The sequence below is a fragment of the Acidisoma sibiricum genome (assembly GCF_057837225.1).
The window spans coordinates 1139498-1251311 of sequence record NZ_CM174445.1 but is presented as its reverse complement, the minus strand read 5'-3'; the positions used below and the strand labels follow the sequence as shown (position 1 = coordinate 1251311).

Annotated in this window: 111 protein-coding genes, 3 tRNA genes and 1 pseudogene (2 of these 115 cut by a window edge); 57 read left to right on the top strand and 58 right to left on the bottom strand. The window is 65.0% G+C overall.

Going from position 1 to position 111814, the window contains the following annotated elements:
* The 3 genes in view from AC3G7M_RS06095 to addA are tightly spaced (at most 13 nt apart) and all read left to right on the top strand, a layout consistent with a single transcriptional unit that may run on beyond the window.
* A protein-coding gene (locus AC3G7M_RS06095; RefSeq protein ID WP_489214814.1) for a nucleotidyltransferase family protein crosses the window boundary here: on the top strand, positions 1–303 show its 3' portion. It extends 459 nt beyond the left edge of the window; only the last 303 of its 762 coding nucleotides appear in the window; its start codon lies beyond the left edge, outside the window; its stop codon occupies positions 301–303.
* Entirely contained in the window at positions 300–3266 is a 2967-nt protein-coding gene (addB, locus tag AC3G7M_RS06090; protein WP_489214813.1) for a double-strand break repair protein AddB, read from the top strand. The genes AC3G7M_RS06095 and addB overlap by 4 nt, the downstream gene beginning before the upstream one ends.
* Positions 3267–3279: 13 nt before the next feature.
* Positions 3280–6837 (top strand): double-strand break repair helicase AddA, encoded by a 3558-nt coding sequence (gene addA / locus AC3G7M_RS06085; protein WP_489214812.1) that lies wholly within the window; start codon positions 3280–3282, stop codon positions 6835–6837.
* Here the strand turns inward: addA and AC3G7M_RS06080 are convergent.
* Positions 6804–7679, bottom strand: a complete 876-nt coding sequence (locus AC3G7M_RS06080) for a glycosyltransferase family 9 protein (protein WP_489214811.1) — start codon at positions 7677–7679, stop codon at positions 6804–6806. The genes addA and AC3G7M_RS06080 overlap by 34 nt on opposite strands.
* A gap of 145 nt (positions 7680–7824) precedes the next feature.
* On the opposite strand from AC3G7M_RS06080, the gene trxA reads away from it, so the two are divergent.
* The gene (gene trxA, locus AC3G7M_RS06075) at positions 7825–8151 is read left to right on the top strand and encodes a thioredoxin TrxA (protein WP_489214810.1); all 327 of its coding nucleotides are present in this window, start codon (positions 7825–7827) and stop codon (positions 8149–8151) included.
* A gap of 50 nt (positions 8152–8201) precedes the next feature.
* Complete coding sequence (locus tag AC3G7M_RS06070) at positions 8202–8546, top strand: acyl-CoA thioesterase (RefSeq protein WP_489215972.1); 345 nt, start codon at positions 8202–8204, stop codon at positions 8544–8546.
* 12 nt (positions 8547–8558) lie between these two features.
* Here AC3G7M_RS06070 and AC3G7M_RS06065 read toward each other — a convergent pair whose 3' ends face one another.
* From AC3G7M_RS06065 to AC3G7M_RS06010, 12 genes are all read right to left on the bottom strand, one after another.
* Positions 8559–9053 (bottom strand): YaiI/YqxD family protein, encoded by a 495-nt coding sequence (locus AC3G7M_RS06065; RefSeq protein ID WP_489214809.1) that lies wholly within the window; start codon positions 9051–9053, stop codon positions 8559–8561.
* 263 nt (positions 9054–9316) lie between these two features.
* Complete coding sequence (locus AC3G7M_RS06060) at positions 9317–10039, bottom strand: ABC transporter ATP-binding protein (RefSeq protein WP_489214808.1); 723 nt, start codon at positions 10037–10039, stop codon at positions 9317–9319.
* Positions 10032–12116 carry a branched-chain amino acid ABC transporter ATP-binding protein/permease gene (locus AC3G7M_RS06055; protein ID WP_489214807.1) on the bottom strand — a complete coding sequence of 695 codons (2085 nt, stop codon included), beginning with the start codon at positions 12114–12116 and terminating at the stop codon, positions 10032–10034. Before AC3G7M_RS06055 ends, AC3G7M_RS06060 begins: the two co-directional genes overlap by 8 nt.
* A 13-nt stretch (positions 12117–12129) precedes the next feature.
* Positions 12130–13059: a branched-chain amino acid ABC transporter permease gene (locus AC3G7M_RS06050; RefSeq protein WP_489214806.1), complete on the bottom strand. Its 930-nt coding sequence runs from the start codon at positions 13057–13059 to the stop codon at positions 12130–12132.
* A 210-nt stretch (positions 13060–13269) separates the two neighbouring features.
* Positions 13270–14508: a branched-chain amino acid ABC transporter substrate-binding protein gene (locus AC3G7M_RS06045; RefSeq protein ID WP_489214805.1), complete on the bottom strand. Its 1239-nt coding sequence runs from the start codon at positions 14506–14508 to the stop codon at positions 13270–13272.
* Positions 14509–14646: 138 nt separating this feature from the next.
* Positions 14647–15675 (bottom strand): ABC transporter substrate-binding protein, encoded by a 1029-nt coding sequence (locus AC3G7M_RS06040; RefSeq protein ID WP_489214804.1) that lies wholly within the window; start codon positions 15673–15675, stop codon positions 14647–14649.
* 141 nt (positions 15676–15816) lie between these two features.
* The gene (locus tag AC3G7M_RS06035; RefSeq protein WP_489214803.1) at positions 15817–16785 is read right to left on the bottom strand and encodes an ABC transporter permease; all 969 of its coding nucleotides are present in this window, start codon (positions 16783–16785) and stop codon (positions 15817–15819) included.
* Positions 16782–17669 carry an ABC transporter permease gene (locus AC3G7M_RS06030; RefSeq protein WP_489214802.1) on the bottom strand — a complete coding sequence of 296 codons (888 nt, stop codon included), beginning with the start codon at positions 17667–17669 and terminating at the stop codon, positions 16782–16784. Before AC3G7M_RS06030 ends, AC3G7M_RS06035 begins: the two co-directional genes overlap by 4 nt.
* Entirely contained in the window at positions 17662–18492 is an 831-nt protein-coding gene (locus AC3G7M_RS06025; RefSeq protein WP_489214801.1) for an ABC transporter ATP-binding protein, read from the bottom strand. Before AC3G7M_RS06025 ends, AC3G7M_RS06030 begins: the two co-directional genes overlap by 8 nt.
* A 2-nt stretch (positions 18493–18494) precedes the next feature.
* Positions 18495–19751, bottom strand: a complete 1257-nt coding sequence (locus tag AC3G7M_RS06020; protein WP_489214800.1) for a Zn-dependent hydrolase — start codon at positions 19749–19751, stop codon at positions 18495–18497.
* Entirely contained in the window at positions 19748–21046 is a 1299-nt protein-coding gene (gene preA / locus AC3G7M_RS06015) for an NAD-dependent dihydropyrimidine dehydrogenase subunit PreA (RefSeq protein WP_489214799.1), read from the bottom strand. Before preA ends, AC3G7M_RS06020 begins: the two co-directional genes overlap by 4 nt.
* A gap of 18 nt (positions 21047–21064) precedes the next feature.
* Positions 21065–22396 (bottom strand): NAD(P)-dependent oxidoreductase, encoded by a 1332-nt coding sequence (locus AC3G7M_RS06010; protein ID WP_489214798.1) that lies wholly within the window; start codon positions 22394–22396, stop codon positions 21065–21067.
* A gap of 131 nt (positions 22397–22527) precedes the next feature.
* Here AC3G7M_RS06010 and hydA point away from each other — a divergent pair, with 131 nt between their 5' ends.
* Positions 22528–23967 carry a dihydropyrimidinase gene (hydA, locus tag AC3G7M_RS06005; RefSeq protein ID WP_489214797.1) on the top strand — a complete coding sequence of 480 codons (1440 nt, stop codon included), beginning with the start codon at positions 22528–22530 and terminating at the stop codon, positions 23965–23967.
* 4 nt (positions 23968–23971) lie between these two features.
* Here the strand turns inward: hydA and AC3G7M_RS06000 are convergent, their stop codons facing one another.
* Positions 23972–24370, bottom strand: coding sequence for a type II toxin-antitoxin system VapC family toxin (locus tag AC3G7M_RS06000; protein WP_489214796.1), 399 nt, complete (start codon positions 24368–24370; stop codon positions 23972–23974).
* Positions 24367–24678, bottom strand: a complete 312-nt coding sequence (locus AC3G7M_RS05995) for an AbrB/MazE/SpoVT family DNA-binding domain-containing protein (protein WP_489214795.1) — start codon at positions 24676–24678, stop codon at positions 24367–24369. The genes AC3G7M_RS06000 and AC3G7M_RS05995 overlap by 4 nt, the downstream gene beginning before the upstream one ends.
* Positions 24679–24776: 98 nt before the next feature.
* Here AC3G7M_RS05995 and AC3G7M_RS05990 point away from each other — a divergent pair, with 98 nt between their 5' ends.
* Positions 24777–26570 (top strand): NAD(P)-binding domain-containing protein, encoded by a 1794-nt coding sequence (locus AC3G7M_RS05990; RefSeq protein WP_489214794.1) that lies wholly within the window; start codon positions 24777–24779, stop codon positions 26568–26570.
* Between the two features lie 27 nt (positions 26571–26597).
* Positions 26598–27002 (top strand): VOC family protein, encoded by a 405-nt coding sequence (locus tag AC3G7M_RS05985; protein ID WP_489214793.1) that lies wholly within the window; start codon positions 26598–26600, stop codon positions 27000–27002.
* Here AC3G7M_RS05985 and AC3G7M_RS05980 read toward each other — a convergent pair.
* The 7 genes and pseudogenes from AC3G7M_RS05980 to AC3G7M_RS05950 form a co-directional block, all read right to left on the bottom strand.
* A complete protein-coding gene (locus AC3G7M_RS05980; protein ID WP_489214792.1) occupies positions 26993–27376 on the bottom strand; it encodes a HesB/IscA family protein in 384 nt (127 codons plus the stop codon). The genes AC3G7M_RS05985 and AC3G7M_RS05980 overlap by 10 nt on opposite strands.
* 15 nt (positions 27377–27391) lie before the next feature.
* A complete protein-coding gene (locus AC3G7M_RS05975) occupies positions 27392–27790 on the bottom strand; it encodes an SUF system Fe-S cluster assembly protein (protein WP_489214791.1) in 399 nt (132 codons plus the stop codon).
* Positions 27791–27810: 20 nt separating this feature from the next.
* Entirely contained in the window at positions 27811–29058 is a 1248-nt protein-coding gene (locus AC3G7M_RS05970) for an aminotransferase class V-fold PLP-dependent enzyme (RefSeq protein WP_489214790.1), read from the bottom strand.
* Positions 29055–30350 carry a Fe-S cluster assembly protein SufD gene (gene sufD / locus AC3G7M_RS05965; RefSeq protein WP_489214789.1) on the bottom strand — a complete coding sequence of 432 codons (1296 nt, stop codon included), beginning with the start codon at positions 30348–30350 and terminating at the stop codon, positions 29055–29057. Before sufD ends, AC3G7M_RS05970 begins: the two co-directional genes overlap by 4 nt.
* Positions 30350–31045: pseudogene (sufC, locus tag AC3G7M_RS05960) on the bottom strand (Fe-S cluster assembly ATPase SufC); the annotation flags it as partial. The gene sufD and the pseudogene sufC, both read right to left, overlap by 1 nt.
* A gap of 80 nt (positions 31046–31125) precedes the next feature.
* Positions 31126–32613, bottom strand: coding sequence for a Fe-S cluster assembly protein SufB (gene sufB, locus AC3G7M_RS05955; RefSeq protein WP_489214788.1), 1488 nt, complete (start codon positions 32611–32613; stop codon positions 31126–31128).
* A 4-nt stretch (positions 32614–32617) separates the two neighbouring features.
* The gene (locus AC3G7M_RS05950; protein WP_489214787.1) at positions 32618–33082 is read right to left on the bottom strand and encodes an SUF system Fe-S cluster assembly regulator; all 465 of its coding nucleotides are present in this window, start codon (positions 33080–33082) and stop codon (positions 32618–32620) included.
* Positions 33083–33220: 138 nt separating this feature from the next.
* Here AC3G7M_RS05950 and speB point away from each other — a divergent pair, with 138 nt between their 5' ends.
* The 4 genes from speB to AC3G7M_RS05930 all read left to right on the top strand — a co-directional run bounded on the left by speB (position 33221) and on the right by AC3G7M_RS05930 (position 35421).
* Positions 33221–34282 carry an agmatinase gene (gene speB / locus AC3G7M_RS05945; protein WP_489214786.1) on the top strand — a complete coding sequence of 354 codons (1062 nt, stop codon included), beginning with the start codon at positions 33221–33223 and terminating at the stop codon, positions 34280–34282.
* Positions 34283–34392: 110 nt separating this feature from the next.
* Positions 34393–34731 (top strand): hypothetical protein, encoded by a 339-nt coding sequence (locus AC3G7M_RS05940; protein ID WP_489214785.1) that lies wholly within the window; start codon positions 34393–34395, stop codon positions 34729–34731.
* A 153-nt stretch (positions 34732–34884) separates the two neighbouring features.
* Positions 34885–35100 carry a hypothetical protein gene (locus tag AC3G7M_RS05935; protein WP_489214784.1) on the top strand — a complete coding sequence of 72 codons (216 nt, stop codon included), beginning with the start codon at positions 34885–34887 and terminating at the stop codon, positions 35098–35100.
* Positions 35101–35136: 36 nt separating this feature from the next.
* Entirely contained in the window at positions 35137–35421 is a 285-nt protein-coding gene (locus tag AC3G7M_RS05930; RefSeq protein WP_489214783.1) for a hypothetical protein, read from the top strand.
* Positions 35422–35458: 37 nt separating this feature from the next.
* Here the strand turns inward: AC3G7M_RS05930 and AC3G7M_RS05925 are convergent, their stop codons facing one another.
* The 3 genes from AC3G7M_RS05925 to AC3G7M_RS05915 are packed head-to-tail and all read right to left on the bottom strand — an operon-like array spanning position 35459 to position 38442.
* Complete coding sequence (locus AC3G7M_RS05925) at positions 35459–36853, bottom strand: NAD(P)(+) transhydrogenase (Re/Si-specific) subunit beta (protein ID WP_489214782.1); 1395 nt, start codon at positions 36851–36853, stop codon at positions 35459–35461.
* 8 nt (positions 36854–36861) lie between these two features.
* A complete protein-coding gene (locus tag AC3G7M_RS05920; RefSeq protein ID WP_489214781.1) occupies positions 36862–37251 on the bottom strand; it encodes a proton-translocating transhydrogenase family protein in 390 nt (129 codons plus the stop codon).
* 54 nt (positions 37252–37305) lie between these two features.
* Positions 37306–38442, bottom strand: coding sequence for a Re/Si-specific NAD(P)(+) transhydrogenase subunit alpha (locus AC3G7M_RS05915; RefSeq protein WP_489214780.1), 1137 nt, complete (start codon positions 38440–38442; stop codon positions 37306–37308).
* Positions 38443–38712: 270 nt separating this feature from the next.
* Between AC3G7M_RS05915 and AC3G7M_RS05910 the strand changes: the two genes are divergently transcribed.
* Positions 38713–38943, top strand: coding sequence for a type II toxin-antitoxin system Phd/YefM family antitoxin (locus AC3G7M_RS05910; protein WP_489214779.1), 231 nt, complete (start codon positions 38713–38715; stop codon positions 38941–38943).
* A gap of 3 nt (positions 38944–38946) precedes the next feature.
* Positions 38947–39333: a type II toxin-antitoxin system VapC family toxin gene (locus AC3G7M_RS05905; protein WP_489214778.1), complete on the top strand. Its 387-nt coding sequence runs from the start codon at positions 38947–38949 to the stop codon at positions 39331–39333.
* Here the strand turns inward: AC3G7M_RS05905 and denD are convergent.
* The 3 genes from denD to AC3G7M_RS05890 all read right to left on the bottom strand — a co-directional run bounded on the left by denD (position 39320) and on the right by AC3G7M_RS05890 (position 42035).
* Positions 39320–40318 carry a D-erythronate dehydrogenase gene (gene denD, locus AC3G7M_RS05900; RefSeq protein ID WP_489214777.1) on the bottom strand — a complete coding sequence of 333 codons (999 nt, stop codon included), beginning with the start codon at positions 40316–40318 and terminating at the stop codon, positions 39320–39322. The two genes, AC3G7M_RS05905 and denD, sit on opposite strands and share 14 nt — an antisense overlap.
* Before the next feature lie 87 nt (positions 40319–40405).
* On the bottom strand, positions 40406–41701 hold the full coding sequence (locus AC3G7M_RS05895) for a DUF445 domain-containing protein (protein WP_489214776.1): 1296 nt from the start codon (positions 41699–41701) through the stop codon (positions 40406–40408).
* Positions 41702–41708: 7 nt separating this feature from the next.
* A complete protein-coding gene (locus AC3G7M_RS05890) occupies positions 41709–42035 on the bottom strand; it encodes a hypothetical protein (RefSeq protein WP_489214775.1) in 327 nt (108 codons plus the stop codon).
* 54 nt (positions 42036–42089) lie between these two features.
* Between AC3G7M_RS05890 and AC3G7M_RS05885 the strand changes: the two genes are divergently transcribed.
* The 4 genes from AC3G7M_RS05885 to AC3G7M_RS05870 all read left to right on the top strand — a co-directional run bounded on the left by AC3G7M_RS05885 (position 42090) and on the right by AC3G7M_RS05870 (position 47357).
* Complete coding sequence (locus AC3G7M_RS05885) at positions 42090–43136, top strand: RluA family pseudouridine synthase (protein WP_489214774.1); 1047 nt, start codon at positions 42090–42092, stop codon at positions 43134–43136.
* A 79-nt stretch (positions 43137–43215) separates the two neighbouring features.
* Complete coding sequence (locus tag AC3G7M_RS05880; RefSeq protein ID WP_489214773.1) at positions 43216–44406, top strand: MFS transporter; 1191 nt, start codon at positions 43216–43218, stop codon at positions 44404–44406.
* A gap of 10 nt (positions 44407–44416) precedes the next feature.
* Positions 44417–45832, top strand: coding sequence for an MFS transporter (locus AC3G7M_RS05875; protein ID WP_489214772.1), 1416 nt, complete (start codon positions 44417–44419; stop codon positions 45830–45832).
* 61 nt (positions 45833–45893) lie between these two features.
* Positions 45894–47357: a mannose-1-phosphate guanylyltransferase/mannose-6-phosphate isomerase gene (locus AC3G7M_RS05870; RefSeq protein WP_489214771.1), complete on the top strand. Its 1464-nt coding sequence runs from the start codon at positions 45894–45896 to the stop codon at positions 47355–47357.
* Here AC3G7M_RS05870 and AC3G7M_RS05865 read toward each other — a convergent pair.
* From AC3G7M_RS05865 to ssb, 3 genes are all read right to left on the bottom strand, one after another.
* Positions 47354–48703: a chloride channel protein gene (locus tag AC3G7M_RS05865; protein ID WP_489214770.1), complete on the bottom strand. Its 1350-nt coding sequence runs from the start codon at positions 48701–48703 to the stop codon at positions 47354–47356. The genes AC3G7M_RS05870 and AC3G7M_RS05865 overlap by 4 nt on opposite strands.
* Positions 48704–48789: 86 nt before the next feature.
* A complete protein-coding gene (locus AC3G7M_RS05860) occupies positions 48790–50505 on the bottom strand; it encodes a GGDEF domain-containing protein (protein WP_489214769.1) in 1716 nt (571 codons plus the stop codon).
* Between the two features lie 33 nt (positions 50506–50538).
* Complete coding sequence (gene ssb / locus AC3G7M_RS05855; protein WP_489214768.1) at positions 50539–51063, bottom strand: single-stranded DNA-binding protein; 525 nt, start codon at positions 51061–51063, stop codon at positions 50539–50541.
* Between the two features lie 323 nt (positions 51064–51386).
* On the opposite strand from ssb, the gene uvrA reads away from it, so the two are divergent.
* The 3 genes from uvrA (at position 51387) to AC3G7M_RS05840 (ending at position 55668) form a co-directional block, all read left to right on the top strand.
* The gene (gene uvrA, locus AC3G7M_RS05850) at positions 51387–54284 is read left to right on the top strand and encodes an excinuclease ABC subunit UvrA (protein WP_489214767.1); all 2898 of its coding nucleotides are present in this window, start codon (positions 51387–51389) and stop codon (positions 54282–54284) included.
* Positions 54285–54445: 161 nt separating this feature from the next.
* Positions 54446–54880 carry a CBS domain-containing protein gene (locus tag AC3G7M_RS05845; RefSeq protein WP_489214766.1) on the top strand — a complete coding sequence of 145 codons (435 nt, stop codon included), beginning with the start codon at positions 54446–54448 and terminating at the stop codon, positions 54878–54880.
* 86 nt (positions 54881–54966) lie between these two features.
* Positions 54967–55668, top strand: coding sequence for an SDR family NAD(P)-dependent oxidoreductase (locus AC3G7M_RS05840; protein WP_489214765.1), 702 nt, complete (start codon positions 54967–54969; stop codon positions 55666–55668).
* A gap of 30 nt (positions 55669–55698) precedes the next feature.
* Here the strand turns inward: AC3G7M_RS05840 and AC3G7M_RS05835 are convergent, their stop codons facing one another.
* The gene (locus AC3G7M_RS05835; protein ID WP_489214764.1) at positions 55699–56223 is read right to left on the bottom strand and encodes a GNAT family N-acetyltransferase; all 525 of its coding nucleotides are present in this window, start codon (positions 56221–56223) and stop codon (positions 55699–55701) included.
* Between the two features lie 32 nt (positions 56224–56255).
* Positions 56256–56621, bottom strand: a complete 366-nt coding sequence (locus AC3G7M_RS05830; RefSeq protein WP_489214763.1) for a VOC family protein — start codon at positions 56619–56621, stop codon at positions 56256–56258.
* A 161-nt stretch (positions 56622–56782) separates the two neighbouring features.
* Between AC3G7M_RS05830 and AC3G7M_RS05825 the strand changes: the two genes are divergently transcribed.
* The 3 genes from AC3G7M_RS05825 (at position 56783) to AC3G7M_RS05815 (ending at position 59464) form a co-directional block, all read left to right on the top strand.
* A complete protein-coding gene (locus tag AC3G7M_RS05825) occupies positions 56783–58063 on the top strand; it encodes an Hsp70 family protein (RefSeq protein WP_489214762.1) in 1281 nt (426 codons plus the stop codon).
* A gap of 106 nt (positions 58064–58169) precedes the next feature.
* Complete coding sequence (locus tag AC3G7M_RS05820; protein ID WP_489214761.1) at positions 58170–58616, top strand: hypothetical protein; 447 nt, start codon at positions 58170–58172, stop codon at positions 58614–58616.
* 86 nt (positions 58617–58702) lie between these two features.
* Positions 58703–59464: a YdcF family protein gene (locus AC3G7M_RS05815; protein WP_489214760.1), complete on the top strand. Its 762-nt coding sequence runs from the start codon at positions 58703–58705 to the stop codon at positions 59462–59464.
* Here the strand turns inward: AC3G7M_RS05815 and AC3G7M_RS05810 are convergent.
* The gene (locus AC3G7M_RS05810) at positions 59401–59934 is read right to left on the bottom strand and encodes a M23 family metallopeptidase (protein ID WP_489214759.1); all 534 of its coding nucleotides are present in this window, start codon (positions 59932–59934) and stop codon (positions 59401–59403) included. The two genes, AC3G7M_RS05815 and AC3G7M_RS05810, sit on opposite strands and share 64 nt — an antisense overlap.
* Positions 59935–60015: 81 nt before the next feature.
* Between AC3G7M_RS05810 and AC3G7M_RS05805 the strand changes: the two genes are divergently transcribed.
* Together AC3G7M_RS05805 and AC3G7M_RS05800 are read left to right on the top strand one after the other, a co-directional pair.
* Complete coding sequence (locus AC3G7M_RS05805) at positions 60016–60681, top strand: OmpW/AlkL family protein (protein WP_489214758.1); 666 nt, start codon at positions 60016–60018, stop codon at positions 60679–60681.
* Between the two features lie 72 nt (positions 60682–60753).
* Complete coding sequence (locus AC3G7M_RS05800; RefSeq protein WP_489214757.1) at positions 60754–61713, top strand: NAD(P)H-dependent glycerol-3-phosphate dehydrogenase; 960 nt, start codon at positions 60754–60756, stop codon at positions 61711–61713.
* Between the two features lie 18 nt (positions 61714–61731).
* On the opposite strand, the gene AC3G7M_RS05795 is transcribed toward AC3G7M_RS05800, so the two are convergent.
* Positions 61732–62211, bottom strand: a complete 480-nt coding sequence (locus AC3G7M_RS05795; protein ID WP_489214756.1) for an Lrp/AsnC family transcriptional regulator — start codon at positions 62209–62211, stop codon at positions 61732–61734.
* A 173-nt stretch (positions 62212–62384) separates the two neighbouring features.
* On the opposite strand from AC3G7M_RS05795, the gene trxB reads away from it, so the two are divergent.
* The 7 genes from trxB to AC3G7M_RS05760 all read left to right on the top strand — a co-directional run bounded on the left by trxB (position 62385) and on the right by AC3G7M_RS05760 (position 67965).
* Complete coding sequence (trxB, locus tag AC3G7M_RS05790) at positions 62385–63353, top strand: thioredoxin-disulfide reductase (RefSeq protein ID WP_489214755.1); 969 nt, start codon at positions 62385–62387, stop codon at positions 63351–63353.
* Between the two features lie 76 nt (positions 63354–63429).
* Entirely contained in the window at positions 63430–64314 is an 885-nt protein-coding gene (locus AC3G7M_RS05785) for a LysR family transcriptional regulator (protein ID WP_489214754.1), read from the top strand.
* Between the two features lie 84 nt (positions 64315–64398).
* Positions 64399–65154, top strand: coding sequence for an endonuclease III (gene nth, locus AC3G7M_RS05780; protein ID WP_489214753.1), 756 nt, complete (start codon positions 64399–64401; stop codon positions 65152–65154).
* 139 nt (positions 65155–65293) lie between these two features.
* Positions 65294–66385: a tRNA 2-thiouridine(34) synthase MnmA gene (gene mnmA, locus AC3G7M_RS05775; protein WP_489214752.1), complete on the top strand. Its 1092-nt coding sequence runs from the start codon at positions 65294–65296 to the stop codon at positions 66383–66385.
* A gap of 33 nt (positions 66386–66418) precedes the next feature.
* A complete protein-coding gene (locus AC3G7M_RS05770; RefSeq protein WP_489214751.1) occupies positions 66419–67264 on the top strand; it encodes a phosphodiesterase in 846 nt (281 codons plus the stop codon).
* A gap of 73 nt (positions 67265–67337) precedes the next feature.
* A tRNA-Met gene (locus AC3G7M_RS05765) sits at positions 67338–67412 on the top strand.
* A 346-nt stretch (positions 67413–67758) separates the two neighbouring features.
* Positions 67759–67965, top strand: coding sequence for a hypothetical protein (locus AC3G7M_RS05760; RefSeq protein WP_489214750.1), 207 nt, complete (start codon positions 67759–67761; stop codon positions 67963–67965).
* A gap of 34 nt (positions 67966–67999) precedes the next feature.
* Here the strand turns inward: AC3G7M_RS05760 and AC3G7M_RS05755 are convergent, their stop codons facing one another.
* On the bottom strand, positions 68000–69016 hold the full coding sequence (locus AC3G7M_RS05755) for a zinc-binding alcohol dehydrogenase family protein (protein ID WP_489214749.1): 1017 nt from the start codon (positions 69014–69016) through the stop codon (positions 68000–68002).
* Between the two features lie 102 nt (positions 69017–69118).
* On the opposite strand from AC3G7M_RS05755, the gene AC3G7M_RS05750 reads away from it, so the two are divergent.
* On the top strand, positions 69119–69418 hold the full coding sequence (locus AC3G7M_RS05750; RefSeq protein WP_489214748.1) for a putative quinol monooxygenase: 300 nt from the start codon (positions 69119–69121) through the stop codon (positions 69416–69418).
* A gap of 20 nt (positions 69419–69438) precedes the next feature.
* On the opposite strand, the gene cynS is transcribed toward AC3G7M_RS05750, so the two are convergent.
* The 4 genes from cynS to AC3G7M_RS05730 form a co-directional block, all read right to left on the bottom strand.
* Positions 69439–69888 (bottom strand): cyanase, encoded by a 450-nt coding sequence (cynS, locus tag AC3G7M_RS05745; protein WP_489214747.1) that lies wholly within the window; start codon positions 69886–69888, stop codon positions 69439–69441.
* A gap of 36 nt (positions 69889–69924) precedes the next feature.
* Positions 69925–70131 (bottom strand): hypothetical protein, encoded by a 207-nt coding sequence (locus AC3G7M_RS05740; RefSeq protein ID WP_489214746.1) that lies wholly within the window; start codon positions 70129–70131, stop codon positions 69925–69927.
* Between the two features lie 20 nt (positions 70132–70151).
* On the bottom strand, positions 70152–70766 hold the full coding sequence (locus AC3G7M_RS05735; protein WP_489214745.1) for a carbonic anhydrase: 615 nt from the start codon (positions 70764–70766) through the stop codon (positions 70152–70154).
* Between the two features lie 120 nt (positions 70767–70886).
* Positions 70887–71384 (bottom strand): DUF488 domain-containing protein, encoded by a 498-nt coding sequence (locus AC3G7M_RS05730; RefSeq protein WP_489214744.1) that lies wholly within the window; start codon positions 71382–71384, stop codon positions 70887–70889.
* A gap of 114 nt (positions 71385–71498) precedes the next feature.
* Here AC3G7M_RS05730 and AC3G7M_RS05725 point away from each other — a divergent pair, with 114 nt between their 5' ends.
* Positions 71499–72299, top strand: coding sequence for an EipB family protein (locus AC3G7M_RS05725; RefSeq protein WP_489214743.1), 801 nt, complete (start codon positions 71499–71501; stop codon positions 72297–72299).
* Here AC3G7M_RS05725 and AC3G7M_RS05720 read toward each other — a convergent pair whose 3' ends face one another.
* Positions 72300–72839 (bottom strand): CHAP domain-containing protein, encoded by a 540-nt coding sequence (locus AC3G7M_RS05720; RefSeq protein ID WP_489214742.1) that lies wholly within the window; start codon positions 72837–72839, stop codon positions 72300–72302. It lies immediately after the preceding gene.
* Between the two features lie 147 nt (positions 72840–72986).
* Here AC3G7M_RS05720 and AC3G7M_RS05715 point away from each other — a divergent pair, with 147 nt between their 5' ends.
* The 8 genes from AC3G7M_RS05715 (at position 72987) to AC3G7M_RS05680 (ending at position 79708) form a co-directional block, all read left to right on the top strand.
* Positions 72987–73778, top strand: coding sequence for a HesA/MoeB/ThiF family protein (locus AC3G7M_RS05715; RefSeq protein ID WP_489214741.1), 792 nt, complete (start codon positions 72987–72989; stop codon positions 73776–73778).
* On the top strand, positions 73775–74158 hold the full coding sequence (locus tag AC3G7M_RS05710) for a DsrE/DsrF/DrsH-like family protein (RefSeq protein ID WP_489214740.1): 384 nt from the start codon (positions 73775–73777) through the stop codon (positions 74156–74158). The genes AC3G7M_RS05715 and AC3G7M_RS05710 overlap by 4 nt, the downstream gene beginning before the upstream one ends.
* An 88-nt stretch (positions 74159–74246) precedes the next feature.
* Entirely contained in the window at positions 74247–74876 is a 630-nt protein-coding gene (locus tag AC3G7M_RS05705) for an SH3 domain-containing protein (protein WP_489214739.1), read from the top strand.
* Positions 74854–75987: a ribonuclease E/G gene (locus AC3G7M_RS05700; protein ID WP_489214738.1), complete on the top strand. Its 1134-nt coding sequence runs from the start codon at positions 74854–74856 to the stop codon at positions 75985–75987. The genes AC3G7M_RS05705 and AC3G7M_RS05700 overlap by 23 nt, the downstream gene beginning before the upstream one ends.
* Before the next feature lie 76 nt (positions 75988–76063).
* A complete protein-coding gene (locus AC3G7M_RS05695) occupies positions 76064–76729 on the top strand; it encodes a class I SAM-dependent methyltransferase (protein WP_489214737.1) in 666 nt (221 codons plus the stop codon).
* Positions 76730–77006: 277 nt separating this feature from the next.
* Positions 77007–77939, top strand: a complete 933-nt coding sequence (locus AC3G7M_RS05690) for a heme o synthase (protein ID WP_489214736.1) — start codon at positions 77007–77009, stop codon at positions 77937–77939.
* A gap of 61 nt (positions 77940–78000) precedes the next feature.
* A complete protein-coding gene (locus AC3G7M_RS05685; RefSeq protein ID WP_489214735.1) occupies positions 78001–79515 on the top strand; it encodes a carboxypeptidase M32 in 1515 nt (504 codons plus the stop codon).
* Between the two features lie 117 nt (positions 79516–79632).
* Positions 79633–79708, top strand: a tRNA-Phe gene (locus AC3G7M_RS05680).
* 22 nt (positions 79709–79730) lie between these two features.
* Here AC3G7M_RS05680 and AC3G7M_RS05675 read toward each other — a convergent pair.
* The 3 genes from AC3G7M_RS05675 to AC3G7M_RS05665 form a co-directional block, all read right to left on the bottom strand.
* Positions 79731–80510, bottom strand: coding sequence for an RES family NAD+ phosphorylase (locus AC3G7M_RS05675; RefSeq protein ID WP_489214734.1), 780 nt, complete (start codon positions 80508–80510; stop codon positions 79731–79733).
* Positions 80482–80868 carry an MbcA/ParS/Xre antitoxin family protein gene (locus AC3G7M_RS05670; protein WP_489214733.1) on the bottom strand — a complete coding sequence of 129 codons (387 nt, stop codon included), beginning with the start codon at positions 80866–80868 and terminating at the stop codon, positions 80482–80484. The genes AC3G7M_RS05675 and AC3G7M_RS05670 overlap by 29 nt, the downstream gene beginning before the upstream one ends.
* Before the next feature lie 94 nt (positions 80869–80962).
* Positions 80963–81340: a hypothetical protein gene (locus AC3G7M_RS05665; protein ID WP_489214732.1), complete on the bottom strand. Its 378-nt coding sequence runs from the start codon at positions 81338–81340 to the stop codon at positions 80963–80965.
* 68 nt (positions 81341–81408) lie between these two features.
* Here AC3G7M_RS05665 and AC3G7M_RS05660 point away from each other — a divergent pair, with 68 nt between their 5' ends.
* The 3 genes from AC3G7M_RS05660 to AC3G7M_RS05650 all read left to right on the top strand — a co-directional run bounded on the left by AC3G7M_RS05660 (position 81409) and on the right by AC3G7M_RS05650 (position 84133).
* Positions 81409–82269 carry a dienelactone hydrolase family protein gene (locus AC3G7M_RS05660; protein ID WP_489214731.1) on the top strand — a complete coding sequence of 287 codons (861 nt, stop codon included), beginning with the start codon at positions 81409–81411 and terminating at the stop codon, positions 82267–82269.
* 97 nt (positions 82270–82366) lie between these two features.
* Entirely contained in the window at positions 82367–83758 is a 1392-nt protein-coding gene (locus AC3G7M_RS05655; RefSeq protein ID WP_489214730.1) for an amidase, read from the top strand.
* Positions 83759–83905: 147 nt separating this feature from the next.
* Complete coding sequence (locus AC3G7M_RS05650) at positions 83906–84133, top strand: hypothetical protein (protein ID WP_489214729.1); 228 nt, start codon at positions 83906–83908, stop codon at positions 84131–84133.
* A gap of 17 nt (positions 84134–84150) precedes the next feature.
* Here the strand turns inward: AC3G7M_RS05650 and AC3G7M_RS05645 are convergent, their stop codons facing one another.
* On the bottom strand, positions 84151–84783 hold the full coding sequence (locus tag AC3G7M_RS05645; protein ID WP_489214728.1) for a TetR/AcrR family transcriptional regulator: 633 nt from the start codon (positions 84781–84783) through the stop codon (positions 84151–84153).
* Between the two features lie 185 nt (positions 84784–84968).
* On the opposite strand from AC3G7M_RS05645, the gene AC3G7M_RS05640 reads away from it, so the two are divergent.
* Entirely contained in the window at positions 84969–85709 is a 741-nt protein-coding gene (locus AC3G7M_RS05640; protein WP_489214727.1) for an SDR family NAD(P)-dependent oxidoreductase, read from the top strand.
* A 149-nt stretch (positions 85710–85858) separates the two neighbouring features.
* Positions 85859–86542 (top strand): hypothetical protein, encoded by a 684-nt coding sequence (locus AC3G7M_RS05635; protein WP_489214726.1) that lies wholly within the window; start codon positions 85859–85861, stop codon positions 86540–86542.
* Between the two features lie 107 nt (positions 86543–86649).
* Here the strand turns inward: AC3G7M_RS05635 and AC3G7M_RS05630 are convergent, their stop codons facing one another.
* The 9 genes from AC3G7M_RS05630 to AC3G7M_RS05590 form a co-directional block, all read right to left on the bottom strand.
* Positions 86650–89133, bottom strand: a complete 2484-nt coding sequence (locus AC3G7M_RS05630; protein WP_489214725.1) for a Hint domain-containing protein — start codon at positions 89131–89133, stop codon at positions 86650–86652.
* Positions 89134–89364: 231 nt separating this feature from the next.
* Positions 89365–89829, bottom strand: coding sequence for a GNAT family N-acetyltransferase (locus AC3G7M_RS05625; RefSeq protein WP_489214724.1), 465 nt, complete (start codon positions 89827–89829; stop codon positions 89365–89367).
* Positions 89830–89929: 100 nt separating this feature from the next.
* The gene (locus tag AC3G7M_RS05620; protein WP_489214723.1) at positions 89930–91114 is read right to left on the bottom strand and encodes an aromatic ring-hydroxylating oxygenase subunit alpha; all 1185 of its coding nucleotides are present in this window, start codon (positions 91112–91114) and stop codon (positions 89930–89932) included.
* Positions 91111–92274, bottom strand: coding sequence for an aromatic ring-hydroxylating oxygenase subunit alpha (locus AC3G7M_RS05615; RefSeq protein ID WP_489214722.1), 1164 nt, complete (start codon positions 92272–92274; stop codon positions 91111–91113). Before AC3G7M_RS05615 ends, AC3G7M_RS05620 begins: the two co-directional genes overlap by 4 nt.
* An 82-nt stretch (positions 92275–92356) precedes the next feature.
* Entirely contained in the window at positions 92357–93235 is an 879-nt protein-coding gene (locus tag AC3G7M_RS05610) for an ABC transporter permease subunit (protein WP_489214721.1), read from the bottom strand.
* Positions 93232–94260, bottom strand: coding sequence for an ABC transporter permease subunit (locus tag AC3G7M_RS05605; RefSeq protein WP_489214720.1), 1029 nt, complete (start codon positions 94258–94260; stop codon positions 93232–93234). The genes AC3G7M_RS05610 and AC3G7M_RS05605 overlap by 4 nt, the downstream gene beginning before the upstream one ends.
* The gene (locus AC3G7M_RS05600) at positions 94257–95420 is read right to left on the bottom strand and encodes an ABC transporter ATP-binding protein (protein ID WP_489214719.1); all 1164 of its coding nucleotides are present in this window, start codon (positions 95418–95420) and stop codon (positions 94257–94259) included. Before AC3G7M_RS05600 ends, AC3G7M_RS05605 begins: the two co-directional genes overlap by 4 nt.
* Positions 95421–95433: 13 nt before the next feature.
* On the bottom strand, positions 95434–96543 hold the full coding sequence (locus AC3G7M_RS05595; protein ID WP_489214718.1) for a polyamine ABC transporter substrate-binding protein: 1110 nt from the start codon (positions 96541–96543) through the stop codon (positions 95434–95436).
* Positions 96544–96666: 123 nt separating this feature from the next.
* Positions 96667–97356, bottom strand: coding sequence for a TetR family transcriptional regulator C-terminal domain-containing protein (locus AC3G7M_RS05590; protein ID WP_489214717.1), 690 nt, complete (start codon positions 97354–97356; stop codon positions 96667–96669).
* 157 nt (positions 97357–97513) lie between these two features.
* On the opposite strand from AC3G7M_RS05590, the gene AC3G7M_RS05585 reads away from it, so the two are divergent.
* From AC3G7M_RS05585 to AC3G7M_RS05570, 4 genes are read left to right on the top strand one after another with little or no spacing between them, the layout of a single operon-like run.
* A complete protein-coding gene (locus AC3G7M_RS05585; protein ID WP_489214716.1) occupies positions 97514–98863 on the top strand; it encodes an aspartate aminotransferase family protein in 1350 nt (449 codons plus the stop codon).
* Positions 98860–100542, top strand: coding sequence for a phytoene desaturase family protein (locus AC3G7M_RS05580; protein ID WP_489214715.1), 1683 nt, complete (start codon positions 98860–98862; stop codon positions 100540–100542). Before AC3G7M_RS05585 ends, AC3G7M_RS05580 begins: the two co-directional genes overlap by 4 nt.
* The gene (locus AC3G7M_RS05575; protein WP_489214714.1) at positions 100539–102116 is read left to right on the top strand and encodes a phytoene desaturase family protein; all 1578 of its coding nucleotides are present in this window, start codon (positions 100539–100541) and stop codon (positions 102114–102116) included. Before AC3G7M_RS05580 ends, AC3G7M_RS05575 begins: the two co-directional genes overlap by 4 nt.
* A complete protein-coding gene (locus AC3G7M_RS05570) occupies positions 102113–103321 on the top strand; it encodes an aminomethyl transferase family protein (protein ID WP_489214713.1) in 1209 nt (402 codons plus the stop codon). Before AC3G7M_RS05575 ends, AC3G7M_RS05570 begins: the two co-directional genes overlap by 4 nt.
* A gap of 72 nt (positions 103322–103393) precedes the next feature.
* Here the strand turns inward: AC3G7M_RS05570 and AC3G7M_RS05565 are convergent.
* From AC3G7M_RS05565 to AC3G7M_RS05550, 4 genes are all read right to left on the bottom strand, one after another.
* Positions 103394–103483: transfer RNA gene (locus AC3G7M_RS05565), tRNA-Ser, on the bottom strand.
* A gap of 127 nt (positions 103484–103610) precedes the next feature.
* Entirely contained in the window at positions 103611–105416 is a 1806-nt protein-coding gene (lepA, locus tag AC3G7M_RS05560; RefSeq protein WP_489214712.1) for a translation elongation factor 4, read from the bottom strand.
* A gap of 31 nt (positions 105417–105447) precedes the next feature.
* Positions 105448–105855 carry a DUF4345 domain-containing protein gene (locus AC3G7M_RS05555; RefSeq protein WP_489214711.1) on the bottom strand — a complete coding sequence of 136 codons (408 nt, stop codon included), beginning with the start codon at positions 105853–105855 and terminating at the stop codon, positions 105448–105450.
* Positions 105852–107009 (bottom strand): diguanylate cyclase, encoded by a 1158-nt coding sequence (locus tag AC3G7M_RS05550; protein WP_489214710.1) that lies wholly within the window; start codon positions 107007–107009, stop codon positions 105852–105854. The genes AC3G7M_RS05555 and AC3G7M_RS05550 overlap by 4 nt, the downstream gene beginning before the upstream one ends.
* 213 nt (positions 107010–107222) lie before the next feature.
* On the opposite strand from AC3G7M_RS05550, the gene truB reads away from it, so the two are divergent.
* The 5 genes from truB to gyrA all read left to right on the top strand — a co-directional run.
* Positions 107223–108146, top strand: coding sequence for a tRNA pseudouridine(55) synthase TruB (gene truB, locus AC3G7M_RS05545; protein WP_489215970.1), 924 nt, complete (start codon positions 107223–107225; stop codon positions 108144–108146).
* Between the two features lie 22 nt (positions 108147–108168).
* The gene (gene rpsO / locus AC3G7M_RS05540) at positions 108169–108438 is read left to right on the top strand and encodes a 30S ribosomal protein S15 (protein ID WP_489214709.1); all 270 of its coding nucleotides are present in this window, start codon (positions 108169–108171) and stop codon (positions 108436–108438) included.
* Positions 108439–108772: 334 nt separating this feature from the next.
* Positions 108773–110917 carry a polyribonucleotide nucleotidyltransferase gene (gene pnp / locus AC3G7M_RS05535; protein WP_489214708.1) on the top strand — a complete coding sequence of 715 codons (2145 nt, stop codon included), beginning with the start codon at positions 108773–108775 and terminating at the stop codon, positions 110915–110917.
* A 162-nt stretch (positions 110918–111079) separates the two neighbouring features.
* On the top strand, positions 111080–111541 hold the full coding sequence (locus tag AC3G7M_RS05530) for a MarR family winged helix-turn-helix transcriptional regulator (protein ID WP_489214707.1): 462 nt from the start codon (positions 111080–111082) through the stop codon (positions 111539–111541).
* 200 nt (positions 111542–111741) lie between these two features.
* Positions 111742–111814: the 5' portion of a DNA gyrase subunit A gene (gene gyrA, locus AC3G7M_RS05525; protein ID WP_489215968.1), read on the top strand. The gene runs 2684 nt beyond the window's last position; only the first 73 of its 2757 coding nucleotides appear in the window; its start codon is at positions 111742–111744; the stop codon falls past the right edge of the window.

Genomic DNA, 111814 nt, shown 5'->3' with positions numbered 1-111814 from the left:
CAGGTCGCGGGCTATACCGGCTCCGGGGATTTCGCCCTCGATGTCTGGGGCAATCCGCGCCGCCCGACGGAGAATGAGCAGGTTCCCTATACCTATGCCGGCATCCAGCTCCTCTCCCCCAGCCTGTTCCAGGATGTGCCGGCCGGCGCCTTCAGCATGAACCTGATCTGGGACCGCGCGATCGAAGCCGGGCGCTTGCGCGCCATCGTGCATGACGGCGTCTGGTTCCATCTCTCCACCCCGCCCGATCTCAGCCGTGCCGAGGTCGAGCTGCGGGAGCATGCGGCAGGCAACCGCCGTTGAAACCGCTCGGCCTCTGGTCCATCCCCAGCGGCCTGCCCTTTCTGGATGCTCTGGCCGGGCGCTGGCTTGACCGGCACGGCGGCTCGCCGCTGGCCCAGGGCCTCATCCTGCTGCCGACACGCCGCGCTGCCCGCGCTCTGATGGAAGCCTTTTTGCGCGCGACAGACGGCAAGCCGCTCCTGCTGCCGCGCATCGCGGCCATCGGCGCGGCCGATGAAGTGCCGCTCGCCTTGGGCCCCGCCGCCCTCGCTTTGCCGCCCGCCATGCCGGAAGCCCAGCGGCTGGCGACGCTTTCACGCCTCATCATCGCGCTGGAAGCTGCGACCGGCGCTGTCACCCCCAGCCTCGACGCAACTTGGCGCCTGGCGCACGAACTCGCGAGCCTGATGGATGAGGCCGAGCGCGCGGAAGTGCCTCTGGCCGAGGCGCTGCGCGCCAGCGTGCCCGAAGAACTCGCCGGGCATTGGCAAAAGACCCTGACCTTCCTCGCCATCGCGACCGAGCAATGGCCGCGCATCCTCGATGAACTGCAGTTGATGGACCCGGTCGCCCGCCAGGTGCGGCTGCTGCATGCCCAGGCCGAGACCTGGGAACAGGTCGCCCCGGACTATCCGGTCTGGATCGCGGGCCTTACCGCGGCCCGTCCGTCCATCGCGCATATCGCGCGCGTCGTCGCTGGCCTGCCGCAGGGCGCCGTCATCCTGCAGGGGCTCGATCACAGCATGGCCGATGAGGTCTGGACATCCCTGCAGCCGAGCCACCCGCAGGCCGGATTGCAACGCCTGATCACCGCCATGGGCGCGCGGCGTGACGATGTCCAACAATGGGAACCCGCATCGACAGAAACGCCGGATCGTGCGGGTCTCCTCGCCCGCGCCCTGCTGCCGGCGGAAGCGCTCGGCGCCTGGCGGGAACCCGCAACACTCGCTCTCGACGGGCTCTATCGCCTCTCGCCCGCGGACCAGCAGCAGGAGGCGATCGCCATCGCCGCCATTCTGCGCGACACGCTGGAAACGCCCGCTGCCCGCGCCCAGCTGGTCACGCCCGACCGGGCGCTGGCGGCCCGCGTCGCGGTGGAACTCCGCCGCTTCGGCATCGTCGCCGATGACAGCGCCGGCGAGGCCTTGGGGGAGACGCCGGCCGGCACCTTCCTGCGCTTGATCGCCCGCGCGGTGGCGGACCGCCTGGCACCGGTGCCGCTGCTCGCGATGCTGAAACATCCCTTCACCGCTGCCGGAATGTCGCTCTCCGCCTGCCGTGCCGGCGCCAGGCTGCTGGAGATAGACTGCCTGCGCGGTCCGCGCCCTGCGGCCGGGCTTGCGGGTCTGCGTCAGGCGCTGGACCAGGCGCGCGGCGGCCCTTCGCCCCGCGCCGTCGATCTGCTCGCCCGGCTGGAACCCGCCTTGCTGCCGCTGCGGCGGCTGGCCGAGGGCTATACACTGCAACCGCCGGCCGATCTCCTCCGCGCTTTGACCGAGACGGCCGAGGCGCTGGCGACGACCGAGAGTGATCCCGGTCAGTCCCGCCTCTGGTCGGGTGAGGAAGGCGAGGCCCTGGCCACCACCATCGCCGAAGCCCTGCCGGCGCTCGAAACCCTGCCCGATATCGCGCCTTCCGTGCTGCCCGGCCTGCTCGAAGCGCTGCTGGAGGGCAAGGTCGTGCGCAGCCGCCGCGCCATTCGCGGCCTGGCGGGGGCCACCATTCATCCGCGCATCTCCATCTGGGGCCTGCTGGAAGCGCGGCTGCAAAGTGCCGAGGTCGTGGTTCTCGGCGGCCTGGTCGAAGGCACCTGGCCGCCGGCCCCGGACCCCGGTCCCTGGCTCAGCCGCCGCATGCGCGCCGAAGCCGGCCTGCCCTCGCCGGAAGAGATGATCGGCCAGGCCGCGCATGATTTTCTGGCCAATGCCTGTTCGGCGCCGACCGTCATTCTCAGCGCCCCTTTGCGCGTCGGCGGTGCGCCGGCGGTGCCGGCCCGCTGGCTGAAGCGGCTGGAAGCGATGCTCGCCGGCCAATCCATTCGGCTGCCCGCGCATCCGGCGCTCGCCTGGGCGCAGGCGCTGGATCAGCCCGGCGCCGCCCCCGCGCCCGCACGCCCGCCCGTGCCAAAGCCGGCAGTGGCCCTTCGCCCGCGCAGCCTCTCGATCACCGAGATCGAGACCTGGCTCGCCGACCCTTACGCCATCTATGCGCGCCATGTGCTGCAGCTGAAGGAGCTTGATCCCCTGGATCAGGCGACGGACGCCGCCGATTACGGAAGACTGGTCCATGCCGGCGTCCAGCATTTCCTCAATGAGGTCGGGGCCGAGTGGCGTCCTGATTCGCCCTATCGCCTGCGCATCGCCATGGAACGCGCGCTCGGTGAAGCGCGCCTCCGCCCCGCACTCGCCAATTGGTGGCGCCCGCGCCTCCGCCGCATCGCCGATTGGATCGCGGAGGTTGAGACCGCACGCCGGGCCGGACTCTCGCTGGTCAAAATCGGCACCGAAGTCAGCGGCCGCTGGTCGCTCTCGGGCCCTGCCGGCCGCTTCGTCCTGAAAGGCCGTGCCGACCGCATTGAAAAGCGCGCCGACGGTGCGCTTGCGCTCATCGACTACAAGACGGGCACGGTGCCGACCGAAAAGCGCGTCCGCGAAGGCCATGCGCCGCAGCTGCCGCTGGAAGCCGCCATGGCCGCCGCCGGCGCTTTCGGGGAGGACTTCACGGGTCCGACCGTCGAGATGAGCTATTGGCGCCTGCGCGGCGGGGCCGAACCCGGCGCCGTCATCACGCCCATCGACAGTGCCGCCGAACTCGAAGCGCTCGCGGCCCAGTCCGAAGCCTCGCTCCGCGCTCTCATCGCGGCCTTCGACGACCCCACCAAACCCTATCTCGCGCGGCCCCATCCCGGCCGCACGGCGCGCGATTCGGCCTATGGCCGCCTCGCCCGCCTGGCCGAATGGGCCGGCGGCGGGGATGAGGCATGAGGCAGGCATCGGCATGACCCTTTCTCAGCTCGGCCTGCCTCTGCCGCCGACGCCCACCGCCGATGATGCACGCGTCCGCGCCAGCCAGCATCAGATGGCGGCGTCGGACCCCCGCGTCTCCACCTTCGTCGCGGCCTCCGCGGGCTCCGGCAAGACCAAGCTGCTGACCGACCGGCTGCTACGCCTCATGCTCGGCGGCGTCGATCCCGGCCGCATCCTCTGCCTCACCTTCACCCGCAATGCCGCGGCCGAAATGGCACTCCGCCTGCAGGACCGCCTCGGCCGTTGGGTCAGCCTGCCCGATGACGTCCTCAATCAAGCGCTGACCGAGCTGGATGTTCTACCCAGCGAAGTGCATCGCAAACGCGCCCGCTCGCTCTTCGCCATCGTGCTCGATCTGCCGGGCGGCATGCGCATCGACACCATTCATGCCTTCTGCCAGTCGCTGCTGCGCCGCTTCCCGCTCGAAGCGGGCATCTCCCCCCATTTCCGTCTGGTCGAGGAGCGCGACGCACTCATCTCGCTGCGGGAGGAGCAGGAAATCATGCTCTCCCGCATCCATGATGACGCGCCGGGCATGCGTGACGCCGTCGATGCGCTCGCGGCCGAACTCAGCGCCGATGATCTTGACCGCCTGGTCCGCCAGCTCGACGGTGCGCGGGAACGGACGGAGGCGCTGCTCACCCAGGACATCGAAGCGCTGATCGCGCAGCAGCGCCGTATCCTCGGCGCCGTGCGCACGGCGGAGGATATCTGGCTGGACGCGCTGTCGGGCGGCGCTCAGGGGGAGCTGCACCGCGTCTTCGCCACGATCGCCGACCAAGGCCCGCCCACCGTGCGCATCCGGGCGCTCGCGCTACTCGACTGGCTGGCCGATGACCATGACAGCCGGCGGCGGGACTGGTCCGTCTGGAGCCGCAGCTTCTTCAAGGTGGACGGCGATCCCCTCGCCCGTTCGACACTGGTCGGCAAGAAGCTGGATGCCGAGCGGCCCGATCTCTGGCCGGTCATCGAAGCGGAACAGGCGCGCCTCTCTGCGCTGGAAGACGCGTTCGCCGCCGAGCGGCTGGCCGATCTCTCCGCCGCCTTCCTGCGCCTGGCGCTGCCGGTGCTGCGCAGCCAGGCGCGGCGGCGGCAGGTGGAAGGGCTGATGGACTACGGCGACCTCATCCTCCGCTCCAATGAATTGCTGCGTGACCCAGGCGCCGCCTGGGTTCTCTTCAAGCTCGACCACGGGCTCGATCATCTTCTGCTGGATGAGGTGCAGGATACGGCGCCCGCGCAATGGACCATCGCCGGCAGCCTGACGGCCGAATTCTTCGCCGGCACCGGCGCGCGGGAGGTGCAGGCGCAGTCCCAAAAGGATGCGCTCGGCCGCACGGTCTTCGCGGTCGGTGACCGCAAACAGTCGATCTACGGCTTCCAGGGGGCCGATCTCCGCTCCTTCGACGACTGGCGGCAGCGGCTGCGGCACCGCGTGCGCACGGCGCAGCGCACCTGGCATGACGGTGCGCTCGATGTCTCCTTCCGATCGGTCGTGCCGGTGCTGGCGCTTGTCGATGCGGTCTTCGCGGACCCCGAAGCCGCGCGCGGCGTGACGGAAGCCGGGGCACCCCCGCTGCTGCATGTCTCGGCCCGGCCGGAGGATGGCGGATCGGTCGAAATCTGGCCGCTGACCCCGCGGGAAGCGGTGCCAGTGCCGGATGCCTGGACCATCCCGGACAGCAATCTCGGCCAGACCTCCGCCCCCGGACGGCTGGCACGCGATCTCGCATTATGGATCGCCCGGCTGACCGATGGCAGCCAAATGCTGGAAAGCCAGGGTAGGCCGGTCGCCCCCGGCGACATTCTCGTTCTGCTGCAAAAACGCGCGCCCTTCGCCCCTATCCTGGTGCGCGAGCTGAAGGCCGCCGGCGTGCCAGTCGCGGGGCTCGACCGGTTGGAGCTGACCGCCCAGGCCGCCGTGCAGGATCTCATGGCGCTCGCCGACAGCATGCTGCTGCCCGAGGACGACCTCTCCTTCGCCTGCTGGCTGACCAGTCCTTTGGGCAATCTCTCCGATGACAGCCTGATGGATCTCGCGGCCGGACGAGGTCCGCGCTACCTGTCGGAAACGCTTCGCCTGCGCGCCGCCGAGCGGCCGGATTGGCAAGCCGCCTGGCATTTCTATGAAACCCTGCAGGCTCAGGTCGATTACGCAACGCCGCATGCCGTGCTCTCCCAGGCGCTCGGTGCGCTGGGCGGCCGGGCGCGGCTGTTCCGCCGGCTCGGCGCGGAAGCGGCGGAACCGGTCGATGAACTGCTCAACGCCGCGCTGACCTATACCGCGAGCCATGCGCCCTCTCTGCAAAGCTTTCTGCATTGGTTGCGGCAGTCCACGACTGAGGCGAAGCGGGAACCGGGGGCGGCGGGGGACGCCGTGCGCATCATGACCGTCCATGCCTCCAAAGGTCTGCAGGCGCCGGTCGTCATCATGGCGGACGCCGCCAACCGGCCGCCGGGCGACCGCTCGCAGCTGCTGTGGATGCAGGACGATCAGGGGGGGCTCGATCTGCCCATCCTGTGTCCCCGCAAGGACAGCCATTGCGAGGCAAGCCGCAGCTTTCAGGGGCTGATGCAGGCCCGCGCGGTGGAGGAGCATCACCGCCTGCTCTATGTCGCCATGACCCGCGCGGAAGACCGGCTGGTCGTCTGCGGCTGGGAAAGCGGCGGCCCGCGCAGCAGCGCGCCCAGCTGGCATGAGCTGATTTCGCGCGCCTTCGCCCGGCTGGAGGCTGCAACGATCGAAGAACCGGATCGTGTTCCATCGACCCGGCAGGTTCTGACCGCGCCGCAGCGGCGGCCACCCCCGCCGGCACGGCCGCAATCCACAGGGCTCACGGCCGCGATGCCCCGCTGGATCGGCCAGGCGCCGGATTGGCGGCCGATCCCGGCACCGACCGAGCCGCCACGCGCCAAGCCGCTCGCGCCAAGCCGGCCGGACGACGTCGCCTTCGGCCCGGTGCCGGCCAGCGACTCGCCGGTCACCACCACCACGCCACGGCGCGCGCGCTTCAGCCGCGGCACGCTGATCCATCAATTGCTGCAACATATGCCGGACCTGCCGGCCGCCACCCGGCAGGTGGCGGCGATCGACTTTCTGCGCCGCGCCGGTTCGGGCATCGACCCGGCAGAGGCGGAGGCGGTGCTCGCGCAATGCGAAGCGGTCATCGCCGATCCTGCTTTGGCATCGGCCTTCTCGCCCGGCAGCCGCGCAGAAGTGCCGCTGGCCGGAGAGGTCGCGGGGGAGGTCATCACCGGCATCGTCGATCGTCTCGCGGTTACGCCGGACAGGGTCGTGGCGCTCGATTTCAAGACCAATCGCCAACCGCCGGCCTCGGCCGACAAAACGCCGCTGCTCTATCTGCGCCAGATGGCGGCCTATCAGGCTTTGCTGCAGGCGATATTTCCCGGTCGGCCAGTCGACTGCCTGCTGGTCTGGACGGAAACCGGCACGGTCATGCCGCTACCCGATGCCTTGCTTGCGGAACACAGCCCTCAGGCACGGGCGGCGGCAAAGGCCACGAACTGATCGAGCACGGGGGCCACCCAGCCGAGGCCCGGACCATCGGGGAACCAGGCGGCGCGCACGGCTTTCAGATCCTCCTCGCCGCGCACGAATTCCGCACTTTCCGGCACGCCGGGGATGGGCAGCCGGTAGGGCAGGCAGAACGGATAGTCCCGCACCCGCCATTCCGGCCGATGGGTCGTCATGAAGGCCAGGCAGGGCACCGAATAGGCATCGGCGATATGCAGGATGGCGGTATCGGTGGAAACCACGGCCCGCGCCCCCGCGACCAGAGACGCGAGCTGCTCGATCGTCGCGCAGAAGGGTGCCGGGATGGCGCCGTCCAGCGGCTCGCCCTGGGTCACGACTGCCCCCAGGCCTTGGGCCTGCAAGCCGCGCATCAGGGCATCATGCGCCTCACGCGGCATATCCCTGAGCGCGATGGAGGCGTGGGGGCATAGCAGCACGTAGTCCCGCGGCAGCCCGAGATCGGGCAAAACCCCCAGCCGCGGTGCAAGCCAGGTATTGCGCTTGTCTGCCGATGGCACGGCGGCCGGAGCGACGCCAAGCTTGCCGAGGAAGAAATCGATCATGGAAATGCGGGCGAAGGCGGGGTCCAGCGCGAAATCCCGGATATCGATCACCCTGCCATCCAGCGGCGCCGCATCCATCGGCACGACGCCCGCCAGATCCGCCGCGCGCCGGTACAGCTGAGGGACCAGCGGCTTGGCCGCGGGCTCGCGCCGGCCCAGCACCACGCGCCCCTGAATGGCGCCGCTCGACCGGGCGACAGCCAGCGCCTGCAGGCCGATAATGCCGTCGCCGAGGCTGATGCCGAAGCCGTTCAGAATTGTCGTCAGGCCCAATCCTGCATTCTCCTTTTACCTGCCCCAACGGCACAACTGATGCTCGCCGGAGCAAGCTTGCCTGACGGATGGGAATGCCCCACCTTCAGCCTAACGCAACATTACGCGCCTGCGTGCGGCGCGGTTTCACAGATGAGGCTTTCCCATGGCTGGCAATACCAAGGCTGTCACCGACGCTAGCTTCGATGCGGATGTTCTGAAGGCATCCGGCCCCGTCGTTGTCGATTTCTGGGCCGAGTGGTGCGGCCCTTGCCGTGCGATCTCCCCGGCGCTTGAGGAAATCTCGGCCGAATATGCCGGCAAGCTGACCATTGCCAAGGTCAATATCGACGAAAACCCGATGACGCCGAGCAACTATGCGGTGCGCGGCATCCCGACCCTGATCCTGTTCAAGGACGGCAAGCCGGCCGCGACGCAGGTCGGCGCCGCACCCAAAAGCGTGCTCAAGGCCTGGATCGAGCGCAGCCTCTAAAAGGGATTTCGCCGGTGGCGATACGTGAGCCTTTGATCCGCGTCATCGCCATGCCGGCGGATACCAATCCGTCGGGCGATATTTTCGGCGGCTGGCTGCTGGCGCAGATGGACTTGGCGGCGGGCAATCTGGCCCATCGCATCGCCAAGGGCCGCTGCGTCACGGTGGCGCTGGACGGCATGGCTTTTCTGGCCCCGGTCCATGTCGGCGATGAGGTCAGCTTCTATGCTGACCTTCTCTCCATGGGCCGGACCTCGATGAAAATCTCGGTCGAGGCCGAACGGCGCACCCGCTACCAGACGGAGACAGTGCCGGTCACCAAGGCGGTCTTCACCTTCGTCGCCATCGACGAGGACCGCAAGCCGCGTCCCGTGCTGGACGGCGACGGCTCTTAGTCCAAGTAAAAATCAGAATCCGCCGGGCGGGATCATCATCCGCCGCGGCGCGGCGGGCTTGCGGGCCGCGCTGATGGCCGCATCCAGGGCCGCCAGAAAGCGGGAGCGGTCTTCCCGCGTCAGCCCGTCCGGGCCCCGCGTATTGGCCCCGAAAGAGCGCAAATGCTCGGCCACCGCCCGGCCGGCGAGTGCGGTGCCGATATTGTCTTCCGTCCAGTGATGCCCGCGTGAGGATAAGGCCCGCGCGCCTTTCGCCAGGCAGCGCGCGGCCAGCGGAATATCGGTCGTGATGCAGACATCGCCCGCCGCGATCTGATCGGCGATCCAGTCATCGGCCACATCGGGTCCGTCCGCCACCGTGATCATTTCGACATTCGGGCGGCCGGTGGGGCGCAGCGGCCGCGATCCGTTGGCGACCACGACAACCTTGAGGGAGAGACGGTCGGCGACGCGATAGACTTCGTCCCGCACCGGGCAGGCATCGCCATCGATATAAAGAATGGTCATGCGGCTGGTTAAACCATCCGCGGGACCATTCTCAAGCCCCGCGCACGTCCTGGCCTGCTTGATCAAGCACATCGCTTGCGCAACAGCTAGAGTTTGTCCGTTTCGATAAGAATCGCCCATTCAACACCGTCATACCCGCGCCAGCGGGTATCTTCTGGCGGCGTGGCGCCATTATCGGCGAGGTGCCGCCCGCAGCGGTCAAGAAGATGCCCACTTGCGTGGGCATGACAGGGTAAACTGTTTGAAAGAAAGGCTGACGTACTCTAGGCCGCGACGACTTGCATTTCGCCCAGATAGGCGTCCCGCACATGCTCGTTTTCGCGGAGTTCGGAGGCTGGCCCCGACAGCACCACCCGTCCGGTCTGCAGCACATAGGCGCGATGGGCGATGGACAGCGCCATCGCTGCATTCTGCTCCACCATGAAGATGGTCACGCCCTGGCGATTGATCGTCTGGATGATCTCAAAGGTCTGCTCCACGAATAGCGGCGACAGGCCCATCGACGGCTCGTCCATGCAGATCAGCTTCGGCCGCGCCATCAGCGCGCGCCCGATGGCCACCATCTGCTGCTCGCCGCCCGACAGCGTGCCCGCCTGCTGCTCCCGCCGCTCCTTCACGCGCGGGAACAGGGAATAGACGCGCTCCAGATCCTCATCGAATTCCGGGCCGCGCTTACGGGTGTAAGCACCCATCTCAAGGTTTTCGTAGACCGTCATGCGCGGAAACAGCCGGCGCGCTTCCAGCACCGGTGCGATGCCGCGCTTCACGCGCTCAGCGGTGGGCAGGCGATCGATCCGCTCGCCCTCGAAGATCACCTCGCCCGAAGTCGGCCGCACGATGCCCATGATCGTCTTCATGGTCGTGGACTTGCCGCAGGCATTGCCGCCCAGCAGGCAGATGATCTCGCCCGCACCCAGGTTATAATTGACGTTCTTCAGAACGTGCAGGTCGCCGTAGTACGTATTGACGTTGCGGAACTCAAGCATGAGCGGCGGCTCCCCGGCCGAGATAGGCCTCTAGCACCTGTTCGTTGCGGCGGACTTCCTCGGGCAGGCCTTCGGTCAGCTTGTCGCCATGGTCCAGCACGATGACCTTGTCAGCGATGCGGGTCACCACATCCAGCTTGTGCTCGATGATCAGGATGGTGAGGCCCAGCGCATGCAGGCCCTTGATCTGCTCGGCGAGTTCCAGGCTTTCCGAGGTGTTCATGCCGGCCGTCGGCTCATCCAGCAACAGCAGCATGGGCTTGGAGGCGAGCGCGCGGGAAATCTCCACCCGGCGCCGATTGGCGTAGGACAGGCCCACCACCGTCTGCGTCAGACGTGGCATCAGGCGGTTGCCGAAGATGCGGGCGATCTCGATCACCCAGTCGCGGCCTGCCGCCTCTTCGGTCAGCTTCTTAGGCGAGCGGAAAACCGCCGAGAAAGGACCCGCCTTCAGGCGCGCATGCAGCCCGACCATGATGTTCTCTGCGACCGTCAGCGTCGTGAACAGGCGGATGTTCTGGAAGGTGCGCGCGATGCCTGTCTGCAGAATCTGATGCGGCGGCAGACCCAGAATCTCATTGCCGCGGAACAGAATGCTGCCTTCGCCCGCCCGCGTCAGACCGGTGATGGTATTGAACAGCGTCGACTTGCCTGACCCGTTCGGCCCGATGACCGCGACCACGCTGCCCGCCGGCACGGTCAGATTGACCTTGTTGAGCGCGACCAGACCGCCGAAGCGCACGGTCAGATCCGTGATCTCCAGCATCGGCACATCGCCCGGCGCATGGGTATAGGCCGCACCCCCGATCTGCGAGAGGGTGATATCCTCCGCGCGGACATGCGTCTGCACGGTCGCATGCTGCTGCTCGAAAGACAGCGCCCGCTGCCGCCGGTTGGCCGGGATCAGGCCTTCCCGGCGATAGAGCATCATGATGACGAGGATGATGCCGAAAATCAGCTCGCTCGCCTGGGTCAGGTCCACCGAACTCAGATAGTTGTTGTGGATGCTGTCGCCGAAGGCGTTCACCCATTGCGTCAGGTCGCCGAGGAACCAGGACTGCAGCAGCTGCAGCAGCACGGCGCCGACCACGACGCCCCAGACGCTGCCCAAGCCCCCCAGCACGACCATGACCAGGATCATGATGGAGACCGGAAAGCCGAACATGTCCGGCGTCGCCGTTTGCAGCTTGGCGACATAGAAGGTGCCGGCCATGCCGGCGAAGGCCGCGCCCAGGCCGAAGGCGAGCAGCTTGAAGCGGGTCAGGTTGATGCCCATCGCACTCGCCGCGATTTCATCGTCGCGGATCGCCATCCAGGCGCGGCCGATCCGGCTTTCGCGCAGGCGGGTGCTGGCGAAGATCAGAAAGGCGACGACGCCGATGCCGACATAATAATAGGGCGTCGCGTCGATGCCGAATTTGTAGCTGAACAGTGTCGGGCTCGCGATGCCGTTCAGGCCGGCGGCACCATTGGTCAGCCCCGTCCAGTTGCGCGCCACGATCGGCACGATCTCACCGAAGCCAAGCGTCACGATGGCGAGATAGTCGCCCCGCAGGCGCAGCGTCGGCGCGCCGAACAGCACGCCGAAAAAGGCGGAAATCACGCCTGAGATCGGCAGCATCAGCCAGAAGGAAACGGTGAAATGCACCAGCGTCTGGCCGTTCTGCACCACTTTCTGCACCAGGCCGAGGGCCGCGAAGGGCGCCCAGAAGCCGCTCCATTCGGGGGTGATCTGCCAGGAGGTCAGGATGCCGTAGGCATAGGCGCCGATCGCAAAGAAAGCGGCATAGCCAAGGTCGAGCAGGCCGCAGAAGCCGACCACGATATTGAGGCCAAGGGCGAGGGCGGCATAGGCTGCGGCATTGCCGGCGGCGTCGATATTGGCCTGATCGCCGGTGATTACCGGAAACAGCACGGCCAACAGGGCGACCAGCGCAATCGTGCCGGCGCGGAAGCCCGGCCGGTCGAAGGGCTTGGTCAGCCAGTGCCACTTCGCCGGCGGGGCTTCCACCATATGCAGGGCATTGGTGTTCTCATGTCCCGGCTTGGCATCGGGGGGCGCGGTTGTCGTATCCATTATCCGTGCTCCTTCAGGACTTGGTGGGCGCCAGGCGCCCGAGCAGGCCGGCAGGGCGGCAGACGAGCACGAGGACGAGCAGGGAGAAGATGATGACGTCGGCCCATTTCGCGCCGACATACTGGCCGGCCATGGCTTCGATCAGACCGATGATCAATCCGCCGATCATGGCGCCCGGAATATTGCCGATGCCGCCCAGAACCGCGGCGGTGAAGGCGCGCAGGCCAGCGGTGAAGCCGATGCCGAAATTGGTGAAGTTGTAATACAGGCCGAAGATGAACCCGGCCGCGCCGGCCAGCGCGGACCCCAGGAAGAAGGCGGTCATGATCACTCGGTTGACGTCCACACCCATCATCAGCGCGGCATCCGGGTCCTGCGCCGTCGCGCGCATCGCCTTACCCAGCTTGCTCCGCTGCACGAAGATATAGAGCCCGCCCATCAGAACGGCCGACAAGGCCCAGATGATGAACTGGAAAATCGTGATCTGCGCGGTGCCGATATGCAGCGCCACAGAGGGAATCGGATTCGGGAAGTTCTTGGTATTGGCGCCTACCGACAGCATGACGACATTCGACAGCACATAGGATACGCCGATCGTGGTGATCATCGCCATCGGGCCCTGCACGCCGCGCAGCGGTCTCAGCGCCAGTCTTTCAATTCCAACGCCGAGCAGGCCGCAGGCGACCATCGTGACGGCCAGCGTCACCACCAGCACGCCGACCAGCGGCAGGCCGTGCAGCAGAATCGTCTGCCCGCTCAGGCCGAACAGGCTCAGAACGCCCATCGCGACAAAAGAGCCGATCATGAAAACATTGAAATGGGAGAAATTGATCAGCTCCATAATTCCATAGACGATCGTGAAGCCAAGGGCGAGCAAAGCATACATCGCCCCCAGGCTAAGACCGTTTATGAATTGCTGGAGAAGGAGATCGAAGGAGGACATTCTTTAAAAGATCCCGGCTCTCAACAGAAATTTTAAGGTGAACCGCAGGCAATGCCGTCTCATTCCCAGGCTTGGCGTAAAAGCTGAGGCGCCCGCCAATGGAATGGATGCGCGACACGGAATAATGACACAGCGTCGTATTGCCGGACCGTGAAGCACCTAAAGGAGAAGGGGCGCCCGGTGCGGGCACCCCTTCGCAGTCTTGGTCAATCAGCTCTGCGGCGCAACGCCGATGTATTTGAACTGATGAATGGCGTCATCGAGCGGGAAGCTCGGGTTATGCGTAATCTGGAACACACTGACGACGCGCTGCTTCACGTCGCCATTGGCGTCGAAGGACACCTGGCCCTGCAGCGTATCGACCGTCGAGCTGGCAATCGCCTCACGCACGTTTTCCCGCGTCGGGGTCTTGCCGGCCGCAATCACCTTCTTCAGCGCGGCCAGGATCACCAGCACGCCGTCATAGGCGGTGATGGCATAGTCATCCGGGGATTCGTTGAAGGCCGAATTATATTCGTTCAGCCAGTTGGCGATCTTCGGATCTTCGGTCATGTGCGGCGAGGCATTGGTCACATACCAGCCGGCGGCGGCCGGGAAGCCAGCGCCCGTGGTGATGTCCGGCGTATAGATGCCGTCGCCGCCACCCTTCTTGATGCCAGGCACGATTTCATAGGCCTGCTTCACCAGCTTCACGCCGGCGTTGCCAACGCCACCATAATAGAGCGAGCTTGCGTTGAGGGATTTGATCTTGGTCAGCACGGCCGAATAGTCGGACGCGGTCGGGTCAAGACGGTCGCGGCCCAGGATCTTCAGCCCCTTGGCTGCGGCCTGCTTCTGGAAGGCATCCGCCAGGCCCACGCCATAGGCGCCGCTATCGTCGAGGATATAGACATCCTTCACGCCGAGCGTCTCGGCATAGAAGTTCGCCATATTCGGACCCTGGAAGGCGTCCGTCGTCACGGTGCGGAAGAAGGTCGGCTTACCGCTCGGCATATACTGCGCCGCAAATTGCGGGTTTGTCAGATCCGGGTTGGTCGCCGACGGCGTGATGATCGCGACATTGCCTTCGCTGAGAATCGGCGCCATCGCCTTGGCGGAGCCGCTCATTTCGGGACCGATCGCGGCCAGAACCTTCGGATTGGAAACGAATTTACGGGCATTCGTCGCCGCCTGAGCAGGGTCATACTGCCCGGCGGTTGCCGTGGCATCGTTCAGCACCAGCGGCTTCAGCGTATAGCCGGGGATTTCGTTGGCGTCATTAGCTTGCTGGATGCCCAGCAGCGCGCCGTTCATCATGCGCTTGGCGCCAGCGGCATCCGCGCCCGTAATGGGCAGGTTGATGCCGATGATGATGGTCTTGTCGGCAGCTTGGGCGCCGCGCGGCAGTCCGAGCGCCGCCCCCAATGCGGTACCGGCAAGAAGGGTCGCCGCAGAACGTCTCGTAATCATCAATAGATCTCCTAGATCAGAACTTACGCGCTGGGTGAGGGCAAGGGCGCGACACGGCTGATGTAAGCAAGCATCGCGCCATCACAGAAGTCTAGCTGGAAAATAACGCTTGGGTTAATCCGTCGTCCGGGTCAAGTCTTAGCTTTTAAAGGCTTTGTCCCAAACTACCCGGCTATAGGCGCCGTCAGGTTTTTTAGTGATCACAGGTGTCGATTTCGTCGACAGAAGTTCATCGATAGTACGATCATAATCCGCAGCCTGCAGATAGCCCCAAGGTGAAGTGCCAAGCAGCTTCACGATGCCGGCGACCATGCGGGCCTGATGTTGCTTCGTCAAGACGCCGGCCGTGTCCGCCGCCAGCAGGATTTGAACCGCTTCGGCCTGATGCTTCTGCGCATATTCCCAACCTTCCTGAGAGGCTTTCAGGAACCGCGCCAGCCTATCCACTTTTGCAGGGTCATTGAGCGAGGATTGCAGCACATAGAGGCCGTCTTCCAACGTCGCCACATGCTCGGCCTGATACTTGAAGACCAGAAGCTGGGCCGGCTTCATGCCCGCCTCAATCAACTGCCAGTATTCGTTATAACTCATGGTGGAAATACAGGCCGCCTGCTTCTGCAACAGCGGGTCGACATTGAAGCCCTGCTTCAGAACCGTGACATCCGCCTGGGGACCATCGGTGCTGTACCCAAGCTTGGCCATCCATGACAGGAACGGATATTCGTTGCCCGAGAACCAGACGCCCAGCGTCTTGCCTTTGAAATCGGCCGGGGTCTTGATGCCGCTATCCTTACGGCAGGTCAGTTCCATGCCGGAATTCTGGAAGACCTGAGCGATATTGACGATCGGCACGCCCTTTTCGCGCGTGGCGAGCGCCGAGGGCATCCAGTCGATCACCACATCCGCGCCGCCGCCGGCCAGAACCTGATCGGGGTTGATGTCCGGGCCGCCGGGCTTGATCGTCAGGTCCAGGTTATCGGCTTTATAAAAACCCTTCGCCAGCGCCACGTAATAGCCGACGAACTGGCCCTGCGTGACCCATTTCAGCTGCAGCGTGAGCGGGTCGGCGGCTTGCGCGGACGCGGCGCCGGTCACCAGGCCCGCCATCCCGAACACGAAAGCAGCACCGATCCCAAGCAGGAAGCGGCGCAAAGGTTGTCGCATCATAGTCCCCCCAGATGTCGCACAAGGCGCAGTGAAGCAGTATTGGCGCCTTCATGCAGCAAGATTGATGCCGCGGCGCTAAATCTTGCCGGGGTAGCGGGACAGAAACGGTTCGACTTTTATTTGGCCGGGGGCAACACCCCCTTAGGCGCGGCGGGAGTCGCGCAGCGAGGGATGCCAGAAGGTCACAATCCGCTCCACGGCCGCGATCAGGGCGAAACTGACCGAGCCCGCGACGGCGGCCACCACGATCGTCGCCCAGACGATATCAAGGTTCATACGCGCCGCCTCGGTCGAAATGCGGAAACCCATGCCGCGCGTCGGCGTGCCGAAAAATTCCGCGACCACCGCGCCGATCAAAGCGAGCGTCGAATTCAGCTTCAGCGCGTTGAAGATCATCGGCATCGCCGCGGGCAGGCGCAGATGGACCAGCGTCTGCCAGTAGCCGGCGGCGTAGGTTCGCATCAGATCCCGCTCCATGGCGTCGCTTGAGGCAAGTCCTGCCCGCGTATTAACCAGCATGGGAAAAACGGTCATCAGCACCACGACCGCCGCCTTGGACTCCCAGCCGAAGCCGAACCACATGACCATGATCGGCGCGATGCCGATGATGGGCATGGCGCTGATGAGATTGCCGAGCGGCGTCAGCCCGCGCTGCAGGAAGGGTGACCGGTCGATGGCGAGCGCCAGCAGAAAGCCAAGGCCGCAGCCCATCGCGTAACCCGCGACCACGGCATGCAGGAAGGTCTGGACGAAATCGCTCCACAGCAGCCCGAGGTTGCGGGCGAAGGCGAGCGCTATGGCCGAAGGCGGCGGCAGAATGACGAAGGGCACCTGCAGCCCCACCACCAGCATCTCCCATAGCCACAGCAGCAGCAGGCCAAACAGGATGGGGGAGGCCAAACGGTCGGCCCGGCCGTTCCCGCGCGCAAATAGAGCGAGACCCGCAAGTGCCAGAACAAGGCCGATCCCGGCCATGATCCAGGGCATGCTGTCGAAATTCCGCAGGGCCAGCCGCGACAGCGTGCAGAAAGCCAGCCCGGCCGCCGCCATGATCCAGGCCGCACTGCCCGGATCGGCGCTGCGCAAATCCCGCGCCGCTCCACCGCTCACAGCCGGCCTCCGCGCAGCAGGATGACGCCCCGCTCCAGCAGCGTCACCGCCAGCAGCCCGGCCAAAGCCAGCAGGCTCGCCATCACCAGGGCGCTCCACATCATCATTGTTTGGCCGTAATAACTGCCCGCCAGCAGACGGGCGCCGAGGCCCACCTGCGCGCCGGTCGGCATCTCGGCCACGATCGCGCCCGTCACCCCCAGGGCGACCGCGACTTTCAGGCTCGGGAACAGAAAGGCCATGGCGGCAGGCCAGCGCAGCTTGGTGAAGACCGCCCCCTCGCCCGCGCTATAAGTATGCATCAGGTCCAGCTGCAGTGGATCGGGCGTGCGAAATCCCTTCACCATGCCGACCGTCACGGGAAAGAAGGTGAGATAGGCGACGATCACCGCCTTGGGCACCAGCCCGTTAATGCCCATCGACCCCAAAGCCACCACCAGCATCGGCGCGATGGCCAGGATCGGAATGGTCTGGCTCGCAATCACCCAGGGCATCACCGAACGGTCCAGCGTGCGGATATGCACAATGCCGATCGCCAGCAGCACCCCGAAGATGAGGCCGAAGAACAGCCCGACCGCGGTCGTCTCCGCCGTGTAGCCTGCCTGCAGCAGCAGGTTGCGCGGAGAGGAGAGCGGATAGCCGAAGACGCTGTCCACCAGTGCGGTCGCGATCTGATCGGGCGCCGGTAAAACGGGCCGGTCCATCGTCCAGCAGGCCTGGGCCAAGGCCCAGAAGCCGCCGGGCTGGTCCGGGTCCATCAGCGCTTCCGCCTGCGGCGCGTTCAGCCAGATGGCCGCCCCATACCACAGGATCAGCACAACGATCAGAACGGTCGGGATGGGTAGAATGCGTCCCGCAATCCGCAGCGGGCGCCGACTAGACATGGCCGTAGCCGATATGCAGCGCCTCCCGCACCCGCTTGGATAAAGCGAGGAATTCCGGCGTCTCCCGATCCTCCAGCCGCCGCTGCCGCGGCAGATCGCTTGCGATGATCTCCACCACCCGGCCCGGCCGGGCCGACATCACCACGATATGGGTCGAGAGAAAGACGGCCTCGGGAATGGAATGGGTGACGAACACCCCGGTCAGCTCGGTCCGACGCCATAGCTCATGCAGATGCAGGTTCAGCCCATCGCGCGTTATTTCATCCAGCGCGCCGAAGGGCTCGTCCATCAGCAGCAGGCTCGGCTTGAAGCTGAGCGCGCGGGCGATGGAGACGCGCTGCTGCATGCCACCCGACAGCTGCCAGGGAAATTTCCGCGCAAAGTCGCCCAGGCCCACCAGGTCCAGATTGCGCCTGGCCTCACTCTGCCGCTCGGCGCGCCCCATGCCGATGATTTCCAGCGGCAGCATGACATTGCGGGCGACCGATCGCCACGGCAGCAAGGCCGGCGCCTGGAAGACATAGCCGTAAGCCCGCGCCAACCGCGCTTCCTCCGGCGTCATGCCGTTCACCCGCAGCAGGCCCGAGGTCGGCTGCACCAGATCTGCAATCGCCCGCAGCAGGGTCGTTTTGCCGCAGCCAGAGGGGCCGATGAGGGAGACGAAATCGCCCTGGCCGATCGTCAGATCGACGTCGGACAGCGCGACTGTCGCAGCCTCGCCCTCACCGAAGCGGATGGAAAGCCCCGCCGCCACCACCGCCGCACCCGCCGCCGCGGGGCTCGGGTGGTCGCTTGTTGCAGCCATGCTGACAGTCTCGCTCACAGTCACGCCTTCTCGGCGAGCTTCGCATCCATGGCAAGCACCGCCTGCAACAGCACCTGCGCGCCGGCCGCGACATCACCCGGCTCGGCACTCTCCGACTCATTATGGCTGACGCCACCAGCGCAGGGCACGAAGATCATCGTCGTCGGCGCGACGGAGGCGATATAGGCCGAATCATGCCCGGCGCCTGAGATGATGTCCCGGTGGCCGAAGCCCGCCTGCTCCGCCGCGCCCCGCACGGCCGCAATGCAATCAGGGTCGAAATGCACGGCCGGCGAATCCCAGATGCAGGTAAGCGCGAGCGTCACCCCGCTCGCCTCCGCAATCGCCGCTAGCCGGGTCCGCAGCTTCTCTTCCATCGCTGCGATCACGGCGTCATTGGGGTCGCGGAAATCGACGGTAAAGAAGGTCTCGCCCGGAATGACGTTGCGGCTATTGGGCCGCGCCTCGATCAGGCCGACCGTGCCGACCGCATCCGGCCCATGTTCCAGTGCGATCTCATGCACGGCCTCGATCATGCGGGCCGAAGCCAGCAGCGCGTCCCGGCGCAGCCGCATCGGCGTCGATCCGGCATGGCTGTCATTGCCGGTCACGGTCACCTCATACCAGCGCATGCCCTGCACGCCGGTGACCACGCCGATCGTCTTCCCCTCATCCTCCAGGATTGGCCCCTGCTCGATATGCAGCTCGAAATGCGCGGCAAGCTTGTGGTCGCCGCAGCTTTTCTCGCCGACAAAGCCGATATCGCGCAGCGCATCGCCGAAGCGGATGCCGTCGCGGTCTTCGCGGTCATAGGCCCACTCACGGCTAAACTTGCCGGCAAAAACCCCGGAGGAGAGCATCGCCGGCGCGAAGCGGGAGCCTTCCTCATTGGTCCAGTCGATCACCTCGATCGGATGCGTCGTCTCATAACCCGCATCCTTCAGCGTGCGCAGCAGTTCCAGGCCTGACAGCACGCCGATGATGCCGTCGAACTTGCCGCCCGTAGGCTGCGTATCCAGATGGCTGCCGATGGCGATGGGCGGCAGACTATTGTCACGCCCCGGCCGCCGGGCGAAAATATTGCCCATGTCGTCGATGGTGACCGTGCAACCGGCCTCTTTACAGGCAGCAATAAACCAGCGGCGCACCTCGGCGTCCAGCTCCGTCAGCGTCAGCCGCTTGATGCCGCCCTTGGCCGTGCCGCCGATCCGGGCTGTGTCGAGAATGGTATCCCACAGCCGCGCGGGGTCGATGGCAAGATTGGTGTCGAGGCTCATAGCGAGGCTTTCGTCAGTTCGGCAGAAGGCGCCACCCGCAGCGGATTGTTCGGGTGTTCTTTCCAGGTGGAGAAGGGCAGTCCGGTCTCGGCCGGGTTCATGGTGATGCAGTTGTCGACCGGGCAGACATGGAAACACAGATTGCAGCCCACGCATTCGTCTTCGATCACCTCGTAATGCCGTTGTCCGTCAACCCGCGTGGCGCTGATTGCCTGATGCGCGGTATCCTCGCAGGCGATGTGGCACAGGCCGCATTTCACGCACAGATCCTGGTCGATATGGGCCAGCGTCTTGAAGTTGATGTTGAGGTCTTCCCAATGCACGAAATTGGGAACCGCCTTGCCCTGAAAATCCTTGATCCGCGCATAGCCTTTCTGGTCCATCCAGTTTGACAGGCCATCGGTCAGATCGTCGATGATGCGGAAACCATGATGCATCGCGGCGGTGCAGATCTGCACGGTCCCCGATCCCAGCGCCATGAACTCGGCCGCGTCGCTCCAGGTTGATATACCACCGATGCCCGAAATCGGCAGGCCGGCCATATCGCCTGCCCGCGCAATCTCACCCACCATGCGCAGCGCGATCGGCTTCACGCCCGGCCCGCAATAGCCGCCATGCGTGCCTAATCCCCCCACCACCGGCGTCGGCGCCATGATGTCGAGATCGACCGAGACGATGGACATGATGGTATTGATGAGCGAGACCGCATCGGCGCCCCCGCGATAGGCGGCACGCGCGGGCGCCAGAATATCCGTCACATTCGGCGTCAGCTTCACGATCACCGGCATGCGCGTATTCTGCTTGCACCAGCGCGTCACCATCTCGACATATTCCGGCACCTGGCCCACGGCCGCACCCATGCCGCGCTCGCTCATGCCGTGCGGACAGCCGAAATTAAGTTCGATCCCGTCCGCGCCGGTCTCTTCCACCAGGGGCAGTATCGCCTTCCAGGCTGCTTCCTCGCAGGGCACCATCAGACTGACGATGATCGCGCGATCCGGGAAATCCCGTTTCACGGATTTGATTTCGCGCAGGTTCACATCCAGCGGCCGATCCGTAATCAGCTCGATATTGTTGAAGCCCATGATGCGGTTGCCGCCATAGCCCACGGCGCCGTAGCGGCTGGAGACATTGACCACCGGCGGGTCCTCGCCCAGCGTCTTCCACACCACGCCGCCCCAGCCCGCTTTCAGCGCGCGCACGACATTATATTCCTTATCGGTCGGCGGGGCAGAGGCCAGCCAGAACGGATTGGGTGATTTGATGCCGGCGAAATTGACGGAGAGATCGGCCATGTCGCTAGTCTCCGTGGATCAGGCTGAAAGAAAACGATGGATGGCAATCGCAGCATCGCGGCCATGGGCCACCGCCTGCACGGTCAGATCCTCGCCCGCGCTGACACAATCGCCGCCGGCGAACACGCCGGGCAGCGACGTCTGGTAATTGCCGTCCACGCCAATCCGCTTGGCGCCCAGAACCGGCGCACTGCCTTCCAGCAAGGGCTCGGGCAGAAAGCTTTGCCCCACCGCCTTCAGGACAAGATCGGCCGCAAGCGGCACGCGCTCCTCGGTCACCACCAGCCGGCCTGCGTCAAGCTGCGTGCGGGCGAAGGTGACCGCGCCATATTCGATCGCGACCGGGGTCAGCCAGTGGCGGATGGCCACGCCATGGGTCTGCGCCCAGTCCTGCTCCACCTTGGTCGCCCCCATCTCCTCCGGGCCGCGGCGATAGACCAGCGTCACGGTATCAGCGCCCAGCAGCCGCACCTGCGTCGCGGCATCAATCGCCGTATTGCCACCGCCGATGACGATGACATGGCCATGAACAAGAGCCGCCGCCTCTTCCGGCTTCTGCCGCAGCAGTCCAATGAAGCCCAGCGCGTCCATCACACCCGGCAGGTCTTCGCCCGGCACGCCAAGCCGGTTGGGGTCAGCCAGGCCCAGCCCCAGAAACACCGCATCAAACCGCGCCCGCAGATGATCCAGCGTCAGATCGGGGCCGAGCGGTGTCTCATATTCGATGGTGATGCCGCCGATCGACAGAATGAACGCCACCTCCCGCTGCGCGAAGTCATCCACCACCTTATAGGCGGCGATGCCGTATTCGTTCAGCCCGCCTGGCTTGGGCTTTGCCTCGAAAACGACGACGTCATGGCCGAGCAAAGCGAGGCGATGGGCGCAGGCAAGGCCCGCGGGCCCGGCACCGACCACGGCGACGCGCCTGCCCGTCAGCGGTGCGCGGGTGAAGGGATGTTCGCCCGTTTCCATCAGATAGTCGGTCGCATAGCGCTGCAGGCTGCCGATGGTGACCGGCTTGCCCTCCTGCGCTTCGCGCACGCAGGCCTGCTCACACAGGATTTCCGTCGGGCAGACGCGGGCGCAGCTGCCGCCCAGGATATTGCTGTCGAGAATGGTCACGGCCGAGCCGCGGATATTGCCGGTGCGGATTTTGCCGATGAAGCCCGGAATATCGATCCCCGTCGGGCAGGCCTCCACGCAGGGCGCGTCGTAGCAGAAGTAGCAGCGGTCAGCCTCCACCCGGGCGGCGTCGCGCGACAGTGGCGCGGACATCTCCCCAAGCTTGATCGCGACCTCTGCCGCGGCCTCGCGGGCGCCTAAAACTTGATCGCCGAGCCCTTCCGACATTCAATCCCCCGCTATGTCCGCGTGTGGATGCTGCTTAAAGCGGCACGAGGTGTCAACGGACAGACGGCAAAGCCTTCCCAAGCAGGCGCGGCCGGTACACGATAGCCCATCGTTTCGCTCTGGAGGAAGCCATGTCCCTTCTCATTCGCGGTGGCGAGGTCGTGACCGCCGACCGGCGGTTCCGCGCCGACGTGCTCTGCGATGGCGGCGTCATCCAGGCGATCGGGCCGGATCTGGAAGTGCCCGCGGGGGCCGAGATCGTCGATGCCGGCGGCCTGCTCGTCATGCCCGGTGGCATCGACCCTCATACCCATATGGAACTGCCCTTCATGGGCACAGTCGCGAGCGAGGACTTCTTCACCGGCACCTCTGCCGGTCTCGCGGGCGGCAATACGACGATCATCGACTTCGTCATCCCCAGCCCCGGCGCCTCGCTGCTCGACGCCTATCACACCTGGCGCGGCTGGGCCGAGAAGGCGGCGGCCGATTACAGCTTCCATGTCGCCGTCACTCATTGGTCCGATCAGGTGGCGGAGGAGATGGGCATCCTCACCCGTGACCATGGCGTGAACAGCTTCAAGCATTTCATGGCCTATAAGGGCGCCATCATGGTGGATGACGATATCCTCCTGAAAAGCTTTTCACGCGCATTGGAATTGGGCGCGGTGCCCACCGTGCATGCCGAGAATGGCGAGGCCGTCGCCTTCATGCAGAAGGCGCTGCTCGCCCAGGGCATCACCGGCCCGGAAGGCCATGCGCTCTCCCGGCCGCCGGCGGTGGAGGGGGAGGCCGCCACGCGCGCCATTGCCATCGCCGGGCTGATCGGCGCGCCGGTCTATATCGTGCATGTCTCAACCGAGGAGGCTGCCGCCGCCATTGCCCGCGCCCGCGCGCAAGGCCAGCGCGTCTATGGCGAGGTACTGGCGCAACAGCTCGTCATTGACGAAAGCGTCTACCAGAATACGGATTTCGCGACGGCGGCGGCCTATGTGATGAGCCCGCCTTTCCGGCCCAAGCACCACCAGAAGGCGCTTTGGGCGGGGCTCACCTCCGGCCAGCTGCAAACCACGGCGACCGACCATTGCGCCTTCTGTGCGCCGCAAAAAGCGGGCGGACGTGACAATTTCACCCTCATCCCCAACGGCACCGCCGGTATCGAAGACCGCATGAGCGTGCTCTGGCATCACGGCGTGCGCACCGGGCGGCTGACACCGTCCGAATTCGTCGCCGTCACCTCCACCAATACGGCAAAGATTTTCAACATCCATCCGCGCAAGGGCGCGGTCGAAGTGGGCGCCGACGCCGATCTCGTGCTGTGGGATGCGGAGGCAAGCCGCACCATCTCCGCCAAAACGCATCACCAGAATGTCGATTTCAATGTCTATGAAGGGATGGAGGTCACGGGCCTCGCCGCCACCACCATATCTCAAGGCAAGATCGTCTGGCATGAGGGCGAGCTGCGCACGGTGCGCGGCGCCGGGCGCTATATCGACCGCCCCTGCTTTCCAGCCACTTTCGATGCGCTCGGACTTTTGAACACCGCGGCCAAACCGGTCGGGGTTGTGCGATAAAGCTTTAGCCGAGGAGTTGCGCGCTGTGTCGCTGCTGGGTCAGCAGGGACACAGCGCGCCTGTCGAAGGACAAGAAGGTCTCACCACCCAGAAAGCGGCCTTCATAGGCGATCACCCCATCGGCGAAATCTCCGCCGGCCGTAAGGGTCGCGATCCCAGCCTCCACCGCAGGTCGGTTGATGGCGACATTCTCCGCCGCAACGAGAGCAACCAGTGCCTCTGCAATGGCATCTCCCCCTAACTTGTAAGCGCGTCCTAGAACCCAAACAAGTTCGCACAGGGTTGATAAGGTAACGACAACAAGCTCTGCTTCGCGCAGAAGCTTGGCAGCCATGGCCGCCTGTCGTTCGTCATCTAACGTGGCGGCCCGAACCAGAACGTTCGTGTCCACAGTAACCTTCATGGTTCGCCAGCCCAGCCCGCCGCGATCGCCTCATTTATCTCCTCGATGGTCAGAACTTTATCGGTTTTCCCAGCTAGCACACCAATAAAGCTATCAATCGTCGCGGCCGGGCGTGCGGCGCGCAGCTCCAGCCGCCCATCGGGCAGCTTGTCCAGCTCAATCTTGTCACCAGGCTGGATGCCAAGGTGATTGAGCACATCCTTGCGGAAGGTCACCTGCCCTCGCGCCGTCACGGTCAAGGTCGCCATGGCTTCACCTATCTTGTCACGCTCAAAATAATGCAATTTTACCTTATTTTCAATGATCACGTGGTCGCGCGCCGGGCTTGACGCGCGGGCGCCCGCGGCTTGAAGCTGCCTCTCATAAAACGGCGCCGCTCAAGACGCCGGTACCGGAGGAGATTGGGATGAACCCATCACGCACGGCGCTTGAGGCTTGGCTTGCGTCGCTGAGCCAGGCGTTCGAGGCCCAGGACAGCGCGGCGGTCGCCGCACTCTTCACCGAAACCGGCTATTGGCGTGACCTGCTTACCTTCACCTGGAACATCACCACCAGCGAAGGCCGCCCGGCCATCCGCGCCATGCTCGACGCCCGGCTGGCTGAGACCGCACCGAGCCAGCTCGCGGTGGTTGATGAGGCGACCGAGGAGCACGGCACCGTCAGCGGCTGGTTCACCTTCGAGACGGCGCAGGCGCGCGGCATCGCCCATGTCCGCCTGCGCGACGGGCTTGCCTGGACGCTGCTGACCTCGATGGAGGAGCTGAAGGGATACGAGGAGAAAAAGGGCCGCCGCCGCGCCTTCGGTGCCGAACATGGCGTGCATCAGGGCCGCAGCACTTGGCTTGAACGCCGGCTGGAGGAGGAGGAGACGCTCGGCTTCACCCAGCAGCCCTATACGGTCATCATCGGCGGCGGCCAGGGTGGTCTGGCGCTGGCTGCGCGGCTGCGGCGCCTCGGCGTGCCGACCATCATCGTCGAAAAGAACCCGCGCGCGGGGGACAGCTGGCGTCACCGCTACAAATCGCTCTGCCTGCATGATCCGGTCTGGTACGACCACATGCCCTATCTGCCCTTCCCTGATGACTGGCCGGTCTATTCGCCGAAAGACAAGATCGGTGACTGGCTCGAAATGTATGCCAAGGTCATGGAGCTGAACGTCTGGACCTCCAGCGAAGTGACCGGCGCCCGCTATGATGAGACAACGGGCACGTGGGATGTCGTGGTAGACCGTCAGGGCCAGAGCATCACGCTGCACCCGACGCAGCTTGTGCTCGCCACCGGCATGTCGGGCATCCCGAACGTGATCGACGTGGAGGGTGCCGCGCATTTCCGCGGCACAGTGCATCATTCAAGCCAGCATCGCGGCGGCGAAGGCTATCGCGGCAAGAATTGCGTCGTCATTGGCTCCAATAACTCCGCCCATGATATCTGCGCCGACCTGTGGGAGCACGGCGCCGCATCCGTCACCATGGTGCAGCGCTCCTCCACCCATGTCTCGGCTTCGGACTCGCTGTTCAAGTTCGGCACCAGCAAGCTCTACTCCGAGGATGCGCTCGATCGTGGCATCACCACCTGGAAGGCGGACCTGATCAATGCTTCGGTGCCCTATGCGATCATGCATGAATTCCATAAGCCGGTGATGGATGCGATCCGTGCGCATGACGCCGATCTCTACGCGCGACTGGAGAAGGCAGGCTTCCTGCTTGATTTCGGCGACGATGAGTCCGGCCTTTTCATGAAATACGTCCGCCGCGGCTCGGGCTATTACATCGATGTCGGTGCCTCTGAACTGGTCGCCGACGGCCGCATCAAGCTGAAAAGCGGCGTCGCCGTTGACCATCTGACGGAGAACATGGTCGTCTTCAGCGATGGCAGCGAACTGCCCGCGGATCTGGTTGTGCTCGCCACCGGCTATGGCTCGATGAACGGCTGGGCAGCAAAGCTGATCAGCCAGGAGGTCGCGGACAAGGTCGGCAAATGCTGGGGTCTCGGCTCCAATACGACGAAGGACCCAGGACCCTGGGAGGGTGAGCTGCGCAATATGTGGAAGCCGACGCAGCAGCCGGGCCTCTGGTTCCAGGGCGGCAATCTGCACCAGTCGCGGCACTACTCGCAGTATTTGGCCTTGCAGCTGAAGGCCCGGATGGAGGGTCTGCCGACGCCGGTCTATGCCTTGGCGCCGTCCTACCATCGCGCATAGAAGGGGAACGGTCAGAAGGATCAGCCCATGTCACACCGCATCGCCTCGGTCACCTTCCTCGTCGATGCCTATGACACGGCGGTCGCCTATTTCACCAAAGTGCTCGGCTTCGCGCTCACGGTGGATGACGATCGCGGCGGTGGGGATCGCTGGGTGGAGGTCACACCCTCAGGCGGTGGTGTTGCCATCCGCCTGGCCAAGGCGCGCAACCAGGCCGAACAGCAGGCTATCGGCGCGCAGGCCGGGCGCCGCGTGCTCTGTGTCCTGCATACCGATGATCTGGCGCGCGACGTCGCGACCTATAAAGCGCGCGGCGTCACCTTTCAGGAAGAACCGCGACATGAGCCCTATGGCTCCGTCGCGGTCTTTCAGGACTATTTGGGCAACCGCTGGGATCTGATCCAGCCGGCGGCCACTGCGTCTCAGACGTAAAAACTCTCGCCGCAGCCGCAGCGGCCTTTTTCGTTCGGATTGGTGAAGGTGAAGCCGGCGGTTAGCTTATCCACCTTGTAATCCATCTCGGTGCCGATCAGGAACAGGCTCGCCTTGCGGTCCACCAGCACGGTCTGCCCGTTATCGGTCACGACCTCATCGGTCGGGCCGGCCGCGTCCACCCAGTCCATGTCATAGGACAGGCCCGAGCAGCCCTTGGTACCGACGGAAATCTTGAGCAGCTTGCCCTGCTGGCCGCTGGCATAAAGCTTGGACAGACGCTCGGCCGCGGCATCGGACAGCCGCATCAGCGGCGGCAGCGCGCGGCGCGCCGGCTTGGGAGAAGCAGAACCCGTCTCTGTCGTCTGGCTCATCTCAGTCTCCTTCCCTCAAAACATATTCATGGCAAGACGAGCCTCGTCGCTCATCCGGCTCATATCCCATGGCGGGTCCCACACGGTCTCGACATCGCAAGCCGTGACACCCGGCACCACCATGATCGCTTCCCGCACCATCACCGGCAATTCCTGGGCCGATGGGCAGCCAGGGGCGGTCAGCGTCATCTCCACCTTGATCTTGCCGTCATCAGCGATATCCACCGCATAGATAAGGCCAAGTTCGTAAATATTCACCGGAATTTCGGGGTCGTAGACGGTCGCAATCGCCTCGATCACGGAATCCTCGCTGACCGCGGTCGCGGCCGGCGGGGCAACCTCGCCATCCGGCGTCCAGGCGTGATGCACAGCCTGATCCTCAGTCGTATCCAGCTTATGGATTTGGTCGTCCATATGATCCTCCTGCCCGGCCATCAGGCGAAAAATGCTCTGACGCGGCCAAGCGTTTCGGCCAGGAAATCGATCTCCGCCAGCGTCGTATAAACGCCGAAGGTGGCGCGGGCGGTACTATCGACACCCAGACGGTGCATCAGCGGCTCAGCGCAGTGATGTCCGGCACGGACAGCAATGCCAGACCGGTCGAGCAGCGTCGCCACATCATGCGCGTGCGCTCCCGCCAGGGCAAAGGAAATGACACCACCCCGATCCTGCGCCCGGCCGTAGATGTGCAAGCCCTCAATGGCGGACAGGGTCGCCAGCGCATGTTCGGTCAAGGCCGCCTCATGCGCCGCAATCGCCTCGTAGCCGATCGCCTCAACATAGCCGATGGCGGCATTCAGGCCGATGCCCTCCAGAATGGCGGGCGTGCCGGCCTCGAACTTATGCGGCACCCGCGCCCAGGTGGAGCGCTCAAAGGTCACGGAGGAGATCATGTCGCCGCCGCCCATAAAGGGCGGCATCGCCTCCAGCAGTTCGCGCTTGCCATACAGCACGCCGATGCCGGTGGGGCCGTACAGCTTGTGGCCGGTCCAGGCATAGAAATCGACGTCCAGCGCCTGCACATCGATGCGGCGATGCACGATCGCCTGGGAACCGTCCAGCAGCACACGCGCACCATGGGCATGGGCGAGTGTCACGATGCGCTCGGCCGGGGTGTAGGTGCCCAGCACATTGGACATATGGGTGATCGCGACCAGCCCGACCTTCCCATCAGCCAGCAATGTCTCAAGATGGTCAACATCCAGCTCGCCTGCATCCGTCACCCGCGCCACGCGCAGTTCAATGCCATGGGCATCGCGCAGCATCTGCCAGGGCACGATATTGGCGTGATGCTCCATTTCCGAAATCACCACGGCCTGGCCGGGCTTCATCACCCCGCGGCCGTAGCTATGGGCGACCAGATTCATCGCCTCGGTGCTGTTGCGCGTGAAAACGATCTCGTCGCGGGACGACGCATTCATCAGGCGCGCAACGGAATCCCGCGTCGCCTCGAAAGCCTCCGTCGTCCGCTCGCTCATCCAATGGGCACCGCGATGGACATTCGCATATTGCGTCTCCATCGCGTCCCGCATCGCATCGATCACCACCCGGGGCTTCTGCGCCGAGGCGCCGCTGTCCAGAAACACCAGTTTCTGGCCGCGCACGGTCTGGGACAGGATCGGAAAATCTGCCCTGATCCGTTCCACGTCAAAAGTGGTCGCACGCCCCGGTATGGCATTCATGCTGCAGGTGCCTCCGCATCTTTGCCTGTGGTCGCCCACCACTCTTCGACGGCCCGCTCAAACACGTCGCGCAGACCGTCATGCGCCACCGCCTCAAAAGCGTCGGTCAGGAAGGCGCGCACCAGAATCATCCGCGCCATATCGGCCGGAATGCCGCGGCTGCGCAGATAGAACAGCTGCTCGGGGTCCAGCGCACCCACGGTCGCACCGTGGCTGCACTTCACGTCATCGGCATAAATTTCGAGTTCCGGCTTGCTGTTGATCTCCGCATCGGGGGACAGCAGCAGGGCCTGGTTCATCTGGTAGCCGTCGGTCTTCTGGGCGATCCGCGCCACTTCAATACGGCCCTGGAAGACGGCGCGCGATTTACCGGTCAACACAGACTTCACAGTCTGGCGCGAAGGGCAATTCGGCGCATCATGGCTGATCGCAGTCGTGAAGTCGCTGACCTGACTGCCGCCCATGATCTGGGCCGCATTCAGATGCACCGCGGCCTGCTCGCCGCCCAGCCGCGCATGGATTTCCGTCCGCCCCAGGCGGGCGCCCAGTGCGAGCGAGAAGCAGTCATAAACGCCCCGCGCCGCGGTATCGGCATAGATCGTGCCAAGGTGAAAGGCGTCCTGGGAATCCTGCTGCAGACGGCCATGGGTCAGATGGGCGTCTTCGCCGACAGCGACCTCGATGACCGGGTTGTTCAGATATTCGCCGACCCCGGCCGAGACTTCCAGCAGCACCAGCCGCGCGCCATTGCCAAGCGCAATGCGATGCCGCGGATGGCTCGCGACCCGCCGATGGCGGCCGCTGGTCAGTTGCGCCAGCATCAGAAAGCCGCCGTCGAAACCGGCCGGCACATCGATGATGATGCCGTCTTCGGTCAGCATGGTGTTCAAGGCCACCACGCGGTCACGGTCCGGCCTGGTCAGATCGCCGAAAACGCCCGTCCCGGCGAAGGACCGCACCTCCAGCCCGTCGGGCAGCACGGACAGATCAGGACGGTAGCGGCCATCGATGAAGATCAGCCGCGGGCCTTCCACGTCAGGCAGCAGGCACAGCAGCTCGGCGCCCGCGTCCATATCGTCGATCGGCTCCTGAAAGCCGAGACCGGCGAAAGGCCGTAGATTCGTATAGTGCCAGGCCTCGTCCTTCGGCGTCGGAAAGCCACGCTCCCGCAAAACGCCCGCGGCCGCGTCACGCCGCTCGGCGCTGCCCGGCAGGCGCGCCCGCAATCCGTCGTAGCGCGTGAGAAAGCCCGTCAGGGCCTCGCCCGTCGGCTGTTGTGTTACGGCCTGCATTATGCCGCCTCCGCCGCCTCGCCGATGATGCCGGCATAGCCCTGGGCTTCCAGCTCGCGCGCAAGGTCCGGTCCGCCCGAGCGGATGATGCGGCCATCGGCCAGCACATGCACATGGTCGGGCACGATGTAATCCAGCAGGCGCTGGTAATGGGTAATGACGAGGGCCGAGAAATCCGGTCCGCGCTGGGCGTTCACGCCTTCGGCCACGACGCGCAGCGCATCGATGTCGAGGCCGCTATCGGTCTCGTCAAGCAAAGCCAGTTTCGGGGCCAGCAGCGCCATTTGCAGAATTTCGTTGCGCTTCTTCTCGCCGCCCGAAAACCCGACATTGACGTTGCGCTTCAGCATGTCTTCCGACATGGCGAGCTTCTTCACCGCCGCGCGGGCCTGTTTCAGAAACTGCACGGCATCCAGCTCGGGCTCGCCGCGCGCGCGGCGCAGCGAATTGAGTGACGTGCGCAGGAAATTCGCATTGCCCACGCCCGGCAGTTCGACCGGATACTGGAAGGCCAGAAAAATGCCGGCCGCCGCGCGCTCTTCCGGCTCCATGGCCAGGATGTCCTGACCAAAGAAGGTGGCACTGCCGCCGGTCACCTCATAACCCTCACGGCCCGACAGCACGTAGGACAGTGTGGATTTGCCGGCGCCGTTCGGCCCCATCACCGCGTGAACCTCGCCCGGCGGGATCGTCAGATCGATCCCCTTGAGGATTTCCTTGCCGTCGATGGACGCGGTCAGACCTTTAATTTCGAGCATGATTCGCCAAGCCTTCCTTAACCCACCGAGCCTTCGAGGCTGACGGCCAACAATTTCTGAGCTTCGACGGCAAATTCCATCGGCAGCTCCTTCAAGACGTCCTTGCAGAACCCATTGACGATCAGCCCGACCGCATCCTCTTCGGACAGACCGCGGCTGCGGCAATAGAACAGCTGATCCTCGGCGATCTTCGACGTCGTCGCCTCATGCTCGATCTTGGCCGTGGCATTGCGGCTTTCGATATAGGGCACGGTATGGGCGCCGCACTGATCGCCGATCAGCAGGCTGTCGCATTGCGTAAAATTCCGCGCGTTCTGCGCCTTCGGCATCATCCGCACCAGGCCACGATAGGTGCTGTCGGAATGCCCGGCGCTGATCGTCTTGGCGATGATCGTGCTATTCGTATTGCGGCCGATATGGATCATCTTGGTGCCGGTATCGGCCTGCTGATGATTATTGGTGACAGCGACGGAATAGAACTCACCCACGCTGCCATCGCCGATCAGGATGCAGGACGGATATTTCCAGGTGATCGCCGACCCCGTCTCCACCTGCGTCCAGCTGATGCGGCTGCGCGCACCACGGCAGGCGCCGCGCTTGGTGACGAAGTTGTAGATGCCGCCACGGCCTTCCGAATCGCCCGGATACCAGTTCTGCACCGTGGAATATTTGATCTTGGCGTCATCCATCGCGACCAGCTCGACGACGGCCGCATGCAGCTGGTTCTCATCGCGCATCGGCGCCGTGCAGCCTTCCAGATAGCTGACCGAGGCACCGTCTTCGGCAATGATCAGCGTGCGCTCGAACTGCCCTGTATTCTTCGCGTTGATGCGGAAATAGGTGGACAGTTCCATCGGGCATTTCACGCCTTTGGGGATGAACACGAAGCTGCCGTCGGTAAAGACGGCCGAGTTCAGCGCGGCGAAGAAATTGTCCGCCGCCGGCACCACGCTGCCCAGATACTGGCGCACCAAATCCGGGTATTCGCGCACCGCATCCGAGATCGAGCAGAAGATCACGCCGACCTTGGCCAGCGTCTCGCGGAAGGTGGTGGCGACCGAGACGCTGTCGAAGACCGCATCCACCGCCATCGGCAGCCGATCCTCGTCACCGGGTTCGACGCCGGCCAGAATCGCCTGTTCCTTCAGCGGAATGCCGAGCTTCTCATAGGTGCGCAGCAGTTCCGGGTCGACCTCGTCCAGGCTCTTCGGGCCGCTGCCCTTTTTCTTGGGCGCCGCGTAATAATGGATGTCCTGATAGTCGATCTTCGGGTAGCCCGGCTTCGCCCAATGCGGCTCTTTCATGGTCAGCCAAGCGGCATAGGCCTTAAGGCGCCAGGCCAGCAGCCATTCCGGCTCGCCCTTACGCTCCGAAATGAAGCGAATCGTGCCCTCATTCAGGCCTTTGGGCGCCATATCCATCTCAAGCTCGGTCTCGAACCCCCACTTGTACGTGGAGCCGGTGACAGAGCGGACGGTCTCGAGGGTCTCGGCAACTGCTGGCATGGGCCTACTCGACAAAGGCTGTGGTTGAAACGGAGGCGGTGCCATGTGGCAGGCGGGCCTGCCCGGCGGCGGGTCGCTGCATATCGGCAAGGCTGATCGCGGACAATGCATCCAGAATGGCGGTATTGACCGCATCCCAGCGCCCTTTGACCGGGCAGAGCAAGGATGCGTCGCAGATCGAGATGGAATGCTCGACGCAGGCGGTCAGTGCAATCGGCCCGTCAATCGCGGCAATCACATCGGCGACCGGAATGTCATCCAGCGGCCGCGCCAGCCGATAGCCGCCCCGCGCGCCGCGTTGGGAACAGACAAGACCGGCCGTGCCCAGGATCTTCAGGACCTTGGCGACGGTCGGTTCCGGCACGCCGGTCGCTTGCGCGATGCCGCCGGAGGTCTGCAGACCGCGATCCTCTCCCAGCCGCACCAGCACGACGACCGCGTAGTCCGTCAATTTGGACAATTTGAGCATGGGTCTCTTCTACAGGGTCATTCAGGACCAAGCCAGTCCTGTTTTGAAAGGCAGCCCTGTCACGATGGCCGCTAGCGGTTGAACCGGCGCTGAGAAGTGGCTACCCAAACGTCGATGCGATCGGTGAAGGCAGGTAACATGGCGGATGATGGTTTCGAGTCCAACCTCTCTCGGCTGCGGGACAAATATGCGGGCTTGAGCGGCGGCCAGGTCTTCGACCCCCATTTCAAGGAAATCGCCGCCAAGACCATCAGCCCGGACGGACGCCGCCGCCTGCCCTATTCCGATCCGGCGACCTTCCTGGATGCAGCCTATCGCCAGAATGCCTTCGGCACGCCGGATGGCTTTGCCGATCTCGATGTCGCCCTCATCGGCGTGCCGATGGATCTGGGCGTTACCAACCGCTCGGGCTGCCGCCTGGGCCCGCGCGCCGTGCGCGCGGTCGAACGCATCGGGCCCTATGAGCATGTGCTGCGCGTCGCCCCGCTCGGCACCTTGCGGGTCGCCGATGTCGGTGATGTGCCGCTCCGTTCCCGCTACAGCCTGGAAAGCTGCCATGAGGATATCGAGGCCGCCTATAAGACCATCGTTGCGGCCGGTGTCATCCCGCTCTCCGTCGGCGGCGACCATTCCATCAGCCAGGCGATCCTGAAAGCCGTGGGCGAGCATCGCCCCGTCGGCCTCATCCATATCGACGCCCATTCCGATACCGCCGGCGCCTATGAGGGGAGCCGCTTCCATCACGGTGGCCCCTTCCGCCAGGCGGCCCTCGACGGCGTCATAGATCCCCGCCGCACGCTGCAGATCGGCATTCGCGGTACGGCCGAATATCTCTACGAATTCTCGACCGATAGCGGCATGACGGTGGTCCACGCCGAGGAGGTCGAGGAGCACGGCATTCGCCGCTATATCGAGACCGCCCGTACTCTGGTCGGCGCCGGGCCCTTCTATGTCAGCTTCGATATCGACTCGGTCGATCCCGGCTTCGCTCCCGGCACCGGCACGCCGGAAGTCGGCGGCCTGCTGCCGCGCGAAGTGCTGGCATTGCTGCGGGGGCTGAAGGGTCTGGATATCGTCGGCGGCGATGTCGTGGAAGTCGCCCCGCAATATGACGCGACCAGCAATACGGCCCATATCGCGGCCCAGGTGCTGTTTGAAATGCTCGCCCTCGTCGCCCTGCGGGAGAAACCGTCGATCTGAGGGCGCGCGCCTGTCGCATTACGAACTCGTCACCATCGCAACGGTTGAATCGTAAGCGTCAGACGCTCACTCTCCATCCCATGATGGAAAATCGCCCTCATGATATCGACATGCGCCCCGATGGCTCCTTCGTGGAAACGGCGCGCGACCCACGCTTTGCCAGGGGCGGCTTCACCGGCTGGGCGCCATCCGGTCCGCCGCGCGGCAGCTTTGCCCGCAATCTGGCGATCGTGGGCGTTTTGGCCGGCGCCGTGGTGGTTGTCGGCCTCGTCCTGTCGCTCGCACTGATCCTGGTGCCGATCGCAATCGGCGCCGCCCTCATCGGCTATGCCGCGCTGCGCTTCCAGCTCTGGCGCATGCGCCAGAACGGTACCACGATGAGCGGACCGCTCGGCCCGATCATGGCGCAGATGGACGCCATGCGCCGCGCCCGCCGCCAGGGGCGCTAGAGGCCGTCGTGTCAGCCCGACAATTGCTGCTCCTCGCGGGACTCGATTGAGCGACCGTTCGGCGCAATTAGCTTGACTGGGCGTCCCCATCGGTGAGTGATTGTCTCACAAACTGGTCGATGCGTGTTGGCAAGGGCAGTGGTGAGACAGTTTATGAGCAGTCCATATGAATCGGCGATGGTTGCTTTTCAGAAGCACCTTCACAGAAGCGCCGATGGCCGTTTTCTGCTGGACGCCGAAGACGGCATCGCGATCGGCATATCTGATCCCGTCATATTCGCTGACCTTAAGCGATCACTCGATGAGACGAACCGAAAGATCGTGCAGGGTCTGATCGATCCGAGGGTCATAGAGCCCTACATCCCCTGACTGCGAACATCTTAATTCGCATTCGGAAGGGATAGTATGGCACGGCTCACCTATACGCCGTTCGGTGTTGTGCTTGACCTCAGCCATGCTGAACTGAACCAGATTTCCAACCATCTCAACAGTGCTGCGGCGGGCACCGGGACCTTGAGCGCCATTCTGGGTGGATTTGGAGTCACGGGCGCACCTGCAGTCGTCGCTGCCGTTGCCAGTGGCGTGTTCTGGTTCGGCTCCTCTGCGCTCACGGGCTTTTGCAATCAGAACCAAAAGGGTTCCCGCCTCACCATTCTCTGGGTCGGGCTGCCCTTTTGCCGAAGCCTGTGATCGCAGGCTCCGGCCTTTCAGAGGCGCCTATGGAATGTCACAGCGCCTTAAGAATCTGCTCCACCATCTTCTTGGCGTCGCCGAACAGCATCATCGTATTATCCTTGAAGAACAGCGGATTTTCGACGCCGGCATAGCCTGATCCCATGCCGCGCTTGAGAAACAGCACGGTTTTCGCCTTGTCGACTTCCAGGATCGGCATGCCATAGATCGGCGAACTTTTATCCGTCTTGGCCGCCGGGTTGGTCACGTCATTGGCGCCGATGACGAAGGCGACATCCGCCTGGCCGAATTCGGCATTGATGTCTTCCAGCTCGAAGACATCGTCATAGGGGACATTGGCCTCGGCCAGCAGCACGTTCATATGCCCCGGCATGCGGCCCGCCACCGGATGGATGGCGTAGCGGACCTGCACCCCCTCCTCCTTCAGCCGGTCCGCCATCTCGCGCAGCGCGTGCTGCGCCTGCGCCACCGCCATGCCGTAGCCCGGCACGATGATCACCTGCCCGGCATTCTTCATGATGAAGGCGGCATCGTCTGCCGCGCCCTGCTTCACCGGCCGCGTCTCGACAACGCCTGAGGCGACCGCCGTCTCACCCCCGAAGCCGCCGAGGATGACCGAGATAAAGCTGCGGTTCATCGCCGAACACATGATGTAGCTCAGAATGGCGCCGGACGAGCCGACCAGCGCGCCGGTGATAATCAGTGCGAGATTGCCGAGCGTGAAGCCGATGCCGGCGGCAGCCCAGCCGGAATAGGAGTTCAGCATCGAAACGACGACCGGCATATCCGCGCCGCCGATCGGGATAATAAGAAGGCCGCCCAGCGCCAGCGCCGAAATCACGATCAGCCAGAAGATCAAATGCGACTGGGTGGTGATGAAGCAGACGATCAGCAGCACGAGGATGACAGCCAGCGCTACGTTGATGACGTGCCGCTGCGGCAGCATGATCGGCCGGCCGGACATATTGCCATTGAGCTTGGCGAAGGCGATCACCGAACCGGTGAAGGTCACCGCGCCAATCGCCAGGCCGATCGACATCTCGACCAGCGAACCGGTGTCGATCGCCCCCGGCAAACCGATGCCGAAGGCCTGCGGCGCATAGCTCGCGGCCGCCGCCACGCAGACCGCGGCAAGACCGACGCCCGAATGGAAGGCCGCAACCAGCTGCGGCATCGCGGTCATCGCCACCCGCCGGGCAACGACCGCGCCAATGCCGCCGCCGATGGCGATGCCCAGCACCACCAGCAGCCAGCCGCTGAAGCCGCTGGGGGCGGCGGCGGCAAGCGTGGTGAGCGCGGCGATGGCCATGCCGGCCATGCCCATCTGATTGCCCCTGCGGGAGGAGCGGGGTGACGAAAGACCGCGTAGCGCCAGGATAAACAGAATGGCGGCGACGAGGTAGAGAAGCTGCGCGAGATCCAGGGACATGATGGCGCTCAGTGCTTCTTCGGCGTCAGCGCGGCACGCGGCTTGTACATCGCCAGCATGCGTTGCGTGACCAGAAAGCCGCCGAAGATATTGATCGACGCCAGCACGAGGGCGATGAAGCCGAAGAAGCGGGCGACACCGGAATGTCCGCCCAGCACGCTATGCATCGAGACGCCAACGGCCAACAACGCGCCGACAACGATCACGGAGGAAATGGCGTTGGTCACGGCCATCAGCGGCGTGTGCAAAGCCGGGGTCACCGACCAGACGACGTAATAGCCGACGAAGATCGCCAGCACGAAGATCGCGAAGCGAAAGACGAAGGGATCGACCAGCCCTCCGCTCAATGTATGGGCGGCGGCGCCCGCGCCGGTCGCAATCACATCTGTCTGATTCATGGCATCCCCCTGGACCGCCGTCTTGCGCGGCGTGGCGTGGTGAAGGCGTGGTTTTTAGGCTGCGGCTTTGAAATTCGGATGCACGACGGCGCCGTCCCGCGTCAGCAGCGTGGCGCGGACCAGCTCGTCATCCCAGTTCGGGCTGATCGCCTTGGTCGTTTTGTCGATCAGCGTCTCGACGAAATTGAGCAGGTTGCGGGCATACAGCGCGGAAGCCGAAGCCGCGATCCGCCCCGCGGTATTGCTGTGGCCGAGGATGCGGACGCCGTTTGCCGTCACCGTTTCCTGGCCGGCGACCGCGCCCTCCACATTCCCGCCCCGCTCGACCGCAAGGTCGACGATCACGGAGCCGGAGCGCATGGAGGCGACCATGGCGGCATTGATCAGGCGCGGCGCGGGCCGGCCGGGGATCAGCGCCGTGGTGATGACGATATCCTGTTTCTTGATGTGCTCGGCCACGAGCGCCGCCTGCTTGGCCTGATACTCCGGCGACATCGGCTTGGCGTAGCCCGCCGCACTCTCCGCCTGTTTGAACTCGTCATCCTCGACCGCGACGAATTTGGCGCCGAGGGAGGCAACCTGTTCCTTCGCCGCTGGCCGCACATCGGTCGCGGTCACCACAGCGCCCAGGCGCCGCGCCGTCGCGATTGCCTGCAGCCCGGCGACACCCGCACCCATCACGAAAACCTTCGCGGCGGGCACGGTGCCGGCAGCCGTCATCATCATCGGCAGCGCCCTTCCGTAGCTCGCGGAAGCGTCGATGACCGCGCGATAGCCGGCGAGATTGGCCTGGGAGGACAGCACATCCATGCTTTGCGCGCGGGTGATGCGGGGCATCAGCTCCATGGAAAAGGCACTGATACCGGCCGCCGCGATCTGTTCCAGCGCCGCCGCCTGGCCGTAAGGGTCAAGCACGCCGATCAGGATGGCGCCCGCGGGATAGGTCGCCAGCTCGCCTGGCGTCGGCCGCCGCACCTTCAGAATAATGTCTGCCCCACGGGCAACCTCGGCCTGGTCGGCGAGGTCCGCCCCCGCGTCGGCATACTCCGCATCCGGCACGCCTGATTTCAGTCCCGCACCGCGCGCGACGACCACCGTGGCCCCGAGCTTGATCAGCTTCCCCACCGTTTCGGGCGTAACCGCCACGCGGGTTTCATCGGAGTCGATTTCGATGGGTATCGCTATGCGCATAGGTCGTTATCCCCGACTTTTTTTGTGGGGGATGCGTCGCGTCCCCGTTCTTTACGGAAGATACTAGGCGAGAAGTTTTTGCTTGGCGACTGCCTCTCTGCTGCGGCCTGCGCAACGCTCGTTAATTGATCGCTAGGTTTCCAGCACCGGCGCCTGCCGGAACCCCTATCGTCTGGCGCCAGCGCGGCGCTGACCGGTCGCATGCACCAAAACGTGGACAGCACGGCCTAATTTAGCTAGCCTAGTTAGCTAACATCACGGCCACCGAGCATGGACAGCGTCACCATCCACGCGGCTAAAACCCATCTCTCGCAATTGCTGGCGCGCGTTGAAGGCGGCGAGGAGATCATCATCGCACGCGGCAAAGACCCGATCGCCAAGCTCGTGCCCTTCCGCCCCCAGGCCCCGCAGCGCCGGTTTGGCGCGCGGCAGGGAGAGATCAGCCTTAGGCCCGCATTTTTTGACCCGCTCCCGGAAGCGGAGCTGGCCGGCTGGGAATAGTGGATGCGGCTCCTGCTGGATACGCATGCGCTGCTCTGGTGGCTGGCCGGTGACGCGGCGCTCTCCCCAGCCGCCCGCGCGGCGATTGCGGAGGAAACCAATGCGGTCTTCGTGAGCGCCGCATCGCTGTGGGAGATCACGACCAAACATCGCCTTGGCAAGCTTGTCCTCAGCGCCGCCCTCCTGTCCGACCTCACCGGCGTGGTCACCGATCAGGGCTTCCTCGGCCTGCCGATCAGCCTCCGGCATGCGCAACGCGCCGGAGACCTGCCCGGACCGCACCGCGACCCTTTCGACCGCATGCTCGTTGCCCAGGCAATCCTGGATGATCTGGTGCTTGTCTCGAATGAGCACCCTTTCGACGCCTATGGCGTGGTCAGGCTCTGGTAGGAATCACCCCGCCCAACTCGTCCTCGATATGGACCTGGATGATCTCCTCGAACTTGGTCTCGGCGACGAAGCCGAGTGAGGATGCGCGGGTGGTATCGAAACCGCGCGCCCAGGTATCGACGATGCGGATGATCCGCTCATCCGGCTCGCGCCTGATCAGCGCAACGGCCTTCGGGCCGGCCACCTTTTCCAAAGCCGCGATCTGCTCGGCGACCGTCACCGACAGGCCCGGCATCGAGAGAGTCGTGCGTCCGCGCAACAGACCAGTGTCCAGGCCCGCGGCATGAACCAGAAAGCCGATGGTCGCGCGCGGGCTCGCCATCCAATGCTGCACCGTGTCGCTCACCGGCAGCACGGCGGGCAGGCCAATCAGCGGCTCCCGGATGATATTCGAGAAGAAGCCCGACGCGGCCAGGTTGGGCTTGCCCGGCCGCACGCAGACCGTCGGCAGGCGCAGGCCGATGCCGTCGATGAAGCCGCGGCGGGAATAATCCGCCAGCAGCAGCTCGCACATCGCCTTCTGCGTGCCATAGCTCGTGCCCGGCGTCTGGAAATACTCGTCGCCGATGACATCCGGCATGTCGCCGCCGAAGACCGCGATGGAGGAGGAAAAGACCACGCGGGGTTTCCATTCCCCACCCTTGGCCTGCTCCCCGCGGATCGCGTCGAGCAGAAACCGCATCCCGTCCAGATTGACCCGATAGCCTTTTTCCAGGTCGGTCTCCGCCTCGCCCGAGACGATGGCGGCCAGATGGAAGATGATGTCGGGGCGCGTGGTCAGGACCTCGGCCGCCGTGCCCGGCACGGAGAGATCGGCCGCGGTGCAATCGGTGGTGCCGATGAAGCCATGCGGCGTCATCGGCGCGATGATATCGATCAGCGTCAGATGCTCAACCGGCTTGCCGCCCAGGCCGCCCTCCGCCACGATCCGCTCGGAAAGCTTGCGGCCGACCATGCCGGCGCCACCCAAAATCATCACATGCATCTGTCTCATCTCCTCTCGCAGGCTACGCCGCTTCGCGGTCTTGTCTGATCATCAGCCGTCTCCGGCACGGCTGTCAAAACCGGCGGCTCACAGCGCGCCGGCACTTGTCCCGAAAATGGCGCGTAACAGCAGAAACAGCACACCGCCCGCCAGGAAGCCGACCAAAGTACCGTTGATGCGGATATATTGCAGGTCGCGGCCAATCCGCAGTTCCAGCCGTTCCGTCACCGTCTTGGCATCCCATTTGGCAACGACATCGGCGACGAAATCCGCGGCCCGCTCCTGCGCCAGCGGCAGCAGGGCCGCGACGATGGCCGCGACTCCCCGGTCCAGACCCGCGCGGATCGCCGGGTCCTCCTCGATTGCCGCGCCGAACTTCTGCAAAGTCGCTTCCAGGATCGCCATCGTATGCCCGTTCGGTTTCGCGGCATCGCGCTCGATGGCAAGCCGCAGGCGCTCCCAGACATCCTGCAGCCACTCCTGCACGGAAGGATGCGAGACCACGCGCTTCACCGCGGCGCCGATTTCCGCCGCGCGCTCCGGGTCGGTCTCGATCAGCTGAATCTGCTCGCGCACCCAGTCGTCGAAGGCCAGGCGCATGGTCGATCCTTCGGGGCCGATGGCATCGATCTCGGCATTGACCGCTGCGATCACCCGTTTCGCGACACTGCCGCCGATCGCCCAGCCGAGAAGAGAACCGCCCTGTTCGCGCACGCGGTCACGAATGCCGCCGCGCAGGTCATCCTCCTTGCTCGTCAGCATGCTGCGCAGCTGACCCAGCACGAAGGTAAACACCTCCTGATGCCGCCCCCCTTCGACCAGCCCATACAGCGCACGGGCGACCACGCGGCCGGCATCCGGGCCACCGACCAGACGCGGCAGCAGACGCCGCATCAACCGGCGCGCCCGGCCGTCTTCGATTGAGGTCAGGATGCGTGGCAGCGCCGCGGCCATGGCGGCCGCCGCCGGACGGGTGGTCGCCGGGTTGGACAGAAAGCGGTGGATCAGGCCGGGTAGATCGGCCCCCGCCAGAACGCGGGACACTTCCGCGCTGGTTATGACATGGGCGCCAATGAAGCGGCCCAGCGCCCGGCCCAGCCGTTCCTTTTGCGCCGGAATGATCGCGGTATGCGGAATGGGCAGGCCCAAAGGATGACGGAACAGCGCCGTCACCGCGAACCAGTCCGCCAGGCCACCCACCACGCCTGCCTTGGAGGCAGAAGCGAGAAGTTCCTGCGGCAGGCCATGCGGCAGCGCGAAGCTCGCCCCGCACAGGCCGCCCATCACGATCAGCAATCCGGTCGCGACCGCCCGGTGCCGCCGCAGGGACCGCCGGGCCGCCGCATCGGCATCAGGAGCCAGGGCAAGGGGACCGGCATCCATCGCGCCGCTATTTCCCCAGCATGAGCTGGCCGGTGACATGCCCGGTGGCGGGGTCCACGAACAGCACACGGTCCGGGCCGCCGCCACTGATCAGCACGCTCAGCCGCCCGCCGACGCCCGCAATATTGACGATATGCGAGCCCGCCGGCTGGCTCAGCATGTTCGTCGTCAGCGCGATCGTATCGGCCGTCATGCCGCCGCTCTCGGCCACCGGCGCGGCCGGGTGGCCGCTGATCAAGTCCTTGACGACCTTGACGATCACCACCGTCGTGCCGAGCACGACGAGAATACCCAAACCGATGACCACCATCAGCAGGGGCCGTGTCTTTTCCATCAACTCGTCCTCAAACCCTATACCGGCTTTCCCGATTGCTTGTATCTCTCGCGCATGACCAAGACCCCGACCGCTTACTTCGACCCGGACGCCGACCTCGATGACGAGGACGTCATCCTTCAGCCCGATGAGATCACCGCCACGCCCGAAGATGCCGGCGAGCGGCTGGACCGGTTTCTCGCCCAGCGTTTCGACGGCGTCTCCCGTTCGCGGATCAAGAACCTGATCCTGGACGGGATGGCAAGTCGCGCCGGGGTGACGGTGCGCGACCCGTCGGAACCTGTACAGGCCGGGGTCAGCTACGCGCTTCAGGTGCCGGAAGCCGCCCCCGCGACGCCGCAGCCCGAGAATATCCCGCTGACGGTGCTGTACGAGGACTCGGATCTCATCGTCATCGACAAGCCGGTCGGCCTCGTCGTCCATCCGGCGCCGGGCAACTACCAGGGTACGCTGGTCAATGCGCTGCTCCATCACTGCGGCGACAGCCTCACCGGCATCGGCGGCGAGCGCCGCCCCGGCATCGTCCATCGCCTGGACAAGGATACGTCCGGCGTCATGGTCGCCGCCAAAACCGAACTGGCGCATGCCCGCCTCTCGGAGGTTTTCGCCAATCGCGATCTCGACCGCCACTATCTCGCCTTGGCCTGGGGGCTGATGAGCCCATCGGCCGGCGATATCGAAGGACCGATCGGTCGCGATCCGCGCGACCGCAAGCGCATGGCGGTGCGCGCCAGCGGCGGCCGTGCCGCGCTCACACATTATTCAACGCTGCAAATCTGGCGCCTCGCGGTCTCCCTGCTGGACGTGAAGCTGTCTACCGGCCGCACCCACCAGATCCGCGTCCATCTCTCCCATAACGGCCATCCCATCATCGGCGATGGCGTCTATCTGCGGCGTGTCCCGGCGGTCTCCAAAAATCTGGCGCCCGATCTGCGCACCGAGCTGATGGATTTCCCGCGTCAGGCGCTGCATGCCGCCAGCCTCGCCTTCGCCCATCCGCGCACGGGTGCGCCGCTGTCCTTCCGCACCGAGCCACCGGCCGACTTGCAGGCGCTGATCGACCGTCTGAACGCAGAGGCGGGCGTCGTCTCCACGCGTTGACAGACCCTGCGGGGCCGCCCTAGCTCAGCCCATGCCCCCAGAGACCGCGCACCGCCCATCCGCTGGACTGTCCAGGGGGATGACCCTGCTGCTGGCCGGCGCCGCTGGCACCAGCGTCGCCAATCTCTATCTCGCGCAGCCGCTGATCGGTCTCATCGGCCCCTCCGTCGGCCTGGCGCCGGGCGGCTACGGCCTGGTGGTGACACTGACTCAGCTCGGCTACGCCGCCGGGCTTCTTCTCCTGGTGCCGCTGGGCGATTTTCTGGAAAACCGGCGGCTGATGGTCACGACCGTGGCGCTCGCCGCGCTGACCCTGATCGCAACCTCGCTCGCCCATTCCGCGACCGTCTTTCTCATCGCCTGCTTCGTCATCGGCCTCACGGCCGTCAATGCGCAGATCGTGGTACCGATGGCGGCCCATCTCGCTTTGGCTGAGAATCGCGGGCGGCAGGTCGGCACCGTCGTCAGCGGGCTCCTCACCGGCATTCTGTTCAGCCGGCCGATCGCCAGCCTCATTGAAAGCGTCGCCGGCTGGCGCACCGTCTTTGTGGTCGCGACCGTCGTGACGCTTGGCATGGGCGTGGCCCTCTGGACCCGCCTGCCAGACCGGCAGCCGGCATCGCGGGGTCACTATCTGCATGTCATCGGCTCGCTCTGGCCTATTCTGCGACGCACTGGCGTGCTGCGGCAGCGCATGGCCTATCAGATGGGCCTGTTCTTCGCCTTTTCGGTCTTCTGGACGACCATTCCGCTGGAACTCACCCGTCATTTCGGCTTCGGCCAGCGCGAAATCGCGGTTTTTTCCCTCGTCGGCGCCGCCGGCGCCTTATCGGCCCCCATCGCCGGCCGCATGGCGGATGCCGGACGCAGCGTCGTCGGCACCCTCGTCGCCATCGTGATGGTCGCCGCAGGCCTCGCGCTGACCTGGGAAGGGGCCGCGGCCCGCGGCTGGCTCGGCATCGGCGTCTTCGTGCTCAGCACCATGCTGCTGGATGGCGGCGTCCAGGCAAACCTCGCCTTTTCGCAAAAAGCCCTGTTCGATCTGGCGCCGGAGCATCGCAGCCGCATGAACGCCATGTTCATCGCCGGGGCCTTTCTCTCCGCCTCCGTGGGCTCCGCGCTCGCTCCGCTTGCCTATGCCTTTGCCGGCTGGAAGCTCGTCGCCCTGCTCGGCGTGCTGCCGCCCTGCGCCGTGCTGGTGATCTATCTGGCCGACCATCGCGGGCATTGGCGCGACCGCGCCGGTCCTACCACAGCCCGCCGCGCCTGACGCGATGGCGATGCGCGACGCTCAACTGACGCGGCTCACCGCCCTCCTGGTCGCCGGCTGCGGCTTCATGGAATTTCTGGACGGTACCGTCATCAATACGGCCCTGCCGCGCATGGCGGAAAGCTTCCGGGTTCATCCCGTCGACCTCAATCTCGGCATCACAGCCTATATGATCATGCTGGCGGCCGGCATTCCGCTCAGCGGCTGGGCGGCCGAGCGCTTCGGGGCCCGCGCCGTCTTCGCCAGCGCCATTTTGATCTTCACGGCCGCTTCCGCGGCCTGCGGCCTGTCGAACGGATTATGGACCTTCTTTGCCGCGCGCGTCCTGCAGGGGCTGGGGGGCGCCATGATGGTGCCGGTCGGCCGGCTCGTCGTGCTGCGCGTGACGCCGAAATCCGAGCTGATGCGGGCCACGGCGCTGATCACCTGGCCCGCCCTCGTCGCCCCCATCCTCGGGCCCGTGGTCGGCGGCTTTCTCACCACCTACGCCTCCTGGCGCTGGATCTTCTTCCTCAATGTGCCGATCGGCCTGGTCGGCCTGATCGCCACGATGCTGATCATCCGCGACGGCACCCGCGCCGGGCCGCGCAAGCTCGATATTCCGGGCGCCATCCTCAGCGGCCTCACCGCCATCACCTTCGTCTATGGCGCCAGCCTCGCCGGCACCGCCTCCGGCAATCTGGGCTTGAGCCTCGGTCTCATGGTGCTTGGCGCGCTCGGGGCCTGGGCGACGGCCCGCCACGCCAAATACGCCCGCACGCCGCTGATCGAATTTTCAGCCCTCGCCATCCCCAGCTTCCGCGCGACGCTGCGCGGCGGCTCGCTCATCCGCATCGGCATCAATGCCGCGCCCTTCCTGCTGCCGCTCATGTTCCAGCTCGGCTTTCACCGCAGTCCGGTCGCAGCCGGCTCGCTGCTGCTGGTGCTCTTCGTCGGCAATCTGGCCATCAAGCCGCTCACTTCGCCCCTGATGCGCCGCTTCGGCTTCCGCCGCGTGCTGATTATCAACGGGCTCATCCTCGCCTTTACCTTCCTCGGCTTCGCGCTGGTGAACGACACGACCCCGGCCTGGCTGCTCCTGCCCCTGCTGCTGGTCAGCGGCATGGCGCGGTCGACGGAGTTCACGGCCATGAACACGCTCGCCTATGCCGATATCCCGGCCGAGCGCATGACCTCGGCCAATACGCTGTTCAATCTCGGCCAGCAGGTCGCCTTCGGGCTCGGCGTCGCGGTCGGCGCCATTCTGCTACGCCTGGGCCATGGCCTGCTCGGCGGCCACCAGCTCACCGTCAGCGATTTCCACTTCGCCTTCGCCGCAACCTTCCTTTTCTCGCTGCTGGGCATCGCGGATTTCCTGCCGCTTCCGGCCCAGGCCGGGGCCAATGTCAGCGGACATCAGGCGAAGGGCGTAGCGCGCAATGATTGAATTGCGCGCGCCATGGTCATAAACGTCCTTTGCAGGAACTGCCAAAAGGGACTCCGGTACAATGCAATTGGACCTCAAGACTGAGTTGTCGCGCCGGAGCGCGTCGGCACAGACTGTCGTGCCCGTCATCCTCTCGGGCGGCTCCGGCACCCGGCTTTGGCCGGTGTCGCGGGAAAGCTTCCCGAAGCAGTTCTGGCCGCTGGCCTCCGAAAAGCCGCTCATCGCCGAAACTGCGCTGCGCACCTTCGGTGGCGAATTCGCGCCGCCCATGATTGTGTGCAACGAGGCGCACCGCTTCATGGTGGCCGAGCAGATGCGTGAAAACGGCGTCACCGGGGCTCGCATCGTGCTCGAGCCGGTAGGCCGCAACAGCGCGCCGGCCATCGCCGCCGCCGCGCTTCTCCTCGCCCAGGATGATCCTCAGGCCGTCATCTGCATGATGGCGGCGGATGCCGCGATCCCCGATGGCCCGGCGCTCCGCCAGGCGCTGCTGACCGCGGCCGAGGTCGCGCGCACCGGCATGGTCGTCACCCTCGGCATTCACCCGACCAAGCCCGAGACCGGCTTCGGCTATATCGAAATGGGCGCGGCGATCGAAAAGACGCCGCAGGCGCATAAGCTGACCCGCTTCATCGAAAAGCCGGACGCCGCACTCGCGCAAAAGCTCATCGCCACGGGCAGCGTGCTGTGGAATTCCGGCATCTTCGTCTTCACCGTCAGCACCCTGCTGGAAGAGCTGCAGGCCCATGCCCCGCATGTGCTGGCGACCGTCCGCCGCGCGGTCGAGGCGCGCACCACCGATCTTGATTTCATCCGTCTCGGCCGTGAAGCCTTCGCCGCCTGCCCCAATATCAGCCTCGATTATGCGGTCGCGGAGCATACCACCCGCGCCGCCGTGGTTCCGGTCAATTTCCACTGGTCCGACGTGGGCAGCTGGAGCGCGCTTTGGGATCTGGGCGAGAAGGACGCCACCGGCAATGTCGCCGTCGGCGACGTCATCCTGCAGGACGCCCAGAATTGCTACGTGCGCAGCGACGGCATGCTGACCGCCGTGCTCGGCCTGGATGACGCGATCGTCGTGGTGACCGAGGATGCCGTCCTTGCCGCGCACAAGGACCACGCCCAGGACGTGAAGAAGATCGTCGAGCGGCTGAAAGCCGAGAAGCGCGCGGAAGCCACGACCCATAATCTCAGCTACCGCCCCTGGGGCCATTATGAGGTGCTGATCCTGGGCGACCGCTTCCAGGTCAAGCGCATCGTCGTCAAATCGGGTGAGAAGCTGTCCCTGCAAAGCCATTTCCACCGCGCCGAACATTGGGTCGTGGTCGAAGGCACGGCCATCGTGACGCGGGACGAGGATGAGATTCTGGTCCGCGAAAACGAGAGCATCTATCTGCCGCTGGGCTGCAAGCATCGCCTCTACAATCCCGGCCGGATTCCGCTCACGCTGATCGAAGTGCAGTCCGGCGCCTATCTGGGTGAGGACGATATCGTCCGCTACGAAGACACCTACGGCCGCAATTAAGCGGCCGTTTCCGGCGGCGCCGTGATCGTGCTTGTGGTCTCGGTGTCGCGCAGGAACCGTTTGGCGAGCGTCGCGTAAAGCGGGCGGCGGCAAACCAGTCGGGAGGTCGCATAGCCCAGCATGGCGGTCGCCATGATCGGTATCGTCATCTGCTGGTTCGCCGTCATTTCCAGCACGATGACGAAAGCCGTGATCGGCGCCTGCACGACGCCCGCGAAATAGCCCGCCATCCCCAGTAGCACGATGGCCCGCGCCGGGCTTCCGGGCATGAAATGCGCAAGCCAGCTGCCGAGTGACGCGCCCACCGACAGCGAGGGCGCGAAGATGCCGCCCGGAATGCCGCTGAGATAGGAAATGGCGCTCGCCAGAAATTTCAGAATGAAGAAGGTCACCGGCAGCCTGGCGTCGCCCTCGACCAGCATGCGCGCCTGGGTATAACCGGTGCCGTAGGTGGCCCCGCCCGATGCCAGGCCGATGATCGCAATCAAAAGGCCGCAGAAGGCGGCAAAGCCGACCGGATAGGCCTTGATCCAGCGGCCGATCCGGCCCGGCACGCCGCGGGTGATCACGATCAGGCTCTGGCTGAAGGCGCCGCCAAGCAATCCGCCGATGACCCCGCACAGCAGTACCGCGAACCATCCGGCGCCCAAGGGCAGGCTGACGGAGGTCACGCCGAAATAGGTATAATTGCCCGACAGCGCGAGCGTCGCGATGCCGCCCAGGATCACCGCCGTCAGCACCATGCCGCTGGTGCGGGATTCGAAGCTGTGGCTCAGCTCCTCGATCGCGAAGACGATCCCGGCGAGCGGCGTATTGAAGGCGGCTGCCACGCCGGCCGCGCCTCCCGCAAGCACCAGGCCGCGCTGCGTCTCCAGCCGCGGCAGGCGCAGCGCCCGCCCCAGCGCCTGCATGATCGAGGCACCCACCTGCACCGTCGGCCCCTCGCGGCCGATGGAGGCGCCCGACAGCAGTCCCAGCAAGGTGAGCAGCACCTTGCCCAGCCCCACCCGCAGCGACAGCACCCGGGCAATCCGCCCCTCGTCCTGCATATGCATGGCGGCGATCACCTGCGGAATGCCGCTGCCCTGCGCGCCCGGAAAAACCCGCTGGGTCAGCAGGACGGAGAGTGCAAATCCCGCCGGGGCGATGAACAGCGCCAGCCAATGATGGCGGCCCGTCATCCAGGAAAACCCCTGCTGCGCCCAATCTGCCAGATTGGCGAAGCCGATGGCGACGAAGGCGACCATGATCGCGCCCACCCAAAAGGCCAGGCGGCGGGCCCAGAGTCGCGGAGAGGTCAATGGCAGCTGGCGCCACGCGCGCAGGACGCGCCGATTCAGTTTCATAGCCATCTCTGGAGATATGAGAACGCGGACAAGGAATAGCGTGGCCGGAACAAAGGGCCAGCCCCGTGACGCCTCATGATGTCCGGTTAATGGAGGCGGGAAGCCGGCGTCAAGGACGGCTCCGTCTTGGTCGGCCCATGCATGACGATGCGATCGCGGCCGGCCTTCTTCGCATCATACAGCCGCTGGTCAGCCAGGGCCATGACAGCCGCCGGGTTCGCCGCCTCCGGCGCATGGGCAATGCCGATGCTGAGCGTGACATAAAGACAGGGATGGATGCGCGACCAATCCCAGTTCCGCATCACCTGGCAGATGCGCCGGCAGGTTCGCGCCGCGGTCACGGTGTCGCCGCCTTCGACCAGCAGCACGAATTCCTCTCCCCCGTAGCGGAACAGCCGGTCGCGCTCGCGCGTCCCGACCTTCAGCAGGGTTGCAACCTGGCGCAGGACCTCATCCCCCGTGGCATGGGAGAGGCTGTCATTGACCTGCTTGAAATGATCGATATCGATCATGGCGATGGCATAGCCGATGGCCGGATCGCGATCGAGCAGAAGCAAGGCTCGCTCCAGGCCGCGCCGATTGGGCAGGCCGGTCAGCTGATCCTCCATGCTGGCGTTCATCAGAAGCGTGGCTTCCTGGGTCAGCGCGCGGTTCACCTCCTCCAGCGCATCCGCGCGCGACCGTTCCGCCTCCATGCTGACCTGCAACTGCCGCGTCTCGTACTGGATCGCCGCGACACGCGAGCGGATCAAGGCACTCGCGGCCGTCTTGCGGACATAGCGGTCATGGAAGATGCGATGCCAGCGTAGCCCCTCGGCGAAGTCTCCCGCCCGGCTCCAGGCGTCGGACAGGACCTGGCAACAGGGCACGCCCGTCTCGACGTCGCGCAGTTCATCGGCAAGGGTAAGGGCTGCGGTCAGGGTATAGATGGCGGCCTTTGCCTCGCCGGCGGCAAGCTGCACCTTGCCGAGGATGAAGAGATGGGCCAGGCGGGACCGTGATCCGCCGCCGCCATCCACCATCTCGACCTGGGCCAGCAGTTGCGCTGCCTCGTCATGGTCCCCACTCCGCAGATAGTAGTCGGTCAGATTGACGATCGCGAGCTGCAAGATCCAGGCATCGCCGGTCTGCTGGGACAGGCGGAGCGCTTCCGTGCCATAGTCCTTGGCGCGATCAAGCCCCGTCGGCGCGTCCTTCGCCTCGCCCTTCTTGTCGCGTGTCTTCTGCTGCCAAAGCTCAGCCTCGATCTCGCCCAGGTTGATCAGCCAGCGTGCCAGATCGATGGGTTCATCGATCTGCCGCGCGAGACTGACGGCACGGCCCACAAAGTCCAGGGCGCGATCGAACTGGCCCAGCATCCAGAAGACGACGCCGGCCACATTGGACGCAAAGCTGATGGCGCGATCGTCGCCCAGGCTCTCGGCCAGCTCCAGCGCGCGCATGGCTTCGTCCAGCGCCTCATGGGCGGAGCCGATTTCGATGAGCAGCCAGGCATAGGTGGCGCGGGCAAAGGTCTCGCCCTGGTGGTCGGCCAGCGTGCAGAAAACCTCGCAGGCCGACAGGACATGGAGCATCCCCTCCTCGTAATGCCCCTGCATGAAGCAGTACCAGCCGAGATGGGAGGCAGCCCGCGCGCAGCCCGCGGCATCGCCCTCAGCCGCCGCGTTTTCATAGGCCTGCTGGGCCAGCGCCAGGGCCGCATCGACCCGGCCCGTGCAGGACAGATCCCAGGCGCGCTGAAGTTCGGGACTGACCTGCTTGGAGGGCAGCTTTGCAGCCGAGGGAACATTCGGTCGGATCATCCCGCCATCAGTGCCCCCGGCCGCATCATGGACTTAGAAGGGGATTTCGTCGTCCAGGTCGGCGCCGCGGCCAGGGCCGCTATCCCAGCCGGAGGATGCCGGGGCCCGCGCGCCAGCCGCCGGACGATCGGCGGTGCTGCGGCTATAGCTGCGCTCGCCGCCACCGGCAGCGCCGGCACCGCCGGCAGAGGCCCCACCGCCCTCACCGGCACGATCGAGCAGCACCAGTTCGGCGCCGATGCGGCCGAGCAGAACCTCGGTCGTATAGCGGTCCGCACCAGACTGATCCGTCCATTTGCGGGTCTGCAGCTTGCCCTCCAGATAGACTTTGCTGCCCTTGCGCAGGAAGCGCTCGGCGACATCCGCCAGACGGTCGTTCATGATGACAACGCTGTGCCATTCCGTGCGCTCCTGGCGCTCGCCGCTCGCCTTGTCGTTCCAGCTCTCGGACGTTGCAATGCGCAGATTGACGATCTTCATGCCCGCCTGGGTATTGCGGACCTCTGGATCTTTGCCGAGGTTCCCGATCAGGGTCACTTTGTTGACGCTACCCGCCATGCTCTCAGTCTCCGTCGGCAATTTAGTCTTAAAAGTTTAAGTTTAGCCGAAAGCCGGCCCGGCAGCCAGTGATTGCACGGTCCGGCCCACATATTTCATTTCATCATCGCAACGCACTACCCCGGACGCAAGCCCTCCGGCGGCCGCTGCCCTTTACTTTCTGGCAGCCGGCGCCAATCTCTGGCTTCCGGCGCCTCCGCCGCCAGCTCCCCCGCGCGTCCGGCCCCACGAAAAGGTCCATTGCAGCAGAGGCGCTCGACGGCGCGTGCCAAAGCCTGTACGTGAACAAGTCACGAACATCAATCGAGAATATGGTCCCCAGAGTGGCACAGATTAAAGCCGGCTCCTCCATTACCGTGCGTGGCGCGCGCGAGCACAACCTCAAAAATATCGACGTCGCGATCCCCCGGGACAGTCTTGTCGTGATCACCGGGCTGTCCGGGTCTGGAAAATCCTCCCTCGCCTTCGACACCATCTATGCCGAAGGCCAGCGCCGCTACGTCGAAAGCCTCTCCTCTTATGCCCGGCAGTTCCTGGAACTGATGGGCAAGCCGGATGTGGATAGTATCGAGGGCCTGTCCCCCGCCATTTCCATCGAGCAGAAAACCACCAGCCGCAATCCGCGCTCGACCGTCGGCACGGTGACGGAAATCCACGATTACATGCGCCTGCTCTGGGCGCGCGTCGGCATCCCCTATTCGCCTGCCACCGGCCTGCCGATCGAAGCGCAGACCGTCAGCCAGATGGTCGATCGCGTCATGGCCATGCCGGAAGGCACGCGCCTGCTGCTGCTGGCCCCCGTCGTGCGCGACCGCAAGGGCGAATACCGCAAGGAACTGGCCGAGCTGCAGCGCAAGGGCTTCACCCGCGCCAAGGTTGACGGCACGCTCTATGAAATCGCCGAAGTCCCCTCCCTCAACCGCAAGCTCAAGCACGATATCGAGGCGGTGGTGGATCGCATCGTCGTCCGCCCGGGGATCGAGACGCGGCTTGCCGATAGTTTCGAGACGGCCATCACCCTCGCCGATGGCATCGCCTATACCGAACCGCCGGATGCGCCCAAGGACGGCAGCGCCCGCACCACCTTCTCCTCCCGCTTCGCCTGTCCGGTCAGCGGCTTCACGATCGAGGAGATCGAGCCGCGTCTCTTCAGCTTCAATTCGCCCCATGGGGCCTGCCCGGCCTGTGACGGGCTGGGTCTGGAAACCTTTTTTGATGCGGCGCTGGTGGTGCCCGATGAGCGCCGGCCGCTGAATGCCGGTGCCGTCGCGCCCTGGGCCAGCAGCCAGACGCCCTATTATGACCAGACGCTGCAGGGCCTCGCCAAGCATTTCAAAGTGAAGATGACCACGCCCTGGGCTGACCTGCCTGAGCGCGCGCAGCAGGGCATCCTCAACGGCACCGGCAATGAGCCTGTCGAACTTGTCTACAAGGATGGCGTCCGCGCCTATTCGGTCACCAAACCTTTCGAGGGCGTCCTCAAGAACCTTGCCCGCCGCTGGAAGGAGACCGACAGTGCCTGGGCGCGGGAGGAACTCTCCCGCTATCAGGCCGAAAAACCCTGCGCCGTCTGCCATGGCGCGCGCCTCAAGCCCGAGGCGCTGGCCGTGCGCATCGCCGGCTCGACCATCGCGGAAGCCTCCGAACTCGCCATCCGCCGCGCCCTGCCCTGGTTCGAGGGCGTGCTCGACCAGCTCACCCCGCAGCGGCAGGACATCGCGCGTCGCATCCTGCGCGAAATCGTCGATCGCCTGCGCTTCCTGATGGATGTCGGGCTCGACTACCTCACCCTCGCGCGCGGCTCGACAACGCTCTCGGGCGGCGAAAGCCAGCGCATCCGTCTCGCGAGCCAGATCGGTTCAGGCCTCACCGGCGTGCTCTATGTGCTCGACGAACCTTCCATCGGCCTGCATCAGCGCGATAATGAGCGGCTGCTGGGCACGCTCCGGCGCCTCAAATCCCTCGGCAATACCGTTCTGGTGGTCGAGCATGACGAGGATGCGATCCGTGCCGCCGACCATGTCATCGACATGGGACCGGCCGCCGGCGTGAACGGCGGCTATGTCATCGCGGAAGGCACGCCGGCCGAAATCGCCGCCAACCCGAATTCCATCACCGGCGCCTATCTCTCGGGCCGCACCAGCATCCCGATGCGGGAGCAGCGCCGCCCGGTGGACCCCAAGCGGATGCTGACCCTGGTCGGCGCCCGCGGCAATAACCTGAAGGACGTCACCGCCGGCTTCCCGCTCGGCACCTTCACCTGCGTCACCGGCGTCTCGGGCGGCGGCAAATCCACCCTCGTCATCGACACGCTCTACAAGGCCGTCTCCCGCCGCCTGATGGGCTCGGGCGAGGTGCCGGCCCCCTATGACCGCATCGACGGGCTGGATCAGCTCGACAAAATCATCGACATCGACCAGTCGCCCATCGGCCGCACCCCGCGCTCCAACCCTGCGACCTATACGGATGTCTTCGCGCCCATCCGCGACTGGTTCGCGGAACTGCCGGATAGCCGCGCCCGCGGTTACAAGCCCGGCCGCTTCAGCTTCAACGTCAAAGGCGGCCGCTGCGAGGCCTGTTCCGGCGACGGCCTCATTAAGATCGAAATGCACTTTCTGCCGGATGTCTTCGTCACCTGCGACGTCTGCAAGGGCCGCCGCTACAACCGCGAAACGCTGGAAGTGAAGTTCCGCGAAAAATCCATCGCCGATGTGCTGGATATGAGCGTGGATGAGGCACTGCCCTTCTTCTCGGCCGTGCCCCGCATCTTCGACCGCTTGCAGCTTCTGGCCCAGGTCGGCCTTGGCTATGTCAAGCTCGGCCAGCAGGCGACGACGCTGTCGGGCGGCGAGGCGCAGCGCATCAAGCTCGCCAAGGAACTCGCCCGCCGCGCCACCGGGCGGACGATCTATATCCTGGACGAGCCCACCACCGGCCTGCATTTCGAGGACGTGCGCAAACTGCTCGAAGTGCTCCATCGCCTGGTCGATCAGGGCAATACCATCGTCGTCATCGAACACAATCTCGAGGTCATCAAGACCGCGGACTGGATTCTCGATCTCGGCCCCGAAGGCGGCGACGGCGGCGGCCAGGTCGTGGCCGAAGGCACGCCGGAGATGATTGCGGCCAATCCCGCCAGCCATACCGGCCGCTTCCTGGGCCCCCTGGTGCAGGGCCGGGCCGTCGAGGAAAAACCCGTCCGCCGGCGCAAGCGCGCCTGAACCAGGCGCAGCGGCCCAGCCCAGCGGCAGGGTCAAAGGTGGGGTGAGCCAGGCAGGGGCTCACCTCCCTTCGCAGTTGCACCATGTGTCCAGGGCACCCATCGGATGCACTCGCGCCGCTCTGTTGCGGCAAGGGTTCTTTCCAAAACGGGAGAATGCCCATGACCATTCAGGATATCTTGCAGCACAAGGACGCGCGTCCGGTGCTGGTGCGCCCGACCGACACCCTGCTCGCCACGGTCAGGCTCATGAATGAAAAAAGCGTCAGCGCCGTGATCGTGGAAGACGATCACCTCCGCCCCAATGCCATTTTCACCGAGCGCGATTTCGCCCGCGCCGTCGCCAAATACGGGGCACCGGCCCTGGCCCTGCCGATCGGACCGCTGAGCAGCGCGCCTTTGATCACGTGTGAACCGGGGGAGCGGGTCGACGCGGCTCTGACGCAGATGACGCGCTCGAAAATCCGCCACCTCGCGGTCACCCAGAATGGCGAGCTTCTCGGCCTCATCAGCATCGGTGACCTCGCCCGCCACAGGCTGCGGGAGAAGGAGCTGGAGGCGAATGTCCTGCTCGATCTGTCCCGCCGCCACGCCTGAGGCATGGTCGATGACAGTTATCGCCCGGGCGCCGCTGGCGGCCTAGGAACAGAAATGGTGTGATGCCGCAACCCATGGAGGCTGCGATGTCACCCTTTCCTTACGAACGCGCGCTCATCATCGGGGCCGGTCCCGGCATCAGCGCGTCTGTTTCTCGCCAGTTATCGGCGGCCGGCGTCGCTGTGGCGCTGGCCGCCCGCAACACGGAGAAGCTCGCGGCTCTCGCGGCCGAGACGGGCGCCCACACCTTTGCTGCGGATGCGACCGATCCGGCGGGGGTTGCTGCGCTTTTCGCGCAGGTGGACGCGGCGATGGGTCCGCCTGACGTGCTGATCTATAACGCGAGCGGCCGTCTACGCGGCCCCCTCGCCGAGCTGGACCCGGCCGGCGTCCAGCAGGCGCTGCAGGTCTCCGCCTTCGGCGCGTTCCTGGCCGTGCAGCAGGCCGCCCAGCGCATGCTGCATCACCGGCACGGCGCCATCCTGCTCACCGGCGCCTCGGCCAGCGTCAAAGGCTTTGCCCTCTCTGCGCCTTTTGCCATGGGCAAGTTCGCGCTGCGCGGCCTGGCCCAAAGTGCGGCACGGGAACTGGGTCCCCAGGGCATCCATGTCGCCCATATCAATATTGACGGCAGCGTCCGCAGCGCCGCACGGCCGGACCCGGCTGACCGCCCGGACAGCACGCTCGACCCTGACGCCGTCGCCCAGACCTATCTCGACATTCTCCGCCAGCCGCGCAGCGCCTGGTCGCTGGAAGTCGAATTGCGGCCCTGGGTCGAGACGTTCTGACCTCGGGTCAGCGGTCGATGGTCGGCATCGTCAGCCGCTCTCGGCAGCTGTCAACGCATAGCGTTTGACGATCCGGTCAATGGGGGTCCCGTCTTTCAACGGCACGCCCACGATCCGGTCGCGATCGGCAAAGCCCAGGCTGCTGTAGAACGCGAGGCCCCCGGCATTATCAGCCCTGATCGTGGCGTTGATGGCTGACAGGCCGAGCGCCCGGGCGCGGTCACGCGTCGCGGCAAAGAGCGCGCGGCCGACGCCGCGCTGCGTGCCGTTCAGGCGCGAGAATGTCCCGATATCGCCGACGCCTGCGGGCAGCGCCGGGTTCCGGCCAAGGGTCTGGAAACCCTCAATACGCCCGGTTCCAGGATCGACTGCGACAAAGCAGCACTGGACGTCCGGCCCGACCAGATAGGCTTCGGCCAGCGCATCGGCCGTATAAGGCTTCTCCAGCGCCGTCGTGCCGCCCTGTGCGATAATCGCATTGAGCAGATCCGCAAGCGCTGCGGCATCGGCGCGCGTCACATCGCGAATCGCAAAGGTTTGGATCGGTGGGCTCATGGGGCTGGTCCTCTACGGCGAATCGGCAGCGCCTAGAACGGCGCCTCGGCCACATGCCAGAGCACGCCTGACGGATCGAAGACGAAGCCCACTTTCAGCCCCCAGGGCTGCATCGCCGGCGGGCGTGGCGGTTTGATCACGAAGTTCTCAGTCAACTGCGCGAAATCGATCCCCGCCCAGAACGTATCGACGTTCCGCACCAGCAGCTGAAGCATGAGGTTTTCTGCCAGATCGGGCTTGTAGAAATCCTGAAGAATGAAACTGCAACTGCCGAGTTTGAGAACGGCGATCGGTGGCTCGTTCAACGTCAGCCGGAAGCCGAGCGTCTCATAAAACCGCTTGGAGAGCGCGAAATCCTTGGCCGGCACGAAGGGCCGGATCGCCAGAACCTGGTCCATGCGCAGACTGCCTCTTCGTCCGTGTCACCGTCTTCTATCGCAGCGCAGGTCGCGTCGCTACAGAAGCGCATAGGCGGTGCCGTCCCTTGGGGCTTGCCATCCGCAGACGTGTGGGTTTGAACCGCCGCCCTTTGACTGTGACGGACCGGGACTAGACGCGGATGACCCAGCTGATCGGCATTGACTTCGGCACCACCAACAGCGTCCTCGCACGGCTGGAGGAAGACGGCAGCGTCACCACCACCCGCTATGCGGTCGGCGCGCGCGAGGTCGATGTCTTCCGCACTGTGCTCTGCTTTTGGAACGAGGAGCACAAGGGCCGCAACAAGCTCTGCCACGCCGCCGGGCCGTATGCGGTCGAGGCCTATCTCAACGACCCCACCGACAGCCGTCTCATCATGTCGATGAAGACCTATCTCGCGCAGCACAGTTTTTCGCGCACCAATATCTTCGGCAAGATCTTCACGCTGGAAGACATGATCGCCTCTTTCCTGGATGGACTTTTCCAGGGTGCGCGCCCCGACGCCCATATCGTCGCCGGGCGCCCGGTGCGCTTCGCGGGCGAATTGGCCGATGACGCCTTCGGCGAAAGCCGGCTCCGCGCCGCCTTCGCCCAGGCCGGCTATCCCCGCATCGACGTGGCGCTTGAGCCGGAAGCCGCGGGCTACCGCTTCGCCCGAACGCTGACCGAACCCGCGACCGTTCTGGTCGGCGATTTCGGCGGTGGCACCAGCGATTTCTCGGTCATCCGTTTCGACCCGACAAGCAGCCGCGGCGTCAAGCCGCTCGGCTATTCCGGCGTCGGCATCGCCGGCGACACCTTCGACTATCGCATCATCGATCATGTCGTCTCGCCGCTCCTCGGCAAGGGCGACACCTATTCCGTCATGGGCACAGACCTGCCGGTGCCGCCTGAATATTTCAGCGGCTTCGCGCGCTGGCACCGCCTGTCGCTGATGAAGGCGCCGCGCACGCTGCGGGCGATCGAGGAGGTCGCGGCCGCCAGCCGCAATCCCGACAAGCTGCGCATGCTGCTGCGGCTGATCGAGGATGAGCTGGGCTATCAGCTCTATCAGACGGTCAGCGCCGTAAAGGCGGAATTGTCGCGGTCGGAAAGTGCAGTCCTGCGCTTCGCCCATGGCGATCTCGCCATCGAGCGGACCATCGCGCGCGCCGAGTTCGAGCACTGGATCGCGCCGGACCTGCGCCGCCTCTCCACCGCCGTCGATCAGGCGCTGGCCCATGCCGGCCTGGCGGCGGCTGACATCGACCGCGTCTTCCTCACCGGGGGCACCTCCTTCGTGCCGGCCGTGCGCGGCTTGTTTGACACGCGCTTCGGTGCCGAGCGGGTCTCGGGCGGCGGCGAGTTCGTCTCCGTCGCCGAAGGTCTGGCCATGATCGGCCGTGACCGGGCCATGAACGGGCTGCTCACCCTGGCCTAAAGGACAGCGCGACAGCGCCGGATAAACCTTCCTTAATTCGGCGTTGCGTTGTTTACCGGCGCGCCAGGACGTAGCGTGCGGCCGCAGCTTGGCAAAGGAATCTCGAATGTCCCGTTCTGCTTACATGAAGCGCCTTGGCGTGCCCGCCGTGCTGGCGGTGGCCGCGCTCGTCGGTCTCAGCGGCGCCGCGTCTGCGCAAAGCAATGCCTGCGGCGTGCCGCCCTCCGGTCTGGTGCGGCTCTGGGCCGGCATCGGCTGCCAGGGCCAGTCGGCTGACTTCGCCGTCAGCAGTCAGGTCAGCAATTTCCCGGCCTATTCGGTCTCCAACGGCACTGGCCAGTGGATCGCGCTGTCGGACGCGGCAGATCCCGCCCAGGCGCATCACACGCTGCTCGTCCAGAACGGCTGCTACTATCCCGACCTCAGCCAGTTCCATTGGCTGAACGGCCTCTCCTGGGTTGGCAATATTCGCGCCGTCGCCATCCTGCCGCCGGGCGGCAGCCCCAATACCTATCCCTATGGCGGCGACAAGGTGATCGGAAAGTGCAACTGAACAGCCGCGTCAGCCAGTCAGTCTAGAGAAGAACCCTGTTCATCTTCGTCCTCTCCAAGCTGGTCTGGCTGATCCTGGCGCCCAGCATGCTGCTCCTGCTGCTGGCTCTGCTGGGTCTGCTGCTGGTCATCCGTGAGCGAAGGCGGACCGGCATCGCCTGCCTGTCGGCCGCTCTCGGCGCCTATGCGGCGATCGCCCTTCTGCCGGTCGGCGCCTGGCTGATGGCGCCGATCGAGAATCGCTTTCCGCCGCCGCAATCCCTGCCCGCCTCAGTCACCGGCATCATCGTCCTCGGCGGCGCCGTCGAGACCGATATCGCGGCCGTCCGCGGCCAGCCTGCGCTCAATGCCGCGGCCGAGCGCATGACCAGCTTCGTCACCCTCGCGCGGCGCTACCCGCAGGCGCGGCTCGCCTTCACCGGCGGCAATGGCGAATTGATCCATGGCGGCCTGACGGAAGCTGATGTCGCCCGTCAGCTCTTTGACGGGCTCGGGCTTGGCGACCGCAGCGTCACCTATGAAAACCGCTCCCGCACCACCTTTGAGAATGTGCAGCGGCTCAAGGCGCTGCTGGGTCCGCAGCCGGGGCAGACCTGGCTGCTCATCACCTCGGCCTGGCATATGCCGCGCTCCATGGGCCTGTTCCAGCATGTCGGCTGGAGCGTGATTCCCTACCCCGTCGGCTATAAGACCGGTCCCGGCTGGGTCATGGCCTTCCGCGGCAGCTTCCCCGACCGGCTTGGCTTGGTCGATCTCGCAGCCCACGAATGGGTGGGGCTCACCGCCTATTGGCTGCTTGGCCGCACCGCTTCGCTGTTCCCGGCACCACAGGCTTTGACGCCGAGATAGGGTGCCGGGTCGACGCGCTTCCCGTCGATATGGATCTCGAAATAGAGATGCGTGCCGAGTGTCAGCCCGGTGCGGCCGATGCGGCCGATCCATTGCCCGGCTTTGAGCGTCCTGGCGCCATTCGCGATGGCGGGGGCGACCATGCCGAGATGGGCATAAAGCGCCTGAAATCCCGGATGCTGCACCAGCACCTCCAGCCCGCCCATGCCCTCGCGGTCGATTCGGATGATATGGCCCGGCGCCACCGCCAGCACCCTCGCCCCGGCGGCGGCGCGCAGATCCACGCCCCAGTGATAGCGCCCCGCGACGGGCGCTTGGCGCAATATCCTCGGTCCGAAGGGTGAGGTGACGCAGCCGGGACTGACCGGAAGACCTAGTTCCTTGAGCGGGGCAGATGATGCGGCTGCCGGCCCAGCGCCTGCCAGCCACAGCGCCGCCGCTATACCGGCCGCCAAGATCGTCTTATGCATGCATGTTTCTGCCTAGGCGGAGAAACCACCGCGTTCTAGAGTTCAATCCCTGAACCGTTTCTTGATCCCAGAACACACATCATGACCTTTCTTGCTTGCGCTCGCGGACTGGCCATGGCCAGCCTCGCGCTCAGTGTCTCCGTGACGGCGGCCTCCGCCCAGACCGTCGATCTGGGCGAGGATCTGGTCGCGGGCAGCTTTCTTGTGCGCGGGCGCGTCCTGGGCGTCCTTCCCCAGCATAACGGGTCCGCCATCACCCGCATCGGCGGCCATCTCGACAATTCCGACAGCGTATCGCCAGAGCTGGACCTGTCTTACTTCTTTACCGATCACATCGCGGTCGAGGGCGAAACCGGCATCCTCCATACCACGCTGACGGCAAAGGATACGCGCCTCGGCACCGTCGATATCGGCAAGGTCTCCAGCGTGCCGGTGTTTATCGTCCCGCAATACCATCTCCTGCCGCATGCGCGCTTCAACCCCTATCTGGGCGTGGGCCTGGCCATCGTTCCTTATTTTGATGACCAGCCGGCCGGCGGCCTCGTCCGCCAGCTCTCGGTCTCGTCCGAGGTCGGCGCGGTCTTCCAAATCGGCGTCGATTACCGCGTCTCCGGCCCCTGGTACGCGAATTTCGACGTCAAAAAGCTCATTCTCAGCGCCCATGCCACCGCCAATAACGGGCTCATCAGCGCCAGCGGACAGGTCAATCCCTGGATCATCGGCGCCGGCATCGGCTACCGCTTCTAACCCGCCCAAGCCCCAAGGCTGGACATCCGCGACGGAAAGCGGCACCTCGCCCCCATTCGCTGAACGGATCGGATGATGGCGCTGACCCCTGGCCCGCTTTCCCTGCTCATCATGGGCTATGGCGCCTTCGGCCAGGCCCTGGCTGGCGCCTTGCACCGGCGTGGCGATATCGCGATCTCCGTCTTCAGCCGCAATCCCCCGGCCGAGGATGCGCCGCGGGATTCCGTCTCCCGCTTCATCCACAGCCTGCAGGCGATCGATCTCGGGGCCTATGACATCGTCATCCTGGCCTTGCCGAGCGGCGCGCTTGCCTCGGTGCTCGACCAGTTGCCCCCGCACCAGCCGCGCGCCGTCATTCTCTCCTGCGTCAAAGGGATGGATGCCGAAACGCATGACTTCCCAACCGACCTGATCGCCAAGCATCTGCCCGGCCACCGCGTCGGCATGCTCTCCGGCCCCACCTTCGCCCGTGAAATGCTGGCGGGCCACGGCGTCTGGATGTCCCTCGGCTGCAAAGACGTAGAGACGGCGCAAGCCGTCTCTACGCGGCTCGCCAGCCCGCTGCTGTCGCTCACCGCCACCGCCGATCTGCGCGGCTTGGAGATCATCGGCGTCGCCAAAAATATCATCGCCATCGGCGCCGGGCTGACAGCGGGACTCGGATTGGGCGAGAATACGCGGGCAAGCTACGTCGCCCGCGGCATTGCCGAACTGGCGCGTCTTTTGCCGGCGCTGGGCGGCCGGGCAGAGACGGTGCTCTCCCCAGGCGGCCTCGGCGATCTCATTCTCACCTGCACCTCGGCGCAGTCGCGCAATTATCGCTTCGGCCAGGATGTCGGTTTGCGCCTGCTGTCGCAGCAGGAAACGGTCTCTTCCGGCATCGTGCCGCTGGCCGAAGGCAGCCGCTCCATCACGGCCTTCCTCGCCTTCATCCGCCGCTCGGGCGCGCAGTCCGCCTATTTCGACGGGCTGGCGGCGGCCATGGCCAATCCTGACGGCATGGCGGAACGGCTGACCGCGACGCTCGGCTGAGGGGTGCCGTTCGGACGATCAGATCGGCACGCCGGCGATGTTCTTGCTGGTGCGGATCGTCTGCAGGGTCTGCACGCGGCTGACTTCGGCCAGGCCCGTCAGGCGCTGCGTCAGAACATTCTCATGAGCGGCGTCACGCGCGACCAGGCGGAGCAGAAAGTCGCCGCCGCCGCGGATCATGTGGCATTCGCGGACCTCGTCCCAGGTCGCGACCTGTTTCTCGAAGCCTGAGAGGACGGCCTCCTTCTGGCTTTCCAGCCCGACGATGACAAAAAACGTAATGCTCCAGCCAAGCTTTGAGCCATCCGTCTCGGCATGATAGCCGCGAATGAGCCCCGCCTCCTCCAGCCGCCGCACGCGGCGCAGGCAGGGTGGGGCGGAAATGCCGGCGCGGCGGGCCAGCTCGACATTGGTGATGCGGCCATCGACCTGCAATTCGGTGAGAATTCTGCGGTCGATTGCGTCGAAATCGACAATCTCATTGGGTTCAGTCTTCATCGAGAGATCCAAATACTCCAAAGCGCCGCAAAGCACAGGCCGCGCGCAATATTATTTCATTGGCCTGCGATGCGGGCAATGGTATCCAGACCGGCCCGGTAGTCTTTTCCTTGCCTTAGCTTCCGGGGGGCCGATATCTTACATTTGCTCGAATCGGTGGACCGTCTTTTCTCATGACCTCAATGCAACCCATTCCGGTGCTCATCATAGGCGCCGGCCCCGCAGGCTATACCGCAGCGATCTACGCCGCGCGTGCTGGCCTGTCGCCTGTTCTTATCGCCGGGCTGCAGCCGGGCGGCCAGCTGACCATCACCACCGATGTCGAAAACTACCCCGGTTTTGCCGATCCCATCCAGGGTCCCTGGCTGATGGAGCAGATGGCAGCCCAGGCCGAACGCATGGGCACGCGCGTCATTCATGACATTGTCACCGAAGTTGACGCGTCCCGCCGGCCCTTCGTCTGCGTCACCGATTCGAACGAGCGGTTCGAGGCGAATGCGATCATCATCGCGACCGGCGCCTCCGCCCGCTGGCTGGACCTGCCGTCCGAACGCGCGTTGCGCGGCGCCGGCGTTTCCGCTTGTGCCACCTGCGACGGTTTTTTCTATCGCGGTAAGGATGTGGCGGTCATCGGCGGCGGCAATACGGCGGTCGAGGAAGCGCTGTACCTCACCCATCACGCCCGCCATGTCACGCTGATCCATCGGCGCTCGTCGCTCCGCGCCGAGCGCATCATGCAGGACCGGCTGCTGTCCAACCCCCAGGTCTCGGTGATCTGGGATCATGTCGTTGATGAAGTCCTCGGCGCGGGTTCGCCTGCCGTTGTCACCGGCCTGCGCTTGAAACACGTGCAAAGCGGTGCCCCGCGGGAGATCGATGTCGACGGTGTTTTTGTCGCTATTGGCCACACGCCCAATACCAACGTGTTCAAAAATGTGCTCGACCTGGATGCCGACGGCTATATCACGACCGAAACAGGCACCACGCGCACCTCAGTGCCGGGCATCTTCGCCGCCGGTGACGTGCAGGACCGGATCTATCGCCAGGCAGTGACGGCCGCCGCGTCCGGCTGCATGGCGGCGCTCGACGCAGAAAAATGGCTAACACACAGTGTTTCTAAAGTTTCCGTAGCGGCTTACTAAGCCGCAGATGGGTGATGTGGAGGGCCATGTCACCGGCTCGAATGAACCTTATGGCTAGATGATTGGGATCGGCACGATGGATTGGGATAAATTAAGGGTTTTCCACTCGGTGGCGGAGGCGGGCAGCTTCACCCACGCGGGTGATACCTTGAACCTCAGCCAATCCGCAGTGTCCCGTCAGATTTCGGCGCTTGAGGAAGCGCTGCAGGTGCCTCTGTTTCACCGCCACGCGCGCGGCCTCATTCTCACGGAACAGGGCGAGGCGCTGAACCGCACCGTGCGCGAAGTCTTCGCCAAGCTCGCGATGACCGAAGCGCTGCTGACGGAAAGCAAGGAAAAGCCGGCCGGCCGCCTGAAGGTGACAACGACGGTGGGCTTCGGCTCCATCTGGCTCGCCTCCCGCGTGCAGGCCTTCCTGGAGCAGTATCCAGAAGTCTCGATGTCCATGCTGCTCGACGATGGCGATCTTGACCTCGCCATGCGCGAGGCCGATGTCGCCATCCGCATGCATCCGCCGAAGCAGCCCGATCTGGTGCAGCGCCATCTGATGGACATCCATTGGACGGTCTACGCCTCGCCGGAATACCTGAAAAAGCACGGCACGCCGCAGACCGCGGAAGATCTCGATAACCATAAGATCATCCTCTTCGGCGGCTACCAGCCGCCGGTCGAGGACATCAACTGGCTGGCCGAAGCCGGACGCCGCCCGGGCAATCCGCGCCGCGCCGCGCTGGAGATCAACAACCTGCACGGCATGGCGCTCGCCATCCGCTCGGGCCTCGGCATCGGTGTGCTGCCGGACTATCTCGGCCGCGATACCGAAGGCCTCGTGCATATCCTGCAGGATGTGAAGGCACCGAAGGTCGATGTCTTCTTCGTCTACCCGGAAGAGCTGCGGAACTCGAAGCGCGTCGCCGTCTTCCGTGACTTCCTCCTCGCCCATATCGCTGAAAAGGCCTGATTTCCGGCCCAACGGACGCACCGTCCGGCGGCCCGTCCTCACTTAGGGGGCGGGCCGTTTTCATGTCAGGCAGAGCGCGCCGCAATGACCGAACCCGCCACCGCCGCCCGTGCCAAGCCGACAGCGGCTATCGCCCGCATGCCCGCGAAAAACTTACGGCCCTTTCTGGAGGCGCTCTCCGCCCATTGGCCGGATGCCAAGACCGAACTCGTCTATGCGGATGTCTACACGCTGCTTGTCTCGGTGGTGCTCTCGGCCCAGGCGACCGATGTCTCGGTTAACAAGGCGACCGGCCCGCTGTTCCAGGTGGCAAACACGCCGGCCGCCATGGTCGCGCTCGGCGTCGCGGGTGTCGGCCGCTATATCAAGTCGATCGGCCTCTGGCAGGGCAAGGCGCGCAATGTCGTGGCCCTCTCGCAGGCTCTCATCGACCAGCATGGCGGCGCGGTACCGCATGATCGTGACGCGCTGGAGGCACTGCCCGGCGTCGGCCGCAAGACCGCGAATGTCGTGCTCAACGTCGCCTTCGGCGAGCCCACCATCGCGGTCGATACGCATCTCTTCCGCCTCGGCAACCGCACCGGCCTCGCCCCCGGCAAGACCGTGCGCGCGGTCGAGGATCAGCTCCTCCGCCGCATTCCCGCCGACATGCTGATGCATGCGCATCACTGGCTGATCCTGCACGGCCGCTATATCTGCAAGGCGCGGACACCCGAATGCTGGCGCTGCAACGCCGCGCCCTGGTGCGCCTTCAAATCCAAGAGCCCGCCGCCGGCCGCGACGCGGCCATCTCCGAAACCCCGTGGCCGCATCACGACGATCGCGATAAAAGACAGCTGAGTTTTGTCTCATCGGACTAAGTCTGCACCGGCCCTCACCCCCACCCGGCCACCCACGACAGTATGCTGAATGGGTGGCCGGGTGGGGGTGAGGGCTGGTGCAGACTTCTAGAGCGCAGCTCTAGGTCAAGGAAGTTTTCATGCGCATTGTCGTCGCCATGTCGGGCGGGGTGGATAGTTCCGTCGTCGCGGGTCTTCTGGCCGAACAGGGCCATGAGGTCATCGGCGTCACGCTCCAGCTCTATGACCACGGCGCCGCCGCCAAGCGCAAAGGCGCCTGCTGCGCGGGTGAGGATATCCATGACGCGAAGCGCGTGGCCGACCGGATCGGCTTCCCGCATTACGTCATCGATGCCGAGGCCCGCTTCCGGCAGGCCGTGATGGACGACTTCGCGGCGAGCTATGCCGCCGGCGAAACCCCCGTCCCCTGCGTCCGCTGCAATCAGAGCGTCAAGTTCGGTGATCTCATTGCCATGGCGCGCGACCTCGGCGCGGAAGCGATGGCGACCGGCCACTACGTGCGCCGCATCGAGGGCCCCGGCGGGCCCGAGTTGCATCGCGCGGTCGATCCCGCGCGCGACCAGAGCTGGTTCCTGTTCGCGACCACCCGCGATCAGCTCGCCTTCAGCCGTTTTCCCTTGGGCGACATGCCCGACAAGGCTGCCGTCCGCGCGCAAGCCGCACGCCTGGGTCTGGAGGTCGCGGTCAAGCCGGACAGCCAGGACATCTGCTTCGTGCCTCAGGGCCGCTACACCGATGTCATCGCCCGCCTCCGCCCCGAGGCGATGGCGCCCGGCGATATCGTCGATGCCGAGGGCCGCGTGCTCGGCCAGCATGAAGGCATTGCCCGCTATACGGTGGGCCAAGCCAAGCGCCTGCGTTTGACCCGGCGGGAGGGTGAGGAAAGCCCGGTGGTAACCCAGCTTGACCCCGTCCGCCGCCGCGTCGTCGTCGGTCCCCGTCAGGGCGGCGTGCATCGGGTTCAGCTGCGCGAGGTCAACTGGCTGGCCGATGCGCCGGAAGACGGCCTCCGCGTCACCGTCAAGCTGCGCGCCCGCGCCGAGCCGGCGGCGGCCCGCGTGCGCCCGCTGCCGGGTGGGGCTGCCGAAGTGCTGCTGGATGAAGCGGCCCTCCCCGCCCCCGGCCAGGGCTGCGTCTTCTACCAGGGCGATCGGGTCATGGGCGGCGGTTTCATCGAGCGGCCTGTAGAACTCAGCGCCGTCGGCACGTAACCTGGGCGCCCGATCCCAGGAGAGCCTCGCCCGATGCTGATTGCCCAATTGTCAGACCTGCATGTGCGTCCGCGCGGCGTGCCCGCCGCCCGCGTGGTCGAGACCAATATGATGGTCGAACGCGCCCTCGCCTCGGTGGCCGCCCTCAATCCCCGGCCCGACGTCGTGGTCATCTCGGGCGACGTCACGGAATGCGGCCGCCCCGAGGAATACGAAATGGCGGCGCAGATGTTCCGCCGCCACCTGTCGATGCCGGTCTTCGTGGTCCCCGGCAATCATGACCGGCGGGACAATTTCCGCACCCATCTGGCTCACATGCACGGCGTCACTGAAGATCCCGACTTCGTCCAGTATGTGGTCGATGATTACCCGGTGCGCCTCGTCATGCTCGATTCGGTGGTGCCGCAGGCTGGCCACGGCCTGCTCTGTGCCCAGCGGCTGGAGTTTCTCGACCGCATGCTCAGCGCCGCGCCGACCAAGCCCACCATGCTGGTCCTGCATCACCCGCCCATGCTGACCGGGGCGGGTGGCATGGACGGCATCTGGCTGCGCAATACGGCGGACCTTGGCGCTCTGCTGCAGCGCCACCCGCAGGTCGAGCGTATCCTGACCGGCCATCATCACCGCTCCATCGTCGGGCGGCTGGGCCATGCCATCGTCATCGTCGCACCCGCCGTCGTGCATCAGACCGAGCTGAACCTGCGGCCCGGTATCGAGGATCAGCTTGTGCTCGAACCTTCGGCCTATCAGCTGCATCTCCTTCTGCCCGATGGCGGCATCGCGACCCACACCGTCTTTGCCGAACGCTTCCCCGGCCCCTTCCCCTTCGTGGTGGACGACGACTATCCGGGCTACCCGGAGAAAGCAGCCAAAGCATAAGCGCGGGTTGACGGCGGCGGGCGCGGGCGGTATCCGCTCCCACCGCGCGGCGATTGCCGCCTGGGACTGGTCTGGCGGCGTAGCTCAGCGGTAGAGCAGGGGAATCATAATCCCTTGGTCGGCGGTTCAAATCCGTCCGCCGCTACCAGACTCTCTCATATCCAGACCGGACAGAGCGAACCAACCTTCCTCGCACTGTCAGCTTCGGTTGGAATCGCCAATCCAATACCGGTACGCCCGTGCCATCCAATATCGTCATGCCCGTGCTGGACACGGGCATTGCTTGCGCGAGGACTGCTCTCACACCCTCGAAGACAGCCGCAGCGCTGCAGGCGTCGATCGAAATCATTGCACTTACAAAAAACAAAGTTCGGAACTATCGGCCCAGCGTTGGCTGGCCAACAGATACACGCGAATGCGATATCACAATTCTCTCGCTGCGCGTCATAACAGCACAGTCGGTCTGCCTTCGACAGCGGCCGCAAGGAGGACGCGTGGGAAGCAAAATTACGGTCTACAGCTATTGGACCTGGATTCCGGGCGAAGGTCTTGGCCATATCGCCCCGGCCAAGCGCACATTGTCAGCGATTGAGGCGATGGGTGGCCTTGCCATCCTGGTTAGCGGTGAAGAGGTCGATGTGGATGACCTCACGCGTGACGGCGCCTATTCTCAATCCGGCCAGGCCCTGGCACAGGCCTGACCGCCCCTCCGCAGGCGCGCGGATCGTGGCGCCGCTATTCCCAGCCTTCCAGCACAAACTTGCCCTGAGCGACATGGCTTTCGATAAGCCCATGCACCCGCTTCAGGTTCGCGGCTGAGATCGGGCTCACCCTTTCCGTCATCGTCGTGCGGATACGCCCTTCATCCACAAGAGCGGAGACCGCATTCAGAATGGCGCCCTGCTGCGCCATATCGGCGGTCTGAAATAGCGAGCGGGTGAACATCAGCTCCCAATGGATGGAAACCGCCTTGCGCTTGAAGGGGGTCACGTCCAGCTGCGCGGGATCGTCGATCAGCGCAAAGCGCCCCTGCGGCGCGATGGCCGTGACGATCTCGGCGAGATGCGCATCCGTATGCGTGGTCGAGAAGACGAAGGCCGGGGCGCCGAGGCCGAGCGCTTTCACCTGGGCCGCGATCGGCTGGGTGTGGTCGATCACGTGATGCGCGCCGAGCGACCGCACCCAGTCCTGCGTCTCAGGCCGGGAGGCCGTGGCGATGATGGTGATATCGGTCAGTGCCCGCAGCAGCTGGATGGCGATCGAGCCGACGCCACCGGCGCCGCCGATCAGCAGAATCGCGTTCGCTGCGCCTGGCACCCGCTTTTTCACGTCCAGCCGGTCGAACAGCGCTTCCCAGGCGGTCAGCGCGGTCAGCGGCAGGGCCGCCGCTTCCGCCCAATCGACCGTCTCCGGTTTACGGCCGGTGATGCGCGCATCGACCAGATGCAGTGCGGCATTGGTACCGGGCCGCGTCAGGTCGCCGGCATAGAAGACCGCATCACCCGGCTTGAACTCCGTCACTTCAGGCCCGACCGCACGCACGATGCCGGCAGCGTCCCAGCCCAGCACTTTCCACTCACCCTCGGGCGGCGTCGCCGATTTGCGGACCTTGGTATCGACCGGATTGACCGAAACGGCCTTCACCGCGACCAGCAGGTCATGTCCGAGGGCGACGGGATCGGGTAGCGTGATATCGACCAGGGCATCGGCGCGGTCGATCGGTCCCGGTATCTGATAGCCGATGGCGCGCATGACCTGTCTCCTCGCGTGTGTCTGAGCGTGATTTTCGCTGTTATCTACGGCTTCGCCTAGTACGCATATCGATCTTTCCCATCACGACGACGGATGATAATCATGCTGCTCATCATCGGAACCATCCGCCTGCCGTCGGAAAACCTGGCCGAGGCCCGGCCGGCCATGCGGCATATGGTGGCGCAAAGCCTCGCCGAAGACGGCTGCGAGATTTACGCCTATGCCGAGGACGTGCTGGAACCTGGCCTGATCCGCGTGACGGAAATCTGGCGTGATCAGGCATCGCTCGATCGCCATTTCGCCACCGCGCATATCGCACAATGGCGCCTCTCGTGGCCGGCCCTCGGCATCCGCGATCGCAAGCTCGATGTCTATGAGGTCAGCGCGCCGCGCCCGACCTGATTGATCGGGCAACCATCCGGTCAGTAGCGCTTATAGGGCAGAAACTTGCCGCTCATGGTGATCTTGACGCGGTCGCCCTTCTGGTCGGGCTGGCGTTCCAGCGCCATGTCGAAATCGATGGCACTCATGATGCCATCGCCGAATTCTTCGTGGATGAGTTCCTTCCAGGTGGTGCCGTAAACCTGGATCAGCTCATAAAAGCGATAGATCAGCGGATCGGTCGGCACCGCGCCCGGCAGCGATCCACGATAGGGAATGGCTTCCAGCAGCGCCTGCTCTTCGGCGTCGAGGTCGAACAGCGAAGCGGCCTTTTCGGCCGTCTCCGCCGTCATCGACATCTGTCCCAGGCAGGCGGCGCAGCTCCAGACCGGAGCGTGGCCCAGCGCCCGGCCGACATCCTCCCAGCTCAATCCCAGCCGCCGCTTGATTTTCAGAATTTTCTGGCCAAGCGCCGTCTTCTCATCGTTCACGCGTCTCTCCTGTCACAACGCTGAAGCAGAGACTCCTCAGGCCTGCACCTGCCAGCCGATCCAGCGAATACCCCAGCCCACCAGGCACAGGATCGGGGCCAGCACCGCGGAGATGATCGCGAGTTCGGCGAAGACCAGCAGCGACGGGGACGCGAAGAGGATCTGGATCGCAAGCCACGCGGCGGCAATCCCCATCAGTCCCAGCGCCAGATAGATGATAGACTTGGCGGCAATCTCAATCACGGCGCTGTTTCCTTCCCGGCCTATTCCGCGGCGACGAATTCGCCCTGCTCGTTCAGCCGGGACAGCACGCCGGAGCGGATATCGAACAGCGTGCCATGCAGTTTCAGGCGCCCGTCCGCCACCCGCGATTCGATCCAGCGGAAGGTCATCAGATTGCGCATCGACAGCTTGATGGCTTCAAATTCGCACATCTGCTGCTGCTTTTCTTCCACCGCCTCGCAGGCCAGCACGCGGTCACGCGCTTCGGCCGCGATATCGACCCAGGACGACATGAAGTCCAGCTTCTCGGCCGAGGCCGGATGCAGCAGCGCATGAATGCCGCCGCACATGGCATGGCCCATGACGATGATATTGCGCACTTCCAGCACGCGCACGGCGAATTCGATCGCCGCACTGGTGCCGTGAAAAGCCGTGTCATCCTCGAAGGGCGGCACCAGGTTGGCGACGTTGCGGACGATGAAAATCTCGCCCGGCCCGGCATCGAAGACCATGGCCGGATCGACCCGGCTGTCCGAGCAGGCAATGACCAATGTCTCCGGCTTTTGCCCGCGCTGGGCCAAAGCCTCGAAACGCTCGCGGCGCGAGGGCCAGACCGTGTGACGAAAACGCCGGTAACCGCTGAGAAGATTTTCCACGACCCAACAAATACCGGGGAGGCAGGTGTTTAGGCAATATCCTTCCCCGGTCGCGCCCTGGGGGGCCGTGGCGGTCAGGCAGCCGGATTTGGATCACAAATCCGCGAAAGCCGCCGGCCGTCAGGGCTCGAACGGCGTCTCGACGCGCAGGTTTTCGATCGTGAAATCATGCCGCTGCTGCAGCATCTCGCCGACCCGGCGGCGATGGCAGATGCAGGCCTCGGCCTCGTAGCACAGCAGGCAGCTGAGACTGGCGCGGGCGATCTCGCCCGCATCCACCAGCGCCGCCTGCGCTTCCGGCCGCGCCAGACTCTGCTCGACGATCTCCCAGAACAGCGGCCATTGCCGGCGCCGGTTGGCCTCGCGCCCTGCCGCCGGCGTGCCCAGCGCGCGGAGATGAACATAGGCGATCCCGGCCTCGTCCAGCCCCGCCGCCAGCTGGCGCTTGGAGAAGCCGGCGCGGCGCGACAGCGGCAGATCGCGCACATCGATCAGCGTGCGCACGCCCGCCGCCCGCAGGGTCGCGATGAAGGCCCCAAACCCCGCCTTTTCGTAGCCGATCGTCAGCAGCCGCGACACAGGCGCCGGGGAATTTCCAAGGTCCGTCGATATAGCCATGGGCGCCGCCCTATCATCGTGCTTTGATGCCAGCATGTGCTGCACAAGACCGCGCCGCAATGGTCGCCCAGATGGGTCGCGACCTCCTCTTCCGACCGGACTGAAAGCCTCTTCATGAAGTCTGCCACCGCCCGCCGCCTGCTGCTCGGAACCGTTCTGAGCCTGCCGTTCATGGCACCCCCGGCGCCCGCCGCCGCCATGGATCTCGCTGCCCACCGCGCCTTCTACAAGCTGACCCTGGGCTCGACCGAGAATAGCGGCGTCACCAATGCGGCCGGGGCCATGGAATATGAGGTCATCGACGGCTGCCAGGGCTGGGCGACGCAGCAGCGGCTCGACATGACGGTGCTCGACCGCGAAGGCGGCGACACCCATACGGTCTCCGACTATTCGACCTGGGAATCCAAGGACGGCCGCGAATTTCGCTTCCGCATAACGCAGAATACCAATGACCAGCGCGACGTGCGGGCGGGCTATGCCGAATTGCCGCCGGGCCGTCCCGGCTTCGCGGTCTATTCGCTGCCGAACCCGCGGCGAGTCACATTGCCGGCGGGCACGCTCTTCCCCATGGCCCAGACCGCGGCGGTGCTCGCCGCCGCCCGCGCCGGCAAGCCGTTCCTGTCGGTGCCGATTTTTGACGGCACGGCGACCGACGCGATCGAGAATACCTTCTCCATCATCACCCAGCGCGGGCAGGTCGTGCCCACCAGCTTCGCGCCCCTCGCCCATCTGCCGACCGTCATGGTCCATATGGGATATTTCACGACGGACACGACGCAGATGCTGCCCGATACGCTGCTCGCCATGCGCTATTGGGACAATGGCGTCGCCGATCAGCTGACGATGGATTTCGGCAACTTCACCATGAACGGCGCCCTCGCGCAGTTCCAGCTCCTGCCCAGCCATTGCAAATAGTCAGCTGCCGACGCGCAGACCGGATTCGGACACCTGCGCAATCGGCGCATTCTGCAAACCCGCCGGCCGCGGCTGAATGAAGCCGTAGGTCGGATACACAGTGACCCCCCAGGCGTGCGACGGCGGCCACCACACCCGCACGGCTGACCAGTCATTGCCGGGGGAGACATCCATCACCGGCTGATTGTCGGTGATGCGATAGGGCACCCAATTCGCCTGGGTGACGATGACCTTCCGGCCCGAGACGACGTTGGAGACAACGGCCAGATGCCCGCTCGGCAGGCGGCCCGTGCGGCGGAAGACCAGCACGCTGCCTGGCGCCGGCATGCTGGCTTCGGCGTATCGCCCCTGCGCCGCGCGCCACCACTGCCAGGCATCGCCCTGCAGCGGCAGGCCAGAGACCGCCCGCGCATAGGGCACACAGGTCATCGACGTCGCCTGGCCGTACGACCCGTAACCGCCCCCGCATCCGGCTAGGCTGAGACAGGAGACTGATAGAATGATTCCGCCGGCACCCGCCACACCGCGCCTAGACCGCATCGAAAGATCCCATCGATGAGAAGGTATTAGACGGTATTCTTAATCCATCAGGCGATGTGACCGCCACAAGGATTTGTCGAATTCCCGATGGCTGCCCGCCGCGATAGCGCGCTTGTCTCGGCCAGGCGCCGGTGCTCTGGATAGGGCATGCAGCCTTCACCCCGCACAGAGACGGATCTCGATTTTTCCGAAGACGAGATCCAGCGCTATTCCCGGCATATCCTGCTGCCCGAAATGGGGGGCACCGGCCAAGCGGCGCTGCGCCGGGCGCGGGTGCTCATCATCGGCGCCGGCGGCCTGGGCTCGCCCTTGCTGCTTTATCTGGCGGCCGCCGGGGTCGGCACCATCGGCTTGGTCGATGATGATCAGGTCGATCTCTCCAACCTGCAGCGCCAGATCGCGCATACGACCGACCGGCTGGGGCAGGACAAGACCGCCTCGGCCGCCGCGGCGGCCCAGGCCATCAATCCGCGGGTCACGGTCGAACAGCATCGCCTGCGCCTGGACGCGGATACGGCACGCGATCTCATCCCCCGCTACGACATCGTCTGCGACGGCTCGGATAATTTCAAAACCCGCTATCTGGTGGCGGATGCCTGCGTCGCCGCCCGGCGCACACTGGTCTCAGCCGCGGTACTGCGCTTCGAGGGTCAGCTCAGCACCTTCAAGCCGCATGCCCATGCGACCGGCCCCTGCTACCGCTGCCTCTACCCGGAAGCGCCACCGCCGGGCTTCGCGCCTTCCTGCGCCGAGGCTGGCGTGCTCGGCGCCGTCACCGGCGTCATGGGCACGCTGCAGGCCAGCGAGACGATCAAGGAGATCACCGGCATCGGCGACAGCCTCTCGGGCCGGCTGCTGCTCTGGGATGCGCTGGCCACCCGCTTCAGCACCATCCGCCTGGCCCGTGACCCGGCCTGCCCGGTCTGTTCCAAACTATGAGCCCGCAGCCCGGCCTCAGCATTCTCCTCCTCTCCGGCACGCATGAGCGGGCGCATTACGCCCTGGCCCTCGCCGCCGGGGCCGCCGCCCTCGGCCGCCGGACGCTGATCTTTGCCACCAATCGCGGATGCCTGGCGCTCGCCACTGACTGGTCGGGCCTGGACGATGCCGCGCGCGACGCGACCATCCGCGCGCGCGGCGTCGCCGGCCTCGAGGACCTGCGGGAGGCCTGCCTGGAATTGGATGTCGCGCTGCGCGCCTGCGCGGCCGGATTGCAGGCGGAAGGGATTGCGGTCGCGTCCCTGCTCCCCGCCGTTCAGGTCAGCGGCATCGCCGCCTTTCTGGCGGACAGCGCCGGAAGCCAAATCGTCACCCTCTAGGGGTTTGGGCGGACACGGAAGCTTGAACACCGGAGGCGAGGCCTTTCCTTGCCTTGACCCGGAGGCGCGGGCTTGGCAGGCAGGATGCATGATTGTCCGATCCACCCGCATCGCAGCCCTTGCCGCCGCCAGTCTCTTTCTCTCTCCCGCTGTCGCGCGCGTCTCTGCCTGGGCTGACAGCACGGCCCCGGCCACCGCCGCCGCAACCTCTGCGCCTGCCGCCGCTGCTCCGGCCGCCACGCCCGCGAAACCCGCCAAACCGCCCTATAATCCCAATATCGGCTCGGCCAGCGGCCTGCCGCTGCCGCGCTTCGTGGCTTTGCGCGCGGATGCGGTAAACCTGCGCGTGGGTCCCGGCGACCAGTATCCGATCCTCTGGGTCTATCACCGCGTCGGCCTGCCGGTGGAGATCCTGCGCGAATATGACGTCTGGCGGCTGGTGATCGATTCCGACGGTACCAAGGGCTGGATGCATGAAGCGACCCTGGTCGGCACGCGGCATTTCGTCATCACCGGCACGCAGCCGGTCACGCTCTACCGTCATCCCACGGATGGCGCCAATCCCGCCGCCCAGCTGATGCCGGGCGTGGTCGGTCTCATTGAAAAATGCGATCCCTCCACCGACTGGTGCCGCGTCCGCGTCAGCCATACCGGCGGCTGGCTGAAACGCACGGATTTCTGGGGCGTTCTGCCCGGTGAGAAACTCCCTGCCAAATAATGCCGCCGCGCTGATTGTTGCGACCTCCAGCCCGGGCGAGGTCCGCGCGCTCGCGCTTGATGGCGAAATCGCGCTCGATACCGCCATCGAACGTCCCGGCGGCCCGCTCGGGCCAGAGGACCGCGTGGTCGGGCGCATCCGCGCCCAGGTCGCGGCCATGGCCGGCGCCTTCGTGGCACTTCCCGGTGCCGAGCCGGACGGTTTCCTGCCGGATACGGCGGGGGCAGCCGGTGTCGCCGAGGGCACCTATCTGGCACTCCGCGTCACCCGCGGCCCGCAGGGCGGCAAAGGTTGCCGGCTGGCGGCGCTGGCCGAGCCCGCGGAGGGCCCGCCGCGCCTGCTGGCGCGCGGGCCGGGTGCGGTGGAGCGGCTGGCAAAACTGCATCCCGAGGCCGCCATCCGGGTTGATCGGCCGGGATTGGCCGCCGCCTTGCCCATAGCACTTCGCCCGCGCGTCTCGGTCGGATTGGGGGACGAGGCTTCGTACGCAGAGGCGGTTTGGGCGGCGCTGGCGGAGCCGGAGGTCGCGCTCGCGAACGGCGCGCGCTTTTCCATCACGCCAACGCCCGCGCTCACCGCCATCGACGTCGATACCGGCAGCGCCACGGCCGAAAAGCGGGCCAAGAAGGACGCGCAACTGGCCCTCAACCGCGCCGTCATCCCGGTCATCGCCCGCCATATTCGCCTGCGCCATCTGGCCGGCGCCATTGTGGTCGATCTCGCGGGCCTGCCCCAGCGGCAGCGTCCGCTTATGGCCGACGCCTTCCAGACGGCCTTGGCCACTGACCCGCTGTCGCCCAGATTTCTTGGCTTCTCGGCCCTGGGCCTGGCCGAAATCCAGCGCAGCCGCGGGGCACCCCCACTTCACGAACTGCTGAGCAGCGATCATGCCGCCGGCCTCGCCGCCCTCGCCGCCTTGGCCCGCGCCCTGGAAATGCGCCCCTCTGGCCGGGACCGGCTGGCCGTCTCCCCGGCGGTGCTCGGGGCGATCGATGCAGATTCCGTCGCCGTCGGGCAGTTCCGGGATCGCACCGGACGACTGCCATCCCTATATGCGGAAAGCATTTTCGGCGATCACCACCGGTCCTGGCGGCTGGTCACAGATTTGTAACGCTGTTACTCATCGGAAAGTCTCCCGGCGCGTCAGTGACCGGGGCGTAAAACGTCACAGGGCAGGTCCGTTCCGCATGCAGGTTTCTGAGACACGGGAGCATCAGCCGCATTCGGCCATGGATAAGGCGGCGGTTCAGGCAGCCTATAAGCGCTGGGCGAGCGTCTATGATGGCGTGTTCGGCGCCATCTCCAGCCGCGCCCGCCGCCGCACGGTCAATCTGGTCAATGCGCTGCCTGGGCGCGAGGTGTTGGAAGTCGGCGTCGGCACCGGCCTCGCCTTGCCACTCTATAATACGCAAAAGCGCGTCACCGGCATCGATCTGTCCTCGGAAATGCTGGCGATCGCTCGGCAGCGCACCGCCAAGCTGCAGCTCAGCCATGTCGCCGGCCTGCATGAGATGGACGCCGAAGCCACCGGCTTTCCCGATGCCTCTTTCGATATCGCGGCCGCGATGTTCGTCGCCTCCGTGGTGCCCAACCCCAAGCGTTTGATCGCCGAGATGCGGCGTCTGGTCCGTCCCGGCGGGCATCTGCTCTTCGTCAATCACTTCATCGCCGATGCCGGGCCGCGCCGCTGGGTGGAAGAGGCCATGGCCCCCGCCTCTCACGCCCTCGGCTGGCACCCGGACTTCGCCATGGACGCGCTCTTCACCCCGGACGAGAAAAAGCGCGCCATCATCCGCGGCTGCACGCCCTTTGGTATTTTCACGCTCGTGCATCTGCCGCAAGGCGCGGCCTGACCACAGCCTGACTGGCGGGGCTTCCGGCTCCGCCCGCGCGTTTCCGCAGAGCAGCGCCCCGCACGGGGCGCGCTTCACGGCCTGCAAAGAGTTCCTCTGGCAATAGCACTTGTGGTAGCGAACCCTCGCCTTGCCCCGGACCGGAGGCATGGCGCGTGTTCGCCCATCAGGCTGCATGGCAGCCATCATCTCTGGCGGCACGCGATCTATACTCGGTGATGCGTCTTTCCCGTAAAGGAAGCGTTTCCCGAAGATACAGGAAAGACGAAACCTGATCATGGAGAAGCCTGCTGTCGCTTTCGCTGCCGAGCGGAGCTTGCCCCTCAGCCCAGCGCTTGCGGACTGGATCGCTCTTCTGAAGCCGCGCGTGATGAGCCTGGTGGTTTTCGCCGGCGCCATCGGCATGTTGCTCGCCCCCGGACATATCAACCCCCTGGTCGCCGTCGGCGCCGTGGTCTGCATCGCCATCGGTGCGGGTGCGGCGGGTGCCATCAACATGTGGTACGATCGCGATATCGACGCCGTCATGCGCCGCACGGCCAGCCGTCCCATTCCGGCGGGCCGCATGGCCCCTCTCCCGGCCCTGATCTATGGCCTGGCGCTATCGGTGATTTCCGTCGTCGCCATGGACCTCCTCACCAATTGGGTGGCCGCCGGCATGCTGGCGGTCTCCATCGCCTTCTATGTCTTCATCTACACGATGTGGCTGAAGCGCCGCACGCCGCAGAATATCGTCATCGGCGGTGCCGCCGGCGCCTTCCCGCCGATCATCGGCTGGGCCGCCGTCACCGGCAGCATCGACCTTGTGCCGGTACTGATGTTCGCCATCACCTTCTTCTGGACACCGCCGCATTTCTGGTCGCTGTCGCTCTATGCGAGCGGGGATTACGAGCGTGCCGGCGTGCCCATGCTGCCCGTCGTGCGCGGCCAGCGCGTTACCCGCATCAATGTCCTGGTCTATACGCTGCTGCTGCTCCCCGTCGCCGCCAGCCCCTGGATGATCGGCTTCGTGGGCCTGCCCTATCTCGTCATCAGCCTGATTCTGAGCGGGCTGTTCATCTATCACGCGGTCCGCGTGCTGCAGGATGGCCGCGGTCCCGGCGGCGCTTCGATCTCGGACAATGCGCCCGCGCGCAAAGCCTTCCGCTACTCCCTGCTCTATCTGTTCCTGCTCTTCCTGGCGCTCGCCCTCTGTCACGCTATCGCGTGAAGGACTAGCCGCCACCGTCTTTTCCGGTTTGAGTGGACCCGCTCGACCGGAAGGACCTCCCATGACCGCCCCCCAGACCGTCACAATGACCGCTTATGACCGCCTCTCTCAGCGCTTCGCCCGCATCGCGACGGTGAACGAGGCGATCGCCATGCTGAACTGGGACGCCTCGGTCATGATGCCGCCGGGCGGTGCCGCCGCCCGCGGCGAGCAGCTCGCCGTGCTCTCGGGCCTCTCCCATGAACTGGCAACCGCCCCGGCGCTGGCCGATGACCTGGCCGAGGCTGAGACCGCCCCGCCGGCCGAACCCTGGCAAGCGGCCAATCTGGCGCTGATGCGCCACCGGCAGACACAGGCCGCCGCCCTCCCGCCCGATCTGGTAGAGGCGCAAAGCCGCGCCAATTCCGCCTGTGAAAGCGTCTGGCGCGAGGCCCGGTCAAAATCCGATTTCGCGACCGTCCGCCCCTATCTGGAAGAGGTCGTCCGCCTCACCCGCGAAGCCTCGGTGGCCCTCGGTCAAGCCTTCGGCCTCACGCCCTACGACGCGCTCATGGACCTCTATCAGCGTGGCATAGGCGCGGCGGATGTCGAGCCCATCTTCTCCGCCTATGAGGAATTCCTGGCCGATGCCCTGCCCCGCGCCGAGGCCATCCAGGCCGCCCGCGGCCCGGCCACGCCGCTCTCCGGTCCCTTCGCCATCCCGGCGCAGCAGGCGCTGTGCCGGCGCCTGTCGGAAGCGGCCGGGCTCGACTACCGCCATGCCCGGCTCGATACCTCAGCCCATCCCTTCAGCGGCGGCACGCCGACCGATACGCGCATCACCAGCCGCTATTCGGAGGACGAGTGTTTCCAAAGCCTGATGGGCGTGATGCATGAAACTGGTCACGCCCTCTATGAAGCCGGCCTGCCCCAAGCCTATGCGCGCCTGCCGGTGGGGGAAGCCGCGGGCATGGCCGCGCATGAAAGCCAGTCGCTCCTGATCGAGCTTCAGGTCTGCCGCTCGGATGCCTATCTTTCCTGGCTCGGCCCCCAGCTGGAGACGGCCTTCGGCGGCGATTCCGCGCCTTATGCGACCGAGAATCTGGGCCGTCTGCTGCGGCATGTGGAGCGCGGCTTCATTCGCGTCGAAGCCAATGAGGTGACCTATCCGGCCCATGTCATCCTGCGCTTCCGGCTGGAGCGCGCGCTGATGGCAGGGGACCTCGCGGTCGCAGACCTTCCCGGCGCCTGGAATGAGGGCATGCATGCGCTCCTCGGCATCACCCCGCCCGATGACCGGCGCGGCTGCCTGCAGGACATTCACTGGTATGACGGCGCCTTCGGCTATTTCCCGAGCTATACGCTGGGCGCCATGGCGGCCGCCCAGATCATGGCGGCAATCCGCCGCAGCGTGCCGGATCTGGATGACGCGATGGCGCGTGGCGATCTCTCGCCGCTGGTCGGCTGGGTGCGCCGGGAAATCCATGGCCGCGGCAATAGCCTCGGCTTCAATGACCTCATGCGGGCCGCAACCGGCAAGCCTTTGGAGGCCGCGGATTTCACCGCCCATTTGACGGCGCGCTATCTCACGGCCTGAACCGGGGGCAGCCCTTCAGGCACGGCGCGCGCCAGATATGACAGCGGGATTGCATCCGCCCCCCTTGATCCCGGCCTCTGGCTGCGCTACCCAGCCGCCCACGCCATAAGCGTCGGCGCCCAGGTAGCTCAGTTGGTAGAGCATGCGACTGAAAATCGCAGTGTCGGTGGTTCGATTCCACTCCTGGGCACCATTTTCCCCGATTTTTCAAAAGCTTACCGCGTCGAGGCCAGTCCCTGTACGGACTGGGCGGACAGATAGGTCTGCACCCTGGGATCGTCGGCCCAGATCGACAGCGGGAATTCCAGCGCGATGCGGGGCATCTCGCAAAAGGCCTGAATGGCCTGGCGCGCAATGAACAGGCGCCAGGTCTGCCGGCTGTCCGGGGCTTTGGACGCGAAGGCCGCGGGCGTCAAAATGGCGAGATTGGTGCCATGTTGCGGGTCCCGCACTGACGCATAGCGAATGACCTCGACGCCCGCGCCGCGGGCGGCATCCGCCAGATCCTGGCAGGCCCGATAGTCGGTCAGGTGGCGCCACAGCGCCCCGTCACGATCCAAAGGCGGAGAGGTCAGATCCAGGGACTGCGTGGCACTGATCTGGACGGAAAAGGCCGTAAATTCGAGCGCATTGTCGGGCCGCTTCATCTCCGGGGATTCCGAAAAGAACAGCCAGCGATAGAAGGCGGTTTCGGCGACCGCCGTGTCCGGCGTGGTGGCACCATAGAAACACCCCTCCGTCTGGCCGGCGCGGCGGAACCGGCTGGCGGTCGGGTACGGCCAGTAGCGGAACGGTGTGAACAGAAGAAAATCCAGCCCCGCGCAGCTCGGCGGGAATTTCGGCTTTGAGCGGTCGATGATGCGCTCCAGCATGTCCTGCTCGGCCAGACTGTCCACCAGCTTCATGGTCGAGACCCGCGCCTGCGCCTCCACCAGCCGCCAGGCTTGGCCCTGCCAGGGCCGCGCCTCAGAGGCGAGCGCGCCGGGCGTCCACATACTGCACAGCCAGCATCAGACCGCTGACGGTCTGGATCAGAGTGAAGGGCACGTCATGCAAAGCCGTGTTGTGTGACCGCAGCCAGGATTTCGCAGAGGCCGCGTCGCCGCCGACAATCGCGTCCAGCCCACGAAACAGGCGCAAAAAAAGCACCGACAGCTCATAGGGCTTGGTGTCGGCCGCCAGGGTCCACTCGCCCGCCCGCATGCGGGAGACGGTCGCATCGGAAATCCCCAGCACGCGGCCAAGCGCGGTGTTTGAGATATCCAGAATGGACGCAGCCTTTGCCACGGCCTTGGTGACGACCTGAACTTCCGCCCTGCGCTCAGGCTGGCTGACAGCGTAACGCCCGGACATTGTCTTTCCTTTGAAATTTTCACAATTGAAATTTTCAAGAGAAAGATATTACACCATATGCAATTGGGCAAGGGCCCGTCATGCGGCCATGCCCCTAGTCTTGGGTGCTGGCCGAGAAATGCATCTCCGCCGGTCCCGCAACACGGGCCACCACGGTCACGTCATCTGTCTCCGGCCTTTGCACCGTATAGATCACCCGCAGCCATTGCGCCGTGTCGATGGTCTGCAGGGCGATGATGGGGGCCACATCCAACTGACATTGCCGCGCGCGGGCAAAAACCCCGCCTGCAGTCTGCTTGATATTCGCGATATGGAAGCCGTTGCCACCCAGCTTGCCGCTGATCTGGCTGGTCACCTGCGCGGTGACGCTGTCGTCATCGCAGAAGGGCGCCGCCTCATGACGCTGAAACGCGAAAACCGCCAGCGCGCAGAGACCGGCGAAGACAACGGCGGAGAGGATACGATCAACCATAGGCGATCCTCTAACCACCTTCTGTTTCTGCACTATGTCTGGGGCATGACCGACGGGAGACCCGCGTGATGCCGATCGACGATATGCCGCAGACAGGCCGCCCCGCTCTGGGCCGGCGTGGTTTCGTGATGACAAGCCTGATCACCGGTTTTACCCTCGCCACCGCCCGCGCCGACGCCGCGCCTATCCATACGGATAGCGTCGGCCTCGATGTCGGCGAGGTGCAGATGCCGGTGGCAGACGGCGCACTGCCAACCTATTTCGCGCGGCCGGCGGGCGTCGCGCATCCGCCCATCGTCATCGTGGTGGAGGAGATTTTCGGCGTCCATGACTATATCAAGGACGTCTGCCGGCGCCTCGCGAAGCAGGGCTATTTCGCCGTCGCCCCGGAACTCTATGCGCGGCTTGCCGATCTTTCCAAAATGACCGATCCGCAGCAGATCATCACCCAGGTGATCGCGAAGGCGCCGGACGCCACCATGCTGTCCGATCTCAGCCATGCGGTCGACTGGGCGATTGCGCAGCAGGGCGATGCCGCGCGCGTGGCAACGCTCGGCTTCTGCCGCGGCGGGCGCGATGTCTGGCTTTTTGCCGAGCATGACCGGCGGCTGAAGGCGGCCGTCGCCTTCTACGGGCCAGTCGCAGGTGCGACCAGCGCCATCCAGCCGCAAAACCCGATCGACATGGCGGCCGATCTGCACTGCCCGCTGCTCGGCCTCTATGGCGGGCGCGACCCCAGCATTCACCAGGCCGATGTCCATGCCGCCCAGGCCAAGGCGCTGGCCGCCGGCAAGACGGTCGAGATCGTCTATTATCCCGATGCCGGCCACGGTTTTCATGCCGATTACCGGCCGAGCTACAATGCGGCCGATGCCGCCGCTGCCTGGGCCCGCGCGCTCGCCTGGCTGCGGACCTATGACGTCGGGTGATCGGTCGCGCGCCGTATCATTATTGACCCATCAAATAACTGCGCCATCTCGCACAAAAGATGCAGACAGACACTATTCTCCGGTTTAGCCTCAAGGCATGAGCGACCTTCCTGATCTGCCGGCGACCGACCTTGTCTCTGCCTATCGGGAGCGGCGTCTGTCGCCCGTCGATGTCACCCGCGCCGCCCTCGCCCGGATCGAGGCCTGGGACGGGGAGATCTGCGCCACCTGGGCGATGGACCCCGAAGCAGCCCTCGCCGCCGCCGGACAATCCGAAGCGCGCTGGTATGCGGGCGCACCCGCCGGTCCGCTCGACGGCGTGCCCGTGACCGTCAAGGAAAATATCGCAACCAAGGGCGTCATCATGCCGGCGGGCACCGCCGCCGTTGATGCCGCAATCGCAACCGCCGACGCCCCCATCGCCGCCCGCTTGCGTGAAAGTGGCGCCGTCATCCTGGGCAAGACCACCATGCCCGATTTCGGCATGCTCTCCTCGGGGCTTTCCAGCTTTCACCGCCTTGCCCGCAATCCCTGGAACCTCGCGATGAATCCCGGCGGCTCCAGCGCGGGGGCTTCGGCCGCCGCAGCCGCGGGCTACGCGCCGATCAATATCGGCACCGATATCGGCGGCTCGGTGCGGCTGCCCGCCGCACTCTGCGGGGCCGTCGCGCTGAAACCGAGCTTCGGCCGCATTCCGGTCTATCCGCCCTTCCTGGGCCGCGCCGCCGGCCCCATCACCCGCACGGTCGCTGACGCCGCGCTCGCCATGCAGGTGCTCAGCCTGCCGGACGCGCGGGACTATACCAGCCTGCCGCCGGCGGCGCTGGACTGGTCGGCCGCGCCGCTGTCGTTGCGTGGTCTCCGGCTGGGGCTGTGTCTCTATACCGGCATCGGCAGCGAGCCGGAGGCGGAGGTCGTCACCGCCATCACCGACGCGGCCCGCCTGTTCCAGGCGGCCGGCGCCATCGTCGAACCGCTCGGCCCCTTCCTCACGCCTGAGATGATCGAGGGGCTGGACCGGTTCTGGCGGGCCCGCTTCGGCTCCGACACTGCCGGCCTGTCGGATGCACAGCGGGCGAAGATTCTGCCCTATATCCGCGACTGGATCGAAGGCGGCGATGACCTCTCGGGCCGCGAGGTTTATCGCGGCTTTGCCCAGATCCCGGCCATGAGCCAGGCGACCCAGGTGGCGACGCAACCCTTCGACTATGTGCTGCTGCCGGTCTGGCCCAACGTCTCCTTCCCGGCCGAGTATGCGAGCCCGCTGAACGACCCCGCCCGACCCTTCGAGCATATCGGCTATTGCGTCGGCTTCAACATGAGCGAGCAGCCGGCGCTCTCGGTCAATTGCGGCTATTCTGGCTCCGGCATGCCCATCGGGCTGCAGATCGCCGGACGGCGCTTCGATGATGTCGGCGTGCTGCGCATGGGCTCTGCCTTTGAAGCCATCCGCGCCCCCCAGCGTCCCTGGCCGCGCCTGGACCACTGAGTTTCAGCCTTACATCCCGTTACAAATAGCCCTGCCTTTGCCGCGGTTCGGCGGACTTCTTGCCGCAGGCCTTGGCGACTATTCGCGCGCCCCCATCTGATGGGGGCAAGAGGGCCGCAACCCTCCTCAACCGGATGGAGTAGTTCGATGAAACGATGGATCGCGTTTGCGATCGCCGCAGCGGTGACAGCCGGCAGCGCACTGCCGGCTGCGGCTCAGGTGCCGCCACCCGGTTATCAGCAGGCCCAGCCGCCAGGCTACCGGCCGCCACCGCCACCACCCCCGCCGCCGCCACATCATCACCGGCACCGTCACCATGTGCCGCCGCCGCCCCCGCCGGGTTATCGCCCGCCGCCGCCCCCGCCGGGCTATTGAGATCGTGGGCGGGGCGGTCAGATGGCCGCCCCGCCCTTCTCCGCCTCACTGGCAATATAGAGCGTGATCATCCGCTGCACTTCCCGGTCATGCGCCGCATGCTGCGCCGCCGTCTCCGCCTCGAAGGACCAGGCGAGTTTCAGCAGGCCACGCAGCAGCAGCACAGGCGCGTCATCGGCCGTGTAAGGTCTGTGGCTATAGCCGGACAGGATACGGGCCAGCCCATCCTTGAAGGTCGCGCGCATTTGCTGGCGGCGCAGCACCCCGTCATCGGGCACGTCGAGCAGCGTCAGCGTCACGGTCCGTTGCGCGCGCAAATTGTCGCCCATGGCCACCAGCGCCGCCGCGGTTTCCGCGACCGACAGGCTTGGCGCGCGGGCCACAATATCCGCCAAAGCCTCCGCCAGCGTCGTGCCGTAGCGCTCCAGCAAGGCTGAGACCAGCACGTCCTTGGTCGGAAAGAAGCGATACAGTGAGCCGATGGCCGTCGATGACCGGGCGGCGATCTCCGTCATCGTCACCGCATCATAGCCTTTTTCGGTAAAAAGCTCGGTCGCAGCCGCCAGAATGGCGGCGACCCGATCGCGGCCGCGCTGCCGCTTGGGTGCCAGCGCTTCCGCCACGTCTATGCTTGCGCTGCGCAAGGACATCCTCAACAATCCTTCTGCCGGTCCAGCGCTGTCGCGCTCATGGCGTTGAGGCCATGTTGGCGCATGTAACATTTTCCCAGCTTCCTGACGATGCGGGACGGCGCAGCGCCTGATTGCGGCGTCCAGCGAGACCGGCTTCTATAGACCCCGCTCAATAGACGCTGTCGCTCAGCACCAGGGTCACCATGTCCGAATCACCGCCCGTCCTGCTCCTCACCGGTGCCAGCCGCGGCATCGGCCACGCCACCGTCAAACTCTTTCAGGAGCGCGGCTGGCGCGTTCTGACCGTCTCCCGGCAGGCCTTTTCCCCGCTCTGCCGCTGGCCCAATGCGCGTGAAAGCCACATCCAGGCGGATCTCGGCGATCTCTCCGGCCTGCCCGCCATGGTCGCCGATGTCCGCAGCCGGCTGGACGGCGGCCGGCTGCATGCGCTCGTCAACAATGCCGGGATCTCCCCCAAGGGGCCGGAAGGCCAGCGCCTGGGCGTCATCGACAGCGATGCCGCGCTCTGGACCCAGGTCCTGAACGTCAACCTCGTCTCCACTGCCCTGCTGGCCCGCGCCCTGCTGCCCGAGTTGGAGCGGGCCGGCGGCTCGATCGTCAATGTCACCTCGATCGCGGGCTCCCGCGTGCATCCCTTCGCCGGTGTCGCCTATGCCGCTTCCAAGGCGGCGCTGGCCGCGCTGACGCGGGAAATGGCGCATGAATTCGGCGGTCGCGGCGTGCGGGCCAATGCCATCGCGCCCGGGGAAATCGACACCGCAATTCTCTCTGCCGGCACCGATGCGCTGGTCTCGGCAGAAGTGCCGATGCGCAGGCTGGGCACGCCGGCCGAGGTCGCCAGCACCATTTATTTTCTCTGTACGGAAGCCTCGTCCTACGTGAACGGGGCCGAAATCCACATCAATGGCGGCCAGCACGCCTGACCCTCGCGCACATTTGAGATCAACCACGAAAAAATACCTGGCATGCAAGCGCCGCACCCCGGATGATCGCATTTCCTGCGGCAGATCAATGTTTCATATGTCTGAAACACTATAAGATAGAGTCCGACGGTGAGTTGAGGGGAGATGCGATGCGTTTTGCTCTGATGGCGTGCGGATTGGGTCTGGCGGCGCTGGTGACACCGGCTACGGCAGCGGCACCGCGTTTCCTGCACAGCGATATCGCGCTGACCGCCACCAATGGCTTGAGCGACGCGACCATCCTGATCGTCCGTCACGGCGAGAAGACCGGACAGGGTGCAGGGCTAAGCCCCGCCGGTGTGATGCGGGCCCAGGTCTATGCCGATTATTTCCAGCATTTTTCCATGGACGGTACGCCGGTCCGCATCGACCAGCTGGTCGCCGCCGAGGATACCGATCAAAGCAGCCGTCCGCGCCTGACGCTGGAACCGCTGAGCCTTGAGATGGGCATGCGGATCGACCAGCCCTGCCCCGATCATGCGGTCACGACTTTGGTCGAATGGCTGAAGCAGCGTCCGGCCCATGAGACCACGTTGGTCTCCTGGCATCACACCAAAATCGCCAAGCTGCTGGCCGCCCTCGGCGCCGACCCTGCGGCACTGCTGCCGGATGGCCGCTGGCCGAATGACCGCTTCGATTGGGTGGTCGCCCTCCGTTTCGATCATGAGGGCAAGCTCATTCCCGGCTCGGCCCACATCATCGCGGAGCCCGCCGCGGTCGATAACGTGGTCTGGGCGACCATGAGCCACCCCACCATTTCACCGATGCCGCAGGAAACCCTGGCCTCCCGCTAAGCGGGAGGCGTGAAAAACCGTCATTCGCGGATTTGTTCCGCGAACCTACCCACTGTGGCGCCCAGACCTCGCCAGGGCACCACAACGTCGGTCGAACCAGCCAGACCCTAGCCCGCCTGGGCCAAATCGCAGCTGTCAGCATAACCGGCGGCCGCAATCCGCGCCCGCACGCGCGCCACTTCCGCACCTGTCACTCGTAGCGGCGCATAGGCCAGCGCATCCCAGCGCAGCGTGACATCCCCGCGCTCACCGCCGAACAGCGCATGCAGCGCCGTGGCCCCGCCGGCATTGGCGAAAGACTCGCGGTCGCCGCTATCCAGATAGCTCTCCGTCGGCAGACCGGCCGCAAAGATCGCGGCGTGGTGTGGCAGCTCAATATGAAAATAAGTGACGGAGGCGACATCCACCTGGGCGATGCGGCTGCCGTCGATCAGATATTTCACCGGAATAAAGACGCCCTCGGCGAAAATCGCGTGATCGGGCGAGAGATAGATATCCTCCCGCGGCTGGCCCGGCCCGAAGGCATGGGCCTGGATGCGCACCGGGCGGATCGACTCCGGCTTATTATGGCGGCGGCAATCGACGCGGCGCTGGCCGATCCAGCGGATGGGCTGCGCACCACCGTCCAGCGTCAGCACCAGGTCGCCTTCCGCCAGATCTTCCACCGCAATTTCGCCCCGGCTGGTCGCCAGGTGCGTGCCCTGTGCAAAGCAGGCAAAGACCTCATTATTGGCGATCGTATTGCCGCTGCTGAGCCCCTGTTCGACCGGCAGGCCCGCATTCGGCAAAAGCTTAATGCCATCCGACCCATAGCCAATGATATTATTGGAGATGGTCGTGCCCGTGGTCAGATCGCCGAGCGTGACGCCCGGGCCATCATTGCCACTGATGACATCCGCTGCACTGTCGCCCGGAGGCACGCTGCCGCCGAGCGTATTGTCATGGGCCATGCCGGAGATGGAAACGCCGCCCGCGCCATTGCCGAAGGCGGTATTACCCAGCACATCGACACCGATATAGCTGTTGAAGACCTGGTTGCTGTAGGCGGCGCCGGTGATCTCAACCCCGTAATTGCCATTGCCGGAAAAGTCGTTTTCGGGAATGACCGACTGCTGATCGCCGCCGATGATATTGTCATGGGCGGTGCCGTCGATCTTCAGCCCGTCATTGCCGTTGCCGCCGCCTGACAGCAGCGATGTGCCGTCGGTCGCCAGACCCGCGATATTCGGGTCGACGGTGACGCCCGATGCGTCCCCACCGATTTCGATACCGTTATTGGTATTGCCGGAAAAGACGTTGGTCTGCAGCGTATTATGGCCGCCGGTCGAGGTGATGAGGATGCCGTCATTGCCGTTGGGCGCGGCGCCACCGAAGGCATAAAGGCCGCCGAAGGTATTGAAGCTGATGAAGTGGCTGGCCGTGCCGGCCACTTCGATGCCATTCTCGCCATTGCCGGCCGAGACATTGCCCAGCGGAATGACGCCGCCGACCTGCGTGTTGGACGATGATCCGTCAACCAGAATGCCGTTTAGCGCATTGCCGACGGTCGTCGCGTTATCTGCGCCGATACCGAAGAAATTCGCCTGCACGGTCGTATCGTTCGAATCAGTGATATGCAGACCGTTGCCGCCATTGCCGCTGACGACGTTGTAAAAGACGAAGGGATTGTCCAGCGCGGTGCAGCCGATCAGGGAATTGTTATTGGCATCGACGATCGCGATACCGTCGCCGCCATTGCCGAGGGCGGCGTCGCCGCTTGCGGTCGTGCCGACGAAATTGCCGCTCAGAACATTGTTGTTGGCGCCATCGCTGATCACGATCCCATCGCCGGTATTGCCGGAGACGAGATTGCCCAGCGGCGGCGTGACGATAACCGCGGGCGTAATCGTGCCCTCGCTTCCGGTCGGGTTGTTCACCGCCCCGGTGGTCGTATCGGTATAGGCGGTGCCGCCGATCAGATTATTGGCCGCGCCATTGGTGACCAGAATGCCGCTGGCGCCATTGGCGATCGCCGTCGTGCCGGTGGGGTCAGTGCCGACATAGTTATTGACCAGCGTATTGTCCGAACTGCCGTTCAGCACGATGCCGTTGCCGGCATTGCCAGAAATGACGTTCGAGACGACGCCGGACGCGGCGGTTGGATTATAGCCAATGATATTGTCCGAGGAGGTCGAAGCCACATAGATGCCCGAGCCGGCATTGCCCAGCGCGGTCCCGGCCGTGGTGAGACCGACATAGTCACCGGCGATCGTCACACCGCTGGAATCGATCGTAATGCCATTGCCCGATGCGCCGCCGACGGCCAGGCCAAGCAGCGACGAGCCATCCGAGCCGCTGGCGAAGGTCAGGCCGCCATTGCCATTGAAATCAAGGCCGACAACCGGTGCGCCGCCGGCGGTCGCACCGGGGGCGGTCGTTGCATCGATGGTCACGCTCTGGCTGATCGCAGGAAGGGCGCTCGCGAGGCTGATGGTGCCGCTGACGGCAAAGGTGATGGTGGAGGCACCCCCGGCAGTATTGGCGGCGGCGATCGCATCGCGCAAAGATCCGGCGCCCGAATCGTTAAGATTGGTGACCGTGAATGTCGTCATGGAAAGTCTCCAGATTGTCGCATCGCGCGCAACACGTGCCGAAATCAGAGGACAATTTCGGTCAATATTGTCAGCGACACTCGCACGCTAGTGCAATGATTTCAATCGGAGACGTCCATAGAAACCAAAAGGTATCAACACATTGCGATGATCTGCTTTCATCACAATAATAAAAAATCATTACTAAAGTCATAAGGGCGACTATTTTTGGTCGTAATGACCTTGTCTTGGTCAATCGCCCAGCGGCTTGACCATCTTCACCATGTCCTCCTGAAAGCCGAAACGGCGATAGGCGGCACGGGGATTGTCGTCCGAGGCAAAGACATACAGCAGCAGGCCCGTCGCACCGCGCGCCCGCGACCAGTCCTCGATGGCCGTCACCAGCAGGCGCGCCACGCCGCGCCGTTCATGCGCCTGGTCCGTCACCAGAAACAGCAGATGGCCTTGCGTCTCCTGGCTGAAAAAGTCGCGGTCCATCATGGCCTGGGCAAAGCCGATCGGCCGGTCGGCCTCATCGACGCAGACAAGCAACACCCGCTCGTCGCTCTCAGGGCCGAAGAAAGCGGCCTCCGCCTGATCGAGACTGGCCGACAGCGGCGCCGGATCGCGCCAGGCGGGCAGCGGCCCCTCGCGCAGGCGCTGTGCCAGCACCCCTATCCGGGGCGCATCATCCAAGCGCGCCGCGCGAATCTTCATGTCTCCAGCCTCCCGGTCCAGTCAGTGCAGCGCGCGGTCTCGGGCGAGACCTATGGACTTCCGCACCAGGGCGCAAGGTCAGTGGCCGGCGGGTCTGGGATCACGCGGCGCCGATTTGGGCATTTTCCCTGGCAAAATTGCCGGCGGCGGGCGGGCGAGGCCGGATGGCAAGCGGAATCGCCTGCCGCACCCAGTTCTGGAAGTTGTAGACGATCACTTCCTTCTCGGAGAGTATGCCGGTGCTGTAGCCGCGGCTTTTAAGCCCAGCTTGCACGGAGCGCACCAGCGAATCATCCTCCGCCTGCACCTGATTGTTGATGCGGGCATTCAGCCAGCGCGTGGCGCGCCCTCGGCGGCTCTCCACCTGCTCCGGCACGACATAATTCTGATAGCGCAGCAAGGCAGCACCCGGTGCGGTCGGAATGACCTGAAAATGCCCGATGACATCGGGATAGATATCGAAGGAGAGCAGCGGAAACAGGAAGATATAGGTCCAGGCTTCGCGCATCGCCTCGGGCAGATACGACGGACGCTCCATCAGGCGGCGGTACATACGGCCGGACCAGCTATTGGCATCCATCTGTTTCAGTTGATGGCTCAGCCGGGCGACCCGCAAAGCAGGTTGCGCGTCCAGATCATAGTGCGCGCTCATCAGCGAGGCGAGACCCGGATGGCCTTTGTTGAAGTGATAGCCTTCCAGGTAATTGTCCCAAACATTCTTCCAGTCGGCGCCGGTTTCGCTGAAGGTCAGTTCCCCTACCGGCACCAGTTCCTCAAAGCGGTACGCCTTCATCTCGGCGGCATAGGGCGCATAGCGTTCAGCGAGCGACGGCCCGTCACCGCCGAAGCGGAGAAAGACGAAGCCCATGAATATTTCGGTGTCCAGCGGCGTGAGGCCGAAATCCAGATGGTCGAATTCGGCGAAACTATGCGGCGCGGTGACACCCTTCAAACGGCCGTTCAGCTCATAGCCCCAGCCATGATAGGGGCAGACGATCGCGCCCACACAGGTGCCGCGCGCGCCCGTCACCATCTGATGCGCGCGATGGCGGCAGACATTGTGAAAGCCACGGATGACGCCGTCCTTGCCGCGAATGACGAAGGCCCGCTCGTTCAAAATTTCAAAAGTGGCGTAGGACCCTTTATCGGGCAGTTCATTGATATGGCATACGATATGCCACTCCTTCATGAAAATCTCAGTGGTTTCGAGGGCGAAGAACTCCTCCGAATTATAGGTCCAGCTCGGCAGGGTTTCGGGGGGCGTGTTGCGGAAGGGCGCGTTCATGACCGCGCCTCCAGCGCTGTGCGCACCCAGTCATGGAATTGCTGCACGAGATACTCCTCCGGCATAAGCGTGCCATGGTGATGGCGCAGGGAACGCAGCCCCCGCTGGTTCAGCTCGCACAGCGCTGCATCTTGCGTCATCACCAGGGTTGCGAAATCGGTCGTGTTTTTGAGGTCGAAGCGCGGGTCTTCCAACGTTTCACGCGGAAACAGCCATTCGGCGATCAGTTCCGTGCTGTCCGGCCCCAGCGGCATCACCCGTACGGCGCGCACGTAATCGACATGTGCGACCAGATAGACCGAGGGCAGGCGCGTCGCATAGCTCTGCCCGGCCGCGCGCTCGGCCGCGGTCAGATTGGGAAAGACATGCGGGGCGGCCTGCCCATCCATCGCCCAGCTCGCAGCCCCCGCCTTCAGCCCGGCGCGCAGCTTGGGGTCTGCCGATGTCTGCCAATCGGGATGATCCTTCGGCTCCAGCAGGCCACGGCTGTAGATCGGCACAATGTCGGAAAGCTCTGGATGCGCATTCGGGCAGTGCAGGCATTCGTTGTAGTTTTCCCAGAATATCTTCCAGTTGCAGGCAACAACCTTTCGCACCGTATGGCCGCTGACGAGGTCCCCGAGCGGCCAATTATCGAGCGAGGCGGAATCGTCCAGATCGAGCGTCGGATCGAATGCCGCCGCCTGCTCATCCAGATTGATGAAGACGAAGCCTTTCCATTCGGCGATTGCGATGCGGTACAGGCTATGCGCGCCCCGGTCGAAATCGGCAGCGCACAGCTTGGACGGCATGCGCAGCAGCGCGCCATCCAGACCATAGGTCCAGGCATGATAGGGACAGGTCAGCCCGCGGGCGCGCAGCCGCCCGGCAGGTTCGGTTTGCAACAATGAGCCGCGATGCCGGCAGGTATTTTGAAAGGCCTGCAAGGCGCCGGCCTCATCGCGCAGCAGAATGATAGTCTGATCGCCGATGGTAAAGGTGCGGAAGGCCAGCGGCCCGTCCAGCGCGCTGGCACGGCAGAGATAGACCCAGCTGCGATACCAGATGCCCTGCAATTCGCGCGCGTAATGCGCCGGATCGAAATACCAGGCGCTTGGCAGCGTCGGCTCCGCCTGGGTCAAGCCGTTGGACGTCGGCGCCCTTTCGCTGATCATCGCCATGACACGCACCTCTGACTGAACGTTTATTCAGTCGATTATGACCGAAACAGTCTTTGCAGTTCAAGCGAAACACGAAGGCGCCTTAGGATTTCGCGTAAGGAACGCGGGCTGCCGCCGCTTCGGCGGTAAAAGCCAGATGCTGATCCATCAGCCGCCGCCGCTCCCGCCGGTTCATGACAATGCCGGCCATGATGGTGCCGATCGTGACCAGCGCAATCACCATCGTCGCCAGGGCATTCACATCCGGCTTCACGTCCAGCTTGACCTCGGAATAGATCAGCAGCGGCAAGGTGGTGGACCCCGGCCCTGCGACGAAGCTGGAGATGACGAGATCATCCAGCGACAGCGTGAACGCCAGCAGCCAGGCCGACAGAATGGCCGGCGCTATGATCGGCAGCGTGATATCGAACAGGATGCGCAAGGGCCGGCCGCCCAGATCCATCGCGGCCTCTTCCAGGCTGCGGTCCAAAGCCACCACGCGCGATTGCAAAACCACCGTGACATAGGATGTGCAGAAGGTAATATGCGCGATCGCGATCGTCAGCATGCCCCGATTGGCGGGCCAGCCGATCATCTGCTGCATCGCGATGAACATCAGCAGCAGCGAAATGCCGGTAATGACATCGGGCATCACCAGCGGCGCGGTGATCATGCCGCTGAACACAGTGCGACCGCGGAAGGGACCGAAGCGGGCCAGGGCGTAGCCCGCCATGGTGCCCAGCACGACGGCCCCGCTTGCCGCGATGAGGCCGATGATCAGCGTGCGCCGGGCAGCCGCCAGCATGAAACTGTTATGCAGGACCGCGCCATACCATTTCGTCGAAAACCCGCCCCACAGCATGACGATCTTGGAACTGTTGAAGCTATAGACGATGAGCGTGAGGATCGGGATGTAGAGAAACACCACGCCCAGGATGAAGACGGCCGAGCTGAAGCGGACGCGCGGACGATGCCGTGTCATGGCGCCGCGCCCTGCCGCGCCTGCAGATACTGGAACAGGATCATCGGCAGCACGAGCGCCAGCAGCAGCGCGATGGCCACTGCCGCGGCGGTTGGCCAGTCGCGGTTTGAGAAGAACTCGTCATACAGAACCCGGCCGATCATGACGTTGCCGGGATTGCCGAGGATATCGGGGATGACATATTCGCCGACCGCTGGAATGAAGACGAGCAGAGACCCCGCAATGATGCCGGGCAGCGACAGCGGCAAGGTGACGTCGCGGAAGACCGCAAAGGGCCGCGCACCAAGATCGGCCGCGGCCTCGTCCAAGCCGTGGTCCAGCCGTTCCAGGCTCGCATACAGCGGCAGGATCATGAAGGGGAGATAGGAATAGATGATGCCGATATAGACGGCGAAGGGCGTGTACAGCATGGTCAGGGGCGCCTGGATCACGTGCAGCGCCTCCAGCCCGCGGTTGATCAGCCCATTGCTGTCCAGGATGCCGAGCCAGGCATAGGTGCGCAGCAAGAAGGGCGTCCAGAACGGCAGCACCACGATCAGCAGCATGATATTGCGCCGCCGCCGCGTCGCGGTTGCAATGGCAAGTGCCATCGGATAGCCGATCAGCAGGCAGAAAATCGTCGAAATCGCCGCGATCTTGAGCGAATTCACATAGGCGCGGATATAAAGATCATCCTGCCACAGGCTCGCGAAATTATCCCAGGTGATGGTCAGGGCCAGATGATCGCCGTCGGGGAAGGACAGCAGCGGCGTGAAGGGCGGCCGCGCCACCAGCTGGTCCGCGAAGCCGATCTTCAGCACGATGGCGAAGGGAACCAGAAAGAAGATCAGCATCCAGCCGAAGGGCACCGCGATCATCACGCGTTGCCAGCCGGCGGCTAACCGCCCGAGCGCCGCACCCGGCCAGCGCCCCAGCCTGAAGCGGCGCGGCGGGCCCGGCGGCAGGCCCACCGCTTCCTGCGGCACGATATTGGCCTGGGCACGCTCGGCCGCCCCCTGCCCCTCCTCCTCAGCCCGGGCGCTCATTCGGTCAGCAGCACAGCGGCGGATGGGTCCCAGCTCAGCGTCACCCGCTCATCCCAGTCTGCCTTCAGGGCCAAAGCGCGTGCCATATTGGTGACCGTGATATGGACCAGCTTGCCGCTGTCCAGGGCGACGCGATAGGCCGTCACGCCGCCGAAATAGCCAAGATCCTTGACCTTGCCGCGCACGGCATTGCCCGTGCTGGGCGCGCCCTCAGGCAGCAGGCGGATCTTTTCCGGCCGCACCGCGACCCAGACCTCCGTGCCCGGCAGCAGCGCGATGCCGGAATAGGCGACGCTCAATTCGCCGCCGGCCTCGGCGCTGGTGACGCGCATGAGGCCGTTGTCGATCCCCGCCACGCGTCCCTCGAACATGGTCATGGTGCCGATGAAATCGGCCGTCAGCCGGCAATTGGGATATTCGTAAATCTCGATCGGCCGCCCGGTCTGATAGACCTCGCCCCGATCCATCACGGCGATGCGCGTGGACAACGTCATCGCCTCCTCCTGATCATGCGTCACCACAATGAAGGTGATGCCAACCTTGTCCTGAATAGTCATCAGCTCGTATTGCGTCTGCTCGCGCAGCTTCTTGTCGAGCGCGCCCAGCGGCTCATCCAGCAGCAGCGCCTTAGGTCGCTTCACCAAAGCGCGGGCCAGTGCCACGCGCTGGCGCTGGCCGCCCGACAGCTGATGCGGCTTGCGCTCGGCAAAGGCGCGCAGCTGCACCAGGCTCAGCACCGCCTCCACCCGCTCGCGGATCTCGGCCTTGCCCACCCCATCCTTGCGCAGGCCATAGGCGATATTCTTGAACACGCTCATATGCGGAAACAATGCATAGGACTGGAACATCATATTGACCGGCCGGTCATAGGGGGCGACGCCCGCCATGTCCTGTCCGTCGATGATGATGCTGCCGCTGCTTGGCGTCTCGAAGCCGGCGATCATCCGCAGCAGCGTCGTCTTGCCGCAGCCGGAACCGCCGAGCAGGGAGAACAGCTCCCCCTTATAGATTTTGAGGCTGACATCCTTCAGCGCGACGAAATTGCCGAATTGCTTGCTGACCTGCCGGATTTCGATGAAGGGCCGGGCGGCGGGGTCGCGCCATGGCTCCCACAGCGCCGCGGAAGAACCGGTATCGGATTGGGGCACCGTATCCGCCACGCGCCCGCCCCCGTCAGGTACCGGTCTTGAAGTCGGAAAAGGCGCGGGTTTCGGCCTTGGTCGCCTGCGGCGGCAGCGGCTCTTCGGCAAAGGTCCGCTTCATCATCTCAGGGGACGGATAATTGGCCGGATCACCAGTGATGCTCTTGGGGATCAGCGGCGTCGATTTGTAATTGGCGTTGGCATAATTGGTGACTTCGGTGATGCTTGCCATCACATCGGGCCGCTGCAGGTAATTGATGAACTTCAAAGCGCCATCAACATTCTTGGCGTCTGAAGGAATGAACAGCGCGTCGAACCAAAGGCCTGATCCCTCTTTCGGGATCGTATAGGCAAGATTGATTTTCTGATTGGCGCTCTGCGCATTGGCGACCGCCGTCGCATAATCGCCCGACCAGGTCATGGATATACAGATGGACTTCCCCGGCAGCGCGGTCAGGTAGTTGCTGTTGTCGAAAGTGCGCACATAGGGCCGCACCTTCATCAGCATGGCCTTGGCCTTCTTGTAATCGGCCGGATTGTGCGAATTGGGGTCGAGATGCAGATAGCTCAGCGCCATCGGCATCACATCCGTCGGACCATCAAAAAAGGAAACCCCGCAATCCTTGAATTTGGAGACGACAGCAGGATCGAACAGCATGGCGAGCGAATCTGTCGGTGCATTGGGCAGCCGCGCCTTGATCATGTCGACATTATAGGTGAAGCCCGTCGTGCCCCACATATAGGGCACGCCATATTGCATGCCCGGATCGTAGCCCTCGTATTGCTTCAGAAGACTGGGATCAAGATTGGCCAGATTGGGAAGCTTCGATTTGTCGAGCTTCAGGTAAATGCCGGCCTTGATATCCTGCGGGCCATAATTCGACGCTGAATGGATGACGACGTCATAGCCGGTATTGCCGGCCATCAGCTTGGCCTGGACGGTTTCCGACGAATCATAGGTGTCATAGACCACCTTGATGCCGGTCTCCTTCGTGAAATCGGCCAGGGTATTGGTGCCGATATAATCCGCCCAGTTATAGACATAGATCGTCGGCTGGGCCGCTTGTGTCGGCATCATGCCTGCGAGAAAAGCTGATACCGCCAGGAACCCCGCGCCGAGCCAATGCTGCGGACGTATCATCGCCTGATCTCCCTAATGTCTGACGTCGAGAAGGTCTATGTGTCCTAGGCAGTATCGCTTTCGTGGCCGGTCGCCATCATGATCACCGCGACGCAGACTTGGCAACCACTGATAGACATAGGTTTAGGCAGCAGCGGTTTGCTCCAGCGTGTATTCCGCGGGAAAGATCGTGACCAGAAAAGCAAGAACGGTTCGCCGCGCATCGGCACGGTCGATCTGTCCGGCGCCGAACAGCAGATCCAGCCAGATCCCATCCGTCATGGCGCTGAGGCCCGTCGCCAAACGGGCAGCACCCATGGCATGACAGGCATCGCCTGTGCTTTGCCGGCTGATCACCGCCTGGCAGGCGGCAGTCAACTGCCGGTGGTGCTCCTCCTCACGCTGCGTGCAGCGTTCCAGAATAGCCTTATGCGCGCGGGATTCTCCGTAGAAGGCATGCCAGACGGCGATGCGCTTGCGCGTGCAAACCACGGGGTCAAGATCAGCCATCATCAAGGCCAGAAGCTGTGCCGCCGGGTCGGGGCCCGCCGCCGCCAATGCCTGCTTCCAGCATTGGCGGTATTCTTCGGTCAGAAATTCTAGCGTCTGATCCAGCAGCTGCGCCTTGCTGTTGAAGTGAAAATTGACCATGCCCGTGGCCAGGCCTGCGCGCTTGGCAACCTCGGAGAGTTTGAATCCCGCCAAACCATTCTCGGCGATTTCGGCGATCGTGCTTTCGATCAGCTGCTGCCGGCGCACCTCCCGGCTCGCGGTACGATCTGTCAGCCGACGCGGCGCAGCGGGCACGGCCCCTTCGGCAGCCTTGCTCGGCATTCTCAGACACCCTCCGAATCTCAAGCGCATCCTGCATAGAAGGCACAACCAAAGCAATCTAATTTAGAGGTTTTTTGACTGAATGCGCATTCAGTCGCTGGACAGGGCCGCCGCTCGGGGTTTAGCCTTGGCCGGGCAATAGCATGCGATGTGTTTCATGCGTCTTCAGTCAAATCATCGGCCCCTCACCCGTAGCCGCGCGCAGTTTGCGCGGGCGCGGACCAAGCTGCCGCTCGGCGTCGCCTCCAACTTCCGCTACTGGGGGGAGGATACGATCTATGTGAAGCACGGTCGCGGCGCGCGGCTGACCGACATCGATGACAATGAGTATATCGATTACCGCCTGGGCTATGGCCCGGCGATTCTGGGCTATGCCGACCCCCGCGTCGATGCGGCGGCGATCGAGGGCATGAAGGTCGGCGGCGTCTTCGCCCTCGCCACCGAAAAGGAATACGAGGTCGCCCAGCGCATCAGCCGCATGGTGCCGGCGGCCGAACTGGTGCGCTTTTCCAATTCCGGCACCGAAGCCGTCATGGCGGCGCTGCGCCTCGCGCGCGGTTTCACGGGCCGGGACGAATATGTCATCGTCGAAGGCAGCTATCACGGCCTTTTCGATGCCGCCATGTGGCAGACCGACATGGAAGGCTGGGACGGCACGGGTGAGCCTGAGCTGAAGGCCTATGGCGCCGGCATTCCGGCCCGGCTGCGCGGCATGATCCATCTCACGCCGCTCAATGATCTGGAGCGGCTGGAGCAGACCTTCCGCCTGCATGGCTCCAGGATTGCGGCCTTCCTGGTCGAGCCGATCATGGGCAATTGCTGCGCTCTGACGGCCGAGGCCGCCTTCCTGCAAACCGCGCGCCGCCTCTGTGACCAATACGGCGTCGTCATGCTGATCGACGAGGTCAAAACCGGCTTCCGCGTCGCGCGCGGCGGCGTGCAGGAGCTGTTCGGCATCCGCGCCGATCTCTGCACCTTCGCCAAGGCCATGGCCAATGGCTATCAGATCGCGGCCTTCGGTGGCCGCGAAGACATCATGCGCCGCATCGAAACCGGCGTCGCCCATGGCGGCACCTACACGGCGCATTCCATCGCCATCGCCGCCGCCGCCAAAACCCTGGAGATTGTGGAAGAGACCGACACCTTGGAGCAGATCGCGCTCTATGGACGGCGCCTGCAGCACGGCATGTCCGCCGTCCTCACCAAGGCCGGATTGCCGCATTGCTTTACCGGCCATCCCAGCATGGGCGGGCTGTTTTTCCGCGCCGAACCGCCGCGCAATTACCGCGACTGGAAGACCAGCAATTATACGTTCTACGATACCATGGCGCCGCATCTGCATGATCGCGGCGTGCTCTGCGAGCCGGATTCCCGCGAGCCCTGGTTTGTCTCCGCCGCCCATGACGAGGCCTGCCTGACAGAGACCCTTGCGGCTTTCGCGGACGCCATCGCCGTCACGCAAGCGCAACTGCTGCCAACCGCCGAGCCGGAGGGAGCAGGCGCATGAATCACATCGCCTCGCCCGATACGCTCAGCCGGCCCGCCGCCATGGGCGCGCGCGCCAGCGACAAGGTCTGGGATGCCATCGTCATCGGTGCCGGTCACAACGGACTGATCAACGCCGCCTATCTGCAGCGCGCCGGCCTCAATGTCCTGGTGGTGGAGAAGAACGCCCATATCGGCGGGGCTGCCGTCAGCAGCGTGATGCATGACGGCTGGACCTATTCCAACTGTTCCTATGTCTGCAGCCTGCTGCGGCCGGAGATCATGCGTGATCTCGACCTCTACCGGCACGGTCTGCAGGTCATCCCCTATGAGGGCGGGATGACGATGATGGCCAACGGCAGCCGCTTCTGTACTTATTACGATCATGACGTCTTCCGGGCGGAAATGGCGCGCTTCTCCCGCAAGGACGCCAATGCCTATGACCATTATTCCACCGCGGTTATGAAGATGTGCCGCTGGATCAAGCCGCTGCTGCTGCGCACACCGCCGGACCCGACCCGTTTCCGCCCGCGCGACATCGGCGAACTGCTCTACCTCGCACGCCATTTTTCGGGCCTGGGTGAGCGCGACATGGGCGAGCTGATCCGCTTCTTCACCCTCTCCATCGCCGAATTCCTCGATGAGTATTTCCAGACCGATGTCATCAAGGCGCATTTCGCTGGATCGGGCATTATCGGCACCGCGCTCGGCCCCTATTCGCCCGGCACCGCCTATGTGTTGCTGCATCACTATATGGGCGATATTGACGGCAGCGTCGGCGCCTGGGGTTTCGCGCGCGGCGGCATGGGCTCGGTCAGTAAGGCAGTGGCTGGCGCCTTCCAGGCGGCCGGCGGCACCATCATGACCGATGCCCCGGTCGCCCGCGTACTGGTGCGCGATGGCCGCACGCAGGGCGTGCTGCTCACAGACGGCACCGTGCTGCGGGCCAAGCGCGTCGTCTCCAATCTCGATGTCAAGCGCACCTTTACCAAAATCGTCGATAGCCGCGACCTTCCGGCGGACTTTCTCGATCTCGTCCGCAAATTCAAAATCCGCGGCTCTTCGGGCAAGCTCAATATCGCGCTCGACGGCATGCCGCAGTTTGACAATATCGCCCCCGGCCATCCCAGCCTGCGCGGCGATCTGCATTTCACCGACAGTATGGAGCGGATGGAGCGCGCCTATGATGACTGGAAGGCCGGCCGCTGGTCGCGTGACCCCTATGTGGACATGCTGATCCCGACGCAGATCGACCCCACCATGGCGCCCCCGGGCAAGCATTACATGAGCGTCTTCATCCAATATGCGCCGCCCACTCTGGCGGATGGCCGCAGCTGGGACGGTCCGGCGCGGGATGAATTCCGCGAAACCGTGCTCTCCCAGATCGCCGCGCAAAGCCCGAATTTCCGCAGCCTCATCAACCATGTGGAGACCCGCACGCCCTGGGATATCGAGAATGAGGTCGGGCTCACCGAAGGCAATATCTTCCAGGGGGAGCTGACCATGGATCAGCTCATCTTCAACCGCCCCATCCCCGGCTATGCGCAATACCGCGCGCCCATCGGCGGGCTTTACATGTGCGGCTCCTCCACCCATCCGGGCGGCGGCGTCATGGGCGCGCCTGGGGCGAATGCGGCGCGCGAAATTCTGCGGGATATCGGCATCAAGGGCTTCGACCCGCGGCAGGAGCGTGACCTGTGACCCAGCCCTATGACTGCATCGTCATCGGCGGCGGCCATAACGGTCTCGTCTGCGCGGCCTATCTCGCCCGCGCCGGTCAGCGCGTGCTTGTGCTGGAAGCGGCGGAGACCGTCGGCGGCGCCGCGCGCACCGAGACCATCGCACCCGGCTTCCGCGTCTCGGCCTGCGCGCATCTGCTGTATGGGCTGCATCCGCGCGTCATCCGCGAGCTGGATCTCGCCAAGCACGGCCTGGATTATGCCGCGGCGGATGTCGCGACCTGCGTGCTCGGCGCGGATGGGGCCGTGCTGCGCCTGAAGGGGGAGACAGTCAGCGGCGATGTCTCGTCCGAGGATCAGGCAGCGCTGCCGGCGCTGCGCCGGCGCCTGCTCAAAATGGCGCGGGCCTTGCGGCCGATGCTGCTCATGCAGCCGCCGCGCCTGGCCAATCGCGATATCTGGCAGACGCTGGATCTGGCAAAGCTCGGCCTCGCCATTCGCGGCATGGGCCAGGCCGATATGCGGGATTTCCTGCGCATCGCGACGATGAATGTCTTCGATCTCTTGGCTGACAATTTCAATTCTCCCTTGCTGCAGGCAGCCTTCGCGGCGGATGCCGTGCTCGGCACCAATATGGGGCCGCGTTCCCCCGGCACGGTGCTGACGCTGCTCTACCGGCTGGTCGGTGAGGTCGGCCCCATTCAGGCGGCGAGCGCCATCGCCAAAGGCGGCATGGGCGCGGTTACCCAGGCGCTGGCCAGCGCCGCCGCACATCACGGCGCCACCATCCGCACCGGGGCGCAGGTGCGCCGCATCCTGGTCGATGATGACCGCGCAACTGGCGTGGAACTGGAGAATGGGGAGGCGGTCACGGCCGCCAGCATCATCTCCAATGCCGATCCGCAGACCACAATGCTGAAGCTGATCGGCGCCCGCTATCTCGATGCCGGCTTCCAGCGCGACATCAGCAAAATCCGCAGCAAAGGCAATGCCGCGAAGCTCAATCTGGCCTTAAGCGCTCTGCCGCAATTTCGCGGCCTGACGGAGACCGATCTCGGCGGCCGCCTGTTGCTGGCCGATAGCGCGGTCGGGATCGAGGCGCAGTTCGACCCCAGCAAATACGGCGAATGGTCACCGCATCCGCTGATGGAAATCACCCTGCCTTCCATCACCGATCCAAGCCTCACGCAGACCGGCGGCCATGTTCTCTCGGCCGTGGTGCAATACGCGCCCTATGCGCTGACCGGCGGCTGGGACGCGCAGAAGCCGCGCTATCTGGAGGTGCTGCTCGACCGGCTGGAAGCCTTCGCCCCCGGCATCCGCGGCCTGGTGGTCGGCCACCAGTTGCTGACACCCCTTGATCTCGAACGTGACTATGGTCTGCCGAAAGGCCATTGGCATCACGGCGAACTCGCCATTGACCAGTTGATGATGCTGCGCCCCGTGAATGGCGCTGCCCGCTATGCCATGCCGGTCGCAGGCGTCTATCTCTGTGGCGCCGGCTGCCATCCGGGTGGCGGCGTCATGGGGGCCGCCGGGCATAACGCGGCCCAGGCGGTATTGGCGGCGACCAAGGCGAAAAGGCAGGCAGCATGAGCCCGGATATGGTCATTCAACAGCCGCATACGGCGATCCATATCGGCCTGAAGGACACGCCCTTCACGCCACGGCTGCGCGCGGTGAATAAATTTGAATCGCTCGAGTATTGGCAGGGCTATTGGTCCGCCGCCGATTTCGGCAATATGGAGCGCGAATACTTCGCCATCCGCAATACGGCGAGCGTCTTCGATGTCTCGCCGATGAACAAATACCGCATCACCGGCCCGGATGCGGATGCCTTTCTCGACCGTCTGGTGCCGCGCAATCTCAGCAAGCTACGCACCAGCCGCGTCGCCTATACGGTCTGGTGCGACGATGCCGGCCAGGTCATCGATGACGGCACATTGTTCCATCTGGGCCCCCAGGATTGGCGGCTGTGCTGCCAGGAACATCAGGCATGGTGGCTGGATGTCTCGGCCCAAGGCTTTGACGTTACCATCACTGATGAAACGGATACCGTCGCTGGCCTCTCCCTGCAGGGGCCGACAAGCTTTGCGGTCCTCTCCCGGCTCGGCCTGTCAGGGCTGGAAAGACTGCGCCCCTTCGGCATCGGTCACTGGCGCTTCCAGACCTGGGATCTGATGATCTCGCGCACCGGCTTCACCGGCGATCTCGGCTATGAGCTATGGATCGATCCTGACGGCGCCCTGGCGCTGTGGGATGCCATCCAGGCGGCCGGGCAGGATCTGGGCGGGGTCGAGCCTATCGGCAGCCACGCGCTGAACATGGCGCGTATCGAGGCCGGCTTCATCGGCGCCAAGCTCGACTTCATCCCCGCCGAACAGGCCATCCGGCGCGGCCGCACCCGCTCCCCCTATGAACTCGGGCTCGGCTGGCTGGTCGACCTGGACAAGGGACATTTCACGGGCCGCGCGGCGCTGCGGGCCGAAAATACGCAAGGCTCCCGCTATTGCCTGGTCCCGGTCGATATCGATGGCATGGAGCCCGCGCAGGACGCCATCATCTATCATAGGAAAAAAACCGAAGCGGGCTTCATCAGCTCCGGCATCTGGTCACCTACGCTCAAGCGCAATATCGGCCTCGCCAATCTCAAACTGCCGTATGGCGGCAGCATCCGCGACGATCTCTGGGTCGAGATCTATGCCATGCGGGAACTGCACTGGGAGAAGATCATGCGGCGGGTGCGCGTCATCCAGGGCCCCTTCTTCCAGCAGGACCGGCGCACGGCCCAGCCCGGCTGAGCCCTTCGGCCCTCGGTCGCGATCCATGTCTGAGGGGGGCCTGTGTGCCCGGTCTGGACACAGCGGCAGCCGTGGCGGAGAGAGTGGGATTCGAACCCACGGTACGCTTTCACGCACACACGCTTTCCAAGCGTGCGCCTTAAACCGCTCGGCCATCTCTCCAGCGGAGGCCGCTTCCTAGCCACAACCGGCGGGCAGTGCAACTCCCTAAGGGGCCAATGCGACCGCGTTTTCGCGCGGGATCAGACCCGCGCCAGACGGAGGGCGCCAAGCCCAGCCACGTCAGGCGTCAGGCGTCGATCTTGAGCGCCGCCAGGAAGGCGCTTTGCGGAATTTCGACCTTGCCGAACTGCCGCATGCGCTTCTTGCCTTCCTTCTGCTTCTCCAGCAGCTTCCGCTTGCGGCTGATATCGCCGCCATAGCACTTGGCTGTCACGTCCTTGGACAGCGCGCCGATCGTCTCACGCGCAATGATGCGCCCGCCGATTGCCGCCTGGATCGCAATCTTGAACAGCTGCTTGGGGATCAGGTCCTTCAGCTTGGCGCAGATCGCGCGCCCGCGGGCTTCGGCCGCCGAACGGTGGGCGATGAAGCTCAGCGCGTCCACCGGGTCCTGATTGACGAGAATGGAAATGCGCACGAGGTCGCTTTCGGCGTAGCTGTCCATCTGATAGTCGAAGCTCGCATAGCCCTTGGTGCTGGACTTCAGCCGGTCATAGAAATCGAACACCACCTCGTTTAGCGGCAGCTTGTAGACGGCCATGGCGCGGGTGCCGACATAGGTGAGGTCCTGCTGCTGGCCGCGCCGCTCGTTGCAGAGGGTCAGGACCGAGCCGAGATGGTCGTCGGGCACCATGATCGTCGCCTTGATCCAAGGCTCCTCGATATGGTCGATCGTCATCACATCCGGCATATCGGCCGGGTTGTGCAGCTCGGTCATCACGCCCTTGCTGTCATAGATATGATAGACGACCGAGGGCGCGGTCGCGATCAGGTCCAGGTCGAACTCCCGGCTCAGCCGCTCCTGGATGATCTCCAGATGCAGCAGGCCCAGAAAGCCGCAACGGAATCCGAAGCCCAGCGCCGCCGAGCTTTCCGCCTCATAATGGAAGCTCGCGTCGTTCAGGCGCAGCTTGCCTAAGGAGTCGCGCAGCTTCTCGAAATCATCGGCATCGACCGGAAACAGGCCGCACCAGACGACGGGAATGGAGGGTTTGAAGCCCGGCAGAATGTCGCTCGCCGGGCGGCGGTCATCGGTGATGGTGTCGCCCACGTCGCAATCGGCGACTGTCTTGATGGCGGCGTTGATATAGCCCATCTCGCCCGGCCCCAGCTCGTCAACCGCTTCCATCTTGGGACGGAAGACGCCGACTTGGTCCACCGTATGGACCGCGCCCTTGGCCATCATGCGGATCTTCATGCCGCGCTTGAGATGCCCGTCCTTGATGCGGACCAGGATGATGACGCCGAGATAGGGGTCGTACCAGCTATCCACCAGCAGCGCCTTCAGCGGCGCGTTCGGGTCGCCCTCCGGCGGCGGCAGGCGGGTGACGAGGGCTTCCAGCACGCCTTCGATATTGATGCCGGTCTTGGCGCTGATCATGACGGCGTCCGACGCGTCGATGCCGATCACGTCCTCGATCTGCTCCTTCACGCGGTCGGGTTCGGCCGCCGGCAGGTCGATCTTGTTGAGGATGGGCACGATCTCATGCCCGGCATCGATCGCCTGATAGACATTGGCCAGCGTCTGCGCTTCCACGCCCTGGCTCGCGTCCACCACCAGCAGGGACCCTTCGCAGGCAGCGAGGGAGCGGCTCACCTCATAGGCGAAGTCCACATGGCCGGGCGTGTCCATCAGGTTCAGGACATAGGTCTGGCCGTCATTCGCCTTGTAATTCAGGCGCACGGTCTGCGCCTTGATGGTGATGCCGCGCTCCTTCTCCAGCTCCATCGTATCGAGGACCTGCTCGGTCATCTCGCGCGCGGTGAGGCCGCCGGTCGCCTGGATCAGGCGGTCTGCGAGCGTGGATTTCCCATGGTCGATATGGGCGATGATGGAGAAGTTGCGGATCAGGGAGAGCGGCGTGTCGGTCATGCGCGTCACATAAGGGAATGCCGCGCGAATGTCAGCCAGATTGCGGCACGCTGGCCGCGAGTCGGACCTGCCACAGGCAGAGGAGCGGTGTCACGCCCAGTTCCATCACCAGGCCAAACAGCATCGGCGCCGGCGGCAGGCCCATCACCAGAATGCCGAACAGCCGCCCGAGGCCGCCGACCACGACCAGCGCCGTCAGCAGCCGGAAGCGGCCGCCTTGCACGTCCAGGCGCGGGATCGTGCTCCAGAAGCCCAGCCCAATGGCCAGCAGCAGGCCCGATAGATAGCGGAGATGGCTGTCGAGTGTCAGATTGGCGGCGGATACGCCGCCCAGCATGGCAGAACCCCGGATCATCCCGTCGAGCCCGGCCGCGACCGGCACGATGCCGGCCAGCCCCACCATCATCCGCAGGGCCAGGGCTTCGCGGCGCCTGCTCATACGGCCACTTCGACCCGGTTCCGGCCATTGCGCTTGGCGCTGTAGAGCGCCTGGTCGGCGCGCGCCAGAAGCGCGTCAATGCTGGTGTCCCCCTGCGCCAGGACGGTCAGCCCGATGCTGACGGTGACGGGGATCGTCGCCCCTTCGCGTTCCACCTGCATCGACGAGACCGCCAGCCGCACCCGCTCGGCTGTCTGCTGGGCGGCGGCCAGCCCCGTGCGCGGCAGTAAAACCGCGAATTCCTCACCGCCCAGCCGGCCGACCAAATCGCCGCCACGGACCTCGCGCTTGAGGGTCTGGGTCAGCGCCTGCAACACCGCGTCGCCGCCGGCATGCTGGAAGGTATCGTTGATACGCTTGAAATGGTCGGCGTCGATCATGAGCGCCCCCAGCGCACCCTGCTCGCGCCGGCAATCGCGGATAGCCTCCAGGCCACGCTCCATGAAGCTGCGGCGATTGAGCGCGCCGGTCAGGGGGTCGGTGGTCGCGAGGTTCACCAGCTGCCGGGCATAGAGCGAGACGCGCTGTACCAAAGGCCGAAAGATGCCCAGCGCCTCCAGCAGCAGGGTCAGCAGCACGACGATCAGGGTCGCATCCTGGATGCGCTCCAGCCGCATCAGCACCGTTTCACTCGCCCGCTCATGCACGGTCACAACCTGTTCCAGTCCCTGCAGCAGGGGCGTCGCCTGGGCAAACAGGCGCGTGAGGACAGGTTTCATACGGGGGTCGCCCGGCGGGGCATCCGCGATCTGCTGAGCTTCCGCCACGTAATCCTGCGTCTTTGCATCAAGCCGCACGGGAGGCGAGAAATAGAGGCTGCGCAGCGCAGGCAGAGTGGCGGGCGCGATGCCTATGGCCAGGTCGCCATGCACCAGGCTGTCGTTCTGACGGGCGAAGCGGTCGGTCGCCGCCACCAGCTGCGGCCGCACCTGGACATCGCCCAGAGTATATTGCGCGGCCAGGCTGGCAATGCGCTGAGACAGCATGCGCTGACGGCCGCTCATGTTGATGACGGCGGCCGACCCGTCCTGCGTCTTCAGCACGCCCACCAGCACGAAATGGGAGACGATTGTGAACAGGGCGACAATGGTCAAAGCGCAGATATAGCCGATCGTCAGGCGCCGCTCGATGCTGCGGCTCAGCGGCGTCGTCATCGGTCGCATGCCATCATCGCCAGGACAGACCCTTTGCTTTGCCTCATGTTTAAAACTCAGGGGATCGGGGACCGGATGCAAGGCTTTCGTAGGATTAAGGTTGCCATACGGGCTGGGCGGACAGGCGCCTGGCTCTCTTGCCGGGGGGGCCATCTCCTGCCATAGCCCCGCCCCTTATCCGGTTTCCCTTATCTGTACTGTTCTAGAATCATGATGAAACGCCGCCAGCGCGGCCGTCCTCTGGACGGGTGGCTTATTCTCGACAAGCCGCAAGGCCCGACGAGCACCGATATGGTGAACAAGCTCAAGCGGCTGTTCGACGCGCAGAAGGCAGGGCACGGCGGCACGCTCGACCCGCTGGCCACGGGCCTGCTGCCCATCGCCTTCGGCTCGGCCACCAAGACCGTCTCCTATGTCATGGACGGTACCAAGCGCTACCAGTTCACGCTCCGCTTCGGCGAATCCCGCGATACCGACGATGCCGAGGGTGCGGTCACCGGCACCTCCGACGTGCGGCCCGACAACGCGGCCATTGAAGCCGCACTTCCGGCCTTCCGCGGCAGCATCATGCAGGTGCCGCCGATCTATTCCGCCATCAAAGTGGCCGGCGAGCGGGCCTATGACATGGCGCGCGAAGGCCGCGCCCCGGTACTGGAACCGCGCCCCGCGCAGATCGACCGCTTCGAGCTGATCGACCGGCCGGATGCCGATACGGCGGTCTTCGCGGTCGAGTCCGGCAAGGGCGTCTATATGCGCAGCCTGGCCCGCGACATCGCCATCGCCTGCGGATCTTTGGGCCATATCACCGTCCTGCGCCGCTTGCGGGTCGGCCCCTTTACCGAGGATATGGCGATTTCCCTGGACAAATTGGAACAGGGGGAGGATACGGCCCCCATCTCTCCGGCGCTTCTGCTGCCGGTCGCGACCGCGCTGGCCGACATCCCGGCGCTGGCCTTGACCGAAAGTGAAGCCGTCAGCCTCGGACATGGCCAGGCCCTCAGCCTGGTCGATCTCATGGGGCGGATACCCGATGGCGCCGATCCCGCAGGTGGGACCGTGCGCGCAATGGTGGGGAGCCGCGTGATCGGTTTATGCCGGCTCGAAGAGGGCTGGATGAAGCCCGAGCGCCTGCTGTAACCCCTTTCATAGGAACACATCGATGTCGAATGCAGCCGAGAAGCGCTCGTCGCTGATCACCGACTATGCCCGTGGCGCGAATGATACGGGCAGCCCCGAAGTCCAGGTCGCTCTTCTCTCCGAGCGCATCTCCAGCCTCACCGAGCATCTGAAGATCCACGCGAAGGACTTCCATAGCCGTCGCGGCCTGCTGATGCTGGTCGGCCGCCGCCGCCGCCTGCTCGACTACCTGAAGCGCAACGATCATGAGCGTTACACGACGCTGATCGGCCGCCTCGGCCTGCGCCGCTAAGCGCAGATCGCGATCACCTTCCGCCTTCGGGCGGAAGGTATCTGCCCCGCCCTGGGGCCAAGACGAACGGCCGCGCAAGCGCCGAGACCGACGCCGCGACAGGCGTAAACACTGACATGGCCGCTGACGCGGCGGTACGTAGGAAAGACCGGCAGGGGCATCCATCGGAAGCAATCAGGACCAGCCCGGCGTTTCCGGCCACATGGCCGGCGGATGCATCTCTAAGCATTCCGCTCCCCATGCCGCCCGAGACGCCGACCTCCTGTCTTCCCCCCAATTCCGGTCCGCGCTCCGTCCTGCCGTCACCTCCGGCTCGCACGGAAAGGATGATTGAATGTTCAACTACTTCCGCAAGGAAATCGAATGGGGCGGTCGCCCCCTGATTCTGGAGACGGGCAAGATCGCCCGTCAGGCCGATGGCGCCGTCGTCATCACCTATGGCGACACCATCGTGCTCTGCACGGCGGTCGGCGCCAAAAGCGTGAAGCCCGGCCAGGACTTCTTCCCGCTCACCGTCAACTACCAGGAAAAGGCCTTCGCAGCCGGCAAGATTCCGGGTGGCTTCTTCAAGCGTGAAGGCCGTCCGAACGAGAACGAGACGCTGGTCAGCCGCCTGATCGACCGTCCGCTGCGCCCGCTCTTCCCGGAAGGCTTCCGCAATGAGGTTCAGGTCGTCGCGACCGTCCTCTCCCATGATCTCGAGAATGATCCCGATATCGTCTCCCTGATCGGCTGCTCGGCCGCGCTGACCCTGTCCGGCATTCCCTTCTTCGGCCCCGTCGGCGCCGCCCGCGTCGCCCGCATCGACGGTCAGTTCATCCTCAACCCGACCACCCAGCAGACCGAAGAGAGCGAGCTTGACCTCGTCGTCGCCGGCACCGCCGAAGGCGTGCTGATGGTCGAGAGCGAGGCCCGCGAACTCTCCGAAGAGCTGATGCTGGAAGCCGTGACCTTCGGTCACACCGCCTTCCAGGCCGTGATTAACGCCATCATCGAACTGGCCGAACACGCTGCCAAGGAGCCCTGGGCTCTCCCCGAGCCGTCCGAGGAACAGAAGACGCTGCGCAGCCGCGTCGACGCCCTCGCCCGCACCGAAATCGCCGCCGCCTATGGCGAGAAGGCCAAGGCTGCGCGCTATGAAAAGGTCGGCGCCGCCAAGAAGGCCGCTGCCGCCACGCTCACCGCCGAAGGGCTGAACGCCGATGCCGCCAAGGGCCTGTTCAAGGACCTGGAAGCCGACATCGTCCGCAACGCCATCCTCGACAACGGCATCCGCATCGACGGCCGCGACACCAAGACCGTGCGCCCGATCGTCGCCGAAGTCGGCCTGCTGCCGCGTGCCCATGGTTCCGCGCTCTTCACCCGTGGCGAGACGCAGGCCCTCTGCGTCGCCACGCTGGGCACCGCCCAGGACGAGCAGGTGATCGACGCGCTGGACGGCGAGTATCGCGAGCACTTCATGCTGCATTACAACTTCCCTCCCTACTCGGTAGGTGAAGCTGGCCGCATGGGCTCCCCGGGCCGCCGCGAAATCGGCCATGGCAAGCTCGCCTGGCGCGCCATCCACCCGCTGCTGCCGGGCAAGGACAAGTTCCCGTACACCCTGCGCGTGGTCTCCGAGATCACCGAGAGCAACGGCTCCTCCTCGATGGCAACCGTCTGCGGCACCTCGCTGGCGCTGATGGATGCCGGCGTGCCGCTGGCCCGCCCCGTGGCCGGTATCGCCATGGGCCTGATCAAGGAAGACCGCGGCTTCGCCGTGCTGTCCGACATCCTGGGCGACGAAGACCATCTCGGTGACATGGACTTCAAGGTGGCCGGCACGGAAGTCGGTGTCACCAGCCTGCAGATGGACATCAAGATCACCTCCATCACGCCGGAGATCATGAAGATCGCCCTGGAGCAGGCCCGCGAAGGCCGCATCCATATCCTGGGCGAGATGGCCAAGGCGCTGACCGGTGCCCGTGGCGGCGTGGCGGCAACCGCCCCGCGCATCACGATCATCAATGTGCCGAAGGACAAGATCCGCGAAGTCATCGGCCAGGGCGGCAAGGTCATCCGTGACATTGTCGAGCAGACAGGCTGCAAGATCGACATCGAGGACGACGGCACCATCAAGATCGCGTCCACCAGCGAAGAGAAGACCCAGGCCGCGATCGACCGCATCACCGGCATCGTCGCCGAAGCCGAGATCGGCAAGATCTATAACGGCAAGGTCGTGAAGGTCGCCGATTTCGGCGCCTTCGTGAACTTCCTCGGCGCCAAGGACGGTCTCGTTCATATCAGCGAACTGGCATCGACCCGCGTCTCCAAGACCGCCGATGTCGTGACGCAGGGCGACGCCGTGAAGGTCAAGGTCATCGGCTTCGATGACCGCGGCAAGGTGAAACTGTCCATGCGCGTCGTCGATCAGGCGACGGGCGAGGATATCTCGGACAAGGTCGGCGCCAAGGCCGGCGGCGGCCGCCGCGAAGACTAAGGTTCCGCCATAGGCCGGCTTGCCGGCCTATGGGTTCCTGGAACGCCGCTCCGTCTGCCTCTCCGGGCAGACGCGGGCGGCGTTTTGCATTTGCACGGAGTTGACGGCTGGCAACTGCGTGCAAATGCACGCATATTGGAGGCGGTGGACGGATTGGCGCAGGTGCAAAATCACAGCGACTTGGACATCCTCAGCGGCGCTCTGATCGATCTGCTGGGCTGTCTGGGCAGCCCGGAAAAGGATGACGCCCTGCTGCGTGAGGCCGGGGTCAGTCTGGACCGCGCGCTGTTTCCGCTGCTCGTCACCCTCGGCGCGCGCGGCGCGCTCTGCGTCGCCGACCTCGCCGATCTGGTCGGACGCGACCACACCACCATCAGCCGGCAACTCGCGAAGCTGGAGACAATGGGGCTTATCCTGCGCCCCAGGACGCGCGGCGATTCCCGCCGCCGGGACGCCGATCTGACGGATGCCGGCCGGGAGATCGTTACCGCCATCACGGCCGCGCGGCTCAGGCTGTTGGCCCAGGCGCTGGCCGGCTGGCCCGAGGCCGACATCGCCGCACTCGCCCGCCTCAACCGCCGTTTTGCCGATGGTCTGATGCCCCGCCTGCCCGAACGCTGGTAACGGCCCCGACCTTGCTCCAATCCCGTTTTTAGGGCATAAAATTCTGATGTCTTCCCGTCTGCAACGGCGATAGATCCCCGCGCGGGTCGCGCTTTGACCCGCCTTCCCCGCTCGCCTGTTGAGCAGCTCCGAGAGTCCCGTTGAGCGACACCACACCGCCTGACCAGCCTGCTTCCCTGCCGCCAGCTTCGCAGCCGATCATGCTCGAAGATGAGATGCGGCAGTCCTATCTTGCCTATGCGATGTCGGTCATCGTCAGCCGTGCCCTGCCGG

Bases quoted from the DNA above. Each gene is read 5' to 3' on its own strand.
- AC3G7M_RS05890 (WP_489214775.1), bottom strand. From the start codon at position 42,035: ATGGAAAAGACACGGCCCCTGCTGATGGTGGTCATCGGTTTGGGTATT.
- AC3G7M_RS05625 (WP_489214724.1), bottom strand. From the start codon at position 89,829: ATGAAGATTCGCGCGGCGCGCTTGGATGATGCGCCCCGGATAGGGGTG.
- denD (WP_489214777.1), bottom strand. From the start codon at position 40,318: ATGCATGTGATGATTTTGGGTGGCGCCGGCATGGTCGGCCGCAAGCTT.
- AC3G7M_RS05905 (WP_489214778.1), top strand. From the start codon at position 38,947: ATGCGGCTCCTGCTGGATACGCATGCGCTGCTCTGGTGGCTGGCCGGT.
- AC3G7M_RS05990 (WP_489214794.1), top strand. From the start codon at position 24,777: ATGAACCCATCACGCACGGCGCTTGAGGCTTGGCTTGCGTCGCTGAGC.
- AC3G7M_RS05785 (WP_489214754.1), top strand. From the start codon at position 63,430: ATGGATTGGGATAAATTAAGGGTTTTCCACTCGGTGGCGGAGGCGGGC.
- AC3G7M_RS05895 (WP_489214776.1), bottom strand. From the start codon at position 41,701: ATGGATGCCGGTCCCCTTGCCCTGGCTCCTGATGCCGATGCGGCGGCC.
- AC3G7M_RS05770 (WP_489214751.1), top strand. From the start codon at position 66,419: ATGCTGATTGCCCAATTGTCAGACCTGCATGTGCGTCCGCGCGGCGTG.
- AC3G7M_RS05985 (WP_489214793.1), top strand. From the start codon at position 26,598: ATGTCACACCGCATCGCCTCGGTCACCTTCCTCGTCGATGCCTATGAC.
- AC3G7M_RS05595 (WP_489214718.1), bottom strand. From the start codon at position 96,543: ATGATACGTCCGCAGCATTGGCTCGGCGCGGGGTTCCTGGCGGTATCA.
- AC3G7M_RS05830 (WP_489214763.1), bottom strand. From the start codon at position 56,621: ATGGACCAGGTTCTGGCGATCCGGCCCTTCGTGCCGGCCAAGGATTTC.
- AC3G7M_RS05980 (WP_489214792.1), bottom strand. From the start codon at position 27,376: ATGAGCCAGACGACAGAGACGGGTTCTGCTTCTCCCAAGCCGGCGCGC.
- trxA (WP_489214810.1), top strand. From the start codon at position 7,825: ATGGCTGGCAATACCAAGGCTGTCACCGACGCTAGCTTCGATGCGGAT.
- AC3G7M_RS05585 (WP_489214716.1), top strand. From the start codon at position 97,514: ATGCGTCTTCAGTCAAATCATCGGCCCCTCACCCGTAGCCGCGCGCAG.
- AC3G7M_RS05940 (WP_489214785.1), top strand. From the start codon at position 34,393: ATGCGCCCCGATGGCTCCTTCGTGGAAACGGCGCGCGACCCACGCTTT.
- AC3G7M_RS05650 (WP_489214729.1), top strand. From the start codon at position 83,906: ATGAAACGATGGATCGCGTTTGCGATCGCCGCAGCGGTGACAGCCGGC.
- AC3G7M_RS05970 (WP_489214790.1), bottom strand. From the start codon at position 29,058: ATGAATGCCATACCGGGGCGTGCGACCACTTTTGACGTGGAACGGATC.
- AC3G7M_RS05825 (WP_489214762.1), top strand. From the start codon at position 56,783: ATGACCCAGCTGATCGGCATTGACTTCGGCACCACCAACAGCGTCCTC.
- AC3G7M_RS06050 (WP_489214806.1), bottom strand. From the start codon at position 13,059: ATGTCCTCCTTCGATCTCCTTCTCCAGCAATTCATAAACGGTCTTAGC.
- AC3G7M_RS05950 (WP_489214787.1), bottom strand. From the start codon at position 33,082: ATGCTCAAATTGTCCAAATTGACGGACTACGCGGTCGTCGTGCTGGTG.
- AC3G7M_RS05685 (WP_489214735.1), top strand. From the start codon at position 78,001: ATGACCGCCCCCCAGACCGTCACAATGACCGCTTATGACCGCCTCTCT.
- addA (WP_489214812.1), top strand. From the start codon at position 3,280: ATGACCCTTTCTCAGCTCGGCCTGCCTCTGCCGCCGACGCCCACCGCC.
- AC3G7M_RS05630 (WP_489214725.1), bottom strand. From the start codon at position 89,133: ATGACGACATTCACGGTCACCAATCTTAACGATTCGGGCGCCGGATCT.
- AC3G7M_RS05670 (WP_489214733.1), bottom strand. From the start codon at position 80,868: ATGTCCGGGCGTTACGCTGTCAGCCAGCCTGAGCGCAGGGCGGAAGTT.
- AC3G7M_RS05555 (WP_489214711.1), bottom strand. From the start codon at position 105,855: ATGAGCAGGCGCCGCGAAGCCCTGGCCCTGCGGATGATGGTGGGGCTG.
- AC3G7M_RS06060 (WP_489214808.1), bottom strand. From the start codon at position 10,039: ATGCTTGAGTTCCGCAACGTCAATACGTACTACGGCGACCTGCACGTT.
- hydA (WP_489214797.1), top strand. From the start codon at position 22,528: ATGTCCCTTCTCATTCGCGGTGGCGAGGTCGTGACCGCCGACCGGCGG.
- AC3G7M_RS06040 (WP_489214804.1), bottom strand. From the start codon at position 15,675: ATGATGCGACAACCTTTGCGCCGCTTCCTGCTTGGGATCGGTGCTGCT.
- lepA (WP_489214712.1), bottom strand. From the start codon at position 105,416: ATGACCGACACGCCGCTCTCCCTGATCCGCAACTTCTCCATCATCGCC.
- AC3G7M_RS06010 (WP_489214798.1), bottom strand. From the start codon at position 22,396: ATGTCGGAAGGGCTCGGCGATCAAGTTTTAGGCGCCCGCGAGGCCGCG.
- truB (WP_489215970.1), top strand. From the start codon at position 107,223: ATGAAACGCCGCCAGCGCGGCCGTCCTCTGGACGGGTGGCTTATTCTC.
- AC3G7M_RS05640 (WP_489214727.1), top strand. From the start codon at position 84,969: ATGTCCGAATCACCGCCCGTCCTGCTCCTCACCGGTGCCAGCCGCGGC.
- AC3G7M_RS05655 (WP_489214730.1), top strand. From the start codon at position 82,367: ATGAGCGACCTTCCTGATCTGCCGGCGACCGACCTTGTCTCTGCCTAT.
- nth (WP_489214753.1), top strand. From the start codon at position 64,399: ATGACCGAACCCGCCACCGCCGCCCGTGCCAAGCCGACAGCGGCTATC.
- AC3G7M_RS05800 (WP_489214757.1), top strand. From the start codon at position 60,754: ATGATGGCGCTGACCCCTGGCCCGCTTTCCCTGCTCATCATGGGCTAT.
- AC3G7M_RS06065 (WP_489214809.1), bottom strand. From the start codon at position 9,053: ATGACCATTCTTTATATCGATGGCGATGCCTGCCCGGTGCGGGACGAA.
- AC3G7M_RS06055 (WP_489214807.1), bottom strand. From the start codon at position 12,116: ATGGATACGACAACCGCGCCCCCCGATGCCAAGCCGGGACATGAGAAC.
- AC3G7M_RS05875 (WP_489214772.1), top strand. From the start codon at position 44,417: ATGCGCGACGCTCAACTGACGCGGCTCACCGCCCTCCTGGTCGCCGGC.
- AC3G7M_RS05870 (WP_489214771.1), top strand. From the start codon at position 45,894: ATGCAATTGGACCTCAAGACTGAGTTGTCGCGCCGGAGCGCGTCGGCA.
- AC3G7M_RS05665 (WP_489214732.1), bottom strand. From the start codon at position 81,340: ATGGTTGATCGTATCCTCTCCGCCGTTGTCTTCGCCGGTCTCTGCGCG.
- AC3G7M_RS05975 (WP_489214791.1), bottom strand. From the start codon at position 27,790: ATGGACGACCAAATCCATAAGCTGGATACGACTGAGGATCAGGCTGTG.
- AC3G7M_RS05755 (WP_489214749.1), bottom strand. From the start codon at position 69,016: ATGCGCGCCATCGGCTATCAGATACCGGGACCGATCGACCGCGCCGAT.
- AC3G7M_RS05720 (WP_489214742.1), bottom strand. From the start codon at position 72,839: ATGCGGTCTAGGCGCGGTGTGGCGGGTGCCGGCGGAATCATTCTATCA.
- AC3G7M_RS06030 (WP_489214802.1), bottom strand. From the start codon at position 17,669: ATGTCTAGTCGGCGCCCGCTGCGGATTGCGGGACGCATTCTACCCATC.
- AC3G7M_RS05705 (WP_489214739.1), top strand. From the start codon at position 74,247: ATGATTGTCCGATCCACCCGCATCGCAGCCCTTGCCGCCGCCAGTCTC.
- AC3G7M_RS05620 (WP_489214723.1), bottom strand. From the start codon at position 91,114: ATGAACGCGCCCTTCCGCAACACGCCCCCCGAAACCCTGCCGAGCTGG.
- AC3G7M_RS05815 (WP_489214760.1), top strand. From the start codon at position 58,703: ATGCTGCTCCTGCTGCTGGCTCTGCTGGGTCTGCTGCTGGTCATCCGT.
- AC3G7M_RS05715 (WP_489214741.1), top strand. From the start codon at position 72,987: ATGCAGCCTTCACCCCGCACAGAGACGGATCTCGATTTTTCCGAAGAC.
- AC3G7M_RS06045 (WP_489214805.1), bottom strand. From the start codon at position 14,508: ATGATTACGAGACGTTCTGCGGCGACCCTTCTTGCCGGTACCGCATTG.
- AC3G7M_RS05570 (WP_489214713.1), top strand. From the start codon at position 102,113: ATGAGCCCGGATATGGTCATTCAACAGCCGCATACGGCGATCCATATC.
- AC3G7M_RS05605 (WP_489214720.1), bottom strand. From the start codon at position 94,260: ATGAGCGCCCGGGCTGAGGAGGAGGGGCAGGGGGCGGCCGAGCGTGCC.
- AC3G7M_RS05840 (WP_489214765.1), top strand. From the start codon at position 54,967: ATGTCACCCTTTCCTTACGAACGCGCGCTCATCATCGGGGCCGGTCCC.
- rpsO (WP_489214709.1), top strand. From the start codon at position 108,169: ATGTCGAATGCAGCCGAGAAGCGCTCGTCGCTGATCACCGACTATGCC.
- AC3G7M_RS05590 (WP_489214717.1), bottom strand. From the start codon at position 97,356: ATGCCGAGCAAGGCTGCCGAAGGGGCCGTGCCCGCTGCGCCGCGTCGG.
- AC3G7M_RS05845 (WP_489214766.1), top strand. From the start codon at position 54,446: ATGACCATTCAGGATATCTTGCAGCACAAGGACGCGCGTCCGGTGCTG.
- AC3G7M_RS06020 (WP_489214800.1), bottom strand. From the start codon at position 19,751: ATGAGCCTCGACACCAATCTTGCCATCGACCCCGCGCGGCTGTGGGAT.
- trxB (WP_489214755.1), top strand. From the start codon at position 62,385: ATGACCTCAATGCAACCCATTCCGGTGCTCATCATAGGCGCCGGCCCC.
- AC3G7M_RS05730 (WP_489214744.1), bottom strand. From the start codon at position 71,384: ATGGCTATATCGACGGACCTTGGAAATTCCCCGGCGCCTGTGTCGCGG.
- AC3G7M_RS05580 (WP_489214715.1), top strand. From the start codon at position 98,860: ATGAATCACATCGCCTCGCCCGATACGCTCAGCCGGCCCGCCGCCATG.
- pnp (WP_489214708.1), top strand. From the start codon at position 108,773: ATGTTCAACTACTTCCGCAAGGAAATCGAATGGGGCGGTCGCCCCCTG.
- AC3G7M_RS05920 (WP_489214781.1), bottom strand. From the start codon at position 37,251: ATGAATCAGACAGATGTGATTGCGACCGGCGCGGGCGCCGCCGCCCAT.
- ssb (WP_489214768.1), bottom strand. From the start codon at position 51,063: ATGGCGGGTAGCGTCAACAAAGTGACCCTGATCGGGAACCTCGGCAAA.
- AC3G7M_RS05725 (WP_489214743.1), top strand. From the start codon at position 71,499: ATGAAGTCTGCCACCGCCCGCCGCCTGCTGCTCGGAACCGTTCTGAGC.
- AC3G7M_RS05865 (WP_489214770.1), bottom strand. From the start codon at position 48,703: ATGAAACTGAATCGGCGCGTCCTGCGCGCGTGGCGCCAGCTGCCATTG.
- AC3G7M_RS05810 (WP_489214759.1), bottom strand. From the start codon at position 59,934: ATGCATAAGACGATCTTGGCGGCCGGTATAGCGGCGGCGCTGTGGCTG.
- AC3G7M_RS05690 (WP_489214736.1), top strand. From the start codon at position 77,007: ATGGAGAAGCCTGCTGTCGCTTTCGCTGCCGAGCGGAGCTTGCCCCTC.
- AC3G7M_RS05835 (WP_489214764.1), bottom strand. From the start codon at position 56,223: ATGAGCCCACCGATCCAAACCTTTGCGATTCGCGATGTGACGCGCGCC.
- AC3G7M_RS05675 (WP_489214734.1), bottom strand. From the start codon at position 80,510: ATGTGGACGCCCGGCGCGCTCGCCTCTGAGGCGCGGCCCTGGCAGGGC.
- AC3G7M_RS05805 (WP_489214758.1), top strand. From the start codon at position 60,016: ATGACCTTTCTTGCTTGCGCTCGCGGACTGGCCATGGCCAGCCTCGCG.
- AC3G7M_RS05880 (WP_489214773.1), top strand. From the start codon at position 43,216: ATGACCCTGCTGCTGGCCGGCGCCGCTGGCACCAGCGTCGCCAATCTC.
- AC3G7M_RS05925 (WP_489214782.1), bottom strand. From the start codon at position 36,853: ATGTCCCTGGATCTCGCGCAGCTTCTCTACCTCGTCGCCGCCATTCTG.
- AC3G7M_RS05635 (WP_489214726.1), top strand. From the start codon at position 85,859: ATGCGTTTTGCTCTGATGGCGTGCGGATTGGGTCTGGCGGCGCTGGTG.
- AC3G7M_RS05795 (WP_489214756.1), bottom strand. From the start codon at position 62,211: ATGAAGACTGAACCCAATGAGATTGTCGATTTCGACGCAATCGACCGC.
- AC3G7M_RS05610 (WP_489214721.1), bottom strand. From the start codon at position 93,235: ATGACACGGCATCGTCCGCGCGTCCGCTTCAGCTCGGCCGTCTTCATC.
- AC3G7M_RS05910 (WP_489214779.1), top strand. From the start codon at position 38,713: ATGGACAGCGTCACCATCCACGCGGCTAAAACCCATCTCTCGCAATTG.
- sufD (WP_489214789.1), bottom strand. From the start codon at position 30,350: ATGCAGGCCGTAACACAACAGCCGACGGGCGAGGCCCTGACGGGCTTT.
- AC3G7M_RS05930 (WP_489214783.1), top strand. From the start codon at position 35,137: ATGGCACGGCTCACCTATACGCCGTTCGGTGTTGTGCTTGACCTCAGC.
- AC3G7M_RS05660 (WP_489214731.1), top strand. From the start codon at position 81,409: ATGCCGATCGACGATATGCCGCAGACAGGCCGCCCCGCTCTGGGCCGG.
- AC3G7M_RS06000 (WP_489214796.1), bottom strand. From the start codon at position 24,370: ATGAAGGTTACTGTGGACACGAACGTTCTGGTTCGGGCCGCCACGTTA.
- AC3G7M_RS05860 (WP_489214769.1), bottom strand. From the start codon at position 50,505: ATGATCCGACCGAATGTTCCCTCGGCTGCAAAGCTGCCCTCCAAGCAG.
- AC3G7M_RS05935 (WP_489214784.1), top strand. From the start codon at position 34,885: ATGAGCAGTCCATATGAATCGGCGATGGTTGCTTTTCAGAAGCACCTT.
- AC3G7M_RS05615 (WP_489214722.1), bottom strand. From the start codon at position 92,274: ATGGCGATGATCAGCGAAAGGGCGCCGACGTCCAACGGCTTGACCCAG.
- AC3G7M_RS05550 (WP_489214710.1), bottom strand. From the start codon at position 107,009: ATGACGACGCCGCTGAGCCGCAGCATCGAGCGGCGCCTGACGATCGGC.
- AC3G7M_RS06070 (WP_489215972.1), top strand. From the start codon at position 8,202: ATGCCGGCGGATACCAATCCGTCGGGCGATATTTTCGGCGGCTGGCTG.
- mnmA (WP_489214752.1), top strand. From the start codon at position 65,294: ATGCGCATTGTCGTCGCCATGTCGGGCGGGGTGGATAGTTCCGTCGTC.
- AC3G7M_RS05695 (WP_489214737.1), top strand. From the start codon at position 76,064: ATGCAGGTTTCTGAGACACGGGAGCATCAGCCGCATTCGGCCATGGAT.
- preA (WP_489214799.1), bottom strand. From the start codon at position 21,046: ATGGCCGATCTCTCCGTCAATTTCGCCGGCATCAAATCACCCAATCCG.
- speB (WP_489214786.1), top strand. From the start codon at position 33,221: ATGGCGGATGATGGTTTCGAGTCCAACCTCTCTCGGCTGCGGGACAAA.
- AC3G7M_RS05710 (WP_489214740.1), top strand. From the start codon at position 73,775: ATGAGCCCGCAGCCCGGCCTCAGCATTCTCCTCCTCTCCGGCACGCAT.
- AC3G7M_RS05750 (WP_489214748.1), top strand. From the start codon at position 69,119: ATGCTGCTCATCATCGGAACCATCCGCCTGCCGTCGGAAAACCTGGCC.
- AC3G7M_RS05820 (WP_489214761.1), top strand. From the start codon at position 58,170: ATGTCCCGTTCTGCTTACATGAAGCGCCTTGGCGTGCCCGCCGTGCTG.
- AC3G7M_RS05645 (WP_489214728.1), bottom strand. From the start codon at position 84,783: ATGTCCTTGCGCAGCGCAAGCATAGACGTGGCGGAAGCGCTGGCACCC.
- sufB (WP_489214788.1), bottom strand. From the start codon at position 32,613: ATGCCAGCAGTTGCCGAGACCCTCGAGACCGTCCGCTCTGTCACCGGC.
- AC3G7M_RS05885 (WP_489214774.1), top strand. From the start codon at position 42,090: ATGACCAAGACCCCGACCGCTTACTTCGACCCGGACGCCGACCTCGAT.
- AC3G7M_RS05915 (WP_489214780.1), bottom strand. From the start codon at position 38,442: ATGCGCATAGCGATACCCATCGAAATCGACTCCGATGAAACCCGCGTG.